We start from the raw sequence: 115,343 nt of genomic DNA on the forward strand, positions 1-115,343 counted from the left end.
AAGCCGCCGGGCCGGCACCGCGTGCCGTGCGGCGGCATGCACATCAGGCCCAGTGCCCCGGAACCCAGCGCCACGCCGGGCCGCGCGCGACCCAGTGGCCCGGCACCCAGTGATAGCCGACGCGAACCACTTGCCAGTGGCCTGGAATCCACACGTAGCGGCCCTGCCGCCACTGCCAGTGGCCCTGGTCCCACGCGTAGCCCGCGCGCTGCGCCGGCATCACTTCGACGCGAGGCGGCGGCGGCGCGTATGGCGCGACGATGACGGCCTGCGCGAAGGCGGCGGACGCAGCCAGCGCGGCCACACCTGCCGCGGCAAACCGCAACGGGATGGAAAGCTTCATGAAAGACTCCGAAGTAACGGGTATCGACCGGAAGCGGCCGTTCATGCGTTAAACGGCGCGGCCGAACAGAATCCGTCGCGATGTCGGCAAAAAAATTTCGGTCGAACCCGACGCGCGTCGGCGCGGGCCGGATGGCGCGGTGCGCACGCCTGGGCATGTGCCGACGCTTGCGCGGGGTTGCCGTGCTGTCACAACCCGGCAAAACTGCCCTTCGACAATGTTCGGCACCGGGATCCCGCTCGTTTCCGGCCCACGCCCCGGCCACGCTTGCGCACGGCCTGGCGGTTCCACATCTCGCGTCTCCACCAACGAAAACACCGACCATGTCGAACCAGGACAACTCCCCGATCCAGCCGAACGAGCCGGCCGCGTCCGTGTCGCGTCGCGGCTTCCTGAAACTCGCCGGCGTGTCCGGCCTCGCCACCGCCGCCGGCGGTCTCGCGGCAACCAGGGCCGCCGCGTCAAACCCGGACGGCACGCCCGAACAGGTCCACCTGACGTGGGGCAACGACCCGACGTCGGAAGTCGTGATCTCGTGGGCATCGCTCGCATCGGCCGTCAATCCGCGCGCGCGCATCGTCGCCGACGGCGAACCGCCGCGCACCGTACACGGTGTCCAGCGCCTGTACACCGACGGCCTGAACGGCGAGACCGTGTTCGCGTACCACGCGCGCGTGCACGGGCTGAAACCGAATACGCGCTACCGCTACGAGATCACGGCCGACAACGACAGCAACGCCGCGCAGCCGTTCTCCGCGAATTTCTCGACCGCGCCGCGCGGCCGCGCACCGTTCCGCTTCACGAGCTACGGCGATCTCGCGACGCCGAACGGCGCATGGGTGCTGTCGTCGCCGCAGAGCCGCTTCGCGGTGCAGGCCGTCGAGCAGTTCCAGCCGCTGTTCCACCTGCTGAACGGCGACCTCTGCTACGCGAACCTGAACCCCGCGCACCAACCCGAGGTGTGGCGCGATTTCGGCAACAACAACCAGACGTCGGCCGCCAATCGTCCGTGGATGCCGTGCCCCGGCAATCACGAGATCGAGTTCAACAACGGCCCGCAGGGGCTCGACTCGTATCTCGCGCGCTATACGCTGCCGGAGAACGGCACGCGCTTCCAGGGCCGCTGGTACAGCTTCCGCGTGAGCTCGGTGCTGTTCGTGTCGCTCGACGCCGACGACGTCGTGTACCAGGACGCCGCCGCGTTCGTCGGCGGCCCCGCGCCGCTCGTGCCGGCCGCGAGCACGGGCCGCCCGCCGATCGAGCCCGGCACGTCGCTCTACGTGCGCGGCTACAGCAACGGCGAGCAGACACGCTGGCTCGAACACACGCTGCGTCATGCCGCGCATGACGACGACATCGACTGGATCGTCGTGCAGATGCACCAGGACGCGCTCAGTTCGTCGAAGACGGGCAACGGCTCCGACAAGGGCATCCGCGAAGCCTGGCTGCCGCTGTTCGACCGCTACGGCGTCGATCTCGTGCTGTGCGGCCACGATCATGACTACGAGCGCAGCTACCCGGTGCGCGGCTGCAATCACCGTGCGGGCGTCGATGCGACGACCGGCGAAGTCGTCGAGACGCTGCAGCCGCGTCCGGTCGCCTCGAACGACCCGGATCGCACGAAGTTCGACACGAGCCACGGCACGATCCACCTGATCCTCGGTGGCGGCGGCACCAGCGCACCGCTCGACGTGTATGGCGAGAACCCGTCGACCGGCTTTGCACGCGCGAAAGTGTTCACGAAGCCGAACCGGCCGGTGCCGGGCACGGCGCCGAATACGTTCGTGCGCGCGCCGGCCGATGCGCTCGAGGATGCGATCTGGTCCGCGCGGCGCGATACCGGTACCGGCTACGGGATCGCCGTGTTCGACCACGACCCGGGCAAACCGGGCGGGCACACGACGATCACGATGCGCTACTACCACGCGCCGGGCGCCGACCAGCACCCGACCGCCGACTACGAGCTGTTCGAGACGATCGAACTGAGCAAGAAGCGCAACGAACGCTGATCGCGCGGGTGCCCGTTGCGACGGGCGCCCGATGCTTCCCGCGCCCGGCCCGTTGCGTGCGCAACGTTACGGCGCGATCAGGATGCCGCGGTTCGCGAAATAGCGGTCGAACGTCGCGCGCGGCATCGCCACACTCTGCTGCGTGTGCACGTCGAACCCGGACGGGTTGTGGAACAGCCAGTCGCCGGTGTCGCGGTTCGCGCCGAACACGAGCACCATATGGCCGCCGCGCGACGGCGGCTCGAACCCGTCGTGCCGGATGCCGGGATGAACCGACGCCATCAGCATGTGGCCGTCATGCAGCTTCGGTTCGAGCGCGGCCGAATCGATCCCTTCCACGACGTCGCCGTCGATCCCGTACCGCTCGCGCACCCAGTGCACGAAAGGCCGGTAATGCAGGCGCTTGCCGGTATCGCCGAGTTCGGGCCGGTAGACGCCGAACCCGATGGCTTCGCGTACCAGTTCGAGCAACGGCACGATCGTGTTCGAACGGTGCGCGAGCAGCATCTTCAGGCACGCGATGCCGCAGATGCTCGGACTCCACTGCGCATATTCTTCCGGCGTGCTCGCGCCGGAGCGATGCCACAACGGGTCGTCCTCCGAGCGCAGTTCGCGGGTTACGAACCGCGACACCAGGTGCGACGACTCCCATTGCGAGAAATACGGCACTTCTTTCATGGCTTCCCTCTCTGAAAGCGCGATATGGGTGGCTGGCTACATCAGCGAGAACGTGATCTTCTCCTTCATGCGAACCGGGCGCGCGCCTTCGTCGGCGGTACAGTGAATACGCACGAACGCCGCAGTCACCACGGCGTCGAGTTCCGCATGCCCGCTGCTCTCCAGCAGCGTCACGTCCGACACAGTGCCGTCCGGCAGCACGACGCCGCCGACCGTCACCTCCCCGCTCTGCCCTGCATGACGCGCGCTGGCCGGGTACGGCACGTCGCGGGAATCGATCCGGGTGCAGCGCGCAACTTCGGATGCATAGCGGTAGGACGCGTCGGCACGCGCGACGCCAGAAAGCGCGGCGAAGGCGGCGGCTGAAATGACGAGCCTTGAGCGATTCAACATGGATCTTCTGGTTGGTCTTATGGGATTCGATGCATGCGACGACGGCTGCGTGACTATACCGCGATGGCGCGCAGGCACCTCTCGCACGCCCGTTGCGGGGCATTGTGCGACGACGCGCGTTAGACTGCCTGCCTCGCCCACCGGTCCATGAAGATGAGTTTCGAATACCGCATCCACACGATCCCGTCGGCCGACGCATTCGATGCAATCGCGAACGCGTTGCGGCAGGCGCATGGCGACATCGACATCGATCCCGACCGACGACAGCTTGAAGTCCGTGGCGACGCCGACGGCTGGCCGCTGGTCAACCTGTGGACCGAAGACGACGGCTTCTTCCTGGCCACGACACTTGGGCGGTCGCGATACGCGATGCTCGACTCGATCGGCCACGCGTTGACGGCAATCGGCGCGGCTTGGCACATCGACGACGCATGACCGGCTGCCGTTTCGCCAGCTCGCCCGAATCGTCCGCACACGCCCGGCCGCCCCCCGGCCAACGCCCGCCATTCGGCCCTCCCGGCTTCGTCCCTTTAAGCTACGCATGTCCGGGCACGCCAACCCGCGCCCGCCTCGCCCGCGCGACGAGTTAAGGTGTAAACCCTTATTTTTGCTTGGTCTATTCTCAACCTAAACTGTGTCTACAGTTTGTAGACAATGAAATCATGTCCAGACAGAAGCTTCAGACCGCCGCACCGGATGCCGAATCCGGCGGTTCGGCGGATCGCAAGAACGTAATGGCGGAGACCCTGCGGCGACGCATCGTGAGCATGGAGCTCGCGCCCGGCGCCGTGGTCGACGAGCTCGCGCTCAGCGAGGAGTTCGGGCTCTCGCGCCCGCCGGTGCGCGAACTGATGCGCCAGATGGCGGCGGAAGGCTATCTCGAACTCGAGCCGAACCGGCCGGCCCGCGTGTCGCCGATGGGTTATCAGTCGCTGCGCAGCTTTTTCCTGGCCGCCCCGCTGATCTATGTCGCGACGACCCAGCTGGCGGCAAGCCACGCGACGGCGGAAGAAGTGGAACGGCTGAAGACGATCCAGGCGCGGTTTCGCACCGCGATCGAGGAGAACGACCTGCAGGCGCGCGTGCTGCAGAACGACGCGTTCCACTTCGAGATCGGCCGGATCGCGCGCAACGCCTACCTGATGCCGAGCCTGCGCCGCGTGCTGATCGATCACGCCCGCCTCGGCAAGATTTTCTATCGCTCGCCGGCGACGAGCGACATGCAGCAGGATCTGGAAACCGCAGTAAAGCAGCACGACGAGATCATCGAAGCGATTGCGCAGCGCGACGCGCAGCGCGCCGGCGAGCTGGTCCGCAGCCACATGGAGCTGTCGCGACGCCGTATGGCCGAGTACGTGATCCCGGAAGGCCTCGACGTACCCATCCAGTTTTAACGGCCGCACCAGACGGCGCACGCTTTCACGTGCGCCGCCTTCTCACGCCATCGATCAGGACTCTTTACCGATATTGGATTTAGGCATGCTTAATGTCACATCGCTTCCAGCCGACGACAAGATGTGCGGCTGGTACCACACCAGCCGGCAGCGTCAGCCCCGGCCATCGCACCGCGGGGAATCCAGCGCGCGCTGGGCCGTCGTCGGCGCGGGTTTCACCGGCCTGGCCGCCGCGCGGCAGCTCGCACTGAATTTTCCGGATGACGAGATCGTCCTGGTCGACGCACAGGAAGTCGGCTTCGGCACCTCCGGGCGCAACGCCGGTTTCGCGATCGACCTGCCGCACGACATCGGTGCCGACGACTACATCGGCGACATCCCCACCGCCCGGACGACGCTGAAGCTGAACGTGCTCGGCCAGACGATCCTGCGCCGCCTCGTCGCCGAACACGGTATCGACTGCGCGCTGAGCGCGTCCGGGAAATACCAGGCAGCCGTGGAACCGCGCGGCATCGCCGTGCTCGACGCATACCGCCGCGGTCTCGACAAGCTCGGCCAGCCGTACGAGATGATCGAGGGCAAGGATCTGCCTGCGCATATCGGCACGTCGTTCTACCGGAAGGCACTGTTCACGCCGGGCACCGTGCTGATCCAGCCGTCGGCGCTCGTGAAGGGTCTGGCCGACTGCCTGCCGCCGAACGTGACGCTGTACGAGCACACGCCGATCACCGACGTCGAGTACGGCGACAGGATCGTGCTCGCGCACCGCCACGGCCGGATCACGGTCGACAAGCTGGTGCTCGCGAACAACGCGTTCGGCATGCGCTTCGGCTTCCTGCAGCACACGATGCTGCCGGTCTTCCTGTATGCGAGCCTGACACGGCCGCTGACCGGTGCCGAACAGGCGCAACTGGGCGGCAAGCCGTTCTGGGGCGTGATCCCGGCAGACCCGTTCGGCAGCACGCTGCGTCGCACGCACGACAACCGCATCCTGGTGCGCAACAGCTTCAGCTTCAACCCCGACGGCCGCCCGCGCGAAAAATACCTGCCGCGTTTCGCCGACCGGCACCGGCTGTCATTCGAGCGCCGCTTCCCGATGCTGCCGGGCGTCGAGTTCGAGTACACGTGGAGCGGTTCGCTGGCGCTGTCGCAGAACCACAAGGGATTCTTCGGGCAGCTTGCGCCGAACGTCTACGGCGCGCTGTGCTGCAACGGCCTCGGCATCACGCGCGGCACCGTGACGGGCACGCTGCTCGCCGACTGGCTGGCCGGCAAGCGCAGCGAGCTGGTCGACTTCCTGCTGCAAACATCAGGACCGAACCGCACCCCGCCGGAGCCGTTTCTGTCGATCGGCGTCAACTCGACGCTCTGGTGGGGGCAACGCAAGGCGGGACTCGAGAGCTGACCGGGCCGCGACGAGCGTAACCCCGCCAGGAAGCACCCTAACAACGACATCGATTCATGCATCACGCTTAGTAGACCATATCAATAGATCGCGCAACGGTATTCCGTGCGCCATTTCATGGAAGGAGACAGGCAATGTCAACGAATCACATGTCCATCGAGGATGTTCCGCTCAATGGATTCCACCAATTGCTCACGGTCCGCTCGGGCGGCGGCTGGCTCATGGACGGCTACGTGCTGAGCATCATCGGCGTCGCGATGGTGCAGTTTTCCGACGCGCTCGGCCTGACCGGCTTCTGGCAAGGCATGGTCGCCGCGTCCGCGCTGATCGGCATCTTCTTCGGCGGCTTCATCGGCGGCTGGCTGAGCGACCGTCTCGGGCGGCAGAAGCCCTACTTCTTCGGCCCGGTGATCTTCTTCGTCTGCTCGCTCGCGCAGCTCTGGGTCCAGTCGGGCGAAGCGCTGTTCGTGCTGCGCTTCCTGATCGGCATCGGCGTGGGCATCGAATACCCGGTCGCCGGCTCGCTGCTCGTCGAGTTCATGCCGCGCAAGTATCGCGGGCCGCGCCTCGCGATGCTGACGATCATCTGGTTCTTCGGCGCCGCGCTCGCGTACATCGTCGGCAACATCATCCTTGGCAGCGGTGGCCCCGATGCGTGGCGCTGGGTGCTGGCCAGCCCGGCCGTGATCGGTCTTGCGCTGTTCGTCGTGCGCATCGGCACGCCCGAATCGCCGCGCTGGCTGCTCAGCAAGGGCCGTGTGGCGGAAGCGGACAACGTGATCCGGAAAGTCTACGGCCCGTCGTTCTCGGTGAAGAACCTGCCGGAAGAACAAACCGGAAAGAAAATCTCGCTGTGGGCGCTGCTGCATTCCGGCTACGGCAAACGGATGCTGTTCGTATCGGTGTTCTGGAGCTGCTCCGTGATTCCCGTGTTCGCCGTCTACTCGTTCGCGCCGCGCGTGCTCGAAGCGCTGCACCTAACCGGCAAGTGGGAATCGTTCGGCTCCGTCGCGATCACGTTGCTGTTCGTGGTCGGCTGCATCATCGCGACGTGGATCATCAACGAACTCGGCCGCCGCGCGATGGTGATCCACAGCTTCCTGTGGTCGGGCCTGGCACTGCTGGCCCTCGGCGCCTGCTCCGGTGGCTCGGCGGTGCTGATCCTCGTGCTGTTCGGTGCGTATGCGGTGCTGATCGGTGGTGCGCAGGTGCTGCAGCTCGTCTACCCGAATGAAATCTTCCCGACCGACATCCGCGCGTTCGCGGTCGGCATGGGCGCATCGCTGTCACGCATCGGCGCGGCTGTCGGCACCTGGCTCGTGCCGATCGCGCTGCAGACCGTCGGCATCGGCAACACCATGTACGCGGCGGCGGCCGTCTCGTTCGTCGGGCTGATCGCATCGCTCGCGCTGGCGCCCGAGACGCGCTCGCTCAGCCTGCAGGAAGCCGCATCACTCAATCACTGATACCCGTTACCGGTGCGCCGTCACGACGGCGCACCTTTCGTCAACCCGAAAGTTTCCATTTCCGCGGAAGAACACCATGAATTTCGAAGGCATCTACACCCCGGCCATCACGCCCCTGAACGCCGCCGGCCAGATCGACAAGACCGCATTCGCCGAAGTGATCGAATCGCTGATCGCGGCGGGCGTGCACGGCATCATCATCGGCGGCTCGACCGGCGAATACTATGCGCACACCGCGCAGGAACGCCTTGACCTCGGCGCCTGGGCGCGTGAAGTGATCGGCTCGCGCGTGCCGCTCGTGATCGGCACCGGCGCGGTGCGCACCGAGGATTCCGTCGAATACGCGAAGGCGGCCAAGGCCGTGCGCGCCGACGCGATCCTGGTCGGCTCGCCGCCCTACGCGCTGCCCACGCAGCAGGAAAACGCGGCGCACGCGCTGGAGATCGATCGCGCGGCCGGCCTGCCGATCATGCTGTACAACTACCCGGGCCGGATGAGCGTATCGATGGACCGCGAATTCTTCCGCACCGTCTGCGACGCGTCGAAGAACATCGTCGCGATCAAGGAAAGCTCGGGCCAGACGGGCCAGTTGCACATGCTGGTACGCGAGTTCCCGACCATCAGCGTGTCGTGCGGCTGGGACGACCAGGCGCTCGAGTTCTTCGCGTGGGGCGCGCGCAGCTGGGTATGCGCGGGCTCGAACTTCCTGCCGACCGAGCATATCGCGCTGTACCAGGCGTGCGCGATCGAGAAGGACTTCGACAAGGGCCGCCGGATCATGTCCGCGATGATGCCGCTGATGGATTTCCTCGAAGGCGGCAAGTTCGTCCAGTCGATCAAGTACGGTTGCGAACTTGCGGGGCTGCGCGCGGGCGGCGTGCGCGCACCGCTGCGCGGGCTCGACGAACAGGAAAAGCAGGCGCTGGCCGCGATCGTGGCCGGCATCAAGCGTGAAGTCGCCGCCGTCACCGGAGGCAAAGCCTGATGACCGACCTGCTCAGCGCGTCCGAATACGCGGAGCTTGCCGCGCAATTGCGGTTTCCGGCCGGGCCGTTCATCGACGGCGCCTTCCGCAAGGCCAGCTCCGGCGACACGTTCGCGACCGTCAATCCGGCCACCGATGCCGTCCTCGCACAGATTGGCGCATGCAACGCGGCCGACGTCGACCTCGCGGTCGCCAATGCAAGGCAGGCGTTCGAGGACGGTCGCTGGCGCAAGCTTGCGCCGTCGCACCGCAAGGCCGTCCTGCTGAAGTTTGCCGATCTGCTCGAGCAGCACGCGCACGAACTCGCGACGATGGAAAGCCTCGACAGCGGCAAGCCGATCCGCGAATGCCAGAACACCGACGTGCCGGAGACGATTCATACGATCCGCTGGCACGCCGAGCTGATCGACAAGATCTACGACAACACCGCGCCCGTCGGCGGCAACGCGCTGGCGCTGGTCGTGCGCGAGCCGATCGGCGTCGTCGGGCTCGTGCTGCCGTGGAATTTCCCGCTGCTGATGCTCGCGTGGAAGATCGGCCCGTCGCTCGCGGCCGGCTGCTCGATCGTGGTCAAGCCGGCCAAGGAAACCACGCTCACGGCATTGCGCGTCGCGGAACTCGCGCACGAAGCCGGCGTGCCGGCCGGCGTCTTCAACGTGCTGCCGGGCGGCGGCAAGGAAGTCGGCGAGCCGCTGGGCCGTCACGCGGACGTCGACATGGTGAGCTTCACCGGGTCGACGGATACCGGGCGGAAGTTCCTCAAGTACGCGGCCGAATCCAACCTGAAGCGCATCGTGCTAGAGTGCGGCGGCAAGAATCCGGCGGTCGTGCTGCCCGATGCGCCCGATCTCGACGCGGTCGCGCAGCACGTCGTCAACGGCGCGTTCTGGAACATGGGCGAGAACTGCTCGGCGTCGTCGCGGCTGATCGTCCATGCCGACATCAAGGACGACCTGCTGCGGCGTATCGGCACGCAGATGCGCGAATGGAAGATGGGCAACCCGCTCGACCCGGCGCACCGGATCGGCGCGATGGTCAGCAAGGCCCACTTCGAGAAAGTGCGTTCGTATCTCGAGCAGGCCGGTACGGAGCGCTTGCACGTTGCGTTCGGCGGCCACACCGACGGCGGCATTTTCGTCGAGCCGACCGTCGTGGACGGCGTGAGCCGGCACAGCCGGCTGTTCCGCGAGGAGATCTTCGGCCCGGTCCTGTCGGTGACGACGTTCACGGACATCGGCGAAGCGATCGCGCTGGCCAACGACTCGGTGTACGGGCTCGCCGCTTCGGTCTACACCGGCAGCCTGAACCATGCGATCCGGCTGTCGCGCGAGATCCGCGCGGGCGTCGTGACCGTCAACTGCTTCGGCGAAGGCGACGTGACGACGCCGTTCGGCGGTTACAAGGAGTCCGGGTTCGGTGGCCGTGACAAGTCGGTCTGGGCGCATGACCAGTACACCGAGATCAAGACCATCTGGATCGACGTACCCGTGGACCCCGCGTAAGCGGGCTGCGTGGCATTGCCGGTTGCCGCCGCGCTGCGTGACGGCCGCAACCGGATCATTCCGTCTGCCATTGCGGCACGGGCAGGCGGAACCGAATCACCTGAAACCGAATTTGAATGTTGAAACAGGCAGGAAGCATGAAGCGCAAGAATAAGGCAACGCTCGCCGGGCTCGGCGCGGTGTTGTTGTGGGCCTCCGTCGTCGCCCTCGTTCGCGGGGTGAGCGAAAGCCTCGGCGCGACCGGCGGCGCCGCGATGATCTACACGGTGGCATCCGTGCTTCTGCTGTTTACGATCGGCTTCCCCGATCTGAGCCGATTCCCGAAAAAATATCTGCTCTGGGGCGGGCTGCTGTTCGTCGCCTACGAGCTGTGCCTGTCGCTGTCGATCGGCTATGCAAGCAACGGCCAGCAGGCGATCGAAGTGGCGATGGTCAACTATCTGTGGCCGAGCTTCACGCTGGTCGCGGCGATCGTGTTCAACAAGCAGCGCGCCAACCTGCTGGTCGTGCCGGGCGTCCTGCTGTCGATGCTCGGCATCTGCCGGGTGCTCGGCGGCGACCAGGGCCTCGATCCGGCCGGCATGCTGCACAACGTCGCCGACAATCCGCTGAGCTACGGCCTCGCGTTCTTCGGCGCGCTGATCTGGGCCGGCTATTGCACGGTGACGGCGCGCCTCGCCAACGGCAAGAACGGCGTCACGCCGTTCTTCATGCTGGTGGCCCTCGCGCTCTGGATCAAGTTCGCGGTCGAAGGCGGCGGCGGCATGACGTTCAGCCTGCATGCGGTCATCTACATCGTGCTGGCCGCATCGGCGCTGGGGTTCGGCTACGCGGCCTGGAACACCGGCATCATGCACGGCAACGTGACGGTCATCGTCGGCGCGTCGTACTTCACCCCGGTACTCGCCGCCATGCTCGCCGCGACGCTGCTGCATGCGCCGCTGTCGATCGAATTCTGGCAAGGCGCATCGATGGTTTGCGGCGGGTCGATCCTGTGCTGGCTCGCGACGCGCAGCCGGCGCCGTGAAAAAGCCGCCCCCGTCCGGGTCGGCAACGAAGCGCAGGGCAATTGCCAGGGCTGACGATGTCCGGCGCTGTCGCCGCGCAGCAGATCGAACGCCCCCGGCGGTCCTGCAAACCGCCAGTCACTCGCGCTAGCGCGACTCCAGCGCGATACGCACGGCCAGCCCGGCCAGCACCGTGCCCATCAACCAGCGCTGGACCGACGCCCAGACCGGCCGCCCCGCCAGAAAGCCCGCGATGGCGCCGGCCATGCACGCAATCAGCGCATTCACGCTGACACTCACCGCGATCTGCACGCAACCGAGCGCCAGCGATTGCGCGAGTACGCTGCCGTGCCCCGGTGAAATGAATTGCGGCAGAAGCGACAGGTACATCACCGCGATCTTCGGATTCGCGAGGTTCGTGACGAAGCCCATCGTGAACAGCCTAGCACGGCTGTCGTGCGGCAACTGCCTGACCTGGAACGCCGAGCGGCCGCCCGGCTTCAGCGCCTGCCACGCCAGGTACGCCAGATAAAGCGCGCCGGCAAAGCGCAACGCGTCGTACGCATACGGCACGGCCATCACCAGCGCAGTGATGCCCAGCGCCGCGCACACCATGTAGAAAACGAACCCCAGCGCGACGCCGCCGAGCGACACCAGCCCGGCACGGCGGCCCTGGCAGATCGAGCGCGATACCAGGTAGATCATGTTCGGCCCGGGCGTCAGCACCATGCCGAGCGACACGAGTCCGAAAGCAAGCAAGGTGGGCAAGGCCGGCACGGCAATCTCCTTCGGGGCGAAGCGGTCAGAGGCGAGTTCGAACAATGTATTGCATCTCGGCCGCCGTCGTCATGAATAAACTGCAAGCCGCTCATGAGCGCTGTTCATCGCACCGGCCGCACGCTACCTGCCCTTTTTCGCGCGCGTGTGGAGCGCCTTCCCTGCCTTCGCGCGTTGCGCGTCGACGAGCCGCACGAACTCATCCGCAACCGCATTGCCGGCCGTATTCCACGACAACCGGACCGACCGATGCAGCTTCGGCGACAGCGCCAGCACGCGGCCGCCGAATGGCGTGTACGTGAGCGTGATGCGTGGCACGATCGACACGCCCATGCCGGCTTCCGCCATCGACAGGATGGTGCGCATCTCGACCACGTTGAACGCGGCCCGCAGCGGTGTTTCGCTGCGCGCGAAGTAATCCGCGATCACCGGCCCGCATCCTGCCTTCGAGAAAATGAACGGAGCCGTGGACAAGTGTTTTGCCGACACGCTCTTGCGGTTGGCGAACATGCCGTCCGCCGCCACCGCGACAAAGTCCTCGTCGAGCAGCGGCAGATTGTGCGCGAACGTCTTCGTGCCGGCCACCACGCCGACATCGGCCGTCCCGTCGTCGATCCACCCTTCGACTTCGCTGTCCGTGCCTTCGAGCAGCACCGCCGACACGCCCTGGTGCATCTCCTTCAACGCCTCGAGCGCAGGCACGACGAACGCCAGCGACACGCTCGGCAGCGACGCGACCACCAGCTTCCCTTCGAGCTTGCCGCGCGACAGGCTGAACTGCTGGCGCAGCAGCTGCGCTTCGCGCACCACGTTCTGGATGGACGGCCACAGGCGTTCGCCCGCCGCCGTCAGGACGACCGGCTGCCGGTCGCGCCACAGCAGCTTGACCTCCGTGATGTCTTCCAGCTCGGTCAGCGCATGACTGATCGCAGATTGACTGCGGCTCAACCGGTCGGCCGCGGCCGTGAGCGAGCCGAGTTCGACCACGGCCGCCAGGGCCTGCAACTGGGCAAGCGTCATCGGGTCTCCTTGTTCCGGGATATGTCCATCGTGCATGATGCGGCAAGCTGTAGTGAATTATATTGAACCGCGGACACAACCGGGCCGGCGATACCGGTGGCGCGCCGCGGCCAGCGTCGAATGTCCGACGCGCCGCTCAGGTAAGATGCATCCTCGAACCGCGTGTCGATTGCCTGCGGCCCCGGCCGCACAACGGCGCGGCGCCGTGCGATCGACGTCCGGTTCGAGCCCAACCAGAACAAACGCGTGCAACCTGCGCGCGACCGCAACAGGCTCCGTCGGCAGCGCTCGCTGCCGGATATGCCGCGACATGCCATTCCATGATGCATTTCAATCTGACTGAAGGTGTGCTGGTCTCCAGCCTGCAGGGGCTCAGCGCGTTCGATCTGGCCGGCATCGCCATCGCGCTGCTGTTGGGCGGCATGGCCAAGGGGATCACGGGCATCGGCGTGCCGCTGATCGCGATGCCGATACTCAGCCAGTTCCTGCCGATCCGGCATGCGGTGCTACTGCTGTCGATGCCGATCATCCTCGGCAATATTCCGCAGGCGCTGGAAGGCGGCCAGGTGCTGGCGACGGCACGCAAGATCGCCGCACCGATCGCGGGCACCGTGATCGGCAATATCGTCGGTGTCGCGATCCTGCTGTCGCTCAATCCGGGTCACGCGCAAGCGGCGTCCGGCGCGCTGCTGATCGTGGCCGCGGCGCTGATGCTCGCCGCGCCGAAACTCAACCTGCCGGACGCGTGGCAAAAGCCCGTCGGCTTCGCGCTTGGCTTCGGCGCCGCGCTGATGGAGAGCATCGCGTCGGTTCCGGGCCCGCTGCTCGCCACCTACCTGATTTCGTCCGGCGCGACCGGGCGCGTCTTCACGAAGCAGATCGCGATCATCCTGGTGGTGTCGATCGTCACGCTGATCACGACGTTCAGCGGCACCGCGCACGCGAGCGGCGCCGACCTCGCGATCTCGGCGGCGGCCAGCCTGCCGGCCATTGCCGGCATGTGGCTCGTTCGCCCGCTGCGGGACAAGATGTCGCCGCGCGTTTTCCGGATGGTCGTGCTGCTGTTCGTGCTCGTCGCGGCGTCGCAGATGATCTGGAAATCGGGTGTGTTCCGGCATGGCGGATCGCACGTTACCCAGATGGACAACGCGCACGCGGGCAAGAACTAGGAGATGGCGCAACGCCGTCGATCGCGCATGCGTTCTGAAAGCTGCGAAGCGTAGTATTCGCGGACCCGGCGTATCGCCCCGCCCGACGGCGCGGACGATACGTCACCGACTTTGCCGCTCGCACGCCGATGCCCACATCGGCGCTGCCGCGCTTTCAGAGGCATGAAATGGAAACCTACGTGTTGCTCGGCTGCGGATTTGGCCTCGGCCTGTTGATCGCCATCTGGGGCATCTGGCAGCTCAAGTAACGCTCGCCAGCCCGTCTAAGCGCAAGCCATCCGTATGGAGACGGACGGGAAATTGTAGTTGGCGGCTGCACGCATCGCCCAACTAATTCGCACTCCGACCCACCTGCCCCGCAGTATCACCTACTCGTGCCGGCTTCCGTTCGACAGCAAGCGTGATCGAGCGGCGCCAAAGCGCGCACACTCGGCCTTGAGCCAGTCCGAAAAAGCCGCGGTACGCGGATCGTCGGGATTGCGCGACAGCAGCATGTAGCGCGCCGGCGCACGCACGTGCGTGCCGAAGACATCCACGAGCCGTCCGCTCGCGATCTCGTCATGCACCAGCGCGGCGCGCCCCATCGCGACACCCTGATGGTTCAGCGCGGCCGTGATGGCAAGGCTCGAGAAATTGAACTGCGGGCCGTCGAGATGCGCGGTCCACGCCGGACGGACTGCCTCCAGCCACGTGCGCCACTCCACGAACTCGGGTGCGCCGCCCCACGGAGCGGCGTCGTGCAGCAGCACGACGCCGTCCAGCGATTCCCCGCTCGCCAAGGACGGATGCTGCGCCAGATAGGCGGGCGTGGCGACCGGAAACAGGCATTCGTCGAGAATCGCCTCGGCATGCAGCCGCTCGTATTGCACCGGGTCGTAGCGCACGGCCACATCGATGTCGTCGGTCTCCATGGCCTGGCGATCCAGCACCTGAAACTCGGCCTTCACGCGAACCGGCACGTTCGGTTGTTGCCGGTGAAATTCGGACAGGCGCGGCATCAGCCATTGCAGCGCGAGCGACGGCAGGCAGCTGACCTGCAGCGGGGCATCCGACATGCCAAGCGCCTGAAGCGTGCGATTGATGTCGACGAACGCGCCCGACATCGTCCCGAGCAGGATCCCGCCCTTCTCGGTCAACGTCAGGCCGCGCGCCTGACGCACGAACAGCGGATAGCCCAGCCGGTCCTCCAGGTTCCGGATCTGCTGGCTCACCGCGCTTTGCGTCAGGTTGAACGCCTGCGCCGTCTTCGTGAAGCTCAGCAAGCGGCCGGCCGTTTCAAAGCAGAGCAGCGCACCAAGGAGCGAACCGTCGAGTCGCATAGGTATCAGTCAGGCTAATGGGTTCATTAGAAATCAGCGCTTTTGCGCAGGCTTCCGGAATCGTAGCATTCCAGCCATGTGCCCCGTTTATCCGATGCAGGACCGATCCATGACTATCACGCTTCAACCCGCCGATCTATTAGCCAGACTGCAAGCCCGCCACCCGCTGCTGTGGCTGAATCCCCATGCCGGCAGCCCGCTGCCGCCCGACGCGCCGGCGCTCGACGCGATTGCGATGGCCGAAGCGCGGCTGGCGCGCTGCGAACCGCTGATGGCCGAGCTGTTTCCCGAACTCGCGGCGAGCGCGGGGAAAATCGAGTCGCCGCTGATGCCGGCTGACAGCCTGCAGGACAGGTTGTCGCTTCCGGCAGACGCATACGGCGCGTGGTTCATCAAGCGCGACGACGCGTTGCCGGTCGCCGGCTCGATCAAGGCGCGCGGCGGCTTTCATGAAGTGCTCGCGCTCGCGGAGTCGATCGCGATCGAACACGGGCTGCTCGAACCCGCGGGCGACCGCCGGATCCTCGCATCGGCCGCCGCACGCGAACGGTTTGCCGCGCACACCGTCATCGTCGGCAGCACAGGCAATCTCGGCCTGAGCATCGGCGTGATGGCCGCCGCGCTGGGATTCGAGTCGGTCGTTCACATGTCGACCGACGCGAAACCGTGGAAGAAGGCGCGGCTGAGACAACGCGGCGTTCGCGTGATCGAACATGACGGCGACTACGCGCAAGCCGTCGCGGCCGGACGCGCGCAGGCACGCCATCAGCCGCGCAGCCACTTCGTCGACGACGAAGGCTCGCTGATGCTGTTCCTCGGCTACGCGGCGAGCGCCCGGCCTCTCGCCGCCCAGCTCGCCGCGGCGGGCCGCCGCGTGGACGCGGCGCACCCGCTCTTCGTCCATATTCCGTGTGGCGTCGGCGGCGCACCGGGCGGCATCGCGTATGGTCTCAAGGCGCTGTTCGGCGAACACGTGCATTGCTTCTTTGCCGAACCTGTCGCTTCGCCGTGCATGCTGGTCCAGCTGGCTGCCGGCCCCGGTGCGCCCGTGTCCGTCTACGACGCGGGGCTCGACAACCGGACCGAGGCCGATGGCCTGGCCGTCGCGCAGGCATCGCACCTCGTCAGTCCGCTGATGGCGTCGCTGCTCGCGGGCGTCTTCACCGTCAGCGACGCGCAGCTCTACGCCCAGTTGCTCGCGGTTCTGCACGCGACGGGCGTGGCACTCGAGCCGTCGGCCGCCGCTGCCGTCCGCGGTCCCGGCTGGCTGACGCAGTCCCCGGCCGGCCGCGACTACGTGCATCGCCACGCGATCGACCTGCGCCGGTCGACGCACGTCATCTGGGCGACGGGAGGCTCGCTCGTGCCACCGGAAGAACACCGCCGCTTCCAGTCGCATGCGCAAGCGCTCGCCGCCATCGCACCCGGTGCATGACACGTCGGGGCAAGCGTCCAGCCCCGTTCCCGAAGACGCGTTAGACTGTCCGGATGGAACAATGCCGTTATTGCCAGAGAATCCGCGATGAATGGGATTGCCACGGTGACGAATGCCGCCGGGCAATCGCCAAGGCGCTGCGCCGGCAGCGTGCGGGCCTGCCCATGGTGCCCGATCGCATCCGCAACGAACTGCCGTCCGGCGCGCCGACCCAGCAGGTAATCGCGGTGCTGTCGCGCCAGCGCCTGCGCGCGCGCCGCGGCAACGAGGAACGCCGGGAACGCAAGGAAATCGACGACGACGTCTGATCCGTCAGCGTCGCCCCCCGCCCTCGTCCTCTCCGCCCGCGCCTTCGCCGCCGGGCACCCACCCGTGCGCGCCACCCGTGCCGCGCGCATCCGCCTCCCTCGCCCTTGCAAATCCGGCAACATCGAATAGGGACGGAAAGCTTTTGTCTCGAAATTATTGCCCCGGTTGCAACGATCTTTCACCGAAACTCACGTTTACCCTAGGCCACCCGGCGCCTACGATGTAATCAACCGCTTACGACATGGTGTCGAACGCGGAAAGCCAATAAACATCGGAGGTCATCATGAAATCGCTCGTTTCCGCAGTCGTTGCCGCTGTCGCCCTGTCCGCTTCGTTCGGCGCATTCGCCCAAAGCACCGTGACCCGCGCTCAAGTGCGCAACGAACTGGTCCAGCTCGAAAGCGCCGGCTACAAGCCGAGCCAGTCGAGCCCGTACTACCCGGCCGACATCCAGGCCGCACAAGCCCGCGTGCACGGCGCCGACAACAGCGGCTACGGTGCGCAACCGGCCGCGGCCGTCCAGGGCGGCGCACCGGCCGTCAAGGTGCAAAACCCGCACGACTCGATCTACTTCGGCCACTAAGCCTGCCGCTGCGCGCCTTCGCGCGCAGTCCGCACCGGCCACGAGCCCGTCCCGCGACGGGCTCGTAGCGTTTGCATCGCACGTATCTGCGGCCGGCCGTCACCGGCTGCCGCCCGACGCGACCCGGCCGGCCGCTTCGTCCGTTCCGCTGCCGGCGTCACTGCCGTTGCCGACCAGATCCTGATAGCGCACGAACGCGCTTTGCGCGGCCGCCTTCGCCGCATACATCGCCGCGTCGGCCTTGACGAGCAGTTCCTCGGCCGACGCGCCGTCGGCCGGAAACTCGCTGACGCCGATGCTCGCGCCGACGGCCACACGCCGGTCGCCGAACTCCAGTTCCTCGGCCATCACGAGCTGGATGCGCGACGCGACGTCGCTGATCACCGCCGGTGAACGCACGTCCGAAATCAGCACGATGAATTCGTCGCCGCCGAGCCGCGCGACCATGTCGCCGCCACGCAGCACGAGGCTCAGCCGCTTGGCGACCGCGACGAGCGCGCGGTCGCCCGCCGAGTGCCCGTGCTGGTCGTTGATCTGCTTGAAGCGGTCGAGATCGACGAACATCACGGCCAGCCCTTCGTGCATCGCGGCCGCGCGCCGGATCGCGGCGTCGAGATGCTCCATGAACAGCAGGCGGTTCGGCAGCGCGGTCAACGCATCGTGGCCGGCGAGGTGCGTGAGCTCCAGCTGCTTCGCGCGCAGCATCGCGACCTGCGTGCGGATCTCGACGCGCATGCTGTCGAAACAGCGCGCGAGCACGCCGATCTCGTCGGCACGCCCGATCGGCAGCTGCTCGGCGACCGGATCGTCGAACACGTGCGTCGCGGCGCGCGCGAGCGTCTGCAGCGGCCGCGTGATCGCACGCGCGAACAGGATCGCAAGAATCACCGCCATCAGGCTCGACACGAGCACCATCCGCACGATCCGTTCGCCGAGCATGCCGGCCGGCGCCAGCACGTCGGCCAGCGGGCGCCCCATCCCGAGCACGACGAAGCGGTTGCCCTCGTCGTGCCCGAACGGCGTGCGCGCGAACGCGAACATCTGCCCCGGCGCCTCGGCCGGATCGGCAAGACCATTGAGGGTAACGTTGACACGCGTACTGTCGAACAGCGTGCGCGTGGCGGCGAAGCGGTCCTGCATCAGCACACGCCGGCCGCGGTCGAAGCCGAACGTCTGCGACGGATCGGGATGCACGAGGAAATCGCCCCACTCGTTCGCGAGATACACCGCGTAGTCTTCCGGCAGATCGCGCTCGAGCCGGTCGAACACGCGCGACAGCTCGACGTCGACGACCAGCGCGCCCACCGTCTGGCCCGACGTGTCGACGACCGGCGTGCCCACACGCAGGATCGGCAGCCCTTCTGCTGCGTGCGACCCCGTCTCGTGGTTGATCACGATCGGCGACAGGTAAATATGGCCGGGCGCCGTCGCGAGGGTATCGAATACGTAGGAAAACTGTCCTTTCTCCTGGAACACGCTGTCCGGCAGCACGACGATGCCGTGCGCGTCGCGATCGACACGGATGCGCTCGAGCCCAAAATCCCCACGCGCGATCAGCCGGATCTGCAGGTACTCCGGGTGGTTTCTCATGAAGCTGTAGAACACCTGCTCGAGCCGGGTGCGTGGCGCGCCATCCCGGCGATCGCCGCCCGAGACCAGCGCGCATGACGGCAACTGCGCGAGCACGAGCGCATCGTCCGCGACATCGGACAGCGCACTGGTGAAGCGCTGCCCGAGCAGTTGCGTCGACATCAGCAGGCTGTGCTGCGCCTCCTGCACGAGCATCGCGCGGTTCGCGCGATAGGCGTAATAGCCGGTCGCGCCGGACGCGATCACGCCGATGCACGCGAACAGCACCGACAGTTTCGACGTGAGCCCGAGCCGGATCATTTTTCGAATCGCTCCGGACGGTCGCCCGACACGATGCGGCTCCACAGCGATTCGCGCCGCGCGATGTCCTCGACGGGCTGGAGCCAGACGAGATGCTGGTGCCCGGTGTCGAGGCCCGGTGGCGGCGCAAGCGTGTTCGCGAGGCCCTGGCGTTCGGTCAGCAGCGCGCCGATCGCCGGTTCGAGCATGTAGTTGATCCATGCGAACGCGAGCTCGGGATGCGGCGCGCCGCGCGTGACGGCCCAACAGTCGAGCCACGCGAGCGCGCCTTCGTCCGGGATCACGTAGCCGACGTCCGCGCCGGCGCGCCTGAGCAGTTCGACCTGCTGCGTGCCGTAGTTGCCGAACATCAGCGCCGCGCGATGCTGGACGAACAGCGCGGTCGCCTCTTCAGGAAGCGTGTAGTACGTCAGCAGGTTGCGGCGCAGGTCGATCAGCTTGTGCGCGACGGTGAGCGTCTGCGCGGGCGACAGGCGAAACGGATCGGGATAGCCGAGCGCCAGCGCCGTGAACGAAAAATTGTGCTGCGCACTGTTGAAGTCGAGCACCTTGCCGCGGTAGCGCGGATTCCACAATTCCCGCATCGAGTGCGGCGCGGCCGGCACCTGCGTGCGGTCGTAGATCAGCCCCATCGACGAATACGTGAACGGAATCGCGTATGTGGCGCCCTCTTCCACGAGCCCGTCGATCGTCGCGAGCTGCTGGAAGTTCGGCAACTGCCGCCGACGGTTCGGGATGCGCGACAGGTCGATCGGCGCGAGCAGACGTTCGTGCGCGTAGCGCTGGATCTCGGCCGTGTTCGCGGCCAGCACGTCGTATGGCGGTGGCGCGGCGCTGTGCATCCGCGTCCATAGTGCTTCGTCGGAATCGACGAACGTCACTTCGACGCGTACGTGAAATTGCGCCTCGAACGCGCTGACGATGTCGCTGTCCGCATAGCCCGGCCATGCAAGCACGCGCAGCACGTTGTCGTTGACGGCTTCGGGAGGAGCGGCGAACGCCGCAAGCGCAGCGGCAACCAAGCCCGCCATCAAAATGATGAGCAGCCCGAACACGGCGACACGTACGCGCGTACGTGCGCCGATTCCCCTGATCAATAGGTCCCCGTGTGAATCGCCCGGCTGCATTCGACTTTCCTTTTTCGAGTCGATGCGATATCCCGCAACAAGACCATAAAACGTACGGTCGCGCAATTGGAAGAAGCCGTATACGGCGGCGCCGGCGCCGCTTCACCGGCATCGCTGCGCGTGCATGAAAGGCCGTCGGGCAAGCGGCCAATCATCAGTCGAAAGTACGGCATCACCGCTTCGCCCGTTCGGGAACGGACCCGTCACGCCTGCGCGTCGCGATGCCCGTCGATGGTGCGCGGCACGCCCAGCGGATTCGCATCGCGCAGGGCATCGGGCAGCAGCGCGTCGGGCACGTCCTGATAGCAGACCGGGCGCAGGAAGCGGCCGATCGCGAGGCTGCCCACCGACGTCGAGCGTCCGTCCGACGTCGCCGGAAACGGACCGCCGTGCACCATCGCATGCCCGACCTCGACGCCCGTGCCGAAGCCGTTCACGAGAATGCGCCCCGCGCGCCGTTCGAGCAGCGGCATGAAGGCGCGCGCCGCAGCATGATCGCCGTCGTCGACATGCAGCGCCGTCGTGAGCTGTCCGTCGAGCCGCTCGACGAGCGCATGCATCGTGTCGAGATCCGGGCAGCGCACGACGAGCGAGGCGGGACCGAACACTTCGTCGTGCAACTCGGGCTGATGAGCGAACCGGTCGGCCTGCGTGGCGAACAGCGCTGCACGGCCCGCATGAAGGATCCCGCTACCAGCCGCCGCGCCGCGCGCAAGCAGTTCGACACCGGCCTGCGCGCCCAGCCGCGCGACCGCCTCGTCGTACGCGCGGTGAATGCCGGGCGTGAGCATCGCGGCCGCGGGCAGATCGGCCAGTGCGGCGGCGGCCGCAGCCTCGAAGCGTCGCAACGCGGGGCCGTCGACACCGAGAATCAGCCCCGGATTCGTGCAGAACTGACCGACGCCGAGCGTCAGCGCCGCCGCGAATGCGCGGCCGATCGCCTCCGCGCGCGCGTCGAGTGCATGCGCAAACAGCAGCACGGGATTCACGCTGCTCATCTCCGCGTAGACAGGTATCGGCTGCGGTCGCGCAGCCGCGAGCGCCATCAACGCGACGCCGCCGCTGCGCGAGCCCGTGAAGCCCACCGCCTGGATGCGCGGATCGCGCACGAGCGCAGCGCCCACCTCGTAGCCGTCGTCGAACAGCAGCGAGAACGTGCCATCCGGCATCGCACAGGCCTCCACGGCATCCCGAATCGCGCGGCCGACGAGTGCCGACGTGCCCGGATGCGCGGGATGCGCCTTCACGATCACCGGGCAGCCGGCCGCCAGCGCCGACACCGTGTCTCCACCAGCGACCGAGAACGCCAGCGGGAAATTGCTCGCGCCGAACACGGCAACCGGGCCCAGCGCGACATGCTGCATGCGCAGGTCGACGCGCGGCAGCGGCTGACGCGCCGGCTGCGCGGGATCGATGCGCACGCCGAGGAAATCGCCCGCCCGCACGACCTGCGCGAACATCCGCAGTTGCGCGACGGTGCGTGCGCGCTCGCCTTCGATGCGCGCGCGCGGCAGACCGCTTTCCGCGACGCAGCGCTCAACCAGTGAATCGCCGAGCGCGAGCAGCCCCTCGGCGATCGTGTCGAGAAACGCCGCGCGCGCATGCAGCGACGTATGCCGATACGCATCGAATGCCTGTGCGGCCAGCGCACAGGCTGCATCGACGTCTTGCGCCGACGCGCGGCCGAACACGGGAGCAAGCACCGCGCCGGTTGCCGGGTCGATCGCCTGGAATCCCGCGGCGCCGACCGCACTGCTCCGACCGATCAGGGATGCGCCAGAAATCTGCATGAATCGTCCTCGTTGAACATCATTGAACATCGTTGAATCGTGAAATCGTCGAAACGTAACCGTGCCGTCGCGCGCCGCGCTCAGCGGCCCCAGCGCAGCACGAGCGGATCGAGCGAGCGGGCGATCCGCAGCAGGCTCGCACGCGTGTCGGGATGCATCGGCGGCAGCGGATGACGCACAGCGTCCGACGCGATCACGCCACCCGCCTTCATCAGCACCTTCGCGGTCGCGATGCCGCCCTGGCGGTTCTCGTGATTGATCAGCGGCAGCCAGCGCCCGTACTCGCGCTCGGCTTCGTCCGCACGGCCGGCGGCCCATGCGTCGACGATCCGGCGAATCCCGTCCGGATACGCGCCGCCCGTCATGGCGCCCGTCGCGCCCGCTTCGAGATCGGCCATCAGCGTGATCGCCTCCTCGCCGTCCCACGGCCCGACGATCGCGTCGCCGCCGAGCCGGATCAACTCGCGCAGCTTCGCGGCCGCCTGCGGCACCTCGATCTTGAAGTACGACACGTTCGGAATCTCGATCGCCATCCGCGCGAGCAGCGCGGCCGGCAGATGCGTGCCGCTCGCCGGCGCATCCTGGATCATGATCGGGATGTCGATCGCATCGGAGACGCTGCGGAAGAACTCGACGATCGCCGCCTCGCCCGCGCGAAACGTCGCGCCGTGATACGGCGGCATCACCATCACCATCGCGGCGCCCGCGTCCTGCGCACGGCGGCTGCGCTGCGCGCACACGGTCGTGCCGAAATGCGACGTGGTGACGATCACCGGCACGCGACCGGCGACGTGCTCGAGCACGCAGTGCATCACCGCGTCCCGCTCGTCGTCGGCCAGCGAAAACTGTTCGGAGAAGTTCGCGAGCACGCACAGGCCGTTCGATCCCGCATCGATCATGAAGTCGACGCAGCGGCGTTGTCCGTCGAGGTCGAGACGGCCATCGTCGGTGAAGATCGTCGGCACGACGGGAAACACGCCACGATAGCGCGTGGATGAAACATTCGATTGCATCAGGGGCACTCCTTGCCGCAGGGAATTCAAATCAGGTAATCGCGCCGATCTGCCAGGGCACGAATTCGTTCTGCCCGTAGCCATGCAACTCGCTGCGCGTCGCGTGGCCGGACGCCGCGTCGAGCATCATCCGAAACAGCGTCGCACCGAGCGCGTCGATGCGCACACCGCCGTCGAGCACGTCGCCGCAGTTCAGGTCGATGTCGTCGGCCTGCCGGCGCCACAGCGCACTGTTGGTCGCCAGCTTCAGCGACGGTGTCGGCGCGCAGCCGTAAGCGGAGCCGCGCCCCGTCGTGAAGCAGATCAGGTTCGCGCCGCCTGCAACCTGCCCGGTCGCGGAGATCGGGTCGTAGCCTGGCGTATCCATGAACACCAGCCCTTTCGCGCGAACCGGCATCGCGTATTCGTAGACGTCGACGAGATTCGTGCTGCCGGCCTTCGCGATGCCGCCGAGCGATTTCTCCAGTACGGTCGTGAGGCCGCCGGCCTTGTTGCCGGCCGACGGGTTGTTGTTCATCGCCGCGTGATGGCGTGCGCAATAGTCCTCCCACCAGCGGATGCGCTCGACCAGCTTCTCGCCCACTTCGCGCGACACCGCGCGACGCGTGAGCAAATGCTCGGCGCCGTAGATCTCCGGCGTTTCGGACAGGATCGCGGTCCCGCCGTGTTTCACCAGCAGGTCGACCGCCGCGCCGAGCACGGGGTTCGCGGTGATGCCCGAATAGCCGTCGGAGCCGCCGCATTGCAGGCCGACCGTCAGGTGGCTCGCGTCGACGGGCTCGCGCCGCACGTCGTTTGCGGCGGCCAGCATCGACTCGACGAGCGCGATGCCCTTCTCGATCGTCTTGCGCGTGCCGCCGCTGTCCTGGATCGTGAACGTGCGCAGTCGCGCGTGCTCCGTCAGCCCCTGGGTTTCGAGCAGGCGCGGAATCTGGTTGGTTTCGCAACCGAGCCCGATCACCAGCACCGCCGCGAAATTCGGATGGCACGCATAGCCGCCGAGCGTGCGCTGCAGGATCGCGAGCGCATCTCCATCGGGATCGACTGCGCAGCCGACGCCGTGCGTCAGCGCCACCACGCCGTCGACGTTCGGATACGCGGCAAGCGCGTCCGGGTGGATGTCGCGGCGGAAATGGTCGGCGATGGCGCGCGCGACCGTCGCCGAGCAGTTCACCGACGTCAGGATGCCGATGTAGTTGCGCGTCGCCACCCGGCCGTCGGCGCGCACGATGCCGTCGAACGTCGCGCGCTGCGCGTCGGGCACGAACGCGGTGTCGCGCGTGCCTTCGCCGAACGCGTAATCGCGCGCGAACTCCCCCATGTCGAGGTTGTGCGTGTGGACATGCTGGCCGGGCCGGATCGGCTGGCTCGCGAAGCCGATGATCTGGCCATAGCGGCGCACGGGCGCGCCGGCGTCGATCGCGCGTGTCGCGACCTTGTGACCGGGCGGGATCAGCCCCGCGACGCTCACGCCTTCGTCATCGAGGCGCGTGCCGCTGACGAGCTGCTCGACGGCGATGACGACGTCGTCGGCAGGATCGAGCCGGATCGTGCGTGCGCGCGACGCGGCCGGCGCCTGACGGGTTTCGGTGGGAAATGACGACATGATTCGGTTCCGGTTGAATCGGGCGACGGGCTTCAGTCGAGGCCCCGGTCGCGGTAATCGATGAGGCTCGCGCAGACGGCCAGGCCGAACGCCGCGACGACGAAAAACATCAGCGCCAGGAAATAGGTGCCGGTGAACTGCACGATGAGGCCGATCAGGATCGGCACGATGACGCCGACGATGTTCCCGCCGAAGTTCATCGCGCCCGCGAGCAGGCCCGCACGGGACTGGCCGCCGAGCGTCGCGGGCACGCCCCAGAACATCCCGCACCAGCGGATGAAGAACAACGCAACCGACAGCAGCACGACGACGCTGACGAGCCCCGTCGCGAAGCTCACCGCGAGGATCGCCGCAGCAGACGCGAGGCCCGCGACCGAGAACATTACGCGCATCACGCGGTTCGGCGCGCCGCCGGCCGCACGCCACTTGTCGGCCAGCCAGCCGCCGAACAGCTCGCCGACGAAGCCGCACATGAAGATGATGAAAGTCGCGCCGCCCATCTGCTTGAGGTCGAAGCCGTGCGCCTTGTGCAGGTAGCTGGGCATCCACGTCATCAGCCCGTAGAACACGCTGTTGTAGCAGGCCCAGCTCGCGAACATGAACAGCACGGAACGGTCGCGCAGCAGCTCGCGAAACGGCACGCTCACCTTCGGCTCGCCTGCGCGGGCCGCGGCCGCATGCACGGTCACGTGCTCGAGCTCGGCCGCGTTCACGCCGGCATGCTCGGACGGATGGTTGCGGATGTACCACCACGCGAAGATGCCGACCACGATCGTGCCCGCCCCCGCGACGACGAATGCAAGCCGCCACGAGCCGAGGCCCGCGATCAGCGCAGTGATGATGATCGCGCCGCACGCCGAGCCGAGCGGTGCCCCGCCATCGAGCAGCGCGGCGCCGCGGCCGCGCTCGGCGGGCGTGAGCCACGAGCCCGCGAGCTTCGCGCCGGCCGGCATGATCGGCGATTCGGCGATGCCGAGCCCGAGCCGCGTCAGCAGCAGCGGCACCCAGCTGAAACACACGGCCGCGACGGCCTGACAGGCGCCCCAGCCGATCGTCGCGAGGCCGACGATGGTGCGCGCCTTGTAGCGGTCGACCAGCAGCCCGCTCGGGATCTGCATCAGCGCATAGGTCCAGAAGAATGCGCTGAGCAGCACGCCCTCCATCGCGGGCGACAGACTGAATTCGGTCGAGATGATCGGCAGCGCGACGGACAGCGACGCACGGTCGATGTAGTTGATCGACGACAGCAACAACAGCAGCCAGAAAATCCGCCAGCGCACGGCGGTCGGCGCGGCGGTCGAGGCCCGGGCCGTCGGGCGGGGGCCTGCTGAGTCTTCGAGGTGCATACGTGTCTCCAGTGGGGATGAGTCGCCGGTCACGCCTTCTTCGAAGCGTTGGCCAACTAATATATTAGTTGGCAATTATAGAGATGCTTCCCAGTGTCGATACGGGGGTAAACCCGGGAATCGCTCGACCGGCGATCCCCGCCGATCCGCCGAAATCGATATGCGCATTAATATATTGATCGACCGGCGTCCATCGAGCATGCCGGCATGCCTGCCACCCTCTAGCCAATTCATGAAGTCAGAACGCACCACCCAGGACACCTTCATCGCCCGCCTGATCCCCGCCGATTTCACCCTGGACCGCTCGCAGGCCCTGTCCGTGCAGATTCACGCGCTGTTGCGCGACGCGATCGTGACGATGACGCTCCTTCCGAACGACGTCATCTACGAACGCGCCATCGCGGAGGCGCTCGGCGTGTCGCGCACGCCCGTGCGCGAGGCGCTGCTGCAGCTCGCACGCGAGGAGCTCGTGCTGATCGCCGCGCAATCGGGCACCTTCGTCGCCCCCGTCAAGCGCGAGCAGTTCGTCGAGAGCGCGCTGATCCGCAAGGTGCTGGAAACGGCCGCGATCCGCCGCGCGGCCGAAGTCATCAGCGCGCGCGAACTCGAGCAGCTCCACGACATCCAGGATGCGCACCGGCGCGCGATCGAACGCGGCAACGCGGTTGCGGCGATCGCGTGCGACAACGCGTTTCATGCAACCGTCAGCGCGGCCGCGCGGCTACCGCGCGTGCAGCAGCTCGTCGAGATCGTGCGCGCGCCGATCGACCGTGTGCGGCACGTGACCGTACGCGATCCGATCGTCGGCGAGGTCACGCTTGCGCAACACCAGAAAGTGCTCGACGCACTCGAGCAGCACGACCCCGATGCGGCCGAGCGCGCACTGCACGAGCATCTCGACGATGCGTACGCCCGGCAGCAGCGCGCGTACGACCAGCATGTCGCGTTGTTCGAAGGGCTGTGACGGCGGTCTAGCGACGGCCGGCGGCCAGCGGCTGGCGCGTCAGCGCCACGCCTGAGTGAATTCCGCGATCACGCGCGACAGGTGCGCAGCCATCGCATCGCGTGCGGCGGCCGCGTCGCGCGCCATGATCGCCGCGAAGATCCGCTGGTGATCTTCCTGCGACGCCTCGCGCAGCGCGGTCGAGTGAAAATGCTCCTCGATCTTGTCCCACAGCGGATCGCTGCGCGCGCAATCCCACATCGCAGTGACCATGTGCAGCAGCACCGTGTTGCCGGTCGATTCCGCGATGCGCAAGTGGAACTGGCGATCGGCCGCGTCGTATGCGGCCTTGTCCTCCATCTGCTCGCGCATCGTCGTCAACGAGAAGAACAGCCGGTCAAGATCCGCATCCTTGCGTTCGGTCGCCGCGAGCGCCGCGACTTCCGCCTCGATCAACCCGCGTGCGCGCAGCGTCTCGATCGGCCCCGGGCCGCGCGGCACCTCGAACGTCACCGGCCGCGCAGCATCGGCCGCGGACACATAGATACCCGAACCGATCCGCACCTCGACGACCCCCTGCACCTCGAGCGCAATGATCGCCTCGCGCACCTGCGTGCGGCTCACGCCGAACTGGTCGGCCAGGCTGCGCTCGGACGGCAGCCGCGCGCCGGCCTCGAACGCGCCGGCGGCCACCATCGCGTGAATCTGACGCGCAAGGCCGATATAGGAGCGGTCCGCGGCATCGGTGTCGCGGCTGGCGGGCAGGCTGGAAAGATCGGTCATCGAAAGGCTCGCAACGGGCTGGCCGGCGCCGTTGCGGCGCCGGATCGCCAAAATGGTACACCAATTCCGGCCCACGTCCGGTTCCGCGTGTTGGCCGGTGTGCCGGGGTCTTGACGGGAGTGCCATGCCAGCCGGTTCCGAACCTGACAACTGGTAAACCACTATCCCGCGCAACTGGCATACCAATCATAATCCGCACACCGGAGACGGGCCGGCCACTGCCGCCCGTCCGCCCGATGCCACAACCGCCTGCCAGGAGCCGCTCCAGTGAAGATGTCATTCCGTTGGTACGGCGAGTCCGATCCGGTCTCGCTGCAATACATCCGCCAGATCCCGGGCGTCACGCATATCGTGTCCGCGATCTACGACGAACCGGTGGGCGAAGTCTGGCCCGCGCACAAGATCGACGCGCTGAAGGCGACGATCGAGCACGCCGGCCTGCAGTTCGAAGTCGTCGAATCCGTGCCCGTCCACGAGGACATCAAGCTCGGCAAGCCGGGCCGTGACCGCCTGATCGACCACTACCGTCAGACGATTCGTCATCTCGGCGCGGCCGGCGTGCGCGTCATTTGCTACAACTTCATGCCCGTGTTCGACTGGACGCGCACCGAGCTGTCGAAGACGCTCGACGACGGTTCGACCTGCCTCGCGTTCAGCACCGACGCGGTCGACCGGATCGATCCGGACGACGGCATCGCGCTGCCGGGCTGGGATTCGAGCTACCAGCCCGAACAGTTGAAGGCACTGCTCGCCGAGTATCGCGACGTCGACGAGGCGGCGCTGTGGGCGAACCTCGAATACTTCCTGAAGGCGATCATCCCCGTCGCCGAGGAAGCCGGCGTGAAGATGGCGATCCACCCCGACGATCCGCCGCGCCCGATCTTCGGGCTGCCGCGCATCGTGAAGAACCGCGACGATCTCGCTCGGATCGTGCGCATCGTCGACACGCCCGCGAACGGGCTGACGCTGTGCTCGGGCTCGCTCGGCGCGGGCCCGCAGAACGATGTCGAGGCGCTCGTGCGCGAATTCGGCGCGATGGGCCGGATCCACTTCGCGCACATCCGCAACGTGAAGGTCGACCCGAACGGCGATTTCGAGGAAACCGCCCATTTGTCGAGCTGCGGCTCGCTCGACATCGCCGCGATCGTGAAGGCGTACCACGACACCGGCTTCACCGGCTACGTGCGCCCCGACCACGGCCGCATGATCTGGGGCGAAACGGGCAGGCCCGGCTATGGCCTCTACGACCGTGCGCTCGGCGCGGTCTACCTGAACGGCCTGTGGGAAGCGCTCGCGAAATTCGACCGCACGCCGTCGCAAACCACCCGATAACTCGCCCATCGAGGCCGCTGGCGCTGCGGATCGCCGGTGGCCCGTCACGACATTCCGCGCGGAGACACCGCATGCCACGCATCCGATGGGCCATGATCCTGATGTGCTTCCTGGCCAACGTCATTAACTTCATCGACCGCGCGAACCTCGCGATCGCGGCGCCCAGCATCCGCGCCGATCTAGGCCTCGACGCGGTCGGCATGGGGCTCGTGCTGAGCGCGTTCTTCTGGACCTACGCGTTCCTGCAACTGCCGGCCGGCTGGTTCATCGACAAGGTCGGCGTGCGCGTGAGCCTCGCGCTCGCGGTCGGCTGGTGGTCGGTGTTTACCGTCGCGACGGGTGCCGCGCGCGGCCTCACGCAGCTCGTCGGCGTGCGGCTGATGCTCGGCGTCGGCGAAGCGGCCGCGATCCCGTCATTCGCGAAGGTCGCGTTCAACTGGTTCCCGCGCAGCGAACGCGGGCTCGCGAGCAGCATCTTCGACAGCGGCTCGCGCGTCGGCTCCGCGCTGTCGCTGCCGCTCGTCGCGTGGCTGATCTCGATCGTCGGCTGGCGCGGGTCGTTCGTGATCACGGGCGGCATCGGCATCGTGTGGGCACTGGCGTGGTGGTTCGTCTATCGCGACCCGGAACGCTATCGCGCGATCGCGCCCGATGCCGTCGATGCACTGCTCGCGCAGCGCGGCACGCAGACCGTTGCGGCCGCAACCGACGGCCCGAAGGTGTCGTGGCTCGACCTGTTCCGCTACCGCACCGTGTGGGGCATGATGATCGGCCTGTTCTGCCTGAACTTCGCGATCTACTTCTTCATCACCTGGTTCCCGAGCTACCTGCTGCAATCGCGCGGCTTCTCGTTGGCGTCGCTCGGCACGTGGGGCATGCTGCCCGCGCTGCTCGCGATTCCGGGCGGCTGGCTCGGCGGCTATGTGTCGGACAGCCTGTTCCGCCGCGGCTGGAGCGCGACCGCCGCGCGCAAGACCTGCCTCGTGATCGGGATGCTGCTGTCTTCGTCGATCGCGCTGTCGGCGTTCGTTGAAAACGTGTGGGCCTGCCTCGGCCTGTTCGCGCTGGCTTATGCGAGCCTGTCGTTCGCGGGCGCCAACGTGTGGACGCTCGTCGGCGAAGTCGCGCCGACGCCCGCGCACGTCGCGTCGCTCGGCGGCATCCAGAACTTCGCGGGCAACCTCGCGGGGATCTTCATCACGACGTTCACGGGCGTGATGCTGTCGATCACGAAGGGCTCGTTCGTCGTGCCGCTCGCGGTGGCCGGCGCGTTGTGCGTGGTCGGCGCGCTGTCGTACCTGTTCATCGTCGGCAAGGTCGAGCCGTTGCCGCCGCTGCGCGGCGGTGCGAGCCCGCGGAACGTCGAGCCGAACGCCGCCTGACGCGGCAGGAAAGCGCGGCCGCCTCGCCCGCGCTTTCCTTTTCGGGCCGCGCATCGGACAATGAGCCGCGCCCGCCGGCGCGGCGCCGCTCCGGCCCGCGCGTGGCGACGGCGCGCGCCACCCTCGCCGATGAAACGCTACGAAACCCTCGCCCACACGATCGCCGACGACATCCGCAACGGCAACCTCGCGGTCGGCACGCGCCTGCCGTCGTTACGGCAGATCATTGCGCAGCATGGCGTGAGCCAGTCGACGGTATTTCGCGCGTACTACCTGCTCGAACAATGGGGGCTGATCCGCGCGCGCGAACGCTCGGGCTACTACGTCGCGCCGGGCGCCACGCCGGAGGCGAGCCCGGTTGCCAAGCGCCGTGCAAGCCGTGCCGGCGCCACGCGCAAGGTCGACATCAGCAGCCTCGTGTTCTCCGTCCTGGACGCGGCCACGCAACCCGGCATCGTGCCGCTCGGCTCCGCGTTCCCGTCGCCGCAGCTGTTTCCGCTGCCACGTCTCGCCAAATCGCTCGCGCAGGCCACGCGGCTCGTCAGCCCGTGGAGCACGGTCGTCGACCTGCCGCCCGGCAACGAGGCGCTGCGCCAGCAGATCGCGCGGCGCTATCTCGCGACGGGCATCTCGCAGCCGATCGACGAGATCGTCGTCACGAACGGCGCGCTCGAAGCATTGAACCTGTGCCTGATGGCCGTCACGCGGCCCGGCGACGTCGTGGCCGTCGAAGCACCCGGCTTCTACGCGGCGCTGCAGGCGATCGAGCGGCTCGACCTGCGCGCGGTCGAGATTCCCGTCGATCCGCGCACGGGCCTCGATCTCGACGCACTCGCGAATGCGCTCGACCGGCATGACATCCGCGCGTGCTGGTTCATGACCAATTTCCAGAATCCGACCGGTGTCACGCTGTCCGCCGAGAAAAAGCGCGCGCTCGTCGAGTTGCTCGCCGCGCGCGAGGTGCCGCTGATCGAGGACGACGTGTATGGCGAGCTGCACTTCGGCCCCGACTATCCGCTGCCCGCGCGCGCGTTCGATCGGCACGGCCTCGTGATGCACTGCAGTTCGTTCTCGAAAACGCTCGCGCCCGGCTACCGGATCGGCTGGGCCGCCGCCGGCCGGTTCGCGGAGAAGGTGCAGCGGCTCAAGCTGATGACGACGCTGTCGGCCAGCATTCCCGCGCAGGTCGGCATCGCGAACTATCTCGAGCACGGCGGCTACGACCGGCACCTGCGCAAACTGCGCGGCGCGCTGCACACGCAGCTCGACAAGATGGACGACGCGCTGCGGCGCTGGCTGCCGGCCGGCGTCGAGTGGGTACGGCCCGAAGGCGGCTACTTCCTGTGGCTCGCGTTTCCCGACGCGATCGACGCGATGGAGTTGCATCGCCAGGCGATCGCACGCGGGATCAGCTTCGCGCCGGGGCCGCTGTTTTCGGCCGCGCACGGCTTCGAGCGTTGCGTGCGCGTGAACTTCGGCCATCCGTGGAGCCGCGACATCGAGCATGCGATCCGCGTGCTCGGCGAGCTCGTCGCGCAGCCTTCGGTGCGCAAGGGCGGTTGAATCGCACACGGTGCGCACGGTGTGCACTGCCCGCGTCGCGGTGATGCACGCAATCCACGCGCGGGTTACAGTGCGAATCCCGCCGCCCTTCACGATTTCCGATGAGTCAACTGCCCTACCTCGATCACGACGCGCTGTTGAAACTGACGGCTGAAGCCGCGCACGTCACGCAATCGTGCACCTGCACGAAAACGCCGCTCGCCGGATGGACGACCCTGCCGCTGTCGCTGCAGGACGCGCAACTGACCGAAGTCGCCACGCTCGCGCCGCCCGGCGAGACGGAGCCGACCTACGCCGAATATCATCCGGGCGGCACGCGTTACGCGTCGGACGACGCGCCGATCGCCCTGCGCCATTTCCCGTACAACCGCTGCACCGTCAACCGCTGCCGCTCGTGCGGCCGCCTGTTCCTGCGCTACCAGGAAGGCGGCGGCTACTTCATCGACCAGCGCATCCGCGCGCTCGATCCGGCGCGCGTCGTCGACGCCGACGCATAAACACCGCCACGGGCATGCACGCATGCCCGCCCCGCGCCGGCGCCCTGCCGGCCATCTGCTGCGCCCTTTTCATCCCGATCTGCTGCTTGTCCCGCCGCGCCGCGTTCCCTACGCTGTCTCCGGTTGCCTGACACCCGTCGCAACGTCTCTCCCGAGCCGCGCGCTTCGCGCCGCGGCTCCTCTCGCGTATCACGTCATGTATCGATATACCGTTTTCGACCGGGCGCTCGTGCACAGCCGCGCCGCCCAGTTTCGCGACCAGCTCGAACGCTGGCAGCACGGCACGCTGAGCGAAGACGCGTTCCGGCCGCTGCGTCTGCAGAACGGCTGGTACGTGCAGCGCCACGCGCCAATGCTGCGCGTCGCCGTACCGTACGGCGAACTGTCGAGCGCACAGTTGCGCGTGCTCGCGCGGATCGCGCGCGACTACGACGTGCCCGACGACGCCACCTACCGCGCCGCATGCGACGCACAGTCCTTGCTCGGCACGCTGCGCCTGCCGACCCGCAGCGCGCACTTCACGACGCGCACCAACGTGCAGTTCAACTGGATTCCGCTCGCCAGGGCGGCCGACGTGATGGACCTGCTCGCGACCGTCGACATGCACGGCATCCAGACGAGCGGCAACTGCATCCGCAATATCTCGTGCGACGAGCGCGCCGGCGTCGCGCCGGACGAGATCGCCGATCCGCGCCCGTTTGCCGAGGTGATGCGCCAGTGGACGACGCTGCACCCCGAGTTCGCATTCCTGCCGCGCAAGTTCAAGATCGCGATTACCGGCGCGGCTGAAGACCGCGCGGCCACCGACTGGCACGACGTCGGCCTGAAGCTCGTGCGCGACGAAGCGGGCGCGCTCGGCTTTCGCGTGAGCGTCGGCGGCGGGATGGGCCGCACGCCGACGATCGCGACGCTGCTGCGCGCGTTCCTGCCGTGGCAGCACGTGATGAACTACATCGAGGCGATCGTCCGCGTGTACAACCGCTACGGACGGCGCGACAACAAGTACAAGGCGCGCATCAAGATCCTCGTGAAGACCGAGGGGCAGCGCTACATCGACGACGTCGAGGAGGAGTTCCGCCAGATCGTCGATCACGACGGCGGGCCGCATACGATTCCGCAGGTCGAGTTCGACCGCGTCGCCGCGTCGTTCGTCCCGCCGCGGCTCAAGCCGCGCACGGCCAGCCTGCGCGACGCGAACCAGCGCGTGTCCGCCCACGCGGCACGCCATCCGGCCTTCGCGCGCTGGCTCGGCCGCAATGTGGCCAGCCACCGCGACCCGGCGCTGCGCATCGTCACGCTGTCGTTCAAGCGCCGCCTGCAGGCGCCGGGCGACGCGTCGCCCGACCAGCTCGATGCGCTCGCCGATCTCGCCGACCGCTTCTCGGCCGGCGAGGCCCGCGTCACGCACACGCAGAACGTCGTGCTGCCGTGGGTGCATGTCGACGACCTGTTCCTGCTGTGGGAAAACGCGCGCGCGATCGGGCTCGCCAGCGCAAACGTCGGACTCCTGACGGACATGATCGCGTGCCCGGGCGGCGACTTCTGCGCACTCGCGAACGCACGCTCGATCCCGATTGCCGATGCGATCGCCGAGCGCTTCCAGGATCTCGACATGCTGCACGACGTCGGCGACATCGACCTGCACATCAGCGGCTGCATCAACTCGTGCGGCCATCATCACAGCGGCCACCTCGGCATCCTCGGCGTCGACAAGGACGGCGCCGAGTGGTACCAGGTCACGCTCGGCGGCTCGGACGGCTCGACCGCGAGCGGCCCCGCGCGGCCGGGCAAGGTGATCGGCCCGTCGTTTTCGGCGGACGAGATCGTCGATGTCGTCGATGCGATCGTCAACGCGTATCTCGACGCGCGGATCGATGACGACGGCCGCAGCGAACGATTCATCGACACGGTGCGCCGCATCGGCGCGGAACCCTTCAAGGCCGCCGCGAACGACGCGCGCCACCAGCCGGAGCACGCATGAAGCAGGCACACCCGACCGCACGCATCCGGCTGCTGACGCCGGCCGAACACACCGGCGACACGCAGCAACACGACGCCGCGACGCTGACGATCGGCAACGACGAGGAACTGCCGCCGCTCGCCGCGCAAATCGCGCAGGCTGCGCGTATCGACCTGCAGTTTCCGGCGTTCACCGATGGCCGTGCGTACAGCCAGGCGTACCTGCTGCGCAAGCGCTACGGCTTCGCCGGCGACCTGCGCGCGACCGGCGACGTGCTGGTCGACCAGGTGCTGCTGATGGAGCGCACGGGGTTTTCGAGCGCGGTGCTCGGCGACGGCACGGACATCACAGCCGCGCGGCGGCAGCTCGACCGGTTCCCGGGCTTCTATCAGCGCGATGCGAGAACGGCAATGCCGCAGCAGGACGCAGCCACGCCAGCCGGAAAATGAAACGGGCGGCCCGCAGGCCGCCCGTACGATGAACCGGAAGCTATCGGCCGGTGCCCGCCGCGCAGCGGGCGCCGGCGTTCAGCGCGCCGCCACCGGTTTGCCGAACGCGCCGAGAATCTTCTTCTCGAGCGCGATGTAGTCACGGCCGAAGTGGTGATCGCCTTGCGTCTTGATCACGTCGGCGCCCGTATTCACGAGTGCCGGACACATCGTGTCCTTCTCTTCCGCGCCATAGAAGCACTGCACGAGCTGCGGCGGCACCTTCGCCATTTCCGGCGCGACCTTCAGCGCCTTGTCGCTCGCGGGCATGCCGAGCCAGCCCGTCACACGGATCTGGAAATCGGCGGCCGGCGCGAAGCCGAGCAGCGACATCACGGCGACCTTGTCGCGCAGGTCGGCCGGCAGCCGGTTGTACGCGAACGGCATCACGTCGGCGCCGAACGAGTAGCCGACCAGCGCCACGCGATTCGCATGCCAGCGCGCCATGTAGGTACGCATCACGCGCGCGAGATCGCGGCTCACCTGCGCCGGCGGCTTCTCGCTCCAGAAATAGCGCAGGCTGTCGATCCCGACCACCGACACGCCGTCGCGCTGCAGCGCCTCGGCGATCGTCTTGTCGAGATCGCGCCAGCCGCCGTCACCCGAGATCACGATCGCGAGCTGGCCATTGCCGCCCTTGGCCGGCAGCTCGACGAGCGGCAGATCCGACACGTCGAGTTCGTCGCCGCTGGTGGTGTCCCGCAGATGCGACGTGACGAGCGACACCAGCTTCGCGGAATCGCCCGCGGCCGCGGTTTCGACGAAGCCCGGCATCGCACGGCGCACGATCGTCGGATCGGGCGGGCACGGCTTGAAGCGCGGATCGAGCTTCGCGGCCTGATCGACCGATACGACCCCGGCAATCGTGTTCTCCGGCGCCATCGACAGGATCTGCTTCGCGATCGCGCCGCCCTGGCCCACGCCCGCGACGATCGGCGTGAAGTAGCGCGACGATTGCGCGAGGCGTTCGAGTTGGTGACTGACCGCTTCGGCGTCGCCGTCGAGGTGGTGGCAGGTCTCCGGCTTCGCGGCGAGATTCATCGCATACCGCTCCGAATCGACGCCGACCGTCATCGCACCGGCCTTCGCGAGCGCATCGGCGGCCTGCTGGTCGGCCGCATTCCAGCCGGCCTCGCGCGAGAACAGCACGACGAAGCCGCGCAGCGGCCCGCTGGGTTTGGTCACGGTGACGGGCCCATAGCGGCCGCCCGATACGGTTTCGGCCTTCACCGCGGCTGGCTGCGTAGCGCACGCGGCGCCGGCCAGCATCATTCCCGCGCAGGCGGCTGCCGCCCGCGCGATTCCCTTCTTCAAACTCATGAACGCCGACCTCCAGCCAGCAATGACAGATCCGCCAGCGTGACGAACACGCCGACCGTGCCCGAGGCCGCGAGATAACGCGGCTCCCAGTGCGGTTCGAACTTGCTCTTGAATGCACGCAAGCCGCGGAAGTTGTAGAAGCGGCCGCCGAAGCGCCAGACCATCAGGCCGATCCGGTGCAACGGCGACGGCATCTTCGCCGCCCCCATCCCCGAGAACGGCGCGATGCCCAGGCTCAGCTTGCGGAAGCCCGCTTCCTTCAGATGCAGCGCGAGCTGCGTAAACAGATACTCCATCGCGTACGGCGACGCGTCCGGCAGATGGCGCATCACGCCGACCGTCGCCTCGGTGTTGAGGTCGGTCGTCATGAACGTGACGAACGCGATCGGCTTGTCGGCCTGACGCACGAGCATCACCGACTGCGTCGCCAGATAGCCGTCGTGGAACGCGGCGACCGAGAAGCTCTTCTCGCGCGCGTCGCGGCTGTCGAGCCAGCCGTCGGAGATGTCGCGCAGCGCCGGCAGCGCGGCCGGCACGTCGCTCGGCGCGATCACCTCGACCGTCAGCGCGTCCTTGTCGCCGCGACGCAGCGCGTAGCGCAGGTGCGACCGGTTCGAACCCTTCAGGTCGAACTGGTCGAGCGCGATATGCGCTTCCTCGCCGAGCTTCATCAGCGTGAGCCCCGCGTCGAGATACAGCGGCAGCGCGTTCGCACGCACCTGGTAGAACGCCGCACGGCCGCTATGCGCATGCGCGAGCGCGATGAACTTGCTGATCAGTGCCGGCCATTCCTCGCGCGGTCCGACCGGGTCGTGAAGCGCGGCCCACGTGCGGCCGTTCTTCGCATACATCAGGAATGCCTGGCGGGACTCCGAGAACAGGAACGACTTGTCGCCCATCAGCGCGAGGCCCGCATCGCTGCATTCCTGCGCGCGGATGATCCGCTCGGCATCCGACAGATCCTGCGCCACGGGCTTCACGAAACGGCCGGGTGCCGGGCGCAGCAGTTGCCACAGCGCGAACAGCGCTACGAACACGCCGGCCGCGAGCGTCGCGCGCAGTGCACGCGGCGCACGCGCGTCGAACGAGAAATGCGACCACAGCTCGCGCGTGTACGGCACGTCGCGGAACGCGAAGAACAGCACCCACACGGCCAGCATCAGCACCATCGCCACCGACACGAACCAGCTCACGGTGAAGCGCTCGGCCAGCAGCGACGAATGACGGTTGAAGCGGCGACGGCTGACGAGCAGCAGCACCAGCAGCGTGCCGAGCACGCCGGCCTCGACGAATGCGAGGCCCTTCACCAGCGACAGCGCGAGGCTGGCGAGCGTCAGCGCGAAGGTCATCCACCATGCGCCGTCGAGGCGGCGCAGCAGCCCGCGCGCGACGAACAGCAGCGCAACGCCGAGCACGCTGCAGATCACCTGCGAGCCTTCGATCACCCACAGCGGCACGAGGTGGCGCAGGATCGCGATCCGGTGCCAGAACGCGGGCGTCGCGCTCGAGATCACCAGCATCCCGCCGACCGCGAACGTCACGAGGCTCAGGAACACCGGCGCGAGCTGCGACACGCGCACGGCCTGCCGCGTCACGAGCCGCCGCCGCAGCGCGCGGCCCTCGAAACCGGCCAGCAGGCCGGCCGACAGCACGAGCGGCACGCCGAAATAGATCGCGCGATATGCGATCAGCGCGGCGACCATCGCGTGCGGCGGCACTTCGCGGCCGAGCGTGAAGACCATCGCGGCTTCGAACACGCCGATCCCGCCCGGCGTATGGCCGATCATCCCGAGCAGCATCGCCGCTGCGTAAACAGTAATGAAGGTCGGGAAGCCGACCGGCGCGGCCGGCAGCAGCACCCACAGCGTCAGGCCTGCCGCGACGATGTCGAGTACCGCATAGACGACCTGCGCGACGAGATCGCGCCGAGCCGGCACGTCGAACGACAGCCACTTGAAGCGCGTGACGACCGGGCGCGCGGTGTTGCCGCACATCACGACCATCGCGGCCAGCACCACGAGCAGCGCCGCGCCGGTCCACGTCAGCACCCCGGGCGCGACATGCAGCATCGCGGCGAGCGCCTCCGGCACGCAGACCATGCCGAGCGCCGTCATCCACACCATCGCGAGCGCCAGCGTGCCGCTCGTGAACACCGTCATCCGGCCGATCTGCGCGGGCGTGACGCCCGACACGCCGTACACGCGGGCGCGCACCGCGCCGCCCGTCAGCGCGCCGAAGCCGGTCGCATTACCGAGCGCGGACCCGGCGATCGCGCCGATCCACAATGCGACGCGCGGCACCTTCGCGGCGACATAGCGCAGGCCGACCGCGTCGCGGGCGACGAGCGCGAGATAGCTGAGGGCCGTCGCGGCCAGCGACGCGCCCCACTCGCCGGCGGACATGTGACGCAACTGACGGATCACCGACCGGTAGTCGACGGATTCCGACAGGTGCTGGAATACCACGATCAGCAGCAGGCCGATGCCGAGCGCAAGCAGCGGCGACAGCAGACGCTCGTTGCGGATCAGCGCCCGGACACGGGCGATCACCGCCGCGGCGCGGCCGGGCGAACCAGAGTGGCGGGAAGACATAGAGTGTTCAGTGGTGGTGCATAGCGTGTCGCGGCGCAAGGCGGCCAGGCGGCGACGTATCTGGTTGTTCTGCGTGGGCGATCGGCCGAAGGAATGGGCAGGTGGCGCCTGGATCAGAACTTACGAGTATACGGAATTTATATTACAGAATCTTTCAGATTCGGATTGTGGGGTTTTGTCGTACCGCGTGCGTAAAAATCGCATCAAAAACACGGTGCCCGACAAACGCAAGGTGCGCATCATACCGGGAACCGGACGGGATTTTTCATCGGACGAATGACTTGTCACGCATTTGGGAGAAATCTGCCGGACGATTCCCCGCGCACGAGGACGAAAACGTAAGGCCCCGCGCATTTCAGAAATGGGGACGGGGCTCCGATAGGGTCGGCATGCGGTCGGGTCGAGGCCTTCCGGTGCCAGACGAACGCGTTCGTCGGCGCCCACCCGGGTATTGTCGTCAATACTGCGCCGTCAACTGAAAGCCGACCGTCATACGCGGTGTCAGGCAGCCTGACGGGTAGTAGACCAGCGTACCCGCAACCGTGACAGATCAGGCGGCCGCGACCCGCATGCCGGCCGAGACGCCCCCTGCCATCGCTCACGGGCTGATCGGTGTCGTGCGCACCTATGCGGCGGGCGGCATACCCGGCACGACCGAGAACCGGATGCCGCCCGTCAGCGTCGTGCCGGGCGCCACGACGTTGCGTTACGGGTTTCGCCGCTGGCGCGTCGTCCGGCCGATCCACGATATGTGTCGTCTCTCCACCGCCGCCTTGGCGGAGCGGATCGCACTGTCGAAGCTCGGCTCGGTTGCCACGTGCCGATTGTCGACGCTGACGAACCACCTGTCTCTCGCGTGACACCAGCGGACCCGTCGATCGTCCATCAGCGACGAAAACCAGCGCCATACGGCAGCGTCGTCGGAATTGGCAACGATCGCTGCCTGCCTGCGCGCTTCCCGCAAGTCATCCGGCGCACCCGCCAGCGGTGGTGGCCGACAGGAATCGGCCATGCTACAAAGCGGCCGCGATCTCGGGTAGCGCAACGAACAGATCATCGACGAGGCCGTAGTCGGCCACGCTGAAGATCGGCGCCTCCGGATCCTGGTTGATCGCGACGATCACCTTCGAATCCTTCATGCCGGCCAGGTGCTGGATCGCCCCCGAAATGCCGACCGCGACGTACAGCTGCGGGGCGACGATCTTGCCGGTCTGGCCGACCTGGTAGTCGTTCGGCACGTAGCCCGCGTCGACCGCCGCGCGCGATGCGCCCAGTGCGGCATGCAGCTTGTCGGCCAGCGGCTCCAGCATCTTCGTATAGTTATCGCCGCTGCCCAGCCCGCGGCCGCCCGACACGACGATGCTCGCGCTCGTGAGCTCCGGACGGTCCAGCTTCGTTACTTCACGGCTCATGAATTGCGACTTGCCGGCGTCGGCTGCCGCTTCGATCTTCTCGACCGATGCGCTGCCGCCAACGGCCGCCACCGGATCGAAACCCGTCGCGCGCACCGTGATCACCTTGACCGGATCGCTCGACTGCACCGTCGCAATCGCGTTGCCCGCATAGATCGGGCGCTCGAACGTATCGGCCGACACCACCGCCGTGATCTCGGAGATCTGCGCGACATCCAGCTTCGCGGCGATGCGCGGCGTGACGCTCTTGCCGTAGGCCGTGGCCGGCGCGAGGATGTGCGAGTAATCCTTCGCGATGTTCATCACTGTCGCTTCGATGTTCTCGGCAAGACCATCGGCCAACTGCGACGCATCGGCCAGCAGCACCTTCGACACCCCTGCGATCTTCGCTGCTGCGTCCGCTGCCGCTTGCGCGTTGTGGCCCGCGACCAGCACGTGAATGTCACCGCCGACGAATTTGCCAACCTCGGCTGCCGCCGCCACCGTGTTCAGCGTCGCGGCCTTGATCGACGCGTTGTCATGTTCTGCAATCACCAGAATCGTCATTTCTTTCCGCTCCCTCTTACAGCACCTTGGCTTCGGTCTTCAGCTTCTCGACCAGCGTCTTCACGTCCGGCACCTTCACGCCGGCTGCGCGCTTCGGCGGCTCGACCACCTTCAGCGTCTTCAGACGCGGCGCGACATCCACGCCCAGGTCTTCCGGCTTCACAGTTTCCAACGGCTTCTTCTTCGCCTTCATGATGTTCGGCAGCGTCACGTAGCGCGGCTCGTTCAGCCGCAGATCGGTGGTAACGACCGCGGGCAGTTGAAGCGACAGCGTTTCCGCGCCGCCGTCGACTTCGCGTGCGACCGTGGCTTTACCGTCGGCCACCGTCACCTTCGACGCGAACGTCGCTTGCGGCAGGCTTGCCAGCGCGGCCAGCATCTGGCCCGTCTGGTTCGAATCGTCGTCGATTGCCTGCTTGCCGAGGATCACCAGCTGCGGCTGCTCCTTGTCGACCAGCGCCTTCAGGATCTTCGCGACGGCCAGCGGCTCGACGCCATCGGTCGACTCGACGAGGATCGCGCGATCCGCGCCGATCGCCAGCGCCGTACGCAGCGTTTCCTGCGCTTGCGCAACACCGACCGATACGGCGATCACTTCGGTCGCCACGCCCGCTTCCTTCAGGCGCACCGCTTCTTCAACCGCGATTTCGTCGAACGGGTTCATCGACATCTTCACGTTCGCGATGTCGACACCTGTGTTGTCCGACTTCACGCGGACCTTCACGTTGTAATCGACCACTCTTTTCACTGGCACCAGGATTTTCATCGCTTATCCGCCCGAATTGAAGGGGCCGGCGCCTGTCGCCCGCCCCATGAGGTTTAGAACAGGTGATACATCCCGATCCGCAAAGCGATCTGATGATTGTTGCTCGACGCGTTACCGACCACGCCGTCGAAAATCGCGGCCTGCGCCGCCGCACCGCCCGCGCGCTGGTAGACACCCATCGCATAAACTGACGTGCGCTTCGACAGCGCGTACGATGTTGTCAGGCCGGCCTGATGGTAGATCGGCGCCGCATCCGAGTAACCGACATGCCCGTGCGTATAGGTATAGGCGCCGCCAACCGACCACGCGGCGGTCAACGCATAGCGCGCCCAGACCTCATAGTTGTCGAAGCGGACCGTCGACGTCGTGCCGTTCGCGCGCTCGAAGCGCGTGTCGGTAAAGTCCAGCCCGACCGTCGCATGGCCGAACGCATAGCTGGCCGCAGCACCGACCACCTGCTCGTTGGCCGGATTGCCGACATAGCTGAACGGCCCTGAAGCACCGATCGCCGGGCCCGTCGTGTCGGACACGAAATCGCCGTCGGTGAACAGCAGTGCCGGATTCTTCGCGTACAGGTAGGCGGCCGCAACATTGAACGACGCAATCGAATAACTCGCGCCGATGCTCCACATGCCGGTCGTGCCGCGCCCGGGCGCAGTCGAATTCGTGAACGAGTACATGCCGCCGAACGTCAGGCCGCCGAAGCTCGGGCTCGCATACTTGATCGCGTTGTCGACGCGAAACGAGTTGTCGGTGTTGTCGATGTCGCCTGCATGCACGAACGGCCCGCCGAACTGGCCGGGCGCCGTCAACGGCTGCAGATAGTCGACGATCGAATCGTACTGGCGGCCGAACGTCAGCGTGCCGAACCGCGCATCCGACAAGCCGACGTACGCCTGCCGGCCGAACATGCGGCCACCCTGGCGCAGCTGCCCGTTTTCCGCGCTGAACCCGGATTCGAGCTTGAAGATCGCCGACAGGCCGCCACCGAGATCCTCGCTGCCCTTCAGCCCCCACCGGCTTCCATAAATGCCGTCATAAGTGCCGTCCTGCATGTGCCACAGCGATTTGCCGCCGCTGTTGTTCGTGTAGTCGATGCCCTCGTCGATCACGCCGTACAGCGTGACGGTCGATTGCGCATGCGCGGCCGTCGGAAAAACGAGGCAGGCCGACGTCATGATCATCGAACCGGGCAAGAGCCATTTCGTTTTTTTCATTTGGTATCCTGATTGATATTGGTGATCCAGTTCGTGTTCTGTAACGTGTGTCGATTCAAGTGCTGGTGAAGAATCTTGCCCGGGGCGAGCGCACTGCCCGTCGCCCCGGATCCGGCCGCCGCGCGGGAATCAGCCTGTTTTCGTCACGCCGCGCAACGTGCGCGACGCGACGCAGCCGGGTTGCGTCACCGGCAGGAACGTTCCGCTCACTGAATGATCCGCGGCGCGCCCACGTCGGCGGCCGATGTCGACAGGCCGTAGGTCTTGAGGATCCGGGCGATCTCCCCCGACTGGCGCAACGCGTCGATATTGGCGCTGAGCGCGGCGCCGAGTGCGGCATTCGTCTTCGTGAAGAGCAGCGCCGTCTGCCCCGGTTCGAGCGACGCGGGCACGCGCGGATCGGGCTTCACGAGCATGATCTTCATCGACCCATAGCCGCCCTTCGCCTGGTTGTATTTCGACACGGCATAGCTGTCGGTGCCGACGTCGATCCGGCCCGCGGCAAGATCCTGCGCCATCGCAACGGGATTCGGGTAGACGACCAGCGCGCTGCCGAGCAGCTTCTGCAGGTTCCCGGTCCACAGGTAGCCTTGCACCGTACCAACCCGCTTGCCGACAATGCTGTCGACGGTGTCGATACCCTGCTTCGAGATCACCGCCATCTGGTCGAGATACATCGGATCGCTCAGGCCCAGCACCTTGGCGCGATCGGCCGTGCGATACCAGTCGCCGAGGCCGACGTCGGCCCGCCGCGACACGACGGACTGCACCACGGCAGCCGGATCGATGACGGACACCGCAATCTTCAGGCATTCCCGCGCAGCGATCTGCTTGACGATCTCGCCGTCGACGCCCTTGAGGTCATCCGCGCCGGCCGGAATCGAATAAGGCGGGAAATCCCACACGGCGACCGACAGCGTGCCGGGCCGGATCGTCTCGAACTGGTGCGCGGGCTTGCAGGACTGTGCGCGAGCTGTGGCGCCGAGGCCCGTGAGACACAGGCCGATGAACGCGAGCGAAAGGCGGCGCATGGGTGATGTCATGAGAATTCCCCCGAAACAGCGTGGCAGGTTGAAAAAGGCCGGAAACCGGCAAACGAAAGGAACGAATCGAATGGCATCGCCGACTCAGCGAACCGCGTGCCGTCCCAGGCGGCGTTCGAGTGCAGATACGGCGAAGGTCGCCGGCACGCAGATCAGCGCGAACATCAGACCCGCGAGCAGGAGCACGGGCATGTATTCGAATGTCGACGATCCGATGCTCGACGCGCGGCTGACGAGTTCGGGCAGCGCGATCGTGAAGCACAGCGACGTGGCCTGCAGCATCATGATCGAGAAACCGAGCAAGGCCGGCAGCGCAACGCGCAGGCCCTGCGGCACGACCACGAAGCGCAGCGCATCGACTGCATTGAGTCCGATCACCGCGGCCGCTTCCTTCTGCCCGTGCGGCACGGCGTCGAAGCCCGCGCGAATGATTTCACTCGTGTAAGCACCGGTGCAGCACGCCAACGCCACCACGGCGGACAGGAACGATGACAGCGTCAACCCTGCATTCGGCAACCCGAAATAGAAGAACTGCAGCAGGATCAGTGCCGGCGCGCCACGCCCGATCTCGACGAACACCAGCGCGGCGACGCGGATCGCCTTCGGCTTCATCGACACGCAAAGCGCGAGCACGAGGCCGAGCGGAATGCCGATCGCAAGGCTCAGTGCGGTGACTTCGAGCGACAGACGGTAGCCGCCGAGCAGGTCGGGCAGCCAGGATTGCCAGAGATCGATCATGGAACTCATCGCGACACCCGCGAACGAAGGTGAAGATCGGCCCAGCGCGACAGCCATGCGACCGGGATGCTGAGAGCGATGTACAGCAGCGCGGCAGCAGCGTAGACACCCAGTCCGCGAAACGTCTGCTGCGACACGTGATAGGCCTGGAACGCAAGCTCGCCGACGCCGATCGTGGACGCGACGGCCGAATCCTTCAGCAGCCCGATCAGGTAGGTCGCCGCGGTCGGCAGCGCGATGCGCACCATCTGCGGGAGAATCACGTCGCGAAACTGCTGCGCACGCGTGAGGTTCAGCACTTTCGCCGCTTCGTACTGCCCCGGGTGAATCGCCGTCAACGCACCGCGATAGACCTCGGACAGATTGGCCGCGGTCACGAGACCGAGACCCAGCGCGGCCGCCGTGAACGGGTTGAGCGGCAGCAGGTCGTTGCCGATCCCGAAGAACACGAAGAACAGCCACACGATCGGCGGCACCGACCGGCAACCGACGACGAACGCGGTCGCGAGTGCGCGCACGACAGGATTCCGGGCGCTGCGCAGCGCACAGAGCGGCATCCCGAGCACCGCGCCGATCGCAAAGACCGTCAGCGTCAGCGCGATCGTCCACGGAACGCCAGCGAGAATGGCGGAAAGGTGGTCGATCATTCAGCGGTCCCTCACGGCGCTCAGGAATTTCGCGGCACGTTCCGTTCGCGGGTGGCGCATCACGACCTCGCTCGGCCCGGCTTCGAGAATCCGCCCGTCCGCCATGATGATCACGCGATCGGACACGCTCTCCGCGAAATGCATCTCGTGCGTGACCACGATCATCGTCATTCCCGACGTCGCGAGCTCGTTCATCACCGCGAGCACTTCGAGGCCGAGTTCCGGATCGAGCGCCGACGTCGGCTCGTCGAACAGCATGATTTCGGGTTCCAGCGCGAGCGCGCGAGCGATCGCGATGCGCTGCTGCTGCCCCCCCGAACAGCGCACCGGAAACTGATCGGCCTTGCTCGCGAGGCCGACCCGTTCGAGCAGTTCCATCGAGCGCCGGTCGGCATCAGCACGACTGCGGCCCATCGTGCGCTCCTGCGCAAGGCTGACGTTACGCAGCACCGTGAGATGCGGGAACAGGTTGAATGACTGGAACACCATCCCGATCCGGCGCCGCAGCGTCACGAGTTCGCGGCGCGCGGGCGCGTGGTTCGCCTCGATCGTCACGTCGCCGATCGTCACACGGCCTTCGGTCGGCGGTTCGAGCTGGTTGATGCAGCGAAGCAGCGTGCTCTTGCCCGACCCGCTCGGGCCAATGATCGCGATCACTTCGCCGGCATTCATTGAGAAGCTGACGTCCTGCAGCACACGGTGCACGCCGAACGTCTTCCCGACGGCCTCGACGCACAGGATCGGCTGCACGTCGGGATGGACGGCCTGCGTCGCGCCGGGCTCGACCCGCAGGGGGGGTGCGACAATGCTGTTCATGGAAGCTTCTCCGTCGATGGCTTTCAAGTCGAGTCTCCAGATCGATCGACTGTCGTCGCGCCCCGGGCGGAACACGTTCTCGACCTGCGATTCGTTGTCTATTTACTCAGTACACCGATGTGATTAGATGACCTATATTGAACGCATCCAATATCTCGGGCTCAAGCGATCGTTTTGCATCAGGTCTTGCGCGACACGCATCAACTCGATCGAGGGCCCGCGTGCGGACGGGCTACCGCGACGTCATCGCCCTTACCACGCGCGACGCATGCCCATCAGCTTGTTCAGGATGCGATCGAGCACCGCACGATCGTCAGCATCGAGCGTGCGCAGCATCTGTGTCTGCCGGTCGAGCGCGACGGGCAGCACGCGTTCGTAAAGCCGGCGCCCGCTTTCGTTCAGCGCGAGCCGGATTTCGCGCCGATCGTCCTCGTTCGTCTTGCGCTGGATCATCCGGCGCTCCGCGAGTCGGTTTACGGCGCGGCTGATGCTGTTTTTCGGCCGCCCCGTCACTTCGCAGATCTGCTTGGCCGTCATCGCGCCGGCAGTCGACAGGCAGGCCAGCACGTTGAATTCGTCACGACTGACGTCGAACGTCTGCATCATCTCCGCGAACACCGGTTCGTTGTAGTAGTTCGACCACAGCGTCAGCCGCCATGCATCGTTCAGCGGGCCGTTCGTGACGACGGCGTCGAACACCGCGTCGGCGCCCGTCGCGTCGTCGTGCGCTTCGTCGTCGTGCTCGGACACAAGGTCGATATCTTTCATCGCAAGCTGCTCCATCAGGTCAACGATCGGACGGCATATGGCCGTCAGCCGGTGCCGCGCATCGACGGCTCAACCAGTCGGCAAACATCAGGTCGAGATGGCCGCCACCGCCGTTCTTGAACAGGGTAATGTCGTCGTCATGCTGGCGCCCCGCCGCACGGCCGCCGCACAGGTCGAACAGATCGCCCTCGATGTCGGCCGCGTCGATCACACCCGCTTCGAGCGGCTGGCGAATGTCGCCGCAGTGTTCGGTCACGAGCGCGCGATGATCGACATGGATGCGGGCGCGCAGCAGCGCCACATCGTTCGCTTCGCGCATCGACGGCGTGTAGCCGCCGACCAGGTCGACGTGGCAGCCGGCGCGCAGCCATGCGCCGTCGAGCACCGGCGACGTCGACGACGTCACGCAGACGACGAGGTCGGCATCGCGAACGCTGCGCTCGAGATGCTCGACGGCACGCACGTCGGCACCGGGAGCATCGTCGGCCGCCTGCGCGGCGAGCCGCACCGCGCGTTCGTGGCTGCGGTTCCACACGTCGATCCGGCGCAGCGTCGGAAATTCCGCCGCCATCACGCGCAGATGCGTCGCCGCCTGCGCTCCCGCGCCGATGATCGTCAGCGTCTGCGGGTCACGCCGCGCGAGCAGGCGAGCGCCGAGCGCCGAGTCGGCTGCGGTCTTGTAGTGGGTGAATGCGTTGCCGACGATGATCGAGCGAAACCGGCCGTCTTCGGGATCGCACAGCAGGACGGCCGCATGCCAGTTGTCGCCCGAACCGGCCGCGCGCCGGTTGTTGTCGGGCGAGATAGACACGACTTTCGTGCCGACCGCGCCGTCATGCGCGCTGCCGAGCCAGATCAGCATCTCGCCATCCTCGCGCGCATCGCGCGGCACGCTGGTGTGCAGGCGCGCGAGCGGCGCATACGCGCACCGGTGGGCAGCCTCCAGCGCATCGACCATGTGCGTGGGCGGAATACGGCTCAATACCTCGTCGGAGGAGATCAGTTGAGGCAACGGACTGGATGCGATCATGGGAACCGGGCCTGTCATGTCAATGCTTGAATGTCGAAATCGATGACCGAGAGCGAGAGCGTGCCCGCGCAGGCGGCTCACGCATCGCGATCCGCTCTCAGCGGCGTTGCCGACAGCGGGATCGCGCCGGTCGACGTGATCAGCACCTGCTCCTCGAGCTTCACGCCTTCGGCTCCCCCCTGCACGCCGATGTAGCTTTCGACCGACACGACCATGTTTTCCTCGAACGTGCCGTCATACCCCCACGCATCGAAATCGACCGCATACGCGACGCTCGGGTATTCGTCGACCAGCCCGACGCCGTGCAACATCATCATGTAGCGGTTGTGAACATAACGCTCCGGTACTGGCCAGCAGCGCTCGGCGAACTCCCGGAACGTTACGCCCGCACGCAGCAGCCCGACGTTGTGGCTGATCTGGTCTTCCGCATAGCCGAGCAAATCGCGCTGGTTCGCGGACACCCCGCGCCCCGGGCATACAAAGCTGCGCGAAATGTCGGACAGGTAGCCGCCGGGCCCGACCATGTCGGTGTCGAAGCAGACCATGTCGCCCGGCTCGATCACGCGGTTCGTCGCATCCTGGAACCACGGATTGGTGCGCGGCCCCGACGACAGCAGCCGGCTCTCCGCCCACTCGCCGCCGTGCGCGATGTTGGTCTCGTGAAAGACGCTCCACAGCTGATTCTCGGTAATGCCGGGGCGCAGCGCCTCGCGCATGCGTGCGACGCCGAGGTCGCACACCCCCATCGACACGCGATGCTGCGCGACTTCCTCGGGGCCCTTCACGAGCCGGGCCTGCTCGGTCAGCGGCTGCGCGTCGAACAACCGGACGCCGAGCCGCGTCAGCCGTTCGGCGCCCCACGGATCGCAGCGATCGACGGCGAGCCGCATGTTGCCGCCGCCGTGCGTGCGCAGCAGATCGGCGATCTCCTGCGCCCACGCGTCGGCCTTCTCCTCGACGCGCGGCCCGGCCAGGAAGTAGATCCACGGCGTCGCCGGCCGGATCTCGTCGATCGATTCGATGTGTTCGCTGTTGTGCTTGCTGCTCGTGAAATCGAACAGCACGAGTGGGCCGTCGGTGGCGATGAACACATAGCGGCTCGGTGAATGCATGACCCACAGGCCGAGATTGTTGGTGTCCGTCGCGTAGCGGATGTTCAGCGGGTCGGCCAGCAACATGCCCGCGTAGTCGTGCTTGCGCAACTGCTCACGCAGCCGTTCGACGCGATAGGCGCGCAGCGCGCGGCGATCGATCGCATCGAACGCATCGAGCAGCGCGCGATCGATCGGCGCGACACGATGGCCCTGCACCAGTTCGTCATGCCGGCACTCGGAAGCCGCGTGCACGCGTGACGTCGACGAAGGAGCATCGGAAGATGGCGAGGCAGTGTTCACGATCACGACGGTACCCTTCTGGCTGGAGTGTGGGCGCTCGGGGTGGAGCGCGGATCCGACGCATTGACTGTTTCGACGCAGATTAGTCCCACGTGGAACCAACTGTCAATGCGCTAAAAATGTGTTTACCCTTGCATCGCGAACGGCCGGGGAACGCCGGCGACAGACGCGCGAAAGCACCGCGCCTGCGTACGGAAATCGCTCACGTTCCGGCCGCTCGTCAGGGGCCGGCGACCCGCACCGGCCCGGTGCGTTACAGATCCTTGACAAGCCGCAGCGCGTCGTAGATCGCCGCGTGCGTGTTGCGCGCGGACACCGCGTCGCCGATCCGGAACAACTGGAAGCGCCCTGCCGGATTCCGGTGCTCGACCTGTGGCTTGCCGTCGATCAGGTCGTCGTAGTTGACCGCGCCGAGGTTCGTCGACTGCGGCTTCAGCGCGAAGTACAACTCGTCCATCGGGATCGTGCCGTGATTGACGACGATCTGATCGTAGCGGCGCTCGTTGCGAATGCCGCCGTAATCGCTGCCGACGATCGCGACCAGTTCAGCGCCTTCGCGACGGACGGCCTCGAGCCGGTAGGTGACCGTAAACTTCGCGTCGAGCTTCTGCAGCGAGCGCATGTACGGCACCAGATTCATGCTCATCACTTCGGGCGAGAACGCGCGGTCGGGCGTCATGATCTCGACCGCGCCACCCGCGTGCGCGATCGTCTCCGCCGCCTGCAGCGCCGGATGATCGCCCGCGTCGTCATAGATCAGCACGTTGCGGCCCGGCTTCACGTCGCCGGAAATGATGTCCCACGCGGACACCACATGCTCGGCCCCGTCGGTCAGCACGTCGACGTCCGGCATCCCGCCCGTCGCGACGATCACGACGTCCGGCCGCTCGTCGAGCACGGTCGACGCGTCCGCCCACGTGTTGAACGCGAAGCGCACGCCGAGCCGCTCGCACTGCGTCATCCGCCAATCGATGATGCCGAGCATTTCCTTGCGGCGAGGCGTCTGTGCCGTCAGGCGGACCTGGCCGCCCGGATGGCCGGTCGCCTCGAACACGACCACGTCGTGCCCGCGCTCACCGGCGACGCGCGCCGCCTCGAGACCGGCCGGGCCGGCCCCGACGATGACGACCTTGCGCGTGGCCGGCGCGGCCGGGATCACATGCGGCATCGTCGTCTCGCGGCCGGTGGCCGCGTTGTGAATGCAGAACGCGGCACCGCCCTGATAGATCCGGTCCAGACAGTAGTTCGCGCCGACACACGGGCGAATGTCGTCCTCACGGTGCTCGATGATCTTGCGCACGATATGCGGATCGGTCATGTGCGCACGCGTCATGCCGATCATGTCGACCTTGCCGGATGCGATCGCGTGGCGCGCGGTCGGCACATCCTGGATCCGCGCGGCGTGGAAGGTCGGAAACTCGGTGATGCCGCGCATCTCCCCGGCGAAATCGAGGTGCGGTGCGCTCTTCATCCCCATGATCGGGATGATGTCCGTCAGGCCCGCGTCGGTTTCCAGGTGCCCGCGGATCACGTTCAGGAAGTCGATCAGGCCGCTCGACTTCATCGCGAGCGACAACTGGATCCCCTCCTCCTTCGTCAGCCCGCCGGCGATCATCTCATCGGCGGTGTAACGGATCCCGACGATGAACGCGTCACCGACGCGCTTGCGGATCGCACGCAACACGTCGAACGTGAAGCGCATCCGGTTTTCGAGCGGGCCGCCATACGGTGCGTCCAGCGTGTTCGTCAGCGGCGACCAGAACTGGTCCATCAGATGTCCGTACGCTTCCAGCTCGATCCCGTCGAGGCCGGCCGCCTTCATCCGCTCCGCCGCGTCCGCATAGTCGCGCACGATCCGTTCGATATCCCATTCCTCGAGCTTCTTCGGAAACGCGCGGTGCGCGGGTTCGCGCGCATGCGACGGCGACACCGCCGGCAGCCAGTCGCCTTTGTCCCAGCGCGTGCGGCGGCCGAGATGCGTGAGCTGGATCATCACCTTCGCACCGTGTTCATGGCACTCGTCGACGAGATCCTTCATCCACGGCACGACCTCGTCGCGGTACGCGAGGATGTTGTTGAACACGGGCGGGCTGTCCTTCGAGATCGCCGCGGAACCGGCCGTCATCGTCAACGCGATGCCCGCCTTCGCGCGCTCGACGTGGTACGCGCGGTAACGCGCCTTCGGCATCCCGTCCTCCGCGTAAGCCGGCTCGTGCGACGTCGTCATGATGCGATTGCGAAACGTCAGATGTTTGAGGGTGTACGGCTGCAGCAGCGGATCGTTCGACATGGGATTCCTCTGGATGGGAACGGGAGCGTGGGTCGTGACTGCCTGACATGAGTGACGGTTGCGACTCAGGTTAGAATTGCTGTACACATGTGTCAAGTAAACAATACACACATGAACATTAAGCTCGGGAAACCCCGTACGACGGGCGTCGCGGGGCGTTTTGACGGGTGGGCGGGCCGCCAGTGCGGCACAATGCGGGTTGCGAAGTGCGCAACCGATCGAGGACTGGAACGAGAGGATGTTTGCCTGATGGAAGAACCGATTGCAGCCGCGAACCTTCGCGGATCGGCGGACACGTGGCTGGACGCCGCGACGGAAAGCCTGCTCGAAGGCGGCGTCGAGTTCGTGCGGATCCAGCCGCTCGCGAAGAAGCTGAATCTGTCGCGGACAAGCTTCTACTGGTTCTTCAAGGACCGGGAAGAACTGCTCGCGACGCTGCTCGCGCGCTGGAAGGCGAAGAACACCGACAACTGGCTCTCACGCACGCAAGCGTATGCGGACTCGATCTCGGAGGCCGTGCTGAACGTATTCGACTGCTGGTTCGACGATGCGATCTTCGACAACCGCTACGAAGCGGCGATCCGCAGCTGGGGGCAGCAGGCCCCCGAGATCGCGGCCGAGCTGGCCGACGCGGACGCGAAGCGGATCGCGGCGCTGACGGCGATGTTCGAGCGCTTCGACTACGCGCCGGTCGAGGCGCAGGTGCGCGCCCGCACGATGTACCTGACCCAGCTCGGCTACGTGTCGATGAAGATGACGGAGCCGATGCGCGAGCGCATGGCGCGCATCGCCACCTACGCGCAAGTATTCACCGGGCAGCAGCCGACCGACCGCGACATGCAGCGCTTCTTTGCGCGTCGCACGCCGGCGGACTTATAGCCAGACAGCCGGTTCCGGGTCGTCGACGTCGGCAACCCGGCATGATCACCGCTCATGATTCGCCAGCGGCGCATTTCGGATCACGGTTTTGTCGGAGGCCGCACGCGTTACCGCCCCGTGTAGATCGCGGTCGGCGAGCGCGGCGCGATACTTCGTCGAATCGGTCGGGCTGGACTTCTTCATCGTCCGCGCGAGCGTCATCCTGGCGCACGGATCGGCGGCATCGTTTCGTATATCCGGTGCGAAGCGCGTCATCCTGCGGTCGATCACGCCCGCGTCACTTCGCCCGCTCGTGCTCCGCCAACCCGATCGCCTTGTAGTCGTAAGTCGGATAGAACGTCGTCCGGTACGCGCCCCACGCCGTATCCTCGAGCACGCGATTGACCTCGCGCAGCCGCGACGCCGGCAGCCGTAGCACGACGATCTGCCCGATCCCCATCGTCACGGTCCAGCTCACCACCTCCACGCCCGGCGGCGGAAACGCCTTGTAGAAACCCTGCTTCGCGAGCTGCCCATTCAGCTCGGCAAGCGGGCGCGACTGGTCGTGTTGCAGGAATACCGTGAGCAGTACCGCGTTGTCGGGCGTCGCGGCAGCGGAAGCGGCCGGCACGGTCGACGTCTGGCCGATGGCCGGTGCGCTACCGATCGCGGCACCGGCCAGCATGGCAGCAATTGCAAGGGTTCGAATCGGGAAAGGCAGGCGTGCCGTCATGACGCGACTCCGTGGCTTCGTGGCTGGAGCCGCCATCATGCGCCGCCGGCCCCATCGCTGCAGCCGGCCGGCCGATGCGGCTACGCGTCGTCCGCGCCGTTGCGTTCGCGCAGCACGTCGATGAATGCACGCAATTTGGCCGGCACGTGTTTTCGATTGACGTAGTAAAGCCACATCGGCGGCAACGTGCGGCACGCACCGGGCAGCACCTCGACGAGCGTGCCGTCGCGCACGTCCTGCTCGATCCGCTCGCGCATGAACGCGAACGCGATGCCGACACCCGCGCGCGCCGCATCGATCACCGCGTCGGCATCGTTCGTCACCAGCACGGCATCCGGATCGAGATCGACGTCGCGCTGCCCGTCACGCAACAGCCATTTGTGCAGGCGTCCGCTCTCCGAGAACCGGAAACGGATGCACGCATGCCGCTCGAGCGCCGCAATCGACGCCGGCGCGCCATACCGCGCCAGATAACCGGGCGACGCAACCAGCGCACACGTCAACGCCGGCGCGATCCGCACGCCGATCATGCCCGGCTGCAGCCGGTCGGCCAGGCGAATCCCCGCATCGAACCCGTCCTTTGCGATATCGACCAGTTCGTTCTCGTAGCGGATCTCGAGCCGGACTTTCGGGTAGCGCTCGCGGAACGTGGCGAGCACCGGCGCGATCACGAGCGCACGCGCCAGCGGCAGCGCGGTCACACGCAGCAACCCGGTCGGCTCGCTGCGCGCATCCTTCAGCTCGTCGCGCGCCTGCATGACCTGCCGGTACGCAGGCTCGGTCTGCCGCCAGTAACGCTGGCCGGCTTCCGTCAGGCTCACGCCGCGCGTGCTGCGATTGAACAGCTTCACGTTCAGTTCGCCCTCGAGCTGCCCGATCGCGAGGCTGACGGCCGCCGGCGTCAGGCCCAGTGCGGCGGCGGCACGCGTGAAGTTGCCGGCCGTCGCGACGGTCATGAACACGTGCAGCCCGGCCATCGGATCGCGTCTGCTCATCATTAAAAAAACTTGAAACTCTTGCGAGCGGAATGCGGATTCTCCCATATACCGCAACTGCCTACACTGGCCCTGTCGTCCCACCGGAGCCTCGCATGACCCCGCCCACCGCCGCGCTGCCGCTCGCAGCCGCCCGCCGCACCATTGACGCAGCCCTTGCGCATGCGGCATCGCTGCAAGTCGCCGGCATCGCCATCGCCGTCGTCGATGCCGGCGCGAACCTGCTCGCGTTCGCGCGCACCGACGACTGCTTTCTCGGCGCGATCGATCTCGCGCAACGCAAGGCGCTGACGGCGGTCCGCTTTCGCGCATCGACCGCCGCCCTCGGGGCGATGTCGGGTGACGGTCCGCTGCGTGGCATCGAACACAGCCACGGCGGGCTCGTCACGTTCGGCGGCGGCGAACCGCTCGTCGACGGCGACGGGCGCTGCGTCGGCGCGATCGGCATCTCGGGCGGCAGCGTCGACCAAGACACCGCGATCGCGCAGCACTGCCGCGACCGCTTTCCGGCAACCTTCCCCTCCACAAGGTAAGCACATGGCACAGAAACGCATCCTCATCACCGGCGCGGGCACCGGCTTCGGCCGCGAAGTCGCGCTGCGCCTCGCCGAACGCGGTCACGACGTAACGGCCGGCGTACGCGTCACCGCTGAAATCGACGCACTGACGGCCGCCGCCACGCAGCGCGGCACTGCGCTGCGCGCGATCAAGCTCGACGTCACGTCGCCTCACGATCGCGCCCGCGCTGCCGAGCTCGATATCGACGTGCTCGTGAACAACGCGGGCGTCGGCGAAGCCGGCGCGCTGGTGGACCTGCCCGTCGAGATCGTCCGCGAGCTGTTCGACGTCAACGTGTTCGGGCCGCTCGAACTCACGCAGCAGATCGCGCGCGGCATGCTCGCGCGCCGGCACGGCAAGATCGTGTTCGTGTCGTCGATCGCGGGCCTGATCACGGGGCCGTTCACGGGCGCCTATTGCGCGTCGAAGCACGCGGTCGAATCGGTGGCCGAGGCGATGCACGCGGAACTGGCCCCGCACGGGATCAAGGTCGCGGTCGTGAACCCTGGCCCGTACAGCACGGGCTTCAACGACCGGATGATGGAAACGACGCGACGCTGGCGCGATCCGGCCGCGCACACCGTGACGCCCGAGCGGCTGACGTTCCCGCTCGAACAGCACGATCCGGAGGAAATGATCGCGAAGATGGTCGACGTGATCGACAGCGACGGCGGCGCATTCCGCAACCTGCTGCCGACATCATCGGAAGCGTTCGTGCGCGCCGAACAGGCGCGTGCGTGGGAGCGGCAGCAGTAACGAGCCGGCCGAGCGGCGGACAGCACGCCGCCGCTCGCGCGCTCAGTACACGTCCCGCATGTAGCGCCGTGCCTTCGAAAGCCGCGCGACGTAGTCGCTCGCGGCCTCGTCCGACATCCCGCCGTGCTCGGCGACCACCGCCTTCAGTGCCGTGTCGACGTCCTTCGCCATCCGCGCGGCATCGCCGCATACGTAGAAGTGCGCGCCTTCTTCCAGCCACGCGAACAGGTCGGCGCCCTGCTCGCGCATCCGGTCCTGCACGTAGATCTTGTCGGCCTGGTCGCGCGAGAACGCGAGGTCGAGCCGCGTCAGGAAGCCGCTGTCGTGCATCGCGCCCAGTTCGTCGCCGTAGTAGAAATCGGTCTGCGCGTGCTGCTCGCCGAAGAACAGCCAGTTGCGCCCGCGCGCGCCGCGTGCCTGCCGCTCGTGCAGGAAGCCGCGGAACGGCGCGACGCCGGTACCGGGGCCGACCATCACGATCGGCACGTCGCCGTTCACCGGCGGCCGGAAATGCGCGGACTTCTGCACGAACACGGGCACGCGGCCGTCGTCCGCCCGATCGGCGAGGAACGTCGACGCAACGCCTTTGCGCGCGCGCCGGCCGTTGTGATAGCGCACGGCCGACACGGTCAGGTGGATCTCGCCCTGGTGCGCGCTCGGGCTCGACGCAATCGAATAGAGGCGCGGCTGCATGCGCTTGAGCATCCCGACCAGTTCCGTACCCGACAGCTCGACCGGAAACTCGTGCAGCACGTCCGCGAGCTGCTGCCCCCACAGCCATTGCTTCAGGTCGCCCTTGCGTTCGTCGCCGAGCAGCGACTTCAGCGCGCCGTTCGCGCTGCGCGACGCGATGAACGCCAGCGTGTCCGGATGCGGGCGCGTGATGTCGAAGTGACGCGCGAGCGCATCGCCGAGGCGCACATCGCCGACGCCCGCCACCGACACGGGCGCATCGGCCTTCAACGCGGTGACGGACAGCAGTTCGTCGACCAGCTCCGGGCAGTTGGTCGGCCACACGCCGAGCGCGTCACCGGTTTCGTATTCGAGGTTCGCGCCTTCGGTCGACAGCGACACGTAGCGCGTGTCCTTGGCCGCGCCCGGACGGTTGAGCCGCAGGTTCGCGACGAGCTTCGACGGCGCCGGATGCGCCTTCGACGGCAGCAGCCCCGACGGGCTCATCCCGCCGGTCGGCACCGCGTGCAGCGCGGCATCGGCCTCCTTGATCCGCGCGACGACGCGTTCGAGCCACTGGTCGGCGTCGCGCTGGAATTCGACGTCGCAATCGACGCGCGCGCAGAGACGCGCCGCGCCGAGTTCCGCGAGCCGCGCGTCAAGCCGGCGGCCGTGGCCGCAGAACTGGTCGTAGTTGCGATCGCCGAATGCGAGCACCGCGAAGTGCACGCCGTCGAGGCGCGCGGCGCTGCCGGCCTGCAGCGCTTCCCAGAATTCGCTGCCGTTGTCGGGCGCATCGCCGTCGCCGAACGTGCTCGTCATCAGCAGCACGTATTGCGCGCCGGCGAGCGATGCGAGCGGATAGTCGGACATGCACGCGGTACGGATCTCGAAGCCCGCGTTCATCAGCTGCGTCGCGTAATCCTCGGTCAACGATTCGATGTTGCCGGTCTGCGACGCCCACAACAGCACGACCTTCGGCCGCGTGCGCACGATCCGCACGCCACCGGACGCGCCGGCATCGACCGGCAGCGACGGCGCCGCACCATCCTGCGTCCGAGCGGGCAGCGAGCGGCTGAACAGCCCCGCGAGCATCCCGTCGAGCCAGAACCGCACCGGCGGCGTGAGCGGCGCGCCAGCCGGCAGCACGGGCACGCTGCCCTCGCGCCGGCCGGCGCTCGCCTTCAGCCCGCTGACGAGCCCGGCCACGTACAGCCGTTCGGTGTCCGTCAACGGCGGCGGCGCGAGGTCGGCCACGCCGAGCGCGGCCGCGAAAGTGTCGATGTCTGCCATGTCGGATTCCTGTGAAGCAGTTGCCTGCACCAGCGCCGGCGCGGGCCGCGCGTCGTCGGCGCACGCGTCGGGTTGCGCCGTCTCGTCGTCGGCGGACGCGAACGCATCGGTCTCGACGCGCCGCAGCGCGACCGCGCAGTATTTCAGTTCGGGTTGCTGCGATTCGGGATCGATCGCGTCGTTCGTCACCGCGTTGATGCACAGGTCGTCGCCGTACACGTCGTTCCAGTGCATCGGCGCGAAGCAGTTGCCGCGCTGCACGCGCTCGGTCACGACGGCCGGCAGCACCGCGCGGCCGCGCGCCGAGCGGATCTCGACGCTGTCCTTCGCGGCGATGCCGAGCGCGCTCGCATCGTCCGGGTGCAGCTCGACGAACGGGCGCGGGTTGAGCTTGTTCAACATCGCGACCTTGCCCGTCTTCGTCATCGTGTGCCATTGATGCTGCAGCCGCCCGGTGTTCAGCACGATCGGGAACGTGTCGTCGGGCAGCTCGGCCGGATCGACGTGCGGCCGCGCGAAGAAGCGCGCCTTGCCCGACGGCGTCGGGAACGCGATGTACGGCGCGTCGTTGCCGTCCGAAGCCGGGCGCAGCGTCTGGCTCACGCCGTCGTTCAGATAACGGATCGGGTGCCGCTCGCGCGCGGTGCCCGGCGCAACCGGCCACTGCACGGGCCCGTCGCGCAGCGCCGCGTGGCTCGCGCCGCGCAGGTCGTAGCCGGTTGCCGGATTCGAGAAGCGGACGATCTCGTCGAACACGTCGGCCGCCGACGCATAGTCGAACGCATCGCCGAAGCCCATCGCGCGCGCGACTTCCGCGACGATGCGCCAGTCGGGCAGCGCGTCGCCCGGCGGCGCGACCGCCGCGCGCATCAGCGTCATGTTGCGCTCGGAGTTGATCATCACGCCGTCGCCCTCGGCCCACAGCGCGCCGGGCAGCAGGATGTCCGCGTAGCGGTTGGTCTCGGTGTCGAGGAATGCATCCTGCGCGATCACGAGCTCGGCGGCCTGCAAACCAGCGATCACGTTCTGCCGGTTCGGCACCGTGGCGACCGGGTTCGTGCAGATGATCCAGCATGCCTTGATGTCGCCGGCCGCCATCCGCGAGAACATATCGACCGTGCCTTGCCCGGTCTCCTTGCGCAGCGTGCCGGCCGGCACGCGCCACAGGTTCTCGACGAAACGGCGATCGTCGTCGGACGCCACCGAGCGCTGGCCCGGCAGCCCGGGGCCCATGTAGCCCATCTCGCGCCCGCCCATCGCGTTCGGCTGGCCGGTCAGCGAGAACGGCCCGCTGCCGGTGCGGCAAATCTTGCCCGTCGCGAGATGCAGGTTGCAGATCGCGTTGGTGTTCCACACGCCGTGCGTGCTCTGGTTGAGCCCCATCGTCCAGCAGCTCATCCATTCCTGCGCGTCGCCGATCCATTGCGCGGCCGTGCGCAGGTCGGCTTCCGCGAGTCCGGTGATTGCCGCGACACGCTCGGGCGTGTAATCGGCAAGGAACGCGGGCATCGCGTCCCACCCTTCGGTGTGCGCGTCGATGAACGCGGCATCGGTGCGGCCGTTCGCATGCAGCAGGTGCAGCAGCCCGTTGGTCAGCGCGAGATCGGTGCCCGGCCGGATCTGCAGGAACAGGTCGGCCTTGTCGGCCGTGCCGGTGCGGCGCGGATCGACGACGATCAGCTTCGCGCCGGCCTTCACGCGATCCATCATCCGCAGGAACAGGATCGGATGGCAGTCGGCCATGTTCGCGCCGATCACGAAGAACAGGTTCGCGCGATCGAAATCCTGGTACGACCCGGGCGGGCCGTCCGCGCCGAGCGACTGCTTGTAGCCGGTGCCCGCGCTCGCCATGCAGAGGCGCGAGTTCGACTCGATGTTGTTGGTGCCGACGAAGCCCTTCGCGAGCTTGTTGACGAGGTATTGCGCCTCGATCGACATCTGCCCCGATACGTAGAACGACAGCGCGTCGGGCCCGTGCGTATCGAGCACCGCGCGCAGGCGGCGCGCGGTGTCGGCGATCGCGTCGCGGGCCGGCAGCGGCACCAGGTCGTCCTCGCGCGCGCGGCGCACGAACGCGCGGTCGAGCCGCCCCGAGCGGCGCAGCGCGACGTGCGCCGACGAGCCCTTCGTGCACAGCCGCCCGAAGTTGGTCGGATGGTCGGAGTCGCCGGACACCTTGACGACTTCGCCTTCCTCGACGTGCAGCACCATCCCGCAGCCGACGCCGCAGTACGGGCACACGCTCTTGACGGGGGTGGCGGTCATGCGCGCTCCGGGGCGGTCAGGCCGCGATCCACACGAAACCGTCCTCGACCCGCGACGGATACGCGCTCACCGACTGCTCGGGCGCCTCGAGGCATTCGCCGGTGCGCAGGTCGAAATGCTGCTTGTACAGCGGCGACGCGACGACGACGCGCTCGCCGAGGCTGCCGATCAGCCCGCGCGACATCACGGCCGCCTGCGATACGGGATCGACGTTGTCGATCGCGAACACGCCGCCTTCTTCGGCATGCGCGACGTGAAAAACCGCGACCTGCTCGCCGTTGACGAGTGCACACACGCCGGTGTTCGGCACGATGTCGTCGAGCGGGCACACGCGGGTCCAGGACAGCGGAAGACGATCGTTCATGATGGGCTCCTTGGAAAAGACGCTGGTGTCGGTCAGGGTCAAACGGTTGCGGGTTCGGTTGCGGCTTGCGTCACGCCTTCGGCCACGACGGGAATCGACACGGGCTTGCCGCCCGCCCGTTCGCCGGGCGTTGCGGGCCGGATCTGGCCGCGCGTCTCGACGAATTCGATGGTCGTGTCCGGCGCGTCGCTGTTCACGAAGTGGCGGAAGCGCTTGCGCGTGTCGGGATCGGTCACGGCCTTCTTCCATTCGCACTCGTAGGTGTCGACCACGTGCTGCATGTCGCCTTCGAGTTCGGCGCCGATCCCGAGCTTGTCGTGCACGACGACGTCGATCAGGTAGTCGAGGCCGCCTTCGAGGTTGTCGCGCCATACGCTGGTGCGCTGCAGCCGGTCAGCGGTGCGCACGTAGAACATCAGGAGACGGTCGATATAGCGGATCAGCGTGGCGCGGTCGAGATCGGACGCGAGCAGTTCCGCGTGGCGCGGCTTCATCCCGCCGTTGCCGCACACGTACAGGTTCCAGCCCTTCTCGGTCGCGATGATGCCGACGTCCTTGCCCTGTGCTTCCGCGCACTCGCGCGTGCAGCCGGACACGCCGAACTTGATCTTGTGCGGCGCGCGCAGCCCCTTGTAGCGATTCTCCAGGTCGATCGCGAGGCCGACCGAATCGTCGACGCCATAGCGACACCACGTCGACCCGACGCACGACTTCACGGTGCGCAGCGCCTTGCCGTAGGCGTGCCCCGATTCGAAGCCGGCCGCGATCAGTTCTTCCCAGATCGACGGCAATTGCTCGACGCGGGCGCCGAACAGGTCGACACGCTGGCCGCCGGTGATCTTCGTGTAGAGCCCGTATTTCTGTGCGACCTGGCCCACCGCGATCAGCCCTTCCGGCGTGACTTCGCCGCCCGGCATGCGCGGCACGACCGAATAGGTGCCGTCGCGCTGGATGTTCGCGAGGTAGTAGTCGTTCGAATCCTGCAGCCCCGCGTGCTCCTTCTTCAGCACGAATTCGTTGAAGCACGACGCGAGAATGCCCGCCACCGCCGGCTTGCACACATCGCAGCCGAGGCCGTGGCCGTGCTTCGCGAGCAGTTCGTCGAAGGTCGTGATGCGCTCGACGCGGATCAGGTGGAACAGCTCCTGGCGCGAATGCGGGAAGTGCTCGCACAGATGGTTGTTGACCGCGAGGCCCTGCTTTTTCATCTCGGCCTTCATGATCTGCGTGACGAGCGGCACGCAGCCGCCGCACGACGTGCCGGCGCCCGTGCACGTCTTCAGCGCGCCAAGGCTCGTCGCGCCGTCGGCGACCGCCGTGCAGATCTGCGACTTCGACACGTTGTTGCACGAGCAGATCTGGGCGGCCGCGGGCAGCGCTTCGACACCGATCGCCGGCTTCGCGACGCCGTCCGACGACGGCAGGATCAGGAATTCCGGCGATTCGGGCAACTCGATGCGGTTCAGCATCATCTGCAGCAGCGTGCCGTATTCGGCTGCATCGCCGACCATCACCGCGCCGTGCAGGAACTTGCCGCAGTCGGACACCACGAGCTTCTTGTAGACCTGGCGGCGTTCGTCCGCGTACTGGTAGGTGCGGCTGCCGGCCGTCGTGCCGTGCGCGTCGCCGATGCTCGCGACGTCCACGCCCATCAGCTTAAGCTTCGTGCTCATGTCGGCGCCCGCGAACGCGGCCGCGACCTCGCCGTTCGCATCGCCGCCGAGCTGCTTCGCGACCACGCGCGCCATGTCGTAGCCGGGGGCCACGAGGCCGTACACCATGCCGTTCCAGGCCGCGCATTCGCCGATCGCGTAGATGTCGGCGTCGCTCGTGCGGCACGCGTCATCGATCGCGACGCCGCCGCGCGGGCCGACGTCGAGCCCGCATGCGCGCGCCAGTTCGTCGCGGGCACGGATGCCGGCCGAGAACACGATCATGTCGGCGTCGAGGTGCGAACCGTCGGCGAACGCCATCCGGTGCGTGCCTTCCTCGCCATCGACGATTTCCAGCGTGTTCTTGCCCGTATGCACGGTCACGCCGAGCGCCTCGATCTTCGCGCGCAGCATCCGGCCGCCGCCGTCGTCGACCTGCACGGCCATCAGCCGCGGCGCGAATTCGACGACGTGCGTATCGAGCCCCATGTCGCGCAGCGCCTTCGCGCATTCCAGGCCGAGCAGCCCGCCGCCGACCACGACACCGCGCTTCGCATGCGTGCCGCACGCCTGCATCGCTTCGAGATCCTCGATCGTCCGGTACACGAAGCAGCCGTCACGATCGTGCCCCGGCATCGGCGGCACGAACGGGCGCGAACCCGTCGCGAGCACCAGCTTGTCGTACGCGAGCGTTTCGCCGGACGCGAGCGTAACCGTATGCGCGGCGCGGTCGATCGACGCGACTTGCGCGTTCAGGCGCAGGTCGAACTGCGGATGACGTTCGAAGAAGCCGGGTTCGACGAGCGACAGGTCGTCCGCCGACTTGCCCGCGAAGAATTCGGACAGGTGCACGCGGTCGTACGCCGGGCGCGGTTCCTCGCCGAGCACGGTGACCTGCAGCGCGCCCGCAGAGCCCGCTTCCGCCGCGACGCATTCGAGGAGCTTGTGGCCGACCATGCCGTGGCCGATGACGATGAGTTTCATGGTGACGTTTCCTTCGGTCGATCAGTTCGCGACGCTGCTGGCAGCCAGTGCGCGGTCGCGCAGCTCGGCTTCGCGTGCCTTGTGTTCTTCGCTGAAGCGCACGGCCATCGCGCACAACGCGGTCGCGGTGACGGCGAGGCCGAGCAGGCTCAGCGTGTGCTGCACGTCGCCGACGCCCTTCAGCAGAAAGGCCGCGGCCACCGCGCCGACGTTGCCGCCCGCACCGACGATCCCCGCGACGCCGCCGAGTGCCTTGCGGTCGATGAACGGCACCAGCGCGTAGGTCGCGCCGCAAGCCATGTGCGTGAAGAGGCCGAACGTGAGCATCGCGACGAGTGCGACGCCGATGCTTTGCGCATGCGAGAACCAGATCAGCCCGAGCCCTTCGCCGACGATCAGCGCGCACAGCAGCGCCGCCCGCACGTCGAGGCTGCGGCGCGCGGCGATCTTGTCGGACAGCCAGCCGCCGAGCGCACGGGCGAACAGCGCGAGCAGCCCGAACAGGCCGACCGCGAAACCGGCGTCCTTCAGCGACAGGCTGAAGTGATCGACGTAGTACAGCGCGGCGATGTTGTGGATGAACACTTCGACGCCGAAGCACGCGCCGTACGTGACGAACAGCATCCACACGCGATAGTTGCCGCAGGCCGCGACGAAGCTCGCCCAGCCGCCCTTCTTGCCGCTGTCGACCGTCACGCCTTCCTTGCGCAGCGCGACGAAGTCGCCTTGCGGGCAATCCTGCGTGAAACGCCAGTACGCCCAGGCCATCACGAGCATCGCGACGCCCGGCACGACCAGCGCGATGCGCCATGACGAATCCTCGCCGAAACCGAGCATCAGGCCGGCGGCGACCAGCAGCGGCATCAGCGCCTGCGTCGCGCCGGCACCGGCGTTGCCCCAGCCGGCCGTCGTCGCGTTCGCGGTGCCGACCACGTTCGGCGCGAACATCACCGACGTGTGGTACTGCGTGATCACGAAGCCCGCGCCGATCGCGCCGATGCCGAGCCGGCAGATCAGGAACGACAGGTAGTCGTGCGTGAACGACACCGCGAACACGGGGATCGCGCCGAGCAGCAGCAGGCCGACGTACACGCGGCGCGGGCCGAAGCGGTCGCACAGCGGGCCGACCAGCAGCCGCACGGCGATCGTCGCGGCCACGGCCGCAATATTGATGTTGGCGACCTGTGCCGCGGTCAGGTGGAATTCGCGCGCGATCAGCGGCATCAGCGGCGCGCACGCGAACCACGCGAAGAAGCACACGAAGAACGCCATCCACGTCAGGTGGAACGCGCGCATCGGCGCGGTGCGGAAGCTGAAGAGATCGATACGGGTAGCTTTGTCGGTCATGTCATCCGCCAAACGAAAAACGGCGTCCTGCGCACCCGGTCTCGTCGAGACCCGATGCGTAGGACGCCGTTGCCCATGAAGCCCGTTGCCGGGCGCGTCTAGTAATCGGTACTGCCAGACGAATCGCCATTGATCCGCCCGAACCAGCTAACGCAAGCGCCGTGCCATGTCGTCGCGAATCGGGCCGGCAGCCCCGCCGCGCAAGGCTCATCGGACGTTGCGCGATGCGCGGCTTCGCGCGGCACACGATGCGCCGTGAGGCAGCGAAGCACAGATGTGGTGCGCTGCAGCACTGTCGCCGTGCGACATCGCGGTGCGCGCTGACGGGGCACGATGCACGCCGATGCGGCATTGCGGCTGCCCGCGCGCGGCGGCTGCATCGGCACACGGGCCATCGCACGGCGCGATGCGCCCGCTTCCCGCCGCGCCAGCGCGATGTGTCATGCCGGTTGGCCCGGATATTGCTCAATCCGATGCAAGACACCGGCAACGGCGCCGGTGGGCAGTCCACGCAAACCATGCCCGTCATCCAGGCGGGCCGTTCAGGACAACGGTGTCCCTCCGTGCGCGGCACGGCCGGATGCCGGTGCGTTTCGACCGCCCGCCGCCGCCGCGCAAGACAACGCGCTATCGACCGCCGCATGCAGGCGGCACAGGAACACGACATGACGACAGGCAAAGTCACGCTGCTGGGCGCCGGCCCCGGCGATCCCGATCTCCTCACGCTGAAGGCCGTGAAGGCGCTGGCCGCTGCCGACGTGCTGCTGCTCGACGATCTCGTCGCGCCCGGCATCGTCGAACTCGCGCCGCAGGCACGCGTGATCCGCGTCGGCAAGCGCGGCGGCTGCCGCTCCACGCCGCAGGCATTCATCGAGAAGCTGATGCGCCGCTACGCGCTGCGCGGCGCGCACGTGGTGCGCGTGAAAGGCGGCGATGCGCTGCTGTTCGGGCGTGCCGGCGAAGAACTCGCGACGCTGCGCGCCGCCGCGATTCCGGTCGAGATCGTCAACGGCATCTCGTCGGGATTCGCGGCCGCTGCGAGCCTCGGCATCTCGCTGACGCACCGCGAGCATTGCCACGGCGTGACGTTCGTCACCGCGCACCGGCAGGACCACGGCGAGCCCGACTGGGCGCGTCTTGCGGCGACCGGCACCACGCTCGCGATCTACATGGGAATGAGCCGCGTCGACAGCATCGCCGCCGGCCTGCTCGCCACGCTGCCGCCCTCGACGCCGGCCGCGGCCGTGCAATGGGCCGGCACGCCCGACGAACGCCGCTGGACCGGCACGCTCGGCGATCTCGCGCGCGGCATCGGCGAAGCACGGCTCGGCAGCCCCGCCGTGATCCTCGTCGGCGGTGCGATCGGCGAGGCGGCCGTGCAACGCGTGCCGGACGCGGGCGCCGCGATCGAAACGACCTTGTCCCGGGCCGCGTAGCATGCGCGACACCACGCGGCACCGGCCGCCCACCTATCATGAAGACAGCGGCACCGGCCGCCGGGCCATCGCGCCCGGCACCGACACGATGTCTGCGCGGGGCCACCGCACCCGCTCCGCCCATCGCGCCACGATTTCGCCGCCGCCGTTCGCATCATGAGTACGTCTGCTTCCTCCGCCCGCCTGCGCGTGCTGCTCGTCACCGATACCGACAAGCCGATCGGCGAGCTCGGCGATGCGCTCGCGCACCTCGGCTACGAGATGCTGAACGACGTCGCGACGCCCGCGCGCCTGCCGGCAGCCGTCGAGGAGCAGCATCCCGACGTCGTGATCATCGATACCGATTCCCCGTCGCGCGACACGCTCGAGCAGCTCGCCGTGATGCACGCCACCGCGCCGCGCCCCGTGCTGATGTTCAGCCACGACGCCGACCAGTCGCTGATCCGCGCGGCGGTCGGCGCGGGCGTCAGCGCGTATCTCGTCGAAGGGCTGTCGGCCGAGCGCCTCGCACCGATTCTCGAAGTCGCGCTCGCCCGCTTCTCGCACGACGACGCGCTGCGCCGCCGGCTTGCCGACGTCGAGCGCGAACTCGCGGAGCGCAAGCTGATCGACCGCGCGAAGCGCCTGCTGATGGACCAGCGCAAGCTGTCCGAACACGACGCATATGCGGCGCTGCGCAAGCGCGCGATGGATCAGGGCCTGCGCATCGTCGACGTCGCGCGGCAACTGCTCGACGCGTCACCCCAGTCATGACTGCCATGGATACCACTCTTCCAGTCGCGCCGGAACGCGCGCATCTTCGCCTCGGGTTCGTCGCGCTGAGCGATGCGGCCCCGCTGATCGTCGCGCAGCGCCTGAACCTCGGCGCGCGGCACGGCCTCACGCTCGAACTCAGCCGCCAGCCGTCGTGGGCCACCGTGCGCGACAAGCTGCTGAGCGGTGAGCTCGACGCCGCGCACGCGCTGTACGGGCTCGTCTGCGGACTGCAGCTCGGGATCGGCGGCCCGCAGGCCGACATGGCCGCGCTGATGGTGCTGAACCGCAACGGCCAGGCGATCTCGTTGTCGCGCGGCCTCGCCGACGCGTATCGCGACAGCGGCAGCGTGCGCGACGCGTTCGCGACGCTCGGCCGCAAGCCGCTCCTCGCGCAGACGTTCCCGACCGGCACGCACGCGATGTGGCTGAACCACTGGCTCGCGTCGCACGACGTCGATCCGCTGCGGGACGTGCGCAGCGTCGTGATCCCGCCGCCCGAGATGGTGGCCGCGCTGGCCGGCGGCGAGCTCGACGGCTTCTGCGCGGGCGAACCGTGGCATGCAGTGGCCGACGCCTGCGGCGCGGGGCGAACCGTCGCCGTCACGAGCGAGATCTGGCCCGATCATCCGGAGAAGGTGCTCGCGACCCGGCGCGATTTCGTCGCGCTGTACCCGGCCACCGCGCGCGCGCTGATCCGCACGCTCGTCGATGCCTGCGCATGGCTCGACAGCGCCGCGCACCGTCGCGAGGCAGCCGACTGGCTCGCGTCGCCCGACGCGCTCGGCGTGCCGGCCCGGTTGATCGCGCCGCGCCTGCTCGGCGACTACGGATCGGGCCCGTTCGCCGTGCCGCCGCTGCCGATCCGCTTCCACGACGGCGGCGCCGTGAACCGCCCCGATCCGCGCGAAGGCGAGTGGTTCCTGTCCCAGTACCGGCGCTGGGGCATGCTCGACGGTCCGCACGACGACGCGGGGATCGCCCGCGCGATCGCGCAAACCGCGTTGTATGATGCTGCGGTCGCCGAAAGCGGCGCAGCGGGCCCGTCGCGGGCGTGATGCGCGCCGCGTGATGCAGGCGGCGCGCCCGCCCGCGCCCTGCTTGTCCGGGTAGCCTGTCGGCGCCCGGCACGCACCCTCGGGTGACGCCGCATGACCACTCCGTCCCCGCTCAGAATCGATGCCGAAACCAACGCGCGCGCCGCTCGACGTGCTGCTCACTGAAATCCGCGCGTGCCGTGTCTGCGAAGCCGACCTGCCGCTCGGCCCGCGCCCGGTCGTGCGTGCCCATCGCGACGCGCGCATCCTGATCGTCGGGCAGGCGCCGGGCGCCAAGGTCCATGCGAGCGGCATCCCGTGGGACGACGCGAGCGGCAAGCGGCTGCGCGGCTGGCTCGACGTCGACGCCGACACGTTCTACGACGAAACGCGCTTCGCGATCGTGCCGATGGGCTTCTGCTACCCGGGCCGCGGTGCAAGCGGCGACAACCCGCCGCGCCCCGAATGCGCGCCACTGTGGATCGACCGGTTGCTCGCCGAGTTGCCGTCGATCCGGCTCACGCTGCTGATCGGCCAGTACGCGCAGCGGCATTTCCTGCGCGACACGCGCAAGGCCACGCTGACCGACACCGTGCGCGCATGGCGCGACTATGGCCCCGACGTGCTGCCGCTGCCGCATCCGTCGCCGCGTAACCAGGCGTGGTTCAAGCACCACCCGTGGTTCGACGCCGAGGTCGTGCCCGAGCTGCGGCGCCGGGTCGCGCCGCTGGTTGCCCGGTAGGATCTGCACGTACCGGCACCAGACCAGCGCGGGCCAGCGCGGGCCAGCGCCGACGATGCCATCGCCATCGCCCGATCACCGATATCGAACCGCGTGACGAAGGTGGAGACGCTCGCGTCGGTCGGCGCGGCAAACCGGCTCGCCTGCGGCGGCAGTCCGCGTCCCCGTTATCCCGGCTTCCACCCGGACGCGTGATCGCCGCGCGGCACGCCGCGACCGACACCGGGCCAGGCCGAACCGGCTCGCCTGCGGCGGCAGTCCGCGTGCCCGTTATCCCGGTTTCCACCCGGACGTGTGATCGCAGCGCGACACGCCGCGACCGACACCGGGCCAAGCCGCACGGCCGCACAGATCGCCGCCGCGCCCGGTTCGCTGTACCATCGCGGCTCAACCGCGTCACGAACAGCAGAATTCTTCATGCCCTCCACCGCCCCGCCGCGCCTGTACGGGATGCCCGAACGCAGCGACCGGCTCGACTTCTACATCCGCGACCAGGCGTCGCGCCAGGCGATCACCGAGCCGCACCGGCACGCGTATTTCCAGATCCAGTTCAACCTCGGCGGCGACACCGAGCAGCGGATCGGCGGCGTCACGCGGCCGTTTCCGCGCGGCGCGCTCGCGTTCGTGCTGCCGCACCGCGAACACCTGATCCCGCATCCGGAAGGCGCGCACTTCATCGTGATCAATTTCAGCCAGGCGTTCCTGCGCGCCGATCTCGACGTCGACCCGCTCGATCTCGAGGACGTGCCCGCGCACCGCTTTCCCGAGCTGACGCCGTTCCGCTTCCAGGAACACCTCGACTTCATCCTGACCGGCGACACCTACGACGAAGCGCGCCGCCTCGCGCTGTGCATGCTCGACACCGATCGCGTGCGCACGTTCGGCTCGACCACGTTGCTGCGCGGCTACCTGCTGCAACTGATCGGGCTCGTCTGCACGCAGTACGCGGGCGCGCTCGACAAGCTCGCGCAGCGCGGCGCCCAGCGCGCCGGCCGGCGCGACGCGCTCGCGCGCGTGCTGCGGCACGTGCGCGCCAACCTGACCCGCGAGGACCTGACGCTCGCCGCGACCGCCGAGGCCGCGTTCCTGTCGCCCAACTACCTCGCGCACCTGGTCCGCAAGGAAACCGGCAGCACCTTCACCGATCTCGTGACCGAGCGCCGGATCGCGCTCGCGCAATCGCTGCTGGCGCACACGAGCCGGCGCATCGCGGACATCGCGCGCTCGGTCGGCTTCCGCGACGAGGGGTATTTCGCGCGGCGCTTCCGCGCGCGGGTCGGCGTGTCGCCGAAGGCGTACCGCGACGCGAATGCCGCGCTGCCGGACGGCGACGACGCACCGGCGGCCGACGCGTAGTTTTGTCCCGGTAAAACGCAGTTGCGTCGCATCCGGCCGCGCGGGCGTCGGGTATCGTTGCACGCATGCCGGCCCGTGCACCGTACGGGCGCGGCATCCGTCTTCCCACCGAACGAGGCCATCCGATGTCCGCTTATGTCATCGACGCTGCCGAGCGTCCTTCCGTCGAAGTCGAACAGTCGTCCGCGCGCTTTCCGCTGCGCCGCGTCTTCTGCGTCGGCCGCAACTACGCCGACCACGCGCGCGAAATGGGCGCCGACCCCGACCGCGAGCCGCCGTTCTTCTTCACGAAGCCGGCCGACGCGATCGTCCCGGCCAGCGGCACCGTCGCCTATCCGCCGCTGACGAACGACCTCCATCACGAAATCGAGCTGGTCGTCGCGATCGGCAAGGGCGGCCGGTCGATCGACCCGGCCGACGCGCTGTCGCACGTATGGGGCTACGGCGTCGGCGTCGACCTCACGCGCCGCGACCTGCAGGCCGAAGCGAAGAAGCTGAGCCGTCCGTGGGACTGGGCGAAGGGTTTCGACGCATCGGGCCCCGTGACCGCGCTGCGCGCGGCGTCGGCCACCGGCCACCCGGAAACCGGCCGCATCTGGCTCGCGGTCAACGGCGAAACACGCCAGCAAGGCGACCTGGCCGACATGATCTGGGCCGTGCCCGACGTCATCGCATATGTGTCGCGCTCGGTCGAGCTGAAGGCCGGCGACCTGATCTTCACCGGCACGCCGGCCGGCGTCGGCGCGCTGCAGCCCGGTGACCGCGTCACGGGCGGCGTCGACGGTGTCGCGACGTTCGAGTTCGTCGTGGGCGCGAAGCCGTAAGCCGTCACGCTGCACGCATGGCAGCCGCCATTCCGGGGCCGCCGTGCGATATCTGTATGGCCGTCAGTCGTAGCGGCGCAGGAATGCGTCGACGACGGCCGGTGGATTCAGCGCTTTCGCCGATTCGTTTTCCAGCGCCTCGGCAGCGTCGTCGTCGCTGATCGACACGAACAGCGTGATCGCCGCCCTTTCATCGTCCGTGCCGAACAGGCCTTCACGGTCGAGCAGGCGCAACGCCCCGATCATCTCGGCGTGCAGTTGCCGCGAAAATTCCGAGAATCTCGACCGGACAAACTGCGGGCTCAACAAGTCGTCGGCGAGCTTGCCGCAGATCGCATTGAACGGCGACGCTTCCGCCGCCGCATACGCCCATTCGGAAAAGCCCCACGCATGCCACGGGTCGTCGTCCGGAACAACGCCCTGTTGCTCGCGGGTCCGGCGCAGCCCCTCGACCGAATTGGCCGCCGGCACCACCGTCATCGCGCCGCTATCGGTATACAGCGCAAACGCGTAGAAATGCTCGTCCGGGTACTGCGCCCGCAGCGCCCGGAATGTCGCTCTCGCGGCGTCGGCAATTTCCCGCTGGAAATCAGAAAAGTCGCTCATCACGTCCTCGTCCAGTCGCCCTTCGCGCGTCGGGGAGCATGCGGTGCGCGGCGGGTTCGTCGTCTCCCGGTGTCCGGGCGATTGTCCGCCAATCGCCCGCGACACGATAGCGCGCCCGCTCCGGTGCCCGGTTCCGGGTGGTGAGGCCGCGCACCGGCGTTCACCGCCCCGCGTCCCGCGCATCGAACACTCGCACGCAGACGGCCGCCGCCAGCGCGATCGCGGCCGACAGCAGCATCATCGCCAGCGGCGCATAGCCCGCGTTGCCGGCCGTCAGCACCGCGCCGGTCAACGACGAAAGCGCGGCGCCGCCGGCGATCGTCATTGCACCGGCCAGCCCCGACGCGCTGCCTGCCAGTTCCGGGCGCACCGACACCGCGCCGGCATGCGCACCGGGATTGGTCAGCCCGTTGCCGATGCCGACCAGCACGCACGGCCCGAACCATGCGATCGCCTGCGTCGCGCCACCGAACATCAGCGCGAGGCCGATCAACGGCCCTGCACACGCGACGACCCGTCCGCACAGGATCGTCGTGGCCAGCGCGTAGCGGCGCGCGTAACGCGCGGCCAGGAAGCTGCCGCACACGAAGCCGGCCGTGATGGTTCCCATGTAGATGCCGATCTCCGCGGGCGCGATGCCGAACACCGTTTGCGCGGCGAGCGGCGCGCCGGCCAGGAACGCGTAGAACGAGCCGGTCGAAAACGCCATGCAAAGCGCATAGGCCCAGAAGCGGCGCGCACGCAGCAGCGCCGGATACGAGCGAAGCTGCTGTCCGAGGCTCGACGACCGGTTCGCATGGGTTTCGACGAGATCGAACGCACACCAGACGAACAACGCGACGCCCGCCGCGCCGAGCAGCCAGAAGCTCGCGCGCCAGCCCAATGTCTGGTCGAGCGCGCCGCCGAGCGTCGGGCCGAGCATCGGCGCGAACGCGGCCGCCATCGCCGCATAGCCGATCCGGCTTGCCGCGCGCGCCCCGCCGCCGGTGTCCCGGATCGTCGCCATCGACACGGGGTAGACCGACGTGATCGCCGCCTGCATCAGCCTGCATGCCAGAAACACACGAATATCGGTCGCCATCGCACAGCCGAGCGAGCCGAGCGCGAACATGCCGACGCTCGCCAGCACGACCGGCCGCCGCCCGAACCGGTCCGACAGCGGCCCCATCACGCACTCGAGCGACGCGGCCACCGCCGCGTAGCCGCCGAGCGACAGCGCGACGAGCGCGTAGTCCGCGCGCAGGTCGCGCGCGATCGCCGGCAGCGACGGCAGGAACAGGCTCAGCGGCAGTACCGCGCACGCGCACAGCAGGATCAGCGTCGCGTGTCTCGGCGACGCCCGTTCGGCAGCGATCGGCAGGTTCGATTGCAAGCGGATACCCTCCGCGCGCGGGCCGCACGGCCGTGCGCAATGCAAAAAAAAGCCCCCGAACGAGTCGGGGGCGCATGGGTGCCGGCGCGGTGCCGCTACCGGACCCTGCGCCTGCTGACTACTACGATGAAGCGTGCTGCTTTCATGCCGGATGGCTCCTGAATGCCTGGTTGACTGCGTGCGATATCGGACGATGGTAGGCGGACGATGCCGATCACGTCAACGCCCTAACGCGCGCGCACCGACACGAACTTCCGCGCGTTGTTGCGCTGGATCAGCACCGCGATCACGCTGCCGCCATTCGCTTCGAGCGCCTGGACGTCGTCGGGCGTCTCGAGCAGCGTGTCGTTGAGCTCCAGCACGACATCGCCCGGCTGGATGCCCGCGCTGGCCGCCGGGCCGTGCACGGCATCCACCATCATCCCGACCGCGAGCCCCGTCGAACGGCGCTCGTCGTCGCTCAGCGCATGCATCGTCAGCCCGAGCCGGTCGCCGCCGTCGCCCGCCACGGCGCCCGGCCCCGGTCGTGCAGCCGCCTTCGGCGCGGCCATGACGACGGCCGGGCCCGCGCTGCCGGCGGCCTCGTCGGCGCCCGTGATCGTCAGCATCACCGGCGCGCGGTTGCGGATCAGCCGCAACGGCGCCTTCTGGCCGGGCGGCAGCGCGGCGGCCAGGTCGTTCAGCTCGGCCGAGCGGCCGATCGTCTTGTCGCCCAGCTTCACGATCACGTCGCCGGGCCTCACGCCGGCCGCGGCGGCCGGCGAGCCGGGCGCGACGCCGTTGACGAGCGCGCCCGCCGGACGCGGCAGCCCGAACGCCGCGGCCAGCCCGATGCCGACATCCTGCACGTCGACGCCGATTGCGTTGCCGGACGACGCGTCCGGCGCCTGGGGCTGTTGCGCCTGCATCTGCTTCTGCAGTTGCGCGCGCACCTTTGCGGCAAACGCGATCGGAATCGCGAACGTCGTGCTCGCGTAGCGGTCCGTGCCCGTATAGACCTGCACCGCGATGCCGATCACGTCGCCCGCGCGATTGAATACCGGGCCGCCCGAATTGTCGGGGTTCGGCGCGATGTCGGTTTCGAAGAACGGAAACGCGCTGCCGTCCGGCATCCGGTGCGACGTGGCGCTGACGATGCCGGCCGTGACCGTGTTGCCCGATCCGTCCGGCGCGCCGATCGTCATCACCGGCTCGCCCGCGCGCACCTTCGACGAATCGCCGATGTGCACGAACGGCAGCTTCTTCCCGTCGATCCGCAGCACCGCGACGTCGCTTTGCGGATCGACGGCCAGCACGGTCGCCTTGAATTCGCGGCGGTCGGTGAGCCGTACCGTCACGTCGGTCGCGTCGTCGACCACGTGCGCCGAGGTGAGGATCAGGCCGTCGGCGCTGACGATGAAACCCGAGCCGCTGCCCGATACCGCGCGCGGCGACGTGTCGGGTGCAGGCGCCTGCGCCTGCGGGCCTTGCGCGGGCGGCGGCGCGTCGTGCCGGAAGAACGCGGCGAGTGGATCGTCGGGATCGAGGATCGCGAAGGACGGGCCGCCGGCCTGCTGGTCGGGTGCGGCGGTCATGATGGTCACGACTGCCGGGCCGTAGCGGTCGACGATCGCCGGAAAATCGACCGGCATCGCGTAAGGCGCAGCAGCCGGCCGCTGCTTCATCGGGTGTGGCGGGACAGGCGGCGACAGTGTTCCGGCTAGGACGGCCGGCGGGGGCAGCAAACAACCGGCAAACACGCCCCCGATCAACGCGGTGCGAAGCACGGCGCGAGCAAGCGTCTGGCGAACCACGGTGCACCTCCCCCGGGAGTCACGGCGCCGACATGCGCGAGACGCGCAGGCGCCCGACAAGCCCCGGTACACGCATCCATTTATAGTCCAAGCGGCCTGTTCGAACATACGAATCGAAACCCGAATACGGGGCGGCGCGGCACGCGCGGAGCCGCGACGGCGTTCGTTTCGAACAAAGTGCGCGGTTCGTCAATCCGCACAAGTCCGATTGTCGTGCATGGCGATGGGCGGTGCGTGTCAGGTGGCGCCATGGATGCGCGCCACGTTGAGCTTCGCTCGACGTGGATGTCGACGATCCCCGGGACGCGAGCGATCGCCCACCGTCACATCGAATCGACCGTGTGGGCTTCCGCCAGCGTCTGCAGGCGTCGACCGAGATCCCGGACCGCGCCGGCCGGCGCCCCTGACACGACAACGCACAGGTTCTTGTAGATCCACACGAGTCCGAGCCCGGGACCGGCGATCGAGCTCTGGACCGACACGCTTCCAAGCGGATCGGGATCCGTCTCGAACGGCACGCGCTCGATCGTCGGCGAAGTTGTCTCGTGGAGAAAATAATCCGCCGCCTTGAAGCGATCCTTGGCCTGCGCAACCGTGATCGACACGCGTGCGCCGTTGAACCGGCCGTTGAAGACAAATATCCGGAAATCCCTGAGCGGCCCGGTTTCGTCGACAGGCTGTTCGACACGCTCGATCGTCAGCGCGTTGAACCCCGGGACGCGCTGCGTCGCGAGCTTGCCCCAGTCGAACGCGACGATCTTCCGGCCATCGTCGGTCGCGAACTTCCGGTCGAAATCGATGTGCGACTTGAATGCGTCGACACGCGCGGTCGGACTGAAGGCTCGCCGAATGGCTGCGGCTCTTTCATCCGCGCTCATGACGTTTCCCGATGCCGGCGCCTGCGCATGGCTCGAGCCGACAAGAATGGAACAGAGCAACAGACCGATGGCATGCACTTTCATTTCGCCGCTCCTGCGCCGGGCAACGTTTTTATCGTCGTCATGAAGCCCGCGAAGCATCGCATCCTGCGCGCCGGGAATCGCTACGCCGGCATCGGGCCGCTCGGCGGCCGCAAAACGAACACTCATCTCGCGGCCCGCACCATGCTGTGGTCCGGTGTCGGGCAGTCGCGGCTGCTGTTCAACACCGTGAAGTGTCCCGGACACGCCTTGCTCGGGACCTGCAATCCTTCGGGAAATTCCGGTGCGCCCGGCAGCCACGGAGACGCGTATGCCTTGATCCTGTCCCCCGGGAAAAACACGATCCACAGATAGCCGTCCGAGAACGAACCATACGGCTCGACCGGCACGACCCGGCTAGCCACTGCATTCGGATTGCGCCTATACATCTCGTCGTTGCGCCATTCGACCTGGACCGTCAATCCCGGGCGCCATTTTTGCGGAACGGACACACAGCACATGATGCTGCCGCCGGCGCTGCCGATACGGGCGGCCACATTGCCGCCCCAGGTGCCGTCGACAGAGTAGGTACCGATCGGCACGTCCGTGTAGTTCAGCGCGTTCAGTTTCAGCCCGATCCCGGCATCCTCGCCGCCGGGCCGCGCGGCCTCATCCGCCGCCGTAGCGGCTTGCTGATCCGCATGATCCGTCGCACGAGAGCACCCGGCTCCCGTCACGCAGGCCGCCAGGAAAACGGCCAGACGAACGACGGTCATCACCGATCCGGCTCGCACATTCATGACGCGATTCCCTTGTCGGCATCCCGACGTGAAATCGAAAGCGATACGGTAGCGGAAATCACCGGCAACGGGTAAGGTTACCCGCGCGCGCTGCCACCCGCGCGTCCATCCCCGCCCCCCCACTCCGCGATCGCCGTCACCAGCCGCAACATCGGCTCGAACGCGACAACGCAAGGTGATGCGCGTACTGCGAGTCGCACGGCTTCGTCCGTGCGGGGCTGTTCCCGAAGCCGGGCCCCGGCGGTCGCGTCTGGTCGCTGTACGACAAACCGGCTCGTTGACGGCCGTCGGCTAAGCACTGCCGGCCCTCCCAAAACGCGCGGCGCAGCGTCCCCCCCGAACAGTGAATGCCGACAGACAGGAAACCCGTGCATGCCGAATGACGACCGCAGCCTCCTCATTCCCCGAAGAACGCCCGAATCGGCGACGATGCTCGCGAACGTCAAACGCGCGATGGCGCTCACCGCCCGCCTCAACCGCCTGTCGTTCGACGATGCGGACGAAGTCCGTGCGCTGTTCGGCGAACTGATCGGCAAGCCGGTCGACGACAGCTTTCTGCTGCTACCACCGTTCTACACGACCGGCGGGCCCGACATCACCGTCGGCCGCAACGTGTTCGTCAACCAGAACTGCACGTTCTACGATCTCGGCGGGCTCGACATCGCCGACGACGTGATGATCGGGCCGAACGTGAGCCTCATCACGTCCGGCCATCCGCTGGAACCGTCGAAGCGGCGCGCCGCTGTCGTCGCGAAGCCGATCGCGATCGGGCGTAACGTGTGGATCGGCGCCGGCGCAACGGTCATCGGTGGCGTGACGGTAGGAGAAAACGCGGTGATCGGCGCAGGGGCCGTGGTCACGCGGGACGTGCCGCCGAATACGCTGGTGGGCGGTAATCCGGCGAAGGTCATTCGGTCGATTGGTGATTGAAGCCGCGTAGCGCGGCGCCTACTTGAGACACCAGTAGCGCGCCGCAAATTCCTTGTTGATCGATACGACGACCATCCCGTTCGCATTGCGCGGCGGCTTGCCTTCCGAGCAGCGAGCGTTGTCCGATACGAAATACTCGACATTGCCGCGCTTGAACGTCCAGTCGGTATTGACGCACGGATCGGTGCCGACCGTTTCCTCCGTGCCGCCGTGCACCTCGACGTCCGGCTTGCGATCGGCCGAGTGTGGCTTGTTCCAGGCCCGGTAGTTCAGCGTACCGTTCGCGGCGCGGTCGATCACGATGTGATGCTTGTCGGTATTGCAGATGAATCCGTCGTGGGTGACTTGCGCATGGGCGGCAGCGGTGGCCAGCAATGCGCATGCGGTACCGGCGAGCGCAATGAATCTGTAAGGCGTGAGCACGTTCGATCAGGAAAAGAAGGTGAAATCGGAGGCGATACGGTAGCGGAAATCACCGGCGACGGGTTGGGTTTCCCGTGCCCGCCCCGCCCTCAATCTCCGCCTACCCGCTCCGCGATCGCCGACAGCATCCGCAACATCGGCTCGAACGCATCGGCCGACGTATTGCCGAATCCGAGCACGAGCCCGTTGCCGGCCGATGCCGCATCGATCGAAAAACCCGACAGCGGAAACGGCCCGATGCCGTGCTCGCGCGCCGCGTCGACGATCGCGCGATCGCGGTAGCGCGCGGGTAGCCGCAACGCGAGATGCAGCCCGCACGGCCCGCCCTCGATCTCGTGCGGCACACTCAGGTTGCCGTCGAGCGCGGCCAGCAGCAACCGCCGCCGGTCGCGGTACAGCCGGCGCATCCGGCCGAGATGACGGCCGTACTCGCCGGTCTCGATGAAATCGGCCAGCGCGAGCTGCACATGGCGCGTGCCGCCGCGCAGCATCTCCGGCAGCACCGGCCGCACCGCGGCCAGCAGCGCATCGGGCAGCACGAGAAAGCCGATCCGCAGCGCCGGAAACATCGTCTTGCTGAACGAGCCGAGATAGACGACGGGCGAATCCGGTGCGAGCCCGTGCATCGCGCCGATCGGCTCGCCGGTATGACGGAATTCGCTGTCGTAGTCGTCCTCGATGATCCATGCGCGATGCCGGCGCGCGGCATCGATCAGCGCGAGCCGGCGCGAGATCGACAGCACAGCGCCGGTCGGGAACTGGTTCGACGGCGTCGTGTAGACGAGGCGCGGCGTCCGCTCGCGCCAGTCGTCCGCTTCCGCGCGCAGCCCTTCCGCGTCGACCGGCATCGGCACGACGTCGAGGTCGGCCGCCTGCATCGCGGTGCGCGCGCCGCGATAGCCGGGCTCCTCGACCCACACCGTATCGCCCGGGTTCGTCAGCAACTGCGCGCACAACGCGATCGCGCCCTGTGCGCCTTCCGTGATCACGATCTGCTCGGGATCGCAGCGCACACCGCGCGTCACGGCCAGGTGGCGCGCGATCGATTCGCGCAGCGCGCGCTCCCCGAGCGGGTCGCCATAGCCGAGCAGGTCGCGGCCGGTGCGTCGCAGCGAACGGTCGATCGCGTGGCGCCATGCGTCCGCCGGGAAATGCGTCAACGCGGGCACCCCCGGCCGGAAGCCCTCCGATTCGCCGGTGCCGATGCGGCTCGGGCGAATCCGGCCGAGCCGCTGCGCGACGGCCGGCGGCGCGGCACGCCGGCGCGGCGGCGCCGGCCGCGACAACCCGACCACGCGCGTGCCGCGGCGATCGGACTGCAGGAAGCCTTCGGCGACGAGTTGCTCGTAGACGGCGGCCGTCGTGTTGCGCGACACGCCGAGCGTCTCGGCCAACGCACGCGTGCCGGGCAGCCGCGTGCCGGCCGGCATCGTGCCGCCGAGAATCGCGTCGCGCACGCGGCGCAGCAACTGGCGTTGCAGCGAAGGCGCGCCCGGCGTGCGCGCCAGCGGCGCGTCGAGCGGCAGCAACGGCGCATCGCCGGAAGGAAGGACTGTCGTCATCGGAACATCGCAGCGTGAAAGTGTCGGCACTGGCGGACAGCCAGTTGCGTACGGCTCGTGGTTCGTGGTTCGTGCCCTGAAATTCGTGGCACCATAAATTTGCCGATCTCTGGCGCTTCTCATGGTACCTCGTCACGACTACGATCGTCTGCATGCCGGCATGTCGCCGGCCGCCAACCGAAGCGAGATCGACCTTGTCCACGCTCACCAACGCTTTCCAGCAGCCCATCGGCCACCCCGTTCCCGACTGGTCCGCGCGCCCGCGGCCGGAGCGCATCGTCCTCGAAGGCCGCTACTGCCGGCTCGAACCGCTCGACGCCGAGCGCCACGCGGCCGACCTTCACGCCGCCTACGCCCAGGCGCCGGACGGCAGCGACTGGACCTATCTCGCGCACGGCCCGTACGCCGACGAATCGAGCTACCGCGACTACGCGCGTACCGCCCAGGCGAGCCCGGATCCGCTGCACTACACGGTGATCGACCGTGCCACCGGCCGCGCGGTCGGCACGCTCGCGCTGATGCGCATCGATCCGGCCAACGGCGTGATCGAGGTCGGCTCCGTCACGTTCTCGCCGCTGCTCAAGCGCACACCCATCTCGACCGAAGCGCAGTTCCTGCTGATGAAGTACGCGTTCGACACGCTCGGCTACCGGCGCTACGAATGGAAGTGCGACGACCTGAACATCCCGTCGCGCAAGGCCGCCGCACGGCTCGGCTTCCGCTACGAAGGCACGTTCCGGCAGGCGATCATCTATCGCGGCCGCAATCGCGACACCGCGTGGTTCTCGATCATCGACGGCGAATGGCCGGACGTCCGCGCCGCGTTCGACGCATGGCTCGCCCCGGAGAACTTCGACGCGCAGGGCGAGCAGCGCCAGTCGCTCACCGCGATCCGTCACGCACAGGCGAGCGCGCGCGATGCAGCCAGCCGCGCGCACGACGCGACGCGCGTCACGGTGCGCCCGCTCGTCGCCGCCGACGAAGCCGCGTGGCGCCCGCTGTGGCAGGGTTATCAGCAGTTCTACGACACCGCGCTGAGCGACGCGGTGTTCGCGACGACGTGGGCCCGCCTGATGGATCCCGCCGAACCGATGTTCGTGCTCGGCGCATTCGACGCATCGGGCGCGCTGGTCGGGATCGTGCATTCGATCTACCACCGCTCGTGCTGGACCGAAGGGCCCTACTGCTACCTGCAGGATCTCTACACCGCCCCCGACGCACGCGGGCAAGGCGCAGGCGGTGCGCTGATCGAAGCCGTGTACGACCATGCCCGCGAAGCCGGCGCGAGCCGCGTGTACTGGCTCACACACGAAACCAACACGACCGCGCGCGCGCTGTATGACAAGCTCGCAAACAACGCCGGATTCATCCAGTACCGGCACGACGTGAAGAAGTAACGCGGCGCTGCAGCCGGCCCGCGTTCAACCGGGCACGTCGGCCGGCACGCGCGCGTCGTCGCCCTCCGGGGCGGCGTCACGTGCCGCGCCGGTGGCACCCGGCACCGACGCCGGGCGGATCATCTCGTCGCCATTGGCCGGCACGGGCCGCCGCACCGGCCGGAACACCGGCTCGCCCGGCTCGATCGACTGCCCCGAGATCGCGCAGCGGCCCGGCTGCAACGCGATGCGCAAACGCCAGCGCTGTTCGCCGTAATGGCAACGGCCGCTCTCGACCCAGCGAACCAGCAACGCGTTGTCGCCGGCCTCCAGCACCGTGACGAACAGTTGCGGACGCAATGGCGAGACGGCCGCCGCCGCGTGCTCGGGAACCGGCACCCGGCCGATCGTCACGAGCGGATGCGCGACGCCGTCACATGGCGGCATCGCATCGTGTTCGACCCATGCCGGCGCATCGCACGGCTGGTCTTCTTCGCAAATCAGGCTTTCCATGGTGTTGAGCATGCTTGACGGATTTCCGTACAGGTTGAACGGCGCCGCGCTCAGCGCCGGCCCATCGGTTCGCGCAGCAGCGACAGTCCGATCGCCGCACCGGTGACGGCCGCCGCGAGCATCAGCCCGATGCCGCCCGACCAGCCGAAGGCAGCGACGATCGCGCCGATCGCCAGCGGCCCGATCACCTGTCCGAGATAGTTGCCCTGCACGACCCAGCCGATACTGAGCGGCGCCAGCGACGGCGTCGGTGCGGAGCCGGGCGCGCACGCGAGGATCGTCGCGGGCAGCATCCCCGCCATCGCCGAGAACGCAAAACCCAGCGCGACCGCGAGCGGTGCCGGCGTGGCCGCGCTGAACAGCCCTGCACCAGCCGCGCCGATCGCGACCGACGTCGCGGCCATCACGATCCCCGGCCGTGCGCCGCGCGACAGCAGCCAGCCGGCCGTCAGGTTGCCGATCACGCATGCGGCGACGATCGCCGCGCTGATCAGCCCCGCCGCGCCGACCGCGACACCGAGGCGCTGCATCAGGAACACCGGCAGGAACGTCATCGCGGCGAAGAACTGCACGTTGTAGATGGCGAATCCCAGCGCGAGCAGCGTGGTCGACCGCGATGCGAGCACGTCGCGCAGCGCGGGCCCGATGCGCGGCGCGGCGGCCTGCCGCGACGGCACATCGACGGAGGTCGTGACGGGCACCGCGGCCGCCGCCACGAGCGTCAACGCCGCGGCCGCGAGCCAGCCGTTGCGCCAGCCGCCGAGCAGCGGCCCGACCAGCATCGACAGCGCCATGCCAACCGGCATGAACGTGCTCCACAGCCCGAACGCGAGCGTGCGCCGCTCGGGCGGCGTCACGCGATTCAGCACGGCCGGCGCGGCGACCACCACGATCACGAACCCGAGCCCTTCGGCGAAACGCGTGACCAGCAGCAGCGCGAAGCTGCCGGCCGATGCGCCGGCAACACTCGACAGGCCGAGGATGACGAGGCCCGCGATCAGCAGCAGCCGGTCGCCCCAGCGCCGCACCAGCACGCCGGCCGCGATCCCGCCAAATACGCCGACGAACGGAAACACCGACATGATCCCGCTCAGCGAAGCGAGCGAACCGCCGAACTCGTGCTGGAGCGACGGCAACGCGATCGTCGCCTTGCCGACGTGCAGCGCCGACACGATGCTCGCCAGCACGACGTTCGCGACGGCGGCCTGGTAGCGGCGCGACGGCAGCGTGGCGGCATCGGCCGCGACAGGCGATTCGGTCATCTCCACCTCGGTTGAAGCGGCCGCGTGCCACAGGATCCGTCACGCGTCCGCGATCGGACTGGCGCACATGATACAAATTGAAGTTCACTTCAAGTAAAGGGGTAATGTGCGCAACGATCCGTTCCGTCGATCGCGGCAATCGGCCGACAACGCGGCGCGCAGCGTGTGTGGCTCGTGTCGACCGCGGCCGGTCTGCCGCTTTACCGCGCCGCCGGGTTCACGTTGCTCGCACCGATCGCGGTCGACGAAGTGATCGCCTGAACGCGCGTCGAACCGCGTCGAACCGCGCCGGCCATCGCCGCGCGTCTCGCCATTCGTCTCATTGCGCTGAGACGAATGTCCCAGCGTCTCATCCGGCTGGCGGTTTTGCTTACGCAGCAAATTCCACGCCACACCCCTCGCCATCCCTCCCTATCAACGGACACAGCGATGATGCATTGCGCCATTCCCTTCCCGCCCAGCCGCCGCCCGGCGCCCCCACTCAAGCTGGCCCCGTTCCTGCATACCGGTCTATCGCGCAATCGCGCGACGGGCACGCCGGCAGCCACGCCTTGCGCCCGACGACAACCTGATGGAGACAGCAACGTGAGTACACCGGCATCGACCACCGCCCTCAGCATGAAAGCTGCCGTCTGGCACGGCCGCCACGACATCCGCGTCGAACAGGTTCCCGTTCCGGCGCGCCCGCCGGCAGGCTGGGTCACGATTCGCGTGCACTGGTGCGGGATCTGCGGCTCGGACCTGCACGAATACGTCGCCGGGCCCGTGTTCATCCCGGTCGACGCGCCGCATCCGCTGACGGGCCTGAAGGGCCAGTGCATCCTCGGCCACGAGTTCAGCGGCGAGATCGCCGAACTCGGCGCGGGCGTGACGGGCTTCGCGGTCGGCGACCGCGTGACGGCCGACGCATGCCAGCATTGCGGCACCTGCTGGTATTGCAAACACGGGCTGTACAACATCTGCGAGAACCTCGCGTTCACCGGGCTGATGAACAACGGCGCGTTCGCCGAATACGTGAACGTGCCGGCCGAGCTGCTGTACAAGCTGCCCGACGATTTCCCGACCGAGGCCGGCGCGCTGATCGAGCCGCTCGCGGTCGGGCTGCATGCGGTGAAGAAAGCCGGCAACATCGTCGGGCAGACGGTCGTCGTGGTCGGCGCAGGCACGATCGGCCTGTGCACGATCATGTGCGCGAAAGCCGCGGGCGCCGGGCGCGTGATCGCACTGGAAATGTCGGCCGCGCGCAAGCAGAAGGCGCTGGAAGTCGGCGCGAGCGTCGTCATCGATCCGAAGACGTCGGACGCGATCGCGGAAGTCAAGGCGCTGACCGGCGGCTACGGCGCCGACGTGTCGTTCGAGTGCATCGGGCACACGACCACCGCGAAGCTCGCGATCGACGTGATCCGCAAGGCCGGCAAGTCGGTGATGGTCGGCATCTTCGAGGAGCCGGCGCCGTTCAACTTCTTCGACATCGTGTCGACCGAGAAGGAAGTGATCGGCTCGCTCGCGTACAACGGCGAATTCGCGGACGTGATCCGCTTCATCGCGGACGGCCGCATCGACGTGCAGCCGCTCATCACCGGGCGCATCGCGCTCGGCGACATCGTCTCGCACGGCTTCGAGGAACTGGTCAACCACAAGGACCGGAACGTGAAGATCATCGTTCAGCCCGCCGCTGCCTGACCGCTCGCACGGCCGCGGCAGCGATTCGCGCCGCGGCACGCCTGCTGCCGTATCGCCCTGAAGCGTCGCCCGTTCACGGGCGACGTGCCTGCCTGCCGGCACGCCCCCCCCTGCACGCCCCCCTCCCTGCCTTGCTGCCGTCGTCCGAAGCGGACTCGAAGCCGCGTACCGGTCGGGCACGACGTTTCAAAACATTCGGAATCCAAACCATCCACCGTCACGCGCCACGGGCCCGGTACGCGATCAGGGTTTCTCCGGATCAAGCGCGATTCGTTCGATGTCGACAGGACATTGACGCAAGGCGATCCTGTGCCAGGCACGATCAGGCTTCCCGGCCGGGATCGTTGCCGCCCCGTGAAGGCGGCTCCCTCCCCCACAAAAACCTTACGGCGTCACGGCGCAGACAGGCAGAGAATACGGGCCCACCCGGGATAGCTTGCAAACATGGTGTGTCATGAATCGATCATTCTCGTTTAACCGAGAACACGCATACAACATTCGATCGCTGACGATCCAGCAGAAGACGCACATCGGCTTCGCACTCGTCACAACGCTGCTGGCCTTGCTGTGCGGCACGATCATCTGGGGGAGTTTCCGGCAATACCGGCAGGAGAACGCCGACCTGCAGAGCTTCGAATTCGTCCGCGGTGCGATGCGCGCCGCCAACGTGATCTCGGCCGAGCGCGGCCCGACGAACAACCTGCTGGTCCGCCTGCAGGACGACGGCGCCACCGAGGCCCGCAACCTGCTCGCCGCGCGTGCGCGTTCCGACCGGGCGCTGGAACGCTTTCACGCCGGCATCGCGCAGGCGACCGCGCTCGACGATCGCGAACGCGGCAAGCTGCTGCAGGCACTCGACTCGGCCCGGATGACGCTCGCCGATGCGCGTGCGGAAGTCGATGCACTCGACGCGCGGCCGCTCGCGTCACGCACCGTCGACGATATCCAGCACGCACAAGCACACCTGTTCCGGGTCGTCGACACGCTGTCGCTGCTGATCGACGGCGCGATGACCGACACCGCGATGCGCGCCCCGCGCACGTCGGGTGCGATCCTGCTAGCGCGGCTCCTCGGCGATCTCCGGGAATACGCGGGCCGCACGGGCTCGCTGCTCATCGCGCCGATGTTCGCGCGGCAGGCGCTCGATCGCACGCAGTTCGCGGACATCATGCGGATGCGCGGCCGCATCGAGCAATTGCGCGCGCTGATCGACGGCGCGATCGGCGCGCAACTCGACGACCCCGACGTGGCACGCGACTATGCGCAGCTCAACACGGCCTTCGACGCGCACATCCTGCCGCTCGTCGACGCGACGGTCGCCAGCGGCCGGAACGGCGCCTATACGATGAGCGCGGCCGAGTTTTCCCGCGCGATCGTGCCGCATTTCCGGCCGAGCGAACTGCTGCGCGACCGCGTGATCGACCTGGCCCGGCGCCGCGCGATCGGCGACCGGAACGCCGCCCGGATCAAGGTCGGGTTGTCGTCGTTCGCCACGGCACTGTGCATCGCGATCCTGGTCTCGCTCGCGCGCGCCACGCAGCGGATGCTGTCGAAGCCGCTCGATGCGCTCGGCCGCCGGATCGTCGCACTCAGCGACGGCGATACGTCGCACGTCGCGATGCCGCGCGGCATCGGGCCCGAGATCTCGCGCATCCATGACGCGCTGGAAACGTTGCGCAACGCGACGGTGCGCCGCGACATGCTCGAGCGCCAGCGCAACGACATGCTGACGCTGTTCTCGCACGACATGCGCGCCCCGCTGACATCGCTGATCATCCTGATCGACACGCAGGCGCACCGGGCGGGCGATGCACCGATGAAGCTGCAGTTCGCGAGAATCGGCAAGCTGGCGCGGCACACGCTGGCCATGGCCGACGGGTTCGCGCAGCTCTCGCGTGCGGAGGCCAGCGAATACGAACGTGTGCCGGTCAACCTCGCCGACCTGATGAACGAGGCGCGCGACGCGGTGTGGCCGCTCGCGCACCGGAAATCCATGTCGATCGACGACGTGCCGCGGCGCGACGACACGATCGTGCTGGGCGACCCGGCGCTGCTGTCGCGCGCGCTGATCAACGTGCTCGACAACGCGATCAAGTACAGCGCGCCGCTGACGAGCGTCGAATGCAAGGTCGAGCCGGGTGCCGACGGCACGACCGTACGCTGCACGATCCGCGACAGCGGGTGCGGGATCGGCAGTGCGGACCAGATGCGGCTGTTCGAGCGCTACCGGCGCTTCCGCACCGCCGGCCAGCCGGAAACCAGCGGCGTCGGGCTCGGCATGGCGTTCGTCAAGGCAGTCGTCGAGCGGCATGAGGGCAACATCCACGTGCACAGTGTCGTGCTGCAAGGCACCACGGTCACGATCACGCTACCCGCGGCGGCGAATCCATGACGATGGCGCCACCGGCAACCGGCCGCTGCGACGCCGCAGCCCGGCCCGTTTCTTCGATATACTGGACCGAACCCTTTTCGGGGCAACCGGGGGCCACCACGCCCTTTGAACGTTCGCCCCAACCTGCGTGGAATGGCGCACCGTGAAACCGCGAGCCGGACTGATTCTCGAACTCTTCGTCAACCTGGTGCTGCCGTGGGTTGCCTATCGGGCCGCGCAGCCGTATTTCGGCGAAACCGGCGCGCTGTACGCATCGGCGGTCCCGCCGATCATCTGGTCGATCGTCGAATTCATCCGCTCGCGCCGCGTCGATGCGGTGGCGGCCATCGTGCTGCTGGGCATCGCGCTGTCGATCATCGGAATGGCGCTCGGCGGCAGCCCGCGCACGTTGCTGATGCGCGAGTCGCTCGCGTCGGGCACGATCGGCGTCGTGTTCCTGCTGTCGCTGTTCCGCGAACGCCCGTTGATCTTCTATCTCGCCCGCGCCACCGTGGCCCGCGAGATGGACGGCGGCGCCGCGCATTTCGAAGCCGTCTGGGACGCGCAGCCGGGGCTGCGGCAGATGCTCCGGCGGATGACCTTCGTCTGGGGCGCGTTCATGACGCTGGAAATGCTGCTGCGCCTCTGGATGGTCGTGACCTGGCCGGTCGAACGCGTGCTGGTCGTGTCGCCGATCATCGGCTATGCCGTGTTCGGCTGCCTGCTGATGTGGACGTTCTGGTACCGGCGGCGGATGCGCGTGCGCAACAGCGTCCATATCCCGGGTCGCGACGGCGTCACCGAAACCGCCGGCCGCTGACCGCTGACCGCGCCCGGCCGGCCGGCATCGCAAGACGGCTGCTGTATGATGCGCGGCGTCTCGTCCGACGAATGCCGCGCCTGTCATGTCCCTTTCGCTCCTTCCGTCCGCCACGATCTGGCTCGCCCTGTTCGCGGCCGCCGCGTTCGCGTGGCATCGCCCGCAGCACGGCCTGAGCGTCTGCCTCGCCGCGCTCGGCTATGCGTGCGCGCTGGCGTTCGGCAAGCTCGCCCCGCTCACGCTGGCGCCGCTCGCGTTGCTGGCCGCGGCCGCCTGGGGCGTGATGCCCGAGCGTCCGCGCGCGGTGCGCATCGCCGCGCATGTGGTCTTTGCCGCGCTCGCGATCGCGCTCAGCCTGCACCTGATTCCCGGCTTCCACAATCCGCGCGTGATCGCCGCGACGCGCTTCACGCCGGATGCCGTGCCGTTCACGATGTACCTGAATCTGGACAAGCCGCTCATCGGCCTGTGGCTGGTGTGGGTGCTGCCGTGGGTCGCCCCCGACATCCCGCTGTCGCGCGCGCTGCGCACCGGCGCGGTGGCGGCCGTGGCGACGGCGGCCGCGTGCCTGGCCGGCGCGCTAGCGTTCGGGATGGTCGGCTGGGCGCCCAAATGGCCGCCGTCGGGCTGGCTGTGGCTCGTCAACAACCTGCTGATCGTGACGCTCGCCGAGGAAGCGCTGTTCCGCGGCTATGTGCAAGGCGGCCTAACACGCGCGCTCCGCGCGTTCGCATGGGGGCCGTGGGCCGCGCTGGTGATCGGCGCGGGTCTGTTCGGCGCCGCGCATGCGGCCGGCGGCTGGCAATGGATCGTGCTCGGCACGGTGGCCGGCATCGGCTACGGCCTCGCATGGCGACGCGGCGGACTGCTCGCGTCCGCGCTCGCGCATGCGGGGCTGAACGTCGTCCACTTCGGCCTGTTCACCTACCCGATGCTCGCCGCCGCGCGCTGACGGCCGCGCGGCGCTGCCGCTCAGTTGATCCCGGCGACCGCGTGCGGCACGTACGGGCGTTCGAGCGTGGCAATCTCGTCGCCGGTCAGTTTCAGCTCGAGTGCGGCGAGTGCGTCGTCCAGCTGCTGCGGCTTCGAAATGCCGACGATCGGCGCGGTGACCCCGCGCTTCTGCGCGACCCACGCGAGCGCGACCTGCGCACGCGGCACGTTGCGCGCCGCCGCGATCGTCGCAACGGCGTCGATGACCGCCTTGTCCGACTCCGCCGTCGCATCGTAAAGGCGCTGGCCGACCGCATCGCTCTGCTGCCGTTCAGTCGACTCGTCCCAGTTGCGCGTCAGGCGGCCGCGCGCGAGCGGGCTCCACGGAATCACCGCGATCCCTTCGTCTTCACACAGCGGCAGCATTTCCCGCTCTTCTTCCCGATACAGCAGGTTCAGGTGGTTCTGCATGCTGACGAAGCGGGTCCAGCCGTGCTGCTTCGACGTGTGCAGCGCCTTCGCAAACTGCCACGCGAACATCGACGACGCGCCGATGTAACGTGCCTTGCCGGCTTTCACGACGTCGTGCAGTGCCTCGAGCGTCTCCTCGAGCGGCGTGCCGTAGTCCCAGCGGTGAATCTGGTAGAGATCGACATAATCGGTGCCGAGCCGCTTCAGGCTCTGGTCGATGTCCGTCATGATCGCCTTGCGCGACAGCCCCGCGCCGTTCGGCCCCGGCCGCATCCGGTAGAACACCTTGGTCGCGATCACGATCTCGTCGCGCTTCGCGAAATCGCGCAGCGCGCGGCCGACGATCTCCTCCGACGTGCCGTCCGAATACATGTTCGCGGTATCGAAGAAGTTGACGCCGGCTTCGACTGCCCGCTGGATGATCGGGCGGCTCTCCGCTTCCGGCAGCGTCCACGGATGCGAGCCGCGTGACGGTTCACCGAACGTCATGCAACCCAGCACCAGGTTGGACACTTCCAGCCCTGTCGATCCGAATTTCACGTATTCCATTGCACGCCTCGCCATTGAAGTTGAGCTGACGGCCGGATGCGCGCCGCGCATCCGCCGGACCGTCGCATGGTATCGCGGGTGGCGAAAAGGCGTGCGGCGTCGCCGCATCGTGCGAAGGGAGTAGTTGTCAGCGCGAGGTCGTGCGGGGCGCCGGTTGCACGGCGGCGCCGGCCGTTTACTTGACCTGGTCGGCGATCGGCTGCAGGAACGCGGAAAAGCCGGTCAGCATGATCTGCACGCCGATGCACAGCAGCAGGAACGCCGACACGCGCTTCGCGACCTTGGTGCCTTCGCTGCCGAGGTAGCGCGACAGCAGCGCGGAGCGGCTGTAGACCTGCCAGATCACGATCGCAACCAGCACGGAGACGGCGATCGACACGATGCTCGACAGCATGAACTCCGACAGCTTGTGCGTGCGGTTCGCGTTCAGCGCGATCGCGGTCGCGATCGAGCCGGGGCCGACCGTCAGCGGCATGGTCAGCGGGAAGAACGCACGCGTCATGATCGCGTTCGCGTCGATCGGCTTGACCGGTGTGTCGCCGCCGCCCGGGCCGTCGGGTTCGTTCAGCATCTGCCAGCCGGCCACTGCAACCGCGAAGCCGCCGCCGATTCGCAGCGCTTCCATCGAGATCCCGAAGAAATGCAGCACCGGCGTGCCGGCGAAGAACGCGACCATCAGCACGATGAACGCGTTGAACGCGACCTTCCTCGCGAGCAGATCGCGTTCCTGCTCGGTGAGCGCCTCGGTCCGTTCAAGAAACAGGAACGCGATGCCGATCGGGTTGATGATGCCGATCAGGCCGGTGAAGCCGAACAGGATCTCGGAGATAAGGCGGTTGACGATCATCGGATGAAGAATCGGTCGGGGCTGGGCCGGCAGCGCGCCGGGGGTCACGCATTGTAGAGCAAGCGCCCGCGCCCGAGCCGCAAATTGCGGCCGGGCCCGCCGCACGGCCGATCGTCGCCGTTTTCCGTTACTCGGCGCCCGCCTCCCATGCCGGCGGCCGCTTCGCGAAGAACGCGGCGAAGCCTTCCTTCGCTTCCGGTGTCGCCCGCACGCGCGAGATCGTCTGCGCGGTGAACGCCGCACGCTCGTCCGACGGCGGATACTCGCCGATCGCGTCGAAGAAACGCTTGATCTCCATCAGCGCGTTCGGGCCGTTACGACCGAGTTCGGCGATCGTTTTGTCGAGCGCTTCGTCGAGCGCATCGAGCGGCACGGCCTGGTGGATCAGGCCAATCGCGACCGCCTCGCCGGCGGCGAGCTGGGTCGCCGTCAGCGCGAGCCGGCGCGCCTGGCGCTGGCCGACCGCCTCGACCAGATACGGGCCGATCACGGACGGCAGGATCCCGAAGCGTGCCTCGCTGACCGAAAAGCGCGCGTGATCGCTCGCGATCACGATGTCGCACGCCGCACACAGGCCGACGCCGCCGCCGAACGCATGGCCCTGCACGCGCGCCACCGTCGGCTTCGGGCATTGCCGGATCGCGCGCATCATCGCGGCGAACCGCTCCGCATCGCGCAGGTTCGTGGCCGCATCGTTCGCGCTCGCGCGCTGCATCCACTGCAGGTCGGCGCCCGCGCAGAACGCGCGGCCGTCCGAGCGCAGCACGATCGCGCGCACATCGTCGCGTTGGCCGAGCGTGGTGAACGCATCGGTCAGTTCGGCGATCATCGTCTCGTCGAACGCGTTGAGCACGTCGCCGCGCTGCAGCGCGACCGTTGCGATGCCGCGCGCATCGACCGTGACGGCCAGGGTCTTCAATCCATCCATCGAACAGGTTTCCTCGGGTAGAACGACAAACATCGGAATTACGCGGCCTGGCGGCGGTCGATCACGCGCCGGGCCTTGCCGGTCGCGGTCGCGGGAATGCCACCTGCCGCCAGCACCGTCACGCCCGACGACACGCCGACCATCGTCTTGATCCGGTGCTGCAGCTCGCGCGCGAGCGCCGCGCGATCGCTGTCGGTGACGGACGCGGCCGCTTCGGAGCGAAGTTCGACCGCGAGGTCGAGCCGGTCCATGTGCCCGTCGCGCGACAGCGTGATCTGGAACTGGCCCGACAGCTGCGGCAGCGCGACGACGATCTCCTCGATCTGGCTCGGGAATACGTTCACGCCGCGCACGATCAGCATGTCGTCGGAGCGGCCCGTGATCTTCGCGAGACGGCGCATCGCACGCGCGGTCGGCGGCAGCAACGCGGTGAGGTCGCGCGTGCGATAGCGGATCACCGGCATTGCCTCCTTCGTCAGCGACGTGAACACCAGCTCGCCCGGGCTGCCGTCGGGCAGCACTTCGCCCGTGACCGGATCGATGATCTCCGGATAGAAATGGTCTTCCCAGATCACCGGGCCGTCCTTCGTCTCGACGCATTCGCACGCGACACCCGGGCCCATCACTTCCGACAGCCCGTAGATGTCGAGCGCGTCGATGCCCACGCGCGTCTCGACTTCCTCACGCAGCGCCTGCGTCCACGGCTCGGCGCCGAAGATGCCGATCTTCAGCGACGACTCGGCCGGATCCATCCCCTGCCGCACCATCTCGTCGATCAGGTTCAGCATGTACGACGGCGTGACGAGGATGATCTTCGGCTCGAAATCGCGGATCAGTTGCACCTGCTTCTCGGTCTGCCCGCCCGACATCGGCACGACCATGCAGCCGAGCCGTTCCGCGCCGTAATGAATCCCGAGACCGCCCGTGAAGAGGCCGTAGCCGAACGCGTTGTGCAGCGTGTCGCCCGGCCGGCCGCCGGCTGCACGGATCGAGCGCGCGGTCACGTTCGCCCACGTGTCGATGTCGCGCGCGGTGTAGCCGACCACCGTCGGCTTGCCCGTCGTGCCGCTCGACGCATGCACGCGCACGACCTGCTCGCGCGGCACCGCAAAGAGCCCGAACGGGTAGTTGTCGCGCAGGTCGTTCTTGGTCGAGAACGGGAATTTCGCGAGATCGGCGAGCGACTTCAGGTCGTCCGGATGCACGCCCGCCGCATCGAACGTGCGGCGATAGTGCGGGACGTTGTCGTATGCGTGGCGCAGCGACCACTTGAGGCGCTCGAGCTGCAGCGCCTGCAGTTCGTCGCGGCTGGCGGTCTCGATCGGCTCGAGGGCGGCGGCGGGATGCGTCGGGTGAGTCATCGGGGTGCTCCTCCAATGGAGTGATGTCGTTATCGTGATCGTGGGAACGGGGCCGGCGTTACGACCGGAACAGGCGGCCGGCTGCGTGCAGCGCGGCAATGCGGGGCGACACGCGATAGCGGTCCTCGCCGTAGCTCGCCGCCAGGTTCGACAGCACGCGATACACGCGGCCGATGCCGATCGCATCGGCCCATGCGAGCGGGCCGCACGGGTAGTTCACGCCCTTCTCCATCGCGAGATCGAGATCGGCGGGCGAGCACACGCCCTGGTTCACCGTGTCGGCCGCCTCGTTCGCGAGCATCGCGACGGTACGCATCGCGACCATGCCCGGCACGTCCGCGACGCCGACGACGCGAAAACCCGCCTGTTGGAACAGGCCGACCGCGTCCGCATAGGCCGCATCGCTGCACTGGAGCGCGCGCGTCAGCGCAACGAGCCCGGCCTGCGCGTAATCGCGCGCCAGGTCGACGAGCACGAGATCGGCCACGCCCGTCTGTGCAGCACGCGCGGTCGCGGTGCGGCCGTCGGTCAGCGCGATCGATGCGCGGCCGGCCGTCGCGAGCAGGTCGTCGGCGTGCGCGTCGGCCTGCCGGGCACCCGCGATGCGTTCGGCGAAACGCGCATGCAGTGCGGCGGCCGGGCCGTCCTGCGCAAACAATGTGACGCCGGCCGGCGCGTCGCGCGGTGCTTCGAGATCGGGGGCGGGCGGCGTCGCGCCGTCCGCATACGAATAGAAGCCACGCCCCGACTTGCGCCCGAGAAAGCCGGCGTTCACGAGTTCCTGCTGGATCAGCGACGGCGTGTAGCGCGGATCGTTGAAGTACGCGCGGAACACCGATTCGGTCACCGCGAAGTTCACGTCGTGGCCGATCAGGTCCATCAGTTCGAACGGCCCCATCCGGAAACCGCCAGCCTCGCGCATCACCGCGTCGATCGATGCCGGCGCGCCGCCCTGCTCGTTCAGCACGCGCAGCGCTTCCGCGTAATACGGCCGCGCGACGCGGTTCACGATGAAGCCGGGTGTCGATTTCGCCATCACAGGCTGCTTGCCCCACGCGGCGGCGGTCGCAACCAGCACCTGTGCGACGTCGGGCGCGGTCGCGAGACCGCTCACCACCTCGACGAGCGCCATCAGCGGCGCCGGGTTGAAGAAATGCAGGCCGGCGACGCGCTGCGGCACGCGCAGCCCGGCCGCGATCGACGTGATCGAGATCGACGACGTGTTGGTCGCCAGCACGCACGCGTCGTCGACGTGGCGTTCGAGCGTCGCGAAGATCTCGCGCTTCACGTCGAGCCGCTCGGCCGCTGCTTCGACGATCAGCGCGGCGCCCGCGAAATCGGCCAGGTCACGCACCGCGCGAATCCGGGCACCGGCCGCGTCCGCCTGGGCCGGTTCGAGCCGGCCTTTCTCCGCGAGCCGTGCGAACTGCGCGCGGATGCCCGCCAGCGCCTTGTCGCAGGCCGCTTCGTTCAGGTCGTACAGCAGCACCGTATGGCCGGCCGCCGCCGCGACCTGTGCAATGCCCGCGCCCATCGCGCCGGCGCCGATCACGCCGACGACGGCCGACGGCGCCAGCGCGCCCGAGTTCACCGAATGTGCAGAAGAAACAGCCATCGCTTGCGATCCGTCATGAAGTGGAGGTGCGAGCGATTATAAACCGACCGGTCGGTCGATTTATGTCAGGGCGAGCCCGAATTTGTCGTGCAAGAGACCGTTACGGAAACTGCAAAGACAAAAAAATTGAAAGATTCGGGCACTTTTTGTAAACCGAAAGGTCAATGAAAGCGTTCGAATGTGAGATAGTGCCCCCCGAACGCCTGATAAAATTCGACAAACCGCCGGATTTCAGGGGGAAACCGCGTGTCACGCCGCCACCGCCGTCCATCGCCGGCCGCCCTTCCGGGGTCGGAACCGAGCCTCCGGCCCGTGCGTCGTCACGCGGGCTCGCCGCGCCGTTTGCGGCCGGCCGCATCGAACCGTTTCATCCAGCGACGGGCCTCGGCCCGCCCGCGCCCCTTGCCGCCTCACGGCGGCGAACCCAGGGCAGCCATTGCGTGCTGCCACCCCAGGTTTCATCGTCCTCGTTCGGCGGATAGTACGGCCGGGCTTCGTCAACCCGTGACAGCGCGTCGCGCGCCGCCACTCGCATAAGGAAACCCTCCATGCCGCTCTCGTCCAACCAGCTCCCGCGCTGGACCCTCGTGGCCCCGCTTGCCGCATGGCTGGTCCTCGCGCTGTCGCGCGTCGTGCCGGCCGAAGGCCTCGTCATCGCGGTGTTCGCCGCCGCACTCGCCGGCGCCGTGTTCGCCGCCGTTCACCATGCCGAAGTCGTCGCGCACCGCGTCGGCGAACCGTTCGGCACGCTCGTGCTCGCGGTCGCCGTGACCGTCATCGAAGTCGCGCTGATCGTGTCGGTGATGCTCGGCGCGGGCCCCGAGAAATCGGGCCTCGCCCGCGACACCGTGTTCGCCGCCGTGATGATCATCTGCAACGGCATCGTCGGCATCTGCCTGCTGGTCGGCGCGTGGAAGCACGGCGAACAGGACTTCCAGGGGCGCGGCGCCAGCAAGGCGCTCGCGGTGCTGGCGTCGCTGTCGGTGCTGTCGCTCGTGATGCCGAACTACCTGAACGCCGCACCGGGCCCGTTCTTCTCGAAATCGCAGCTCGCGTTCGCCGGCGTGGCGTCGCTCGTGCTGTACGGCGCGTTCGTGTTCGTGCAGACCGTGCGTCACCGCGACTACTTCCTCACCGCGCACGACAGCGCAAACGAATCGGTGCACGCGGCGCCGCCGAGCAACCGCACCGCCGTGATCAGCATGCTGCTGCTGTTCGTGAGCCTCGTCGCGGTCGTGCTGCTCGCGAAGCTGCTGTCGCCGGCCGTCGAGCACGCCGTGATGCAGCTCGGTGCGCCCGAAGCCGCGGTCGGTATCGTGATCGCCGCGCTCGTGCTGCTGCCGGAAGGGCTCGCAGCCGTCACCGCCGCGCGCGCGAATCGCCTGCAGACCAGCATGAACCTTGCGCTCGGTTCGGCGCTCGCGAGCATCGGGCTCACGATCCCGACCGTCGCGGCCGTGTTCATCTGGGTCGGCCAGCCGCTCACGCTCGGCATCGGCCCGATGGAAACCGTGCTGCTGGCGCTCACCCTGCTGGTCAGCACGCTGACGCTCAGCCAGGGGCGCACGACGGTGCTGCACGGCGTCGTACACCTGTCGCTGTTCGCGGCCTACCTGTTCCTGTCGATCACGCACTGACGCAGAAAAGCGCGCGGCCCGGCGGATCACCTCCGCCGGGCCGCGCGTAGTGTTTCACGTCCCTTCAGCTTCCTTCGTTCACGTCACGCTGCCGTTACCGCACCGGAATCACCAGGTGCTGGCCCGCCAGGATCAGGTTCGGGTTCGCGAGGTTGTTGCGGCGTTGAATCTCGCGATAGCGCTGGCCGCTGCCGAGCTTGCTCGCCGCGATCATGTTCAGCGTGTCGCCCGCCTTCACCACATACGTGTGTTCGCCCGACGCGGCCGCGGTCGTCACCGCCTGGTCGCTGACGAAATACTTGCGCAGCAGGTCGAGATACTGCGGCGACTGCTTGAGCTTCGCGATCGCGGCGTTCAGGTAGATCAGCAGATCCTGGTCGTCGGCGCGCACGCCGATCTTGTAAGCGATGTTCGAGCCGTCGAGCTTGGTCACCGCGAACTTCAGGTCGGTGCCCTTGATCGAGCTGACCGCGAACGGATAGTCGTAGATGAACGCGTCGACCGTCCGGCCGTCGAGGCTCTTCGCGATGAACGCCGGATCGGAATCGTCGACCTCGACGAACTTCACGTTCGGATACTGGCGCGTGACGAACGCGCGCACGTCCGGGTCGCCTTTCAGGATGCCCACCGTCTTGCCCGCGAGATCGTCGGCCGAGCGGATCGCGGAGCCTTGCCGCACGATCAGCGAATAGCCGAAATCGTCGACGTACGGCACCGAGTAGACGACACCCGCCGGCGTGTTGTCCGGGAACGTCAGCCCGTCCATCGCGACGTCGACCACGTGGTTGCCCTTCGCGTCCGTATCGAGCAGCTGCTTCGGCACCCCCGGGTACGTGTCGACCTCGTGACGCGTATCGACGACAACCGGCTTGCCGCCGTGCGAGAACGACGGATCCGCGAACAGCAGCCGCGCGAACTCGACGTTGAAGCCGTGCGGCGTGCCCTTGTCTTCGCCGAAGAACGGCTCGCTCGGGTTCTGCACCGAGATCCGCACGAGGCCGTTTTCGGCAATCGATTTCAGCGTGCTGGCCTGCGGCGTGAAGCCGGCCGGCAATACATTGGCCGACGGCGACGTCTGCGCGGGCTGGCTCGTGTCGCTACTTTGCGCGGAGGTCGAGGCCGGCGCCGCGTCATGCGCGGGCATCAGCGTCGACAGGCCGCCCTGATGCACGATCCATACGCCGACGAGCACTACCAGAAACGCGATGGCGCCAAGAAGTTTTTTCATGGTTGCGTGCCTGCGGGAAGTTATTGTTGTTTCGACGGCAACTGCGCGGGGTTCGCCGTATCGAGCCCGGGTGCGTGCGGGGCGTTCATCACCGCCTGCTGCTGGGCCTGCTTGACCTCGGGGTTATCCAACAGCGATGTCTCCATTTCGGAGAACGCCTTGTTGACCGAGCGCATCACCGAATCGACGGCCACGTCGGTCTTGATCTGCTCGAACGTGTCGGACGCCTGCCGGCCCGCAAGCTTGTTCATCTGCTGCGCCGCCTGCGACATGTCCCACATCGCCTTCGCGCGGTCGATCGCCGACGCGAAATTCTTCAGCTCGGCCTGCACCTGCTTGTAGCGGCTCTCGCGGAACGCAAGCAGTTGCTTCATCGTGTCGAGCTGCTGCCGGAAGCGCGGCGCGTCGTCCGGGTACTGCTTCTCGAACAGTTCCGTCTTGCTCTCGAAGTTCTTCACCTCGGTGCGGAACGCGGTGATGCTGTCCGCGAACTTCTGGGCCGCCTGGCGCTTTTCCGCGAGCTGGTTGATCAGCGTCTCGATCGGATTGGCCTGCGCCTCCTCGACGATCATCTTCACCTTCTGGTTCGCGAACTTCATCGCGACGACCGGCGCGAAATAGATCGCGCCGAGGCCGATCACGCCGGCCGCGACCAGCGCGATCACCCCCTTCAGGATGAACAGCGCGGCCGGTGCCGCGATCGCGACGCCGGCGACGATGATCGCCCACTTGATCAGCTTGACCTTGCCACTCCCCGAACTGCCGTTTGCTTCTTCATTCGAAAGCTGCGACATGAGTTTTTCTCCTTGAACCTCGAACCGAACTGCTTGCGTCTGCCTTTTCAAGCTCAATCGAAATGCTTCGGACTTCGGTGCCGCCGGGCAGCCAGACCAGCCGGCGGTGCAATACAAGGATGGGCGCAACGGGCGTCACGAGACGCCGGTGTAGGCGCCGTTCAGGATGCGGTGATGAGGGGCGGCGGACAGCGCGGCGATGCGGCGCGCCAGGCAGGCGCCGTTCATCGTCGCGGCTCGCGCGCGAACGGGAAAGTGTACCGATGCACGGTACGAAACGGGATGACGGATACGTGACGCGACGAGCGTCGGGAGAAGCGTTGTTCCGGCGGGCCGACAAACGCGGGGCCGGTATTCCGGTACGAGGGCGTAAAGGCTCATCGTTGTTCTTTTGCGTGTCGCGGGTGCAGGAACCGCGCGGCCGGCGCGTCCCGCTCCAAATGCACGGACGTATCGTGCGCCGACCGGCATGCAGCGTCAAGCAGTTGTCGCAGTGCAGCGAAGCGCTGCGTTCCTCCGTTGGAACAACGGTAGCGAAACAGCTTTCAGCGCGGTAAGGATTTGCAGGACTGCGACCTGTCGCGCCCATTCAGGATTGCTTGCCATCGCATACGCAAGCTTCCGGATTGAAAGCTTGTCACACTCTGCCCCGTCCTTGCAGCCGGCTCAGAATCCGTAAAGCACGGCAGGGTTGTCGGCCAGAATCGCGCGGGTGACCGCGTCGTCTGCCGTGCAAGCGCCCAGCCAGTCGAGCAAGCCCATGTCGTCGGGGACCGGCGACGCGTTCGGGTGCGGCCAGTTGCTGCCCCATACGCAACGCGCCGGATGGTTGCGCGCCAGCACGGTGGCGAGGCGCGCGACATCGTCGTAACCGGGCGCGCCCGAGCGCGAGGTCTCGTACGGCGCGGACAGTTTCACCCAGGCATGGCCACGGTCGAGCAGGCGCCGCAGCGCGAGAAACGCCTGCGCGTCCGGCGCGACGGGTGTCAGGAACTTGCCCGTGTGATCGATCACGACACGCGCCGGTAGCGAGGACAGCAACGGCAAGACGTCGGGCAGCGTCCGGCCGTCGAACTGCAGGTCGACATGCCAGCCAAGCGGCCCGATCCGCGCGGCCACCCGCTCCAGTTCATCCCACCGCGCGAGGCCCCCCGCCAACATCATGAACCGGACGCCGCGCACGCCCGCCGCGTGCAACCGCGCGAGCTCGGCATCCGGCACGTCGGCCGGCAACGTCGCGACACCACGTGCCTGCTGGCCGAACGCGGCCAGCGCGTCGAGCAGGCAACGGTTGTCGACACCATAGCCGGTCGGCTGCACGATCACGACGCGTGCCAGGCCGAGCGCCTGCTGCACTCGGCGATACGCATCCACCGGCGCGTGCGGCGGACGGAACGTCGCCGTCGGCGCGAGCGGATAGGCGTCGTCGTAGATGTGGATGTGGCAATCGCACGCTTCGGCTGGCCGCCCGGTGGGCGCGTCGCGTCTCATCGCGAGCCCCGCCCGGTATCTGCCCCTGCCCCTGCCCCTGCCCCTGCCCCTGCCCCTGCCGTGCGCCAGCGCGCCAGCCGCGTTGCGTGCACCGCGTTGACGGCGCCGCGCGGCACGCTTCCGTCGAGCAGCACGGCGAGCTGATCGACCGTCTCCAGCGCCTGGTGCTCGACCGCGGGCAACGTCAGGCCGCCGACATGCGGCGTCGCGATCACCCGCGGATGCGCGGCGAGCGCGGGCGTCGGCATCTGGTCCGCCGCGCGCCCGACGTCGAGTGCACAGCCCGCGAGCCGGCCCGTGTCGAGCGCGTCGGACAGTGCCTGCTCGTCGACCAGCTCGCCGCGCGACGCGTTGATGAAATACGCGCCCGGCTTCATGGCCGCGAACGCGCCCGCATCGATCAGGTTCGCGGTGGCCGGCGTCGCCGGCGCGAGGCACACGACGAAATCGGCGGCGTGCAACAGCGCCGCGAATTCGACCTGTTCGAGCGTCGGCGCGTCGACGCGCACATACGGATCGCTGACAAGCACGCGCATCCCGAGCGCCGTCGCGATCGGCGCAAGGTGGCGCGCGATCTGTCCGTAACCGATCAGGCCGAGCGTGCTGCCGCGCAATTCGCGCCCCATCTGCGGCGCCAGCGGCATCCCGTCGTGATAGGCCGACGCATAGCGGCCGATACCGCGCGCGAGATCGATCATCGCGCCAACCGTCCACTCGGCGACCGCCGGCGCGAAGCCGGGGCTCGCCTGCGTAACCAGCACGCCGAACGCGCTCGCCGCGTCGACATCGACGGTGCGGATATCGACCGCGCAACGCAGGAACGCCGCAAGGGCCGGCAGCCCGGCGAACAGCGCATGCGGCGCGGGCGTCTGCCGGTACGCGATCATCGCATCGCAACCCTGCGCGGCCGCGACCAGTTCGTCCGTGCCCAGCTCGCGATCGAGCGGATTGCACGTGACGTCCGCGATCGCCTGCAGCGCGCGCAGCGCCTTCGCGCCGAAATAATGGTCGAGCATCCCGGTCGGATGCGTGACGAAGACGCGCGTCATGCGGCCCCTCCGTGCGAATCGTCCGCTTGCGGCGGCGACGCGACCGACGCGCGCTCGATGAGGGTCACGCCGGAGAACACGTGCGGCTCGAGCGCCGGCGGCGTGTCGCCATCCGGCCGCATCACGCGCCGCACCATTTCCTCGGCCATCTCGGTGACGGGCAGTTGCACCGTGGTCAGCGCCGGATTGGAAATCGCCGACAGGAAATGACCGTCCATCCCGACGACCGACACGTCGTCCGGCACGCGCAGGCCGCCGTCGCGCAACCCGGCCATCAGGCCCAGCGCGAACAGGTCGTTGACCGCGACGATGCCGGTCGGCCGCGCCGGATCGGCGGCCAGCGCGACGCCCAGCGCGCGCCCCACGTCGACGATCACGGCATCGCCGTACTCGTTCGCGGGACCGCCGTCGAGCACCCGCGCGTGCGCCTCGACGCCCGCGTCGCGCGCCGTCGCGAGAAAGCCGCGGATCTTGTCGCTGCGGCTCACGGTCATGCCGGCGACCGTCGCGAACGCGAGCCGCCGGTGTCCCGCGTCGACGAGGCAACGCGTCGCGAGCCGCGCGGCGGCCTCGTTGTCGGCCGTGACGTGATCGACCTTCGACAGCGCGCCGGGCGTCGCACGCCGGTCGTAGCTCACGACCGTCATCCCGCGCTCGGCCGCGCGCTCGAGGTGGCTTTCGTCGGCCAGCGACGAGATCACGATCACGCGCCGCACGCCATGCGCGAACAGGTCGTCGAAGAACGACGCTTCCTTCTTCGCATCGCGATAGGTATTGCCGATCAGCACGCGATGCCCGTACCGTTCCTGCGCGCAGGCCTCGACCTCGCGCGCGATGTAGCCGTACATCGGGTTCGCCATCGACGGCACCAGCAGCCCGACGAGCGGCGTCTGCCCCGTCTTGAGCTGGCGCGCCAGCGTGCTGGGCCGGTACTGCAGCACTTCCATCGCGGCCTTCACGCGTTCGAGCGTTTCCTGCTTCATCTGGTCGGTACGGCCGTTGAGCACGTTCGAAACCGTGCTGACCGAGACGGCCGCATGACGGGCCACGTCCTGAATCGTACTCATGTCGTCTTGCTATAAAAAACGGCTACAGGCCGAAACGGGCCGGCAGCCACAACGAAAACGCCGGCGCCAGAATCAGCGCCACGAGGGCGGCGACCAGCACCAGCAGATATTTCACCATCGGCCGCGCAACGTGCCGGACTTCGGTGCCCGTGATCGCGCAGGTCGTGAACAGCCCGAGCCCGACTGGCGGCGCGAACAGGCCCAGCCCCATCGCCACCACCACGACCGTGCCGAAATGCAGCGGGTTGATGCCGAGTTGCAGCGCGATCGGCGCAAGCAGCGGCCCGAAGATGATCAGCGCCGGCGCCCCCTCGAGCACTGCGCCGAACACGACCATGACCAGCGCCGCGAGCAGCAGGAACATCGTCGCGCCGTACTGATGGGCGAACGCGGTCATTGTGCCCGAGACCAGCGCCGGAATTTGCTCGATCGACAGCGCGAACGACACACTCGACGCCGCGGCCACGATGAACAGGATGCCGCCAGCCATCGACGCGGCACGCACGAACACGCGCCCGACCGACCGCCAGGTCAGCTCGCGAAACGCGAGCCAGCCTGCCACCAGCGCATAGACCACCGCGAACGCGGACACCTCGGTCGACGTCGCGATCCCCGACGTCACGCCCTTGCCGATCATCGCGACCATCACCAGCGCGACCAGCGCGCCGCCCGCGAGCGGCAGCCACGCGCGGCGTTCCGTGAACACCGTCGACACGTCGATCCTGCGCCCGGTGATCACCGTGACCACCGCGAGCGACGCGGCCAGCACCGCGGCCGGCACGATGCCCGCGACGAACAACCCGGCAATCGAGATGTTCGCGACGAAGCCCATGATGATCATGTTCACGCATGGCGGGATGGTCTCGGCCATCACCGCGCTGCACGCAAGCAGCGCGGCCGTTTCGTCGGGATCCTGGCGCGCGCGGCGCACGGCCGGCATCACGACGCCGCCGACTGCCGCGATGTCGGCGAGCTTGGAGCCCGATACGCCGGAAAAGCACGCTGTCGCAAGGATCACGATCAGCCCGAGCCCGCCGCGCACGCGCCCGAAAATCCGCAGCAGCAGCTCGACGAGCCGTGCGGACATGCCGTTCGATTCCATCAGCAGCCCGGCCAGCACGAAGAACGGCACGGCGAGCAGCACGAAGTGATCGGCGCCGGCCATGACCTGCTGCGAATAGACGAGCAGCGGCAGTGTCGGGTCGGCCAGGAAATACAGCAGCGCCGAGAATGCGAGCACGAAACCGATCGGCACGCCCAGCACGAGCCCGCCGACGAAACCGGCGGCCAGCAGCATGCCTGGCGCGATCGCGTGCGCCGGCACCAGCGCATTCCATCCGTACACGGCGGCCGCGAATCCCGCGCAGCACGCGAGCGTGCCGGCCACGCGGCGGCGCGGCGCGTCGAGCGCGTTGGCCAGCGCGAACACGGTCATGAACAGCGCGCCGAACATCATCGGGTACACGTTGATCCAGCCCGGCAGCCCGCCCGGCGTCAACTGGTCGTACGAATCGGCCAGCAACTGGCACGACGACACCAGCAGGTTCAGCGAAACGGCCGCGACGATCCAGTGGCCGATCTGCACCAGCGCGCCCTGCCAGCGCGCGGGGAACCAGCCGCGAAACAGGTCGATGCCGACGTGCTGGCTGCGCCCGAGCACCGTCGCCGCACCGAAAAACACCAGCACGATCATCAGCGCGCTCGCGACCTCTTCGGTCCAGTCGAGCGGGTCATGCAGGAAATAGCGGCACACGACCGACACGAACACGACGAGCACATCGACGGCCAGCACCGCCGCGGACACGTATTCGATCGCGCGCAGCATCACGTCCAGCATGCGTGCGACACGGCGTGCCGGGCGGCCGGCGCCAGGCGCCGCCGCGGCGCCCGAAACGGAACAGGTCTCCATCGTTCAGCCCCGCACGGCGGCAATCGCCGGAAACAGCGGCGCGGTCGCCGGATATTGCGTGGCGAATGCCGTATAGAGCCGGTCGTGCATCGTCTGCCGCAACGCCGTGCGTTCGGCCGCCGCCAGCGGATGGAAGCTCATGCCGTGCTGCTTCAGCGCCTGCTCGGCCTGGTCGGCCTTCTGCGCGGCAATCGCGCGCTGCTGCGCGGTGGCGTCGGCCACCGCGCGATCGAACGCGGGCCGCAGGTTCGCCGGAATCCGGTCGAGCGCGCGCCGCCCCATCACGACGGTCATCGCGGCAAACACGTGATGCGATTGCCAGCACGATTTCACCACTTCGTCGAACTTGCTCGCGAGTACCGTGGCCGGATCGTGCTCGAGCCCGTCGACGACGCCCGTCTGCACGGCCATGTACAGCTCGCCGAACGGAATCGGCGTCGGCACCGCCCCCATCGCCTTGAAGGTGTCCATGAATGCCGGCGTCGGCAGCACGCGCAGCTTCGTGCCCTTCAGCCCCTGCAGCGCGAGCACGGGTTGCTTCGTGAATACGCAGCGCCCGCCGAAATGCGAGCCCCAGGTCAGCACCGAGCAGCCCGCGCGCTTTTGCAGCAGCGCGTTCAGGCTTGCCCCGACCGGGCCGTCGAGCACCTTCGCGACATGCGCATAGCTGTCGAACAGATAGCCGAGATCGAGCATCCCGAGTTCCGGCGCCACCGTCGCCCAGATCGACGAGCCCGCGATCATCATGTCGATCGCGCCGATCTTGACCTGCTGCGCGACGTCGCTCTCCTTGCCGAGCTGGCTGTTCGGAAAGTAGTCGACGCGAATCGCGTCGCCGACGCTCGCCTTCAGGTTCGCCGCCAGACGCTCGTACCACACGTAGTGCGCGGCGTTCTGGTCGGCCGGCATCGACGACGAGCAGCGCAGCGTCACCGCAGGCTGCGCGCGCGCCACGCCGGGCAAGCCGCCTGCGGCCGCGAGCGTGGCGACGGACGCCGTCTGCAGAAAACGCCGCCGGGTCAGGGTATTCATGGGCCGTCTCCTTTGCTTGTGCGCATCGCAGCGCAACTGTATCGATTTAGTGTATCGATACAGTAATACGACGACCGATGAATCCGGAATGAGGGTTTCCCCCTGTCGAGCGACAGGAAATGCGGGGCAGAAACGCCGTAACCCGTATCAGAAAAGGCGCTACGAGGAGGTTGAAGCGCCCGCGAATGGGGTATCCCGCTGTCGACGGGCCACCCCGTCAATCGTCAGACAACCGACTTATCGACACGAGGCTGGCGCGTGCCGCGCCCCGCCGCCGGCATTCACGCGCGGCCGTCGTCCGCGCTTCCCGGCAGGAATTGCTCGACCATCGCGTTGAACACCGGCAGCGCCGGGTTGTCGTTGTCCGCGCGCCATGCGAGATACAGCTCGGCCGCCACGTCGGCGCCCGCCAGCGGCCGGAACACCACGCCGTCGACATGCAGCTCGCGAGCCGACGCCGGTACGAGTGCGGCACCCAGCCCCGCACGCACGAGGCCGAGGATCGTATGCGTCTGCCCGACGTAGTGCAGGTAGTTCGGCAGCCGCCCCGCGTTCGCGAACAGGCCCGAAATCAGGTCGTGGAAGTATTTCCCCTCGTTCGGCGAATATGCGATGAACGGCTGCCGGTCGAGCTCGTCGGGGCCGATGCGCTCGCACGCCGCGAGTGGCGCGCCCTCCGCGACCGCGACCAGCATCGGCTCGCGCTGCACCAGCCGGTATTCGAGCGGCTGGCGCGCGGCCCGCTGGCGCACGAAGCCCGCGTCGAGCATCCGCGACGCAAGCGCATCGATCTGCACGGTCGACACCATCTCGCGCAATTCGATGTCGACGTCCGGCAGCGCGTGCGCGGCGTGCGCCAGCAGCATCGGGATCATCCGGTACGCGCTGACCGCCGTGAAGCCGAGCGTGATGCGGCCGGCACCGCCATGTGCGACGCGCTGCGCGGCCTGCTCGGCCCGCGCGGAGAATTCGAGGATATGCCGCGCATCGCGCAGGAACCGCTCGCCGGCCGCGGTCAACCTGACCTGCCGGCTGCTGCGTTCGAGCAGCGCGATGCCGAGCGCATGCTCGAGCAGCTGGATCTGCCGGCTGAGCGGCGGCTGCGTCATGAAGAGCCGCCGGGCCGCGCGACCGAAATGCAGTTCCTCGGCCACCGCGACGAAGCAGCGAAGCTGGTGCAGTTCAATCATCCAATTCCTGAATCAATCGATAGCCTTTTGATGTTAGACGCATATCGATCCGATTTCTATACTCGGTTGCACCTGATGCGCGGCCCGCGCCGCGCACGACGACCGAGACCTTCCTTTCATGACCATCGACATCCTGCTCACCCAGCCGCTCCCCGACGCGATCGACGCCGAACTGTCCGCCCGTTACGCGGTGCACCGGCTGTATGCGGCCGGGCAACCGGACGCGCTGCTCGATCGCGTGGCCGCGCGCATTGGCGGTGTCGTGACCGGCGGCGCGAACGGCCTGTCCGCCGCGCTGATGGACCGGCTGCCCGCGCTCGAGATCGTCGCGATCAGCGGCATCGGCACCGACGCCGTCGATCTCGACCGCGCGCGGGCGCGCGGCATCCACGTGACGACGACACCTGACGTGCTGACCGACGACGTCGCCGACATGGCGCTGGGGCTGATCCTGATGACGCTGCGCGACCTCGGCACCGGCGAGCGGATCGTGCGCGCCGGCCGCTGGGGCAAGACGGCCCAGCCCCTCGCGACCCAGGTGACCGGCAAGCGGCTCGGCATCGTCGGGCTCGGCCGCGTCGGGCGCGCGATCGCGCAACGCGCGCAGGCATTCCGGATGCCCGTCAGCTACTTCGGCCCGCGCGAGCATCGCGACAGCGGCTATCGCTACGTGCCCGACCTCGCTGCGCTCGCGCGCGACAGCGACGTGCTCGTGATCGCGGCATCGGCCGATCACGGCAACGTGCTCGTGACGGCCGACGTGCTCGCCGCGCTCGGCCCCCAAGGATTCCTGATCAATGTCGCACGCGGCAAGCTGGTCGACGAAACCGCGCTGATTCGCGCGCTCGCCGACGGCACGATCGCCGGTGCCGGCCTCGACGTGTTCGCGAACGAACCGCACGTGCCGGCCGAGCTGCTCGAACTCGACCGCGTCGTCGTGCAGCCGCACCGTGCGAGCGCGACGCGCGAAACGCGCGAAGAGATGGGGCGGATCGTGCTCGCCAACCTCGCCGCGTGCTTCGCAGGCCAGCGCCCGCCGACCAGCGTCACGAGCTGATCCGCACGCCGCACGGCGGCCACCCGTTACAACACCGGATGCCTCCGCACGACGGAGGCCAGGAGACACGCATGCCCAATCGATCCAGCGGCGCTGCCCTCGCCGCGTCGCCCGCCGCCTCGCGCACGATCGGCCGCGTCCGCTATGCGGTCCTCGCGCTGATTTTCGCGGTCACCGTCATCAACTATGCGGATCGCGCGACGATGTCGATCGCCGGCACCGGCGTCGCGCACGACCTCGGGCTGACGCCCATGCAGCTCGGCATCGTCTTTTCCGCATTCGCGTGGGCCTATGCGATCGGCCAGATCCCGGGGGGCTGGCTGCTCGACCGCTTCGGCGCGCGGCGCGTGTACGGCCTGAGCCTGCTGCTGTGGTCGGTCTTCACGATGCTGCAGGGGACGGTCGGCTGGCTCGCCGTGCAGGGGGCGGCCGCCACGCTCGCGCTGTTCGTGATGCGCTTCATGCTCGGCCTCGTCGAATCGCCGGCGTTCCCGGCCAATTCGAGAATCGTCGCGTGCTGGTTCCCGACCGCCGAACGCGGCACGGCGTCGGCGCTGTTCAATTCGGCGCAGTACATGGCCGTCGTGCTGTTCACGCCCGCGATGGCCTGGCTCACGCATGCGCTCGGCTGGGAACACGTGTTCCTGTGGATGGGAATGCTCGGCATCGCGCTCGCCGCGCTGTGGTTCGCGTGGTATCGCGAGCCGCACGGCCACCCGCGTGTGAGCGACGCGGAGCGCGACTACCTGCGCGCGCACGGCGCGCTGGTCGATCTCGAAGCGAACCGGGTGCGCCACCGGCCGCGCGTGTCGTGGCACGACGTGTCGCAACTGTTCCGCCATCGGAACCTGTGGGCGATCTACATCGGCCAGTACTGCATCACGGCACTCACCTACTTCTTCATCACGTGGTTTCCGATCTACCTGATCAAGGGGCGCGGGATGACGATCATGGAGGCCGGCTGGGTCGCCGCGCTGCCGGCGCTCTGCGGCTTCACGGGCGGCGTGCTCGGCGGCGTGCTCGGCGGCGTGCTGTCGGACTGGCTGATCCGGCGCGGCATGCATCCGTCGAAGGCGCGCAAGACGCCGTTCGTCGTGGGGATGGCGATGGCGACGCTGCTCGTGCTCGCGAACGGCGCGTCGTCGAACGCGATCGTGATCGCACTGATGACGGTCGCGTTCTTCGGCAAGGGGCTCGCGGCGGTCGGCTGGGCCGTGCTCGCCGATACCGCGCCGGAAGGCATGGTCGGCCTGAGCGGCGGTGTGTTCAACGGCCTCGGCAACATCGCCGGGATCGTCACGCCGCTCGTGATCGGCTACTTCGTCGCCAGCACGGGTTCGTTTGCCGGCGCATTATGGTTCGTCGCCGCGCACGGGCTGCTCGGCATTGCCGCCTACGCGTGGCTCGCCGGACGCTTCGAGCGGATCCGCATCGCGCCGCGCGCATGACTATCGCCGCGGCCCGTGCGGCCCGTGCAGCCCGCGCGGCGCACGCCCGCGCGGATCGTCACGCGCGCTTGCGGCCGCCCGGCGTCTGTTCGGTCGTCAGCCGGTCGAGTTCGCGCAGGTCGTTCTCCAGCGCAGGCGTGAGCGTCGTGCGCAGGTGATCGAGGAACGTGCGGATCTTCGCGTCGAGATAGCGGCGCGTCGCGTAGACGGCGTACACGCTCACCGTCTGCAGCCGATACTCGGGCAGCACGCGAATCAGCCGCCCTTCGCGAATGTCGTCGAGCACCGTATACAGCGCGACGCACGCGATCCCGCGCCCGGCGCGCACCGCGACGCACAGCGCGTCCGGCACGTTGACCTGGAACGGCGCGGGCTGCAGTTCGTAGACGGCCTCCTCGCCATCGCTGCGCTCGAGCCGCCATTCACTGGCCGGCGATGCGGGCGTATCGAGGCGCAGGCATACGTGGTTCGGCAATTCGTCGGGCGACTGCGGCGTGCCGTGGCGCGCCAGGTATTCGCGCGACGCGACGAGCACGCTGCAGCTCGTGCCGCAGGTCTGCGCGACATAGCCCGAATCGGGCAGTTGCGACGCCGTCACGATCGAGACGTCGTAGCCCTCCTCGACGAGATTCGGCATCCGCTGGGCGAGCGTCAGCTCGACCGACACGTCGGGGTTGTCCTCCTGGTAGCGGACGATCGACGACACGACATGACTCTGTCCGAGCCCCGTCATCGCATGGATGCGCATCTTGCCGCTCGGCCGCAGCAGGGCGTTGCGCGCCTCCGCGTTCGCGTAGTCGATTTCCGCGAGGATCGATTTCGCGCGCTCGAAATAGCGTTCGCCGCTTTCGGTGAGGCCGAGGTGGCGCGTCGTGCGATGCAGCAGCCGCGTCTGTACGTGCGCTTCGAGGTTCGATACCGCGCGCGACACCTGCGCGGTGGTCGCGTCGATTTCCTTCGCGACCGCAGTAAAACTGCCGGCTTCGACAACGCGCACGAACAGGCGCATGTTTTCGAGCATGTCCATTGAATTGGCTTGGGGAGAGTCAGTGGGGAGGGGTTGGCAGCGCTCGCGTCAGATGAAAAACGGAACGCAGCCGCGAACCACGTCGAATCGATCACCGTGCCGGGGGAAAGGCGGGAGAGCGGGCATCGCGTACGTGGTTCTGGCATGACGGGGGATTCAGTGGCCCGAATTGTACGCCGCTGCAGACAAATTTGCGCGTTTGTCCGGCCTGCAAACTTTCATCGGATGAAAGGTTTTTGCAAGACAGGCCCGTCGCGCGCATGCAACGGCTTGATGCGATGCGACAATTTGTATCACGACGCGATATAATTCGCCGCTTGTCACTGCGCGCATCCGCGCTGTCATCTTTACCGCTTACCGTCCATGTCGTCAGGCTCTCCTTCGTCGCGCCGCACGTTGCGGCAATGGCTGCACAGCTTCATTCCCCATCCGATGTCGCTGGGCTGGCGCGAGCGCCTGCGTTCGTGCACGGGTGCGCTCGTCGGCATCGCAACGGTCGGCGTGACGATGCGGCTGCTGCCCGGCGTGCCGGGCCTCGTACCACTGCTCGTCGCGCCGATGGGTGCATCGGCCGTGCTGCTGTTCGCGGTGCCGGCCAGCCCGCTCGCGCAGCCGTGGTCGATCATCGGCGGCAATCTCGTCGCGGCCACGGTCGGTGTCGCGTGCGCACAATGGATCGCCGATCCGATCACGGCCGCCGCGGTCGCGATCGCGTGCGCGATCGGCGGCATGTTCGTGCTGCGCTGCGTGCACCCGCCGTCGGGCGCCGTCGCGCTCACGGCCGTGGTCGGCGGCCCGGCGATCCATTCGCTCGGGTTCAGCTTCGTGCTGGAGCCGATCGCACTGCAATCGGCCGTCCTGCTGTCAGCCGCGCTTGCCTATCACGCGCTGACCGGGCATCGCTATCCGCACGGCGGCGTGCGTCCCGACGCGAAACCGCAGGCAGGCGGCGCCGCACCGGCGCGCGGCGGCTTCACGCGCGGCGACCTCGACGCGGTGCTGAAGCGCCGCGGCGAATGGCTCGACGTCGATCCGGACGATCTCGAAGCGCTGCTGCGCGAAACCGAGATGCAGGCCTATACGCGCACGTTCGGCCAGCTGTCGTGCGCCGACCTGATGACGAAGAATGCGATCGAAGTCGCGCCGTCGACGTCGATCGCGGCCGCGCTCACGCTGCTCGATCGCCACCGCGTGAAGGCGCTGCCCGTCGTCGACGGCGAAGGCCGCCTGACCGGCATCGTCACGCGCGCCGACCTCACGCGCCAGTTGCGCCGTCCGACCCCGCTTTGGCAACGCCTGTCCGCGCAGCTGCCGCAATCGTTCGGCGGCCAGCCGGCGAGCGTCGCCACCGTGATGACGCGCGACGTCGCGTGCGTGCCGGAAACGATGCCGATCACTGCGCTCGTTCCGCTGTTTACGCATTCGGGCCACCACCACATTCCGGTCGTCGATGCATCGCGCCGGCTCGTCGGAATCATTACGCAGACGGATCTCGTCACGGGCCTTTATCGGCAGACGCAAATACGCGAGGCCGCATAACGCATGCAGCGCACGCGGCGCACGTAACGCCATGTAACAGCCAGAGCCACGCGAAATGCATTCATTTCGCATGAATTCGGCCATTTATATCATGTTGTGATATATTTCTCGCTACCCAAACTGACTGTCCGACCGACCTCGATGAACGATACCCGACGCGCGCTGGCGAAAAGCGATTTCCAGCAACTGTCCGAGTTCCGCTACCAGATGCGCCGCTTCGAGCGCTTCTCCGAACGCGCCGCGCAAAGCGAAGGCGTGACGCCGCTGCAATACCTGCTGCTGCTGCACATCAAGGGCTACCCCCATCGCGAATGGGCAACCATCGGCGAACTCGCGGAACGCCTGCAGGCGCAGCATCACGGCGTCGTCGCGCTGGTCACGCGCTGCGAAGCGCTCGGCCTCGTGAAGCGCAAGACGAGCGAAGCGGACCGCCGCCAGGTCGAGGTCCACCTCGAGCAAGCCGGCGAAACGCTGCTCGCCCGCCTCGCGGCCATGCATCGCGCCGAGCTGAAGTCGCTCAAGGACGCGTTCCAGGTCCCCCAGATCGATTACTGACCCCTGCTCTTTCCACTCCGATGAACGCACCACACAAACGCGATTTCGCGACCAACGACCGCCTGCCCAGGATCGCGTTGCTTGCCGCCGGGATCGGCCTGCTCAGCACGCTGGCCGCATTCGTGCTGTTAAGCCTGATCCATCTGTTCACGAACCTGTTCTTCTACCAGCAGTTCTCGTTCGCCGACCGCTCGCCCGCGAACAACACGCTGGGCGCGTGGGTGATCGTCGTGCCGGTGATCGGCGGGCTGATCGTCGGGATGATGGCGCGCTTCGGTTCCGAAAAGATCCGCGGCCACGGCATTCCCGAAGCGATCGAGGCGATCCTGTTCGGCAAGAGCCGCATGTCACCGAAGGTCGCGATCCTCAAGCCGCTGTCGTCCGGCGTCGTGATCGGCAGCGGCGGCCCGTTCGGCGCCGAAGGCCCGATCATCATGACGGGTGGCGCGCTCGGCTCGCTGATCGCACAGTGCGTGCACGTGACCGCCGCCGAGCGTAAAACGCTGCTCGTCGCCGGTGCGGCCGCCGGCATGACGGCCGTGTTCGGCACACCGGTCGCCGCCGTGCTGCTCGCGGTCGAACTGCTGCTGTTCGAATGGCGTCCGCGCAGTTTCCTGCCGGTCGCGCTCGCCTGCGCGGTGGCCGGTTTCGCCCGCGCCGTGTTCTTCGGCGTCGATCCGCTGTTTCCGCTGACCACGGCCGCGCCGACGCCCGTCGCGCTGCTGTCGTGCATCGTCGCGGGCCTGCTGTCGGGCATGCTCGCATGCGGCCTGTCGGCGGCGCTCTATCGCGTCGAGGACACCTTCGCGAAGCTGCCGGTGCACTGGATGTGGTGGCCCGCGCTCGGCGCGATCGTGATCGGCATCGGCGGCTGGCTCGAGCCGCGCGCGCTCGGCGTCGGCTACGACGTGATCGGCGACCTGCTGCATCAGCACATCGCATTGAAGATCGCGCTCGCGCTGCTGATCGTGAAGGCCGTGATGTGGGTGATCGCGCTCGGCTCGGGCACGTCGGGCGGCGTGCTCGCCCCGCTGCTGATGCTCGGCGCCGGGCTCGGCACCGTGCTGTCGCCGATGCTGCCGGGCGGCGACCCGGCGCTGTGGCCGCTCGTGTGCATGGCCGCGACGCTCGGCGCGACGCTCGGTGCCCCGCTGACCGCGATCGTGTTCGCGTTCGGCCTCACGCACGACGCCAACGCGCTGCTGCCGCTGCTCGCGGCGACGCTCGTCGCGCACGGTTTCGCGACCATCGTGATGAAGCGCTCGATCATGACGGAGAAGATCGCGCGCCGCGGCTATCACATCTATCGCGAGTACGGCGTCGATCCGCTCGAGCGGCATGACATCGGCGAAGTGATGACGTCGGCCGACCTGCTCGTCGCGATCGACGGCGCAGCGACGCTCGCTACTGTCGAGTCGCAGTACTTCGGCGCGAAGCAGTCGCACCGTGCGTACCCGGTCGTGCAGAACGGCCGCCTGCTCGGTCTCGTCGATCGCGCGACGCTCGACGCGCAGCGCGCGCAGGCCACGGCCGACACGCCGATTTCGGGCGCATTCGTCAACCGCGCGCCGGCCGTCGCGCAAGCGCACGAAACCTGCCGCGTCGTCGCGTCGCGGCTCGCGATGCTCGGACTCGAGCGCCTGCCGGTGGTCGCCGACGAGCAATCGATGCGCATCACCGGCATCGTGTCGCGCAGCGACCTGATCAAGCCCGCGCTCCAGCACTTCGACGACGAACAGAAGCGCGAGCGCTTCCGCCCGGTCGTCCCGGCCAACCTGCGCGACATCGGCACGCGCAAGGCCGGCTGACCCACTGCGCTGCGCGGCACCCTCGCCGCGCACGACCCGCTCGCGTTACCGCTTCCGGACGATGCGGCACGCCCCTCGCGTGCCGCATCGCATTTCGCCGCTTCCCGTGTTTAAAGTTGGTTAACAATTCGACGGACGAAAGTTTGTCATCATGGTGCTCATGCGACGGGGCCACCAATCAGCCATTCCACTTCGCGATCAAATAAAGAGTCTCGGCACGGCATGCAGACACATGCCGTTCGCCGCGACCGTCACGTCACCACACGACCGGGCAGCGCGCCGACCACGCAGCGCATGACGTCGTGCCGCACACGACGCATGCCGTGCCGCAGCAAAGTGCACTGCATCGCAGCCGCCATTTGGCAAGCGCGTTAACAACTTGTTTCGGAATAGCCGGAACCGTGCTCGCCTGATGCGATCTCACTGTTACGCAGTCCTGCTGCGCATCCCACTCAATCAATCACGACTCGAGGGAGATAACGTGAACGCTAAATTCCTACCGCTCATCGCATTGACCGTGGCATTTTCTGCTCATGCAGCCGATTCTGCCCTGCAGAATGTGGGACAAAGCCAAAAGCCCGCCGATCAAGTGGCGCAGTGCATCGCCAAGACGTGGGCCGACAAGTCGCAACAACAAGTGACGTCGCAGTATGAACTGGCAAACGGCCTCGCAATGGCCGTGTATGCGCCGGGCCAGCAGCCGCCGAACGGCGCTGCCGCAGTGGTCCGCCCGGCCAACGCCGGCAACGCGAAGACCTGGGTCGGTTTCCGCGGCGGCGATGCATCGTCGGCCGGCGACATCAACGCCTGCCTGTAAAGAGAACAGGCGCTCCGGATGGCCTGGGTGCCATCCGCTTGCGACCAGCCCCGCTTCGGCGGGGCTTTTTCTTTTGCTGCGCGCTTGCGTGTTACAGGTAGCTGCAGACGTAATCGAGCGTCTCGAGCACTTCGATGTCGAAGCGGCTCTTGCCCGGCACCGAGAACGATTCGCCGGCGCCGTAGGTCTGCCATTCGCTGCTGCCGTCGAGCTTCACGCGGCACTTGCCGGCCTGCACTTCCATCAATTCGGGCGCATCGGTGCCGAAGTTGAGCGCGCACGGCAGGATCACGCCGAGCGTCTTGCGCGTGCCGTCCGGGAAGAGCACGGTATGCGACACGCACTTGCCGTCGAAATAGACGTTCGCGCGCTTGACGACCGATACGTTGTCGAATTGGGTTGCACTGGTCATGAAATGCCTCTGATTGCTGGATGCCGGATGGCGATGTTGTTGGAGGCCGGCCGGAGCGGCGGGCCGGCCGCTATGATACCGGCTCGCGCGGTATGCGCCGGAATGGCGTGCCCGCTGCGCAAGCCACGTGCCCGCCGGACGACGACAGCGTCACGCACTTGATCGTCAGGATAACGATGCAATGACGGTCGCCAACCGCGGGCACCGGTTCATCGAAGCCCCTTGCGCCGCGCGGAATCGCGCAGGCAGTCGAGCAGCATCGCCGCGGCCGGCGTCAGCGGGCTGTCGCGACGCGTGATGACCTGCACCGAGACGCCCGGCAAGCGCTCGCGGATCGGCAGCACCGCGAGCTGGTCGCGCGCCCACTCGCCCTGCAGCAGTTGCTCGGGCATCGATGCGATCAGGTCGCAACCGGTCATCAGGCTGTGCGCGAGCCCGAAGCTCGGACATTCGACGACGCGCGCCGGCACCGGCAGCCCGTACGCGACGAACGAATTGAACAGCACCTGCGTCGAGCTTTCCGGCGACGGGTTCATCAGCCAGTCGGCCTCGACGAGATCGGCGAGCGAGGTGGCCGACGCGAGCGGATGCCCCTTGCGGGCGACGATCAGCGATCGGCTTGCATAGAGTTCTGCGTGATCGAATTCAGCCGCCAGCAGTTCGGGCACGACGACGGCCACCGCGAAATCGAGCGAGCCGTCGTGCAGGCGCGGCAGCGCAACGCCCGGAAACCCTTCGACCAGGTTGACGCGCGCCACCGGAAAGCGGCGCCGGAACGCGCGAAACGCATCGGGCAGGATCGTCACCGCGGCGGCCGGCGTGATCGCCGCCGCGACGGAGCCCGTCATCGCGCCCTGCGCCTGCTCGATGTCGTCGCGGGCGCGCTGCATTTCGGCGACGATCAGCCGCGCGCGCACCTGCAACTGCTGGCCGAACGCGGTGAGCTGCACGCCGCGCGCGGTGCGCACGACGAGCGACACGCCGAGCGCGATCTCCAGCTCCTTGACCGCCTTCGTCAGCGCCGCCGGCGACACGTTCAGGCGCCGCGCGGCCGCGCGAATGCTCCCCTCTTCCGCGACGGTGACGAACGCTTTCAGCTGATGGTATTTCATGGCGGCAATGCGTGATCCGTGGAAACCCTGTGCTGCGCGGCACACGCCGGCTCAGGGTATTCCCGAGCGGCAACCGGTGGTGAGCACCAAAGCAATTTATCAGCTTCTGGTACACAAAAGAAATTTATATGCTTGCTCGTCATATGTGCGTCAAACGCCCCACCTGCCCCACAGGAGACACCATGCTGCAAGCCGTGAACCCCGTCATCCCCGGCATCGCCGCTATCGCACCCGAGCTGGTCGAGGTACGCCGCCGCATCCACGCTCACCCCGAGCTCGCGTTCGAGGAAACGCTCACGAGCGATCTCGTCGCCGAGCTGCTCACCGGCTGGGGTTATGA

Annotated in this window: 101 protein-coding genes (1 of these 101 cut by a window edge); 43 read left to right on the forward strand and 58 right to left on the reverse strand. The window is 67.8% G+C overall.

Annotation, left to right across the window (positions count from 1 at the left end; translation table 11 throughout):
• Positions 1–43 precede the first annotated feature (43 nt).
• Positions 44–343, reverse strand: a complete 300-nt coding sequence (locus LGN19_RS04250) for a hypothetical protein (RefSeq protein ID WP_226213349.1) — start codon at positions 341–343, stop codon at positions 44–46.
• Between the two features lie 323 nt (positions 344–666).
• Between LGN19_RS04250 and LGN19_RS04255 the strand changes: the two genes are divergently transcribed.
• Entirely contained in the window at positions 667–2,352 is a 1,686-nt protein-coding gene (locus LGN19_RS04255; RefSeq protein ID WP_226213350.1) for a purple acid phosphatase family protein, read from the forward strand.
• A gap of 66 nt (positions 2,353–2,418) precedes the next feature.
• Here LGN19_RS04255 and LGN19_RS04260 read toward each other — a convergent pair whose 3' ends face one another.
• Together LGN19_RS04260 and LGN19_RS04265 are read right to left on the reverse strand one after the other, a co-directional pair.
• Entirely contained in the window at positions 2,419–3,030 is a 612-nt protein-coding gene (locus tag LGN19_RS04260; RefSeq protein WP_226213351.1) for a hypothetical protein, read from the reverse strand.
• 36 nt (positions 3,031–3,066) lie between these two features.
• Positions 3,067–3,423: an energy transducer TonB gene (locus LGN19_RS04265; protein ID WP_226213352.1), complete on the reverse strand. Its 357-nt coding sequence runs from the start codon at positions 3,421–3,423 to the stop codon at positions 3,067–3,069.
• Positions 3,424–3,570: 147 nt separating this feature from the next.
• On the opposite strand from LGN19_RS04265, the gene LGN19_RS04270 reads away from it, so the two are divergent.
• The 7 genes from LGN19_RS04270 (at position 3,571) to yddG (ending at position 11,257) form a co-directional block, all read left to right on the forward strand.
• Positions 3,571–3,858, forward strand: a complete 288-nt coding sequence (locus tag LGN19_RS04270; protein WP_226213353.1) for a hypothetical protein — start codon at positions 3,571–3,573, stop codon at positions 3,856–3,858.
• A 227-nt stretch (positions 3,859–4,085) separates the two neighbouring features.
• Positions 4,086–4,817, forward strand: coding sequence for a GntR family transcriptional regulator (locus LGN19_RS04275; RefSeq protein WP_226213354.1), 732 nt, complete (start codon positions 4,086–4,088; stop codon positions 4,815–4,817).
• 85 nt (positions 4,818–4,902) lie between these two features.
• Positions 4,903–6,222 carry an NAD(P)/FAD-dependent oxidoreductase gene (locus tag LGN19_RS04280; protein WP_226213355.1) on the forward strand — a complete coding sequence of 440 codons (1,320 nt, stop codon included), beginning with the start codon at positions 4,903–4,905 and terminating at the stop codon, positions 6,220–6,222.
• Positions 6,223–6,356: 134 nt separating this feature from the next.
• Positions 6,357–7,688 carry an MFS transporter gene (locus LGN19_RS04285; RefSeq protein ID WP_226213356.1) on the forward strand — a complete coding sequence of 444 codons (1,332 nt, stop codon included), beginning with the start codon at positions 6,357–6,359 and terminating at the stop codon, positions 7,686–7,688.
• A 76-nt stretch (positions 7,689–7,764) separates the two neighbouring features.
• Complete coding sequence (locus LGN19_RS04290; protein WP_226213357.1) at positions 7,765–8,673, forward strand: dihydrodipicolinate synthase family protein; 909 nt, start codon at positions 7,765–7,767, stop codon at positions 8,671–8,673.
• On the forward strand, positions 8,673–10,175 hold the full coding sequence (locus tag LGN19_RS04295) for an aldehyde dehydrogenase (RefSeq protein ID WP_226213358.1): 1,503 nt from the start codon (positions 8,673–8,675) through the stop codon (positions 10,173–10,175). The genes LGN19_RS04290 and LGN19_RS04295 overlap by 1 nt, the downstream gene beginning before the upstream one ends.
• 137 nt (positions 10,176–10,312) lie before the next feature.
• Entirely contained in the window at positions 10,313–11,257 is a 945-nt protein-coding gene (yddG, locus tag LGN19_RS04300; RefSeq protein ID WP_226213359.1) for an aromatic amino acid DMT transporter YddG, read from the forward strand.
• Positions 11,258–11,329: 72 nt separating this feature from the next.
• Here yddG and LGN19_RS04305 read toward each other — a convergent pair whose 3' ends face one another.
• Positions 11,330–11,959, reverse strand: a complete 630-nt coding sequence (locus LGN19_RS04305; RefSeq protein WP_122949528.1) for a LysE family translocator — start codon at positions 11,957–11,959, stop codon at positions 11,330–11,332.
• Between the two features lie 123 nt (positions 11,960–12,082).
• Positions 12,083–12,979: a LysR family transcriptional regulator gene (locus tag LGN19_RS04310; protein WP_226213360.1), complete on the reverse strand. Its 897-nt coding sequence runs from the start codon at positions 12,977–12,979 to the stop codon at positions 12,083–12,085.
• Between the two features lie 320 nt (positions 12,980–13,299).
• On the opposite strand from LGN19_RS04310, the gene LGN19_RS04315 reads away from it, so the two are divergent.
• The gene (locus tag LGN19_RS04315; protein ID WP_174956108.1) at positions 13,300–14,148 is read left to right on the forward strand and encodes a sulfite exporter TauE/SafE family protein; all 849 of its coding nucleotides are present in this window, start codon (positions 13,300–13,302) and stop codon (positions 14,146–14,148) included.
• A gap of 368 nt (positions 14,149–14,516) precedes the next feature.
• Here the strand turns inward: LGN19_RS04315 and LGN19_RS04320 are convergent, their stop codons facing one another.
• Positions 14,517–15,473: a LysR substrate-binding domain-containing protein gene (locus tag LGN19_RS04320; RefSeq protein ID WP_164462835.1), complete on the reverse strand. Its 957-nt coding sequence runs from the start codon at positions 15,471–15,473 to the stop codon at positions 14,517–14,519.
• 70 nt (positions 15,474–15,543) lie between these two features.
• On the opposite strand from LGN19_RS04320, the gene LGN19_RS04325 reads away from it, so the two are divergent.
• From LGN19_RS04325 to LGN19_RS04335, 3 genes are all read left to right on the forward strand, one after another.
• Positions 15,544–16,902, forward strand: coding sequence for a D-serine ammonia-lyase (locus LGN19_RS04325; RefSeq protein WP_413227184.1), 1,359 nt, complete (start codon positions 15,544–15,546; stop codon positions 16,900–16,902).
• Between the two features lie 53 nt (positions 16,903–16,955).
• A complete protein-coding gene (locus LGN19_RS04330) occupies positions 16,956–17,210 on the forward strand; it encodes a hypothetical protein (RefSeq protein ID WP_027791787.1) in 255 nt (84 codons plus the stop codon).
• A 284-nt stretch (positions 17,211–17,494) separates the two neighbouring features.
• Positions 17,495–17,794 carry a DUF4148 domain-containing protein gene (locus tag LGN19_RS04335; RefSeq protein WP_122947209.1) on the forward strand — a complete coding sequence of 100 codons (300 nt, stop codon included), beginning with the start codon at positions 17,495–17,497 and terminating at the stop codon, positions 17,792–17,794.
• A 99-nt stretch (positions 17,795–17,893) separates the two neighbouring features.
• On the opposite strand, the gene LGN19_RS04340 is transcribed toward LGN19_RS04335, so the two are convergent.
• The 6 genes from LGN19_RS04340 to LGN19_RS04365 form a co-directional block, all read right to left on the reverse strand.
• The gene (locus LGN19_RS04340; protein ID WP_226213362.1) at positions 17,894–19,684 is read right to left on the reverse strand and encodes a GGDEF domain-containing protein; all 1,791 of its coding nucleotides are present in this window, start codon (positions 19,682–19,684) and stop codon (positions 17,894–17,896) included.
• Positions 19,681–20,811, reverse strand: a complete 1,131-nt coding sequence (locus tag LGN19_RS04345; protein ID WP_226213363.1) for an extracellular solute-binding protein — start codon at positions 20,809–20,811, stop codon at positions 19,681–19,683. The genes LGN19_RS04340 and LGN19_RS04345 overlap by 4 nt, the downstream gene beginning before the upstream one ends.
• Positions 20,812–21,014: 203 nt before the next feature.
• Entirely contained in the window at positions 21,015–22,601 is a 1,587-nt protein-coding gene (locus tag LGN19_RS04350; protein WP_226213364.1) for an aldehyde dehydrogenase (NADP(+)), read from the reverse strand.
• 80 nt (positions 22,602–22,681) lie between these two features.
• Positions 22,682–23,614 (reverse strand): dihydrodipicolinate synthase family protein, encoded by a 933-nt coding sequence (locus LGN19_RS04355; protein WP_122947213.1) that lies wholly within the window; start codon positions 23,612–23,614, stop codon positions 22,682–22,684.
• A 31-nt stretch (positions 23,615–23,645) separates the two neighbouring features.
• Entirely contained in the window at positions 23,646–25,220 is a 1,575-nt protein-coding gene (locus LGN19_RS04360; protein ID WP_226213365.1) for a UxaA family hydrolase, read from the reverse strand.
• A 32-nt stretch (positions 25,221–25,252) separates the two neighbouring features.
• A complete protein-coding gene (locus LGN19_RS04365) occupies positions 25,253–26,566 on the reverse strand; it encodes an MFS transporter (protein ID WP_174956114.1) in 1,314 nt (437 codons plus the stop codon).
• Between the two features lie 232 nt (positions 26,567–26,798).
• Here LGN19_RS04365 and LGN19_RS04370 point away from each other — a divergent pair, with 232 nt between their 5' ends.
• A complete protein-coding gene (locus tag LGN19_RS04370; protein WP_174956115.1) occupies positions 26,799–27,530 on the forward strand; it encodes a GntR family transcriptional regulator in 732 nt (243 codons plus the stop codon).
• A gap of 39 nt (positions 27,531–27,569) precedes the next feature.
• Here the strand turns inward: LGN19_RS04370 and LGN19_RS04375 are convergent, their stop codons facing one another.
• Positions 27,570–28,292, reverse strand: coding sequence for a FadR/GntR family transcriptional regulator (locus tag LGN19_RS04375; RefSeq protein ID WP_122949529.1), 723 nt, complete (start codon positions 28,290–28,292; stop codon positions 27,570–27,572).
• 267 nt (positions 28,293–28,559) lie between these two features.
• On the opposite strand from LGN19_RS04375, the gene uxuA reads away from it, so the two are divergent.
• From uxuA to LGN19_RS04405, 6 genes are all read left to right on the forward strand, one after another.
• Entirely contained in the window at positions 28,560–29,624 is a 1,065-nt protein-coding gene (gene uxuA / locus LGN19_RS04380) for a mannonate dehydratase (RefSeq protein ID WP_226213366.1), read from the forward strand.
• 71 nt (positions 29,625–29,695) lie between these two features.
• A complete protein-coding gene (locus LGN19_RS04385) occupies positions 29,696–31,006 on the forward strand; it encodes an MFS transporter (RefSeq protein WP_174956117.1) in 1,311 nt (436 codons plus the stop codon).
• A 129-nt stretch (positions 31,007–31,135) separates the two neighbouring features.
• Positions 31,136–32,569 carry a PLP-dependent aminotransferase family protein gene (locus LGN19_RS04390; protein ID WP_226213367.1) on the forward strand — a complete coding sequence of 478 codons (1,434 nt, stop codon included), beginning with the start codon at positions 31,136–31,138 and terminating at the stop codon, positions 32,567–32,569.
• A gap of 101 nt (positions 32,570–32,670) precedes the next feature.
• Positions 32,671–33,066, forward strand: a complete 396-nt coding sequence (locus tag LGN19_RS04395) for a hypothetical protein (RefSeq protein ID WP_226213368.1) — start codon at positions 32,671–32,673, stop codon at positions 33,064–33,066.
• Between the two features lie 196 nt (positions 33,067–33,262).
• On the forward strand, positions 33,263–35,047 hold the full coding sequence (locus tag LGN19_RS04400) for a nitrite/sulfite reductase (RefSeq protein WP_226213369.1): 1,785 nt from the start codon (positions 33,263–33,265) through the stop codon (positions 35,045–35,047).
• Positions 35,044–35,475 carry a DUF934 domain-containing protein gene (locus LGN19_RS04405; protein ID WP_226213370.1) on the forward strand — a complete coding sequence of 144 codons (432 nt, stop codon included), beginning with the start codon at positions 35,044–35,046 and terminating at the stop codon, positions 35,473–35,475. The genes LGN19_RS04400 and LGN19_RS04405 overlap by 4 nt, the downstream gene beginning before the upstream one ends.
• Positions 35,476–35,553: 78 nt before the next feature.
• On the opposite strand, the gene LGN19_RS04410 is transcribed toward LGN19_RS04405, so the two are convergent.
• Positions 35,554–36,834: a virulence factor family protein gene (locus tag LGN19_RS04410; protein ID WP_122947222.1), complete on the reverse strand. Its 1,281-nt coding sequence runs from the start codon at positions 36,832–36,834 to the stop codon at positions 35,554–35,556.
• Positions 36,831–39,425 (reverse strand): bifunctional lysylphosphatidylglycerol flippase/synthetase MprF, encoded by a 2,595-nt coding sequence (mprF, locus tag LGN19_RS04415; RefSeq protein ID WP_226213371.1) that lies wholly within the window; start codon positions 39,423–39,425, stop codon positions 36,831–36,833. The genes LGN19_RS04410 and mprF overlap by 4 nt, the downstream gene beginning before the upstream one ends.
• A 569-nt stretch (positions 39,426–39,994) precedes the next feature.
• Here mprF and LGN19_RS04420 point away from each other — a divergent pair.
• Positions 39,995–40,285: a hypothetical protein gene (locus LGN19_RS04420; protein ID WP_226213372.1), complete on the forward strand. Its 291-nt coding sequence runs from the start codon at positions 39,995–39,997 to the stop codon at positions 40,283–40,285.
• A 153-nt stretch (positions 40,286–40,438) separates the two neighbouring features.
• Here LGN19_RS04420 and LGN19_RS04425 read toward each other — a convergent pair whose 3' ends face one another.
• The 11 genes from LGN19_RS04425 to LGN19_RS04475 form a co-directional block, all read right to left on the reverse strand.
• Positions 40,439–41,383 (reverse strand): electron transfer flavoprotein subunit alpha/FixB family protein, encoded by a 945-nt coding sequence (locus LGN19_RS04425; protein ID WP_226213373.1) that lies wholly within the window; start codon positions 41,381–41,383, stop codon positions 40,439–40,441.
• A gap of 16 nt (positions 41,384–41,399) precedes the next feature.
• Complete coding sequence (locus LGN19_RS04430; RefSeq protein WP_226213374.1) at positions 41,400–42,149, reverse strand: electron transfer flavoprotein subunit beta/FixA family protein; 750 nt, start codon at positions 42,147–42,149, stop codon at positions 41,400–41,402.
• A gap of 53 nt (positions 42,150–42,202) precedes the next feature.
• A complete protein-coding gene (locus tag LGN19_RS04435) occupies positions 42,203–43,366 on the reverse strand; it encodes a porin (RefSeq protein WP_413227178.1) in 1,164 nt (387 codons plus the stop codon).
• A gap of 206 nt (positions 43,367–43,572) precedes the next feature.
• Positions 43,573–44,409 (reverse strand): substrate-binding periplasmic protein, encoded by an 837-nt coding sequence (locus LGN19_RS04440; RefSeq protein WP_174956124.1) that lies wholly within the window; start codon positions 44,407–44,409, stop codon positions 43,573–43,575.
• 84 nt (positions 44,410–44,493) lie between these two features.
• Positions 44,494–45,156, reverse strand: coding sequence for an amino acid ABC transporter permease (locus LGN19_RS04445; protein ID WP_174956125.1), 663 nt, complete (start codon positions 45,154–45,156; stop codon positions 44,494–44,496).
• Positions 45,153–45,794: an amino acid ABC transporter permease gene (locus LGN19_RS04450; protein WP_122947229.1), complete on the reverse strand. Its 642-nt coding sequence runs from the start codon at positions 45,792–45,794 to the stop codon at positions 45,153–45,155. Before LGN19_RS04450 ends, LGN19_RS04445 begins: the two co-directional genes overlap by 4 nt.
• Positions 45,795–46,610, reverse strand: coding sequence for an amino acid ABC transporter ATP-binding protein (locus tag LGN19_RS04455; RefSeq protein ID WP_264172905.1), 816 nt, complete (start codon positions 46,608–46,610; stop codon positions 45,795–45,797).
• A 252-nt stretch (positions 46,611–46,862) separates the two neighbouring features.
• A complete protein-coding gene (locus LGN19_RS04460; protein WP_226213375.1) occupies positions 46,863–47,378 on the reverse strand; it encodes a MarR family winged helix-turn-helix transcriptional regulator in 516 nt (171 codons plus the stop codon).
• A 19-nt stretch (positions 47,379–47,397) separates the two neighbouring features.
• Positions 47,398–48,408, reverse strand: a complete 1,011-nt coding sequence (locus LGN19_RS04465) for an ornithine cyclodeaminase family protein (RefSeq protein ID WP_226213376.1) — start codon at positions 48,406–48,408, stop codon at positions 47,398–47,400.
• A gap of 77 nt (positions 48,409–48,485) precedes the next feature.
• A complete protein-coding gene (locus LGN19_RS04470) occupies positions 48,486–49,754 on the reverse strand; it encodes a M24 family metallopeptidase (RefSeq protein ID WP_226213377.1) in 1,269 nt (422 codons plus the stop codon).
• 301 nt (positions 49,755–50,055) lie between these two features.
• Positions 50,056–52,092, reverse strand: coding sequence for an NADH:flavin oxidoreductase (locus LGN19_RS04475; protein ID WP_175219723.1), 2,037 nt, complete (start codon positions 52,090–52,092; stop codon positions 50,056–50,058).
• 249 nt (positions 52,093–52,341) lie between these two features.
• Here LGN19_RS04475 and LGN19_RS04480 point away from each other — a divergent pair, with 249 nt between their 5' ends.
• Entirely contained in the window at positions 52,342–52,971 is a 630-nt protein-coding gene (locus tag LGN19_RS04480; protein WP_226213378.1) for a TetR/AcrR family transcriptional regulator, read from the forward strand.
• Between the two features lie 45 nt (positions 52,972–53,016).
• Here LGN19_RS04480 and LGN19_RS04485 read toward each other — a convergent pair whose 3' ends face one another.
• From LGN19_RS04485 to LGN19_RS04495, 3 genes are all read right to left on the reverse strand, one after another.
• Complete coding sequence (locus tag LGN19_RS04485) at positions 53,017–53,226, reverse strand: hypothetical protein (RefSeq protein WP_226213379.1); 210 nt, start codon at positions 53,224–53,226, stop codon at positions 53,017–53,019.
• Between the two features lie 22 nt (positions 53,227–53,248).
• Positions 53,249–53,683, reverse strand: coding sequence for a hypothetical protein (locus LGN19_RS04490; RefSeq protein ID WP_226213380.1), 435 nt, complete (start codon positions 53,681–53,683; stop codon positions 53,249–53,251).
• Between the two features lie 80 nt (positions 53,684–53,763).
• Positions 53,764–54,678: a LysR family transcriptional regulator gene (locus LGN19_RS04495; RefSeq protein WP_174956321.1), complete on the reverse strand. Its 915-nt coding sequence runs from the start codon at positions 54,676–54,678 to the stop codon at positions 53,764–53,766.
• A gap of 95 nt (positions 54,679–54,773) precedes the next feature.
• Between LGN19_RS04495 and LGN19_RS04500 the strand changes: the two genes are divergently transcribed.
• Both LGN19_RS04500 and LGN19_RS04505 read left to right on the forward strand, forming a co-directional pair.
• Complete coding sequence (locus LGN19_RS04500; protein WP_226213381.1) at positions 54,774–55,211, forward strand: GlcG/HbpS family heme-binding protein; 438 nt, start codon at positions 54,774–54,776, stop codon at positions 55,209–55,211.
• Positions 55,212–55,215: 4 nt separating this feature from the next.
• Entirely contained in the window at positions 55,216–55,992 is a 777-nt protein-coding gene (locus LGN19_RS04505) for an SDR family oxidoreductase (protein ID WP_122947239.1), read from the forward strand.
• A gap of 42 nt (positions 55,993–56,034) precedes the next feature.
• Here the strand turns inward: LGN19_RS04505 and LGN19_RS04510 are convergent, their stop codons facing one another.
• The 4 genes from LGN19_RS04510 to LGN19_RS04525 are packed head-to-tail and all read right to left on the reverse strand — an operon-like array spanning position 56,035 to position 64,569.
• On the reverse strand, positions 56,035–60,222 hold the full coding sequence (locus LGN19_RS04510; protein WP_226213382.1) for a bifunctional nitrate reductase/sulfite reductase flavoprotein subunit alpha: 4,188 nt from the start codon (positions 60,220–60,222) through the stop codon (positions 56,035–56,037).
• Positions 60,223–60,238: 16 nt separating this feature from the next.
• Complete coding sequence (gene nirD / locus LGN19_RS04515; protein WP_011354949.1) at positions 60,239–60,586, reverse strand: nitrite reductase small subunit NirD; 348 nt, start codon at positions 60,584–60,586, stop codon at positions 60,239–60,241.
• A gap of 38 nt (positions 60,587–60,624) precedes the next feature.
• Complete coding sequence (gene nirB, locus LGN19_RS04520) at positions 60,625–63,222, reverse strand: nitrite reductase large subunit NirB (RefSeq protein ID WP_226213383.1); 2,598 nt, start codon at positions 63,220–63,222, stop codon at positions 60,625–60,627.
• A gap of 21 nt (positions 63,223–63,243) precedes the next feature.
• Positions 63,244–64,569: an MFS transporter gene (locus LGN19_RS04525; RefSeq protein WP_205185823.1), complete on the reverse strand. Its 1,326-nt coding sequence runs from the start codon at positions 64,567–64,569 to the stop codon at positions 63,244–63,246.
• A 665-nt stretch (positions 64,570–65,234) separates the two neighbouring features.
• Between LGN19_RS04525 and cobA the strand changes: the two genes are divergently transcribed.
• The 6 genes from cobA (at position 65,235) to LGN19_RS04555 (ending at position 70,717) form a co-directional block, all read left to right on the forward strand.
• Positions 65,235–66,005, forward strand: a complete 771-nt coding sequence (gene cobA / locus LGN19_RS04530; protein ID WP_226213384.1) for a uroporphyrinogen-III C-methyltransferase — start codon at positions 65,235–65,237, stop codon at positions 66,003–66,005.
• A gap of 156 nt (positions 66,006–66,161) precedes the next feature.
• On the forward strand, positions 66,162–66,758 hold the full coding sequence (locus LGN19_RS04535) for an ANTAR domain-containing response regulator (RefSeq protein ID WP_226213385.1): 597 nt from the start codon (positions 66,162–66,164) through the stop codon (positions 66,756–66,758).
• 5 nt (positions 66,759–66,763) lie between these two features.
• Positions 66,764–67,816, forward strand: a complete 1,053-nt coding sequence (locus LGN19_RS04540; RefSeq protein ID WP_226213386.1) for a CmpA/NrtA family ABC transporter substrate-binding protein — start codon at positions 66,764–66,766, stop codon at positions 67,814–67,816.
• A gap of 121 nt (positions 67,817–67,937) precedes the next feature.
• Positions 67,938–68,537, forward strand: a complete 600-nt coding sequence (locus LGN19_RS04545) for a uracil-DNA glycosylase family protein (protein ID WP_226213387.1) — start codon at positions 67,938–67,940, stop codon at positions 68,535–68,537.
• A gap of 417 nt (positions 68,538–68,954) precedes the next feature.
• Complete coding sequence (locus tag LGN19_RS04550) at positions 68,955–69,893, forward strand: helix-turn-helix transcriptional regulator (protein ID WP_226213388.1); 939 nt, start codon at positions 68,955–68,957, stop codon at positions 69,891–69,893.
• Between the two features lie 125 nt (positions 69,894–70,018).
• Entirely contained in the window at positions 70,019–70,717 is a 699-nt protein-coding gene (locus LGN19_RS04555; RefSeq protein WP_226213389.1) for a fumarylacetoacetate hydrolase family protein, read from the forward strand.
• A 63-nt stretch (positions 70,718–70,780) separates the two neighbouring features.
• Here LGN19_RS04555 and LGN19_RS04560 read toward each other — a convergent pair whose 3' ends face one another.
• The 4 genes from LGN19_RS04560 to LGN19_RS04575 form a co-directional block, all read right to left on the reverse strand.
• Positions 70,781–71,506, reverse strand: coding sequence for a DUF4303 domain-containing protein (locus LGN19_RS04560; protein WP_226213390.1), 726 nt, complete (start codon positions 71,504–71,506; stop codon positions 70,781–70,783).
• Positions 71,484–72,695, reverse strand: coding sequence for an MFS transporter (locus tag LGN19_RS04565; RefSeq protein WP_226213391.1), 1,212 nt, complete (start codon positions 72,693–72,695; stop codon positions 71,484–71,486). Before LGN19_RS04565 ends, LGN19_RS04560 begins: the two co-directional genes overlap by 23 nt.
• A gap of 227 nt (positions 72,696–72,922) precedes the next feature.
• Positions 72,923–74,488, reverse strand: coding sequence for a trypsin-like peptidase domain-containing protein (locus LGN19_RS04570; protein WP_226213392.1), 1,566 nt, complete (start codon positions 74,486–74,488; stop codon positions 72,923–72,925).
• 1,084 nt (positions 74,489–75,572) lie between these two features.
• Positions 75,573–76,187: a DUF3304 domain-containing protein gene (locus LGN19_RS04575; RefSeq protein WP_122947251.1), complete on the reverse strand. Its 615-nt coding sequence runs from the start codon at positions 76,185–76,187 to the stop codon at positions 75,573–75,575.
• A gap of 372 nt (positions 76,188–76,559) precedes the next feature.
• On the opposite strand from LGN19_RS04575, the gene LGN19_RS04580 reads away from it, so the two are divergent.
• The gene (locus tag LGN19_RS04580; protein ID WP_122947252.1) at positions 76,560–77,117 is read left to right on the forward strand and encodes a sugar O-acetyltransferase; all 558 of its coding nucleotides are present in this window, start codon (positions 76,560–76,562) and stop codon (positions 77,115–77,117) included.
• A gap of 18 nt (positions 77,118–77,135) precedes the next feature.
• Here the strand turns inward: LGN19_RS04580 and LGN19_RS04585 are convergent, their stop codons facing one another.
• Together LGN19_RS04585 and LGN19_RS04590 are read right to left on the reverse strand one after the other, a co-directional pair.
• Complete coding sequence (locus LGN19_RS04585) at positions 77,136–77,540, reverse strand: hypothetical protein (protein ID WP_226213393.1); 405 nt, start codon at positions 77,538–77,540, stop codon at positions 77,136–77,138.
• Between the two features lie 89 nt (positions 77,541–77,629).
• Positions 77,630–79,102 carry a PLP-dependent aminotransferase family protein gene (locus LGN19_RS04590; RefSeq protein ID WP_174956142.1) on the reverse strand — a complete coding sequence of 491 codons (1,473 nt, stop codon included), beginning with the start codon at positions 79,100–79,102 and terminating at the stop codon, positions 77,630–77,632.
• 194 nt (positions 79,103–79,296) lie between these two features.
• Between LGN19_RS04590 and LGN19_RS04595 the strand changes: the two genes are divergently transcribed.
• On the forward strand, positions 79,297–80,499 hold the full coding sequence (locus tag LGN19_RS04595) for a GNAT family N-acetyltransferase (RefSeq protein WP_226213394.1): 1,203 nt from the start codon (positions 79,297–79,299) through the stop codon (positions 80,497–80,499).
• A 24-nt stretch (positions 80,500–80,523) separates the two neighbouring features.
• On the opposite strand, the gene LGN19_RS04600 is transcribed toward LGN19_RS04595, so the two are convergent.
• Together LGN19_RS04600 and LGN19_RS04605 are read right to left on the reverse strand one after the other, a co-directional pair.
• The gene (locus tag LGN19_RS04600) at positions 80,524–81,003 is read right to left on the reverse strand and encodes a DUF3331 domain-containing protein (protein WP_226213395.1); all 480 of its coding nucleotides are present in this window, start codon (positions 81,001–81,003) and stop codon (positions 80,524–80,526) included.
• Positions 81,004–81,041: 38 nt separating this feature from the next.
• Positions 81,042–82,253, reverse strand: coding sequence for a CynX/NimT family MFS transporter (locus LGN19_RS04605; protein WP_226213396.1), 1,212 nt, complete (start codon positions 82,251–82,253; stop codon positions 81,042–81,044).
• Between the two features lie 618 nt (positions 82,254–82,871).
• On the opposite strand from LGN19_RS04605, the gene LGN19_RS04610 reads away from it, so the two are divergent.
• The 4 genes from LGN19_RS04610 to LGN19_RS04625 all read left to right on the forward strand — a co-directional run bounded on the left by LGN19_RS04610 (position 82,872) and on the right by LGN19_RS04625 (position 88,079).
• Positions 82,872–83,936 carry a 2,3-butanediol dehydrogenase gene (locus LGN19_RS04610; RefSeq protein ID WP_043184432.1) on the forward strand — a complete coding sequence of 355 codons (1,065 nt, stop codon included), beginning with the start codon at positions 82,872–82,874 and terminating at the stop codon, positions 83,934–83,936.
• A 454-nt stretch (positions 83,937–84,390) separates the two neighbouring features.
• Entirely contained in the window at positions 84,391–86,328 is a 1,938-nt protein-coding gene (locus tag LGN19_RS04615; protein WP_226213397.1) for a sensor histidine kinase, read from the forward strand.
• Positions 86,329–86,470: 142 nt separating this feature from the next.
• Positions 86,471–87,127, forward strand: a complete 657-nt coding sequence (locus LGN19_RS04620) for a VC0807 family protein (RefSeq protein ID WP_226213398.1) — start codon at positions 86,471–86,473, stop codon at positions 87,125–87,127.
• A gap of 85 nt (positions 87,128–87,212) precedes the next feature.
• Entirely contained in the window at positions 87,213–88,079 is an 867-nt protein-coding gene (locus LGN19_RS04625) for a CPBP family intramembrane glutamic endopeptidase (protein WP_226213399.1), read from the forward strand.
• Positions 88,080–88,099: 20 nt separating this feature from the next.
• Here LGN19_RS04625 and LGN19_RS04630 read toward each other — a convergent pair whose 3' ends face one another.
• The 5 genes from LGN19_RS04630 to LGN19_RS04650 form a co-directional block, all read right to left on the reverse strand.
• Positions 88,100–89,080, reverse strand: coding sequence for an aldo/keto reductase (locus LGN19_RS04630; RefSeq protein WP_174956148.1), 981 nt, complete (start codon positions 89,078–89,080; stop codon positions 88,100–88,102).
• 175 nt (positions 89,081–89,255) lie between these two features.
• Positions 89,256–89,927, reverse strand: coding sequence for a MarC family protein (locus LGN19_RS04635; protein ID WP_043184423.1), 672 nt, complete (start codon positions 89,925–89,927; stop codon positions 89,256–89,258).
• Positions 89,928–90,054: 127 nt separating this feature from the next.
• Positions 90,055–90,855 (reverse strand): enoyl-CoA hydratase-related protein, encoded by an 801-nt coding sequence (locus LGN19_RS04640; protein ID WP_175219751.1) that lies wholly within the window; start codon positions 90,853–90,855, stop codon positions 90,055–90,057.
• 38 nt (positions 90,856–90,893) lie between these two features.
• Positions 90,894–92,216, reverse strand: a complete 1,323-nt coding sequence (gene paaK, locus LGN19_RS04645) for a phenylacetate--CoA ligase PaaK (RefSeq protein WP_122947261.1) — start codon at positions 92,214–92,216, stop codon at positions 90,894–90,896.
• 58 nt (positions 92,217–92,274) lie between these two features.
• Positions 92,275–93,831, reverse strand: a complete 1,557-nt coding sequence (locus LGN19_RS04650; RefSeq protein WP_226213400.1) for a 3-hydroxyacyl-CoA dehydrogenase — start codon at positions 93,829–93,831, stop codon at positions 92,275–92,277.
• A 548-nt stretch (positions 93,832–94,379) separates the two neighbouring features.
• Between LGN19_RS04650 and LGN19_RS04655 the strand changes: the two genes are divergently transcribed.
• Complete coding sequence (locus LGN19_RS04655) at positions 94,380–95,468, forward strand: calcium:proton antiporter (RefSeq protein ID WP_122947263.1); 1,089 nt, start codon at positions 94,380–94,382, stop codon at positions 95,466–95,468.
• Positions 95,469–95,562: 94 nt separating this feature from the next.
• Here the strand turns inward: LGN19_RS04655 and LGN19_RS04660 are convergent, their stop codons facing one another.
• From LGN19_RS04660 to LGN19_RS04700, 9 genes are all read right to left on the reverse strand, one after another.
• Positions 95,563–96,696 (reverse strand): transporter substrate-binding domain-containing protein, encoded by a 1,134-nt coding sequence (locus tag LGN19_RS04660; RefSeq protein WP_122947264.1) that lies wholly within the window; start codon positions 96,694–96,696, stop codon positions 95,563–95,565.
• A gap of 20 nt (positions 96,697–96,716) precedes the next feature.
• On the reverse strand, positions 96,717–97,490 hold the full coding sequence (locus tag LGN19_RS04665; protein ID WP_226213401.1) for a hypothetical protein: 774 nt from the start codon (positions 97,488–97,490) through the stop codon (positions 96,717–96,719).
• Positions 97,491–97,625: 135 nt separating this feature from the next.
• Entirely contained in the window at positions 97,626–97,871 is a 246-nt protein-coding gene (locus LGN19_RS04670) for a hypothetical protein (RefSeq protein ID WP_226213402.1), read from the reverse strand.
• A 285-nt stretch (positions 97,872–98,156) separates the two neighbouring features.
• On the reverse strand, positions 98,157–98,981 hold the full coding sequence (locus LGN19_RS04675) for an amidohydrolase family protein (RefSeq protein WP_226213403.1): 825 nt from the start codon (positions 98,979–98,981) through the stop codon (positions 98,157–98,159).
• On the reverse strand, positions 98,978–100,030 hold the full coding sequence (locus LGN19_RS04680) for a hydroxyacid dehydrogenase (RefSeq protein WP_226213404.1): 1,053 nt from the start codon (positions 100,028–100,030) through the stop codon (positions 98,978–98,980). The genes LGN19_RS04675 and LGN19_RS04680 overlap by 4 nt, the downstream gene beginning before the upstream one ends.
• Positions 100,027–101,097, reverse strand: coding sequence for a LacI family DNA-binding transcriptional regulator (locus LGN19_RS04685; RefSeq protein WP_122947268.1), 1,071 nt, complete (start codon positions 101,095–101,097; stop codon positions 100,027–100,029). Before LGN19_RS04685 ends, LGN19_RS04680 begins: the two co-directional genes overlap by 4 nt.
• 22 nt (positions 101,098–101,119) lie before the next feature.
• The gene (locus LGN19_RS04690; RefSeq protein WP_226213405.1) at positions 101,120–103,006 is read right to left on the reverse strand and encodes a TRAP transporter large permease subunit; all 1,887 of its coding nucleotides are present in this window, start codon (positions 103,004–103,006) and stop codon (positions 101,120–101,122) included.
• A gap of 3 nt (positions 103,007–103,009) precedes the next feature.
• Complete coding sequence (locus LGN19_RS04695) at positions 103,010–104,038, reverse strand: TRAP transporter substrate-binding protein (RefSeq protein WP_122947270.1); 1,029 nt, start codon at positions 104,036–104,038, stop codon at positions 103,010–103,012.
• Positions 104,039–104,319: 281 nt separating this feature from the next.
• Positions 104,320–105,228, reverse strand: coding sequence for a LysR substrate-binding domain-containing protein (locus LGN19_RS04700; RefSeq protein WP_043184397.1), 909 nt, complete (start codon positions 105,226–105,228; stop codon positions 104,320–104,322).
• Positions 105,229–105,346: 118 nt separating this feature from the next.
• On the opposite strand from LGN19_RS04700, the gene LGN19_RS04705 reads away from it, so the two are divergent.
• Positions 105,347–106,285: a 2-hydroxyacid dehydrogenase gene (locus LGN19_RS04705; RefSeq protein ID WP_226213406.1), complete on the forward strand. Its 939-nt coding sequence runs from the start codon at positions 105,347–105,349 to the stop codon at positions 106,283–106,285.
• A 71-nt stretch (positions 106,286–106,356) separates the two neighbouring features.
• Positions 106,357–107,733, forward strand: coding sequence for an MFS transporter (locus LGN19_RS04710; RefSeq protein WP_226213407.1), 1,377 nt, complete (start codon positions 106,357–106,359; stop codon positions 107,731–107,733).
• 58 nt (positions 107,734–107,791) lie between these two features.
• On the opposite strand, the gene LGN19_RS04715 is transcribed toward LGN19_RS04710, so the two are convergent.
• Positions 107,792–108,760 (reverse strand): LysR family transcriptional regulator, encoded by a 969-nt coding sequence (locus LGN19_RS04715; protein ID WP_043184393.1) that lies wholly within the window; start codon positions 108,758–108,760, stop codon positions 107,792–107,794.
• 363 nt (positions 108,761–109,123) lie between these two features.
• Between LGN19_RS04715 and LGN19_RS04720 the strand changes: the two genes are divergently transcribed.
• From LGN19_RS04720 to LGN19_RS04735, 4 genes are all read left to right on the forward strand, one after another.
• Entirely contained in the window at positions 109,124–110,299 is a 1,176-nt protein-coding gene (locus LGN19_RS04720; protein WP_226213408.1) for an HPP family protein, read from the forward strand.
• A gap of 141 nt (positions 110,300–110,440) precedes the next feature.
• Positions 110,441–110,854 (forward strand): MarR family winged helix-turn-helix transcriptional regulator, encoded by a 414-nt coding sequence (locus LGN19_RS04725; protein ID WP_043184389.1) that lies wholly within the window; start codon positions 110,441–110,443, stop codon positions 110,852–110,854.
• A gap of 20 nt (positions 110,855–110,874) precedes the next feature.
• A complete protein-coding gene (locus LGN19_RS04730; protein ID WP_226213409.1) occupies positions 110,875–112,662 on the forward strand; it encodes a chloride channel protein in 1,788 nt (595 codons plus the stop codon).
• A gap of 481 nt (positions 112,663–113,143) precedes the next feature.
• Positions 113,144–113,479: a hypothetical protein gene (locus tag LGN19_RS04735; RefSeq protein WP_122947275.1), complete on the forward strand. Its 336-nt coding sequence runs from the start codon at positions 113,144–113,146 to the stop codon at positions 113,477–113,479.
• 91 nt (positions 113,480–113,570) lie between these two features.
• Here the strand turns inward: LGN19_RS04735 and LGN19_RS04740 are convergent, their stop codons facing one another.
• Together LGN19_RS04740 and LGN19_RS04745 are read right to left on the reverse strand one after the other, a co-directional pair.
• Positions 113,571–113,891, reverse strand: a complete 321-nt coding sequence (locus LGN19_RS04740) for a pyrimidine/purine nucleoside phosphorylase (protein ID WP_006478890.1) — start codon at positions 113,889–113,891, stop codon at positions 113,571–113,573.
• A gap of 209 nt (positions 113,892–114,100) precedes the next feature.
• The gene (locus LGN19_RS04745) at positions 114,101–115,003 is read right to left on the reverse strand and encodes a LysR substrate-binding domain-containing protein (protein WP_122947276.1); all 903 of its coding nucleotides are present in this window, start codon (positions 115,001–115,003) and stop codon (positions 114,101–114,103) included.
• Positions 115,004–115,185: 182 nt separating this feature from the next.
• Here LGN19_RS04745 and LGN19_RS04750 point away from each other — a divergent pair, with 182 nt between their 5' ends.
• Positions 115,186–115,343, forward strand: partial view of a M20 aminoacylase family protein gene (locus LGN19_RS04750; protein WP_226213410.1) — the start only. 1,027 nt of this gene lie beyond the right edge of the window; 158 of the gene's 1,185 nt are visible here — the first part of the coding sequence; its start codon is at positions 115,186–115,188; the stop codon falls past the right edge of the window.

Source organism: Burkholderia sp. AU30198 (assembly GCF_020419825.1).
Lineage (GTDB): Bacteria > Pseudomonadota > Gammaproteobacteria > Burkholderiales > Burkholderiaceae > Burkholderia.

Coding starts and splice junctions, on each gene's coding strand:
- LGN19_RS04250 (WP_226213349.1), bottom strand. CDS start 343: ATGAAGCTTTCCATCCCGTTGCGGTTTGCCGCGGCAGGTGTGGCCGCG.
- LGN19_RS04255 (WP_226213350.1), top strand. CDS start 667: ATGTCGAACCAGGACAACTCCCCGATCCAGCCGAACGAGCCGGCCGCG.
- LGN19_RS04260 (WP_226213351.1), bottom strand. CDS start 3,030: ATGAAAGAAGTGCCGTATTTCTCGCAATGGGAGTCGTCGCACCTGGTG.
- LGN19_RS04265 (WP_226213352.1), bottom strand. CDS start 3,423: ATGTTGAATCGCTCAAGGCTCGTCATTTCAGCCGCCGCCTTCGCCGCG.
- LGN19_RS04270 (WP_226213353.1), top strand. CDS start 3,571: ATGAAGATGAGTTTCGAATACCGCATCCACACGATCCCGTCGGCCGAC.
- LGN19_RS04275 (WP_226213354.1), top strand. CDS start 4,086: ATGTCCAGACAGAAGCTTCAGACCGCCGCACCGGATGCCGAATCCGGC.
- LGN19_RS04280 (WP_226213355.1), top strand. CDS start 4,903: ATGCTTAATGTCACATCGCTTCCAGCCGACGACAAGATGTGCGGCTGG.
- LGN19_RS04285 (WP_226213356.1), top strand. CDS start 6,357: ATGTCAACGAATCACATGTCCATCGAGGATGTTCCGCTCAATGGATTC.
- LGN19_RS04290 (WP_226213357.1), top strand. CDS start 7,765: ATGAATTTCGAAGGCATCTACACCCCGGCCATCACGCCCCTGAACGCC.
- LGN19_RS04295 (WP_226213358.1), top strand. CDS start 8,673: ATGACCGACCTGCTCAGCGCGTCCGAATACGCGGAGCTTGCCGCGCAA.
- yddG (WP_226213359.1), top strand. CDS start 10,313: ATGAAGCGCAAGAATAAGGCAACGCTCGCCGGGCTCGGCGCGGTGTTG.
- LGN19_RS04310 (WP_226213360.1), bottom strand. CDS start 12,979: ATGACGCTTGCCCAGTTGCAGGCCCTGGCGGCCGTGGTCGAACTCGGC.
- LGN19_RS04315 (WP_174956108.1), top strand. CDS start 13,300: ATGATGCATTTCAATCTGACTGAAGGTGTGCTGGTCTCCAGCCTGCAG.
- LGN19_RS04325 (WP_413227184.1), top strand. CDS start 15,544: ATGTGCCCCGTTTATCCGATGCAGGACCGATCCATGACTATCACGCTT.
- LGN19_RS04330 (WP_027791787.1), top strand. CDS start 16,956: ATGGAACAATGCCGTTATTGCCAGAGAATCCGCGATGAATGGGATTGC.
- LGN19_RS04335 (WP_122947209.1), top strand. CDS start 17,495: ATGAAATCGCTCGTTTCCGCAGTCGTTGCCGCTGTCGCCCTGTCCGCT.
- LGN19_RS04340 (WP_226213362.1), bottom strand. CDS start 19,684: ATGATCCGGCTCGGGCTCACGTCGAAACTGTCGGTGCTGTTCGCGTGC.
- LGN19_RS04345 (WP_226213363.1), bottom strand. CDS start 20,811: ATGCAGCCGGGCGATTCACACGGGGACCTATTGATCAGGGGAATCGGC.
- LGN19_RS04350 (WP_226213364.1), bottom strand. CDS start 22,601: ATGCAGATTTCTGGCGCATCCCTGATCGGTCGGAGCAGTGCGGTCGGC.
- LGN19_RS04355 (WP_122947213.1), bottom strand. CDS start 23,614: ATGCAATCGAATGTTTCATCCACGCGCTATCGTGGCGTGTTTCCCGTC.
- LGN19_RS04360 (WP_226213365.1), bottom strand. CDS start 25,220: ATGTCGTCATTTCCCACCGAAACCCGTCAGGCGCCGGCCGCGTCGCGC.
- LGN19_RS04365 (WP_174956114.1), bottom strand. CDS start 26,566: ATGCACCTCGAAGACTCAGCAGGCCCCCGCCCGACGGCCCGGGCCTCG.
- LGN19_RS04370 (WP_174956115.1), top strand. CDS start 26,799: ATGAAGTCAGAACGCACCACCCAGGACACCTTCATCGCCCGCCTGATC.
- LGN19_RS04375 (WP_122949529.1), bottom strand. CDS start 28,292: ATGACCGATCTTTCCAGCCTGCCCGCCAGCCGCGACACCGATGCCGCG.
- LGN19_RS04385 (WP_174956117.1), top strand. CDS start 29,696: ATGCCACGCATCCGATGGGCCATGATCCTGATGTGCTTCCTGGCCAAC.
- LGN19_RS04390 (WP_226213367.1), top strand. CDS start 31,136: ATGAAACGCTACGAAACCCTCGCCCACACGATCGCCGACGACATCCGC.
- LGN19_RS04395 (WP_226213368.1), top strand. CDS start 32,671: ATGAGTCAACTGCCCTACCTCGATCACGACGCGCTGTTGAAACTGACG.
- LGN19_RS04400 (WP_226213369.1), top strand. CDS start 33,263: ATGTATCGATATACCGTTTTCGACCGGGCGCTCGTGCACAGCCGCGCC.
- LGN19_RS04405 (WP_226213370.1), top strand. CDS start 35,044: ATGAAGCAGGCACACCCGACCGCACGCATCCGGCTGCTGACGCCGGCC.
- LGN19_RS04410 (WP_122947222.1), bottom strand. CDS start 36,834: ATGAGTTTGAAGAAGGGAATCGCGCGGGCGGCAGCCGCCTGCGCGGGA.
- mprF (WP_226213371.1), bottom strand. CDS start 39,425: ATGTCTTCCCGCCACTCTGGTTCGCCCGGCCGCGCCGCGGCGGTGATC.
- LGN19_RS04420 (WP_226213372.1), top strand. CDS start 39,995: ATGCCGGCCGAGACGCCCCCTGCCATCGCTCACGGGCTGATCGGTGTC.
- LGN19_RS04425 (WP_226213373.1), bottom strand. CDS start 41,383: ATGACGATTCTGGTGATTGCAGAACATGACAACGCGTCGATCAAGGCC.
- LGN19_RS04430 (WP_226213374.1), bottom strand. CDS start 42,149: ATGAAAATCCTGGTGCCAGTGAAAAGAGTGGTCGATTACAACGTGAAG.
- LGN19_RS04435 (WP_413227178.1), bottom strand. CDS start 43,366: ATGAAAAAAACGAAATGGCTCTTGCCCGGTTCGATGATCATGACGTCG.
- LGN19_RS04440 (WP_174956124.1), bottom strand. CDS start 44,409: ATGACATCACCCATGCGCCGCCTTTCGCTCGCGTTCATCGGCCTGTGT.
- LGN19_RS04445 (WP_174956125.1), bottom strand. CDS start 45,156: ATGAGTTCCATGATCGATCTCTGGCAATCCTGGCTGCCCGACCTGCTC.
- LGN19_RS04450 (WP_122947229.1), bottom strand. CDS start 45,794: ATGATCGACCACCTTTCCGCCATTCTCGCTGGCGTTCCGTGGACGATC.
- LGN19_RS04455 (WP_264172905.1), bottom strand. CDS start 46,610: ATGAACAGCATTGTCGCACCCCCCCTGCGGGTCGAGCCCGGCGCGACG.
- LGN19_RS04460 (WP_226213375.1), bottom strand. CDS start 47,378: ATGAAAGATATCGACCTTGTGTCCGAGCACGACGACGAAGCGCACGAC.
- LGN19_RS04465 (WP_226213376.1), bottom strand. CDS start 48,408: ATGATCGCATCCAGTCCGTTGCCTCAACTGATCTCCTCCGACGAGGTA.
- LGN19_RS04475 (WP_175219723.1), bottom strand. CDS start 52,092: ATGTCGAACGATCCGCTGCTGCAGCCGTACACCCTCAAACATCTGACG.
- LGN19_RS04480 (WP_226213378.1), top strand. CDS start 52,342: ATGGAAGAACCGATTGCAGCCGCGAACCTTCGCGGATCGGCGGACACG.
- LGN19_RS04485 (WP_226213379.1), bottom strand. CDS start 53,226: ATGACGCGCTTCGCACCGGATATACGAAACGATGCCGCCGATCCGTGC.
- LGN19_RS04490 (WP_226213380.1), bottom strand. CDS start 53,683: ATGACGGCACGCCTGCCTTTCCCGATTCGAACCCTTGCAATTGCTGCC.
- LGN19_RS04495 (WP_174956321.1), bottom strand. CDS start 54,678: ATGAGCAGACGCGATCCGATGGCCGGGCTGCACGTGTTCATGACCGTC.
- LGN19_RS04500 (WP_226213381.1), top strand. CDS start 54,774: ATGACCCCGCCCACCGCCGCGCTGCCGCTCGCAGCCGCCCGCCGCACC.
- LGN19_RS04505 (WP_122947239.1), top strand. CDS start 55,216: ATGGCACAGAAACGCATCCTCATCACCGGCGCGGGCACCGGCTTCGGC.
- LGN19_RS04510 (WP_226213382.1), bottom strand. CDS start 60,222: ATGACCGCCACCCCCGTCAAGAGCGTGTGCCCGTACTGCGGCGTCGGC.
- nirD (WP_011354949.1), bottom strand. CDS start 60,586: ATGAACGATCGTCTTCCGCTGTCCTGGACCCGCGTGTGCCCGCTCGAC.
- nirB (WP_226213383.1), bottom strand. CDS start 63,222: ATGAAACTCATCGTCATCGGCCACGGCATGGTCGGCCACAAGCTCCTC.
- LGN19_RS04525 (WP_205185823.1), bottom strand. CDS start 64,569: ATGACCGACAAAGCTACCCGTATCGATCTCTTCAGCTTCCGCACCGCG.
- cobA (WP_226213384.1), top strand. CDS start 65,235: ATGACGACAGGCAAAGTCACGCTGCTGGGCGCCGGCCCCGGCGATCCC.
- LGN19_RS04535 (WP_226213385.1), top strand. CDS start 66,162: ATGAGTACGTCTGCTTCCTCCGCCCGCCTGCGCGTGCTGCTCGTCACC.
- LGN19_RS04540 (WP_226213386.1), top strand. CDS start 66,764: ATGGATACCACTCTTCCAGTCGCGCCGGAACGCGCGCATCTTCGCCTC.
- LGN19_RS04545 (WP_226213387.1), top strand. CDS start 67,938: ATGCCGAAACCAACGCGCGCGCCGCTCGACGTGCTGCTCACTGAAATC.
- LGN19_RS04550 (WP_226213388.1), top strand. CDS start 68,955: ATGCCCTCCACCGCCCCGCCGCGCCTGTACGGGATGCCCGAACGCAGC.
- LGN19_RS04555 (WP_226213389.1), top strand. CDS start 70,019: ATGTCCGCTTATGTCATCGACGCTGCCGAGCGTCCTTCCGTCGAAGTC.
- LGN19_RS04560 (WP_226213390.1), bottom strand. CDS start 71,506: ATGCGCGGGACGCGGGGCGGTGAACGCCGGTGCGCGGCCTCACCACCC.
- LGN19_RS04575 (WP_122947251.1), bottom strand. CDS start 76,187: ATGAATGTGCGAGCCGGATCGGTGATGACCGTCGTTCGTCTGGCCGTT.
- LGN19_RS04580 (WP_122947252.1), top strand. CDS start 76,560: ATGCCGAATGACGACCGCAGCCTCCTCATTCCCCGAAGAACGCCCGAA.
- LGN19_RS04590 (WP_174956142.1), bottom strand. CDS start 79,102: ATGACGACAGTCCTTCCTTCCGGCGATGCGCCGTTGCTGCCGCTCGAC.
- LGN19_RS04600 (WP_226213395.1), bottom strand. CDS start 81,003: ATGCTCAACACCATGGAAAGCCTGATTTGCGAAGAAGACCAGCCGTGC.
- LGN19_RS04605 (WP_226213396.1), bottom strand. CDS start 82,253: ATGACCGAATCGCCTGTCGCGGCCGATGCCGCCACGCTGCCGTCGCGC.
- LGN19_RS04610 (WP_043184432.1), top strand. CDS start 82,872: ATGAAAGCTGCCGTCTGGCACGGCCGCCACGACATCCGCGTCGAACAG.
- LGN19_RS04615 (WP_226213397.1), top strand. CDS start 84,391: ATGAATCGATCATTCTCGTTTAACCGAGAACACGCATACAACATTCGA.
- LGN19_RS04625 (WP_226213399.1), top strand. CDS start 87,213: ATGTCCCTTTCGCTCCTTCCGTCCGCCACGATCTGGCTCGCCCTGTTC.
- LGN19_RS04630 (WP_174956148.1), bottom strand. CDS start 89,080: ATGGAATACGTGAAATTCGGATCGACAGGGCTGGAAGTGTCCAACCTG.
- LGN19_RS04635 (WP_043184423.1), bottom strand. CDS start 89,927: ATGATCGTCAACCGCCTTATCTCCGAGATCCTGTTCGGCTTCACCGGC.
- LGN19_RS04640 (WP_175219751.1), bottom strand. CDS start 90,855: ATGGATGGATTGAAGACCCTGGCCGTCACGGTCGATGCGCGCGGCATC.
- paaK (WP_122947261.1), bottom strand. CDS start 92,216: ATGACTCACCCGACGCATCCCGCCGCCGCCCTCGAGCCGATCGAGACC.
- LGN19_RS04650 (WP_226213400.1), bottom strand. CDS start 93,831: ATGGCTGTTTCTTCTGCACATTCGGTGAACTCGGGCGCGCTGGCGCCG.
- LGN19_RS04655 (WP_122947263.1), top strand. CDS start 94,380: ATGCCGCTCTCGTCCAACCAGCTCCCGCGCTGGACCCTCGTGGCCCCG.
- LGN19_RS04660 (WP_122947264.1), bottom strand. CDS start 96,696: ATGAAAAAACTTCTTGGCGCCATCGCGTTTCTGGTAGTGCTCGTCGGC.
- LGN19_RS04665 (WP_226213401.1), bottom strand. CDS start 97,490: ATGTCGCAGCTTTCGAATGAAGAAGCAAACGGCAGTTCGGGGAGTGGC.
- LGN19_RS04670 (WP_226213402.1), bottom strand. CDS start 97,871: ATGAGCCTTTACGCCCTCGTACCGGAATACCGGCCCCGCGTTTGTCGG.
- LGN19_RS04675 (WP_226213403.1), bottom strand. CDS start 98,981: ATGAGACGCGACGCGCCCACCGGGCGGCCAGCCGAAGCGTGCGATTGC.
- LGN19_RS04680 (WP_226213404.1), bottom strand. CDS start 100,030: ATGACGCGCGTCTTCGTCACGCATCCGACCGGGATGCTCGACCATTAT.
- LGN19_RS04685 (WP_122947268.1), bottom strand. CDS start 101,097: ATGAGTACGATTCAGGACGTGGCCCGTCATGCGGCCGTCTCGGTCAGC.
- LGN19_RS04690 (WP_226213405.1), bottom strand. CDS start 103,006: ATGGAGACCTGTTCCGTTTCGGGCGCCGCGGCGGCGCCTGGCGCCGGC.
- LGN19_RS04695 (WP_122947270.1), bottom strand. CDS start 104,038: ATGAATACCCTGACCCGGCGGCGTTTTCTGCAGACGGCGTCCGTCGCC.
- LGN19_RS04700 (WP_043184397.1), bottom strand. CDS start 105,228: ATGATTGAACTGCACCAGCTTCGCTGCTTCGTCGCGGTGGCCGAGGAA.
- LGN19_RS04705 (WP_226213406.1), top strand. CDS start 105,347: ATGACCATCGACATCCTGCTCACCCAGCCGCTCCCCGACGCGATCGAC.
- LGN19_RS04710 (WP_226213407.1), top strand. CDS start 106,357: ATGCCCAATCGATCCAGCGGCGCTGCCCTCGCCGCGTCGCCCGCCGCC.
- LGN19_RS04715 (WP_043184393.1), bottom strand. CDS start 108,760: ATGGACATGCTCGAAAACATGCGCCTGTTCGTGCGCGTTGTCGAAGCC.
- LGN19_RS04720 (WP_226213408.1), top strand. CDS start 109,124: ATGTCGTCAGGCTCTCCTTCGTCGCGCCGCACGTTGCGGCAATGGCTG.
- LGN19_RS04725 (WP_043184389.1), top strand. CDS start 110,441: ATGAACGATACCCGACGCGCGCTGGCGAAAAGCGATTTCCAGCAACTG.
- LGN19_RS04730 (WP_226213409.1), top strand. CDS start 110,875: ATGAACGCACCACACAAACGCGATTTCGCGACCAACGACCGCCTGCCC.
- LGN19_RS04740 (WP_006478890.1), bottom strand. CDS start 113,891: ATGACCAGTGCAACCCAATTCGACAACGTATCGGTCGTCAAGCGCGCG.
- LGN19_RS04745 (WP_122947276.1), bottom strand. CDS start 115,003: ATGAAATACCATCAGCTGAAAGCGTTCGTCACCGTCGCGGAAGAGGGG.